Raw genomic sequence first — 115,343 nt, forward strand, 5'->3', positions numbered from 1 at the left:
GGGTGTAACCGATAGCCAGCTTGGCGGCGATACGCGCAATCGGGAAGCCGGTCGCTTTCGATGCCAGCGCCGAAGAACGCGATACACGCGGGTTCATCTCGATCACGACCATGCGGCCGGTGTCCGGGCAGATACCGAACTGAACGTTGGAGCCACCGGTTTCAACGCCGATCTCACGCAATACCGCCAACGAGGCGTTACGCATGATCTGGTATTCCTTGTCCGTCAGGGTCTGCGCCGGAGCAACGGTGATCGAGTCACCGGTGTGCACACCCATCGGGTCGAAGTTTTCGATGGAGCAGACGATGATGCAATTGTCCTTTTTGTCACGGACAACCTCCATCTCATACTCTTTCCAGCCAATCAGGGATTCGTCGATCAGCAGCTCTTTGGTCGGAGACAGGTCCAGGCCACGGGCGCAGATTTCTTCGAACTCTTCACGGTTGTAGGCAATGCCACCACCGGTGCCGCCCATGGTGAAGGACGGACGGATAATGCACGGGAAGCCGAGCTTTTCGAGAACTGCGTTAGCCTCCTCCATGCTGTGGGCGATACCGGAGCGCGGGCAGTCAAGGCCGATGGACTTCATGGCCTTGTCGAAGCGCGAACGGTCTTCAGCCTTGTCGATGGTGTCGGCATTGGCGCCGATCATCTCTACGCCGAATTTTTCCAGGACGCCTTCGCGCTCCAGATCCAGGGCGCAGTTCAATGCAGTCTGGCCGCCCATGGTCGGCAGCAGTGCGTCCGGACGCTCTTTCTCGATGATCTTGGCAACCGTCTGCCACTTGATCGGCTCGATGTAGGTAGCGTCGGCCATGTCCGGATCGGTCATGATGGTGGCCGGGTTGGAGTTCACCAGGATGACGCGGTAACCCTCTTCGCGCAGGGCTTTGCAGGCCTGGGCGCCGGAGTAGTCGAATTCGCAGGCCTGGCCGATAACGATCGGGCCAGCGCCGAGAATCAGGATGCTTTTTATGTCTGTACGTTTTGGCATGGGTTTGTCACTCAAATCCGCAGGTCAGTCGGCAAGCCGTCTTGAACAATCTTCGAAGAGCCTGCAGGGGCCGCCAAGGTAGGGGCCGCCCGCAGGCCGCTCAGTCAGCGTCGCTTGGCCATCTCATTGATGAAACGGTCGAACAGCGGTGCTACGTCGTTCGGGCCCGGGCTTGCTTCAGGGTGGCCCTGGAAGCTGAACGCGCTCTTGTCAGTACGCTCGATACCCTGCAGGGAACCGTCGAACAACGACTTGTGAATCGCGCGGACATTGCTCGGCAAGGTCGCTTCATCCACCGCAAAACCGTGGTTCTGGCTGGTGATCATCACAACGCCGGTGTCCAGGTCCTGCACAGGGTGGTTGGCGCCGTGATGGCCATGACCCATTTTCAGGGTCTTGGCGCCGGAGGCCAGCGCCAGCAGTTGGTGACCGAGGCAGATACCAAATACCGGAATCTCGGTTTCCAGCACTTCCTTGATGGCCTGGATGGCGTAGTCACAAGGCTCAGGATCACCCGGGCCGTTGGACAGGAACACGCCGTCAGGTTGCAGGGCCAGCACGTCGCTGGCAGGCGTTTGCGCCGGCACCACGGTCACGCGGCACCCACGCTCGACCAGCATACGCAGGATGTTGTACTTGACGCCGTAGTCGTATGCGACCACGTGATACGGCAGGTCAGCCGCTTCGATAGTCTCGTGGCTGTCGGTCTTCAAGTCCCAGACAGTGGAGCGCCACTCGTACTGCTCCTTGGTGCTGACGACTTTCGCCAGGTCCATGCCTTTCAGGCCTGGGAAGCCTTGCGCTGCAGCAATCGCCGCTGCTTCGGAAATATTGTCACCGACCATGATGCAGCCATTCTGCGAGCCCTTTTCACGCAGGATGCGCGTCAGGCGGCGCGTATCGATACCGGCGATCGCCACAACGTTGTTGGCTTTCAGGTAATCGGACAGCGACATCGTGTTACGCCAGTTGCTCGCAACCAGTGGCAGATCACGAATGACCAGACCTGCCGACCAGACACGATCAGACTCAACGTCTTCCGGCGTAGTACCGGTGTTGCCGATGTGCGGATAGGTCAGGGTAACGATCTGTTGGGCGTAGGAAGGATCGGTAAGGATTTCCTGATAGCCGGTCATGGCGGTGTTAAACACCACCTCTCCAACGGTTTGACCGTCGGCTCCAATGGCTTCGCCGCGAAAAATGCTGCCATCAGCAAGGGCGAGTATGGCTGGCTTAGTCAAGAAGACCTCCCGTAAATAAAGCCTGAAAGGGCGATCGCAGGTTGTAAAAAAGCGGAGTGACGTATGGACACGTCACCCCGCTTCTTCACTGAATTATTCTGCGCGCTTTTAGTGGACACACTAAAGCTGTAGCTTACAGAAAAAGGCTTTTTTGGTCCACCGCTAATGAGCCTTAAAGGCAGGAGAATGCGACAGGACGTCGCTTAGCGGGTAAAAACGGGGCCTTAGGATAATCCCGAGGCCCGGTTTTAGCTACTGCTTAGTGCAGATCCAACACATCGCGCATGTCGTACAGACCAGCCTCGCGACCTTCCAACCAGAGCGCGGCACGCACCGCGCCCTTGGCGAATGTCATGCGGCTCGAAGCCTTGTGGGTAATTTCCAGGCGCTCACCCTCGGTAGCAAACAAGACCGTGTGGTCGCCTACGACATCACCGCCACGGACGGTCGCAAAACCAATGGTGTCACGCGCACGCGCACCGGTATGCCCTTCGCGACCGTAAACCGCCACTTTGGACAGATCACGCCCCAGCGCATCGGCAATAGCCTCCCCCATGCGCAGCGCGGTACCCGACGGCGCATCGATCTTGTGACGGTGATGCGTCTCGATAATCTCGATATCCGCCTCATCCCCCAGCACCCGCGCCGCCATGTCCAGCAACTTGAGCGACAGATTCACGCCGACACTGAAGTTGGCTGCGAAGACGACGGGAATATCCTTACCCGCCTCCTCCAACAACTGCTTCTGCTGCGCAGTCAAACCCGTGGTACCAATCACCATCGCCTTGCCCGCCTTGCGGCAGAACGCGAGGTTTTTCAGCATCACTTCCGGCAGGGTGAAGTCGATCAGCACATCGAATTCGTCAGCCACCTGCTCCAGGCTGCCTGACAATGAGACACCGATACGCCCCAGCGAAGCCAACTCACCCGCATCCGCACCGATCAACGTGCTACCGGGACGAACAATCGCCGCGGTCAGCCCAGAGGCCGGGGAGCGCTGCTGCACCGCCTCGACCAGCGTCTTGCCCATGCGCCCGGCAGCGCCCATTACGGCTATACGTCGCATACTCACTTCCTTACAGGTCGCCGAAGAAGCGCTTCACGCCTTCGAAAAAGCCAGTGGTTTTCGGCGAATGCGTGTCATCGCCCTCCAGCGAACTGCGGAATTCCTCAAGCAATTCACGCTGACGGCGCCCCAGATTGACCGGAGTCTCCACGGCCACACGACACATCAAGTCGCCAGCACCGCCACCGCGCACCGGCGCTACGCCCTTGCCACGAATACGGAACTGCTTGCCGGTCTGCGTACCTTCAGGGATCTTGAGCTTGACCCGACCGTCCAGGGTCGGGATCTCCAATTCGCCACCCAGGGCTGCATCGACAAAGCTGATCGGCACTTCACAGAACAAGTGCTTGCCGTCGCGCTGGAAGATCGAGTGCTCGCGCACATTGATCACCACGTACAGGTCGCCCGTAGGACCGCCCTGGGTACCGGCCTCACCCTCACCCGACAGACGAATACGGTCTCCGGTATCGACTCCCGCCGGCACTTTCACCGCCAGGGTCTTGTACTCTTCGACGCGGCCTTCGCCGTGGCAGGAATCGCACGGATCGGAAATGATCTTGCCCTGCCCATGGCAACGCGGACAGGTCTGCTGCACCGAGAAGAAACCCTGCTGCATACGCACCTGGCCGATACCGCCGCATGTCGGGCAAGTAATCGGCGCGGAACCTTTCTTGGCACCCGAACCATCACACGGCTTGCAGTTAACCAGCGTCGGTACGCGAATATTGACGCTGGTGCCGCGTACAGCTTCTTCCAGGTTCAGCTCCAGGGTGTAACGCAAGTCGCTGCCACGCTGGGCACCGCCACGCTGACCACCCCGGCCACCACCAAAGAAGTCACTGAATACATCACCGAAAATATCGGAGAAGTTCTGACCGCCAAAACCGGCACCGCCGCCGCCCATGCTCGGGTCGACACCGGCATGTCCATACTGATCGTAGGCCGCACGCTTGTTGGGATCAGACAAACATTCGTAAGCCTCGTTGGCCTCTTTGAACATGTCTTCGGATTCTTTGCTATCCGGATTACGGTCCGGGTGGTGCTTCATTGCCAGGCGACGGTAAGCCTTTTTCAGGTCCGCCTCGCTGGAGCCGCGCTCCACACCCAACACTTCGTAATAGTCACGCTTTGCCATAAGTCTTTGCACTCTTAAGGACGTCCAGCCAGACCCTCCTGAGCCTGGCTAAACTCGTTGAGCCCCAATACAGGCCCGGACCCAACTCACGTCAATTCAACGATCCTGGTCGTTACTACTTTTTAGCCAGGGACCCGGCCAAAAACGCGGTATTCATTGCTCGGAAAGCAGGAGCATCCCCGATCACACCGCCAACATCCGAACACAGTCGCATGCTGTAAAAATTCGCATACCCCAGACACGCCAACGCGGGAGCAAGCTCCCGCGCGGCGACATCCTACCAGTCACCGCTTGATAGCGGTCAACCGGACGACCAACTTACTTCTTGTCGGTAACTTCTTCGAACTCGGCATCGACAACATCGTCTTTAGCTTCTGGCTCTGCCTGTTGAGCAGCACCGTCAGCCGGCTGAGCCTGTTCGGCGTACATTTTCTGAGCCACTGGCGCGGAAACTTTCGACAACTCTTCAACCTTGGCTTCAATGGCAGCCTTGTCGTCGCCTTTGACAGCGGCTTCCAGGGCAACTACAGCAGCTTCGATCGCGGCCTTCTCTTCAGCGGTCACTTTCTCGCCAGCATCAGCGATCATTTTGCGTGTCGAGTGAACCAGTGCGTCGCCCTGGTTACGGGCACCTGCCAACTCTTCGAACTTCTTGTCAGCTTCAGCATTGGTTTCAGCATCACGGATCATCTGTTGAATTTCTTCATCAGAAAGACCGGAGTTGGCCTTGATGGTGATCTTCTGCTCTTTGCCGGTAGCCTTGTCTTTCGCACCTACGTGCAGAATGCCGTTGGCGTCGATGTCGAAGGTCACTTCGATCTGTGGCACGCCACGTGGTGCTGGTGGAATCTCAGCCAGGTCGAACTTGCCCAGGGACTTGTTCTGAGCAGCCTGCTTACGCTCACCTTGCAGCACGTGAATGGTCACAGCACCCTGGTTGTCATCAGCCGTCGAGAACACCTGGGATTTCTTGGTAGGAATCGTGGTGTTTTTCTCGATCAGCGCAGTCATCACGCCACCCATGGTTTCGATACCCAGGGTCAGCGGGCTTACGTCCAGCAGCAACACGTCTTTCACGTCACCGGCCAATACCGCGCCCTGGATGGCAGCACCCATGGCAACCGCTTCGTCCGGGTTCACATCTTTACGTGCTTCTTTGCCGAAGAACTCGGTAACCAACTTCTGAACCAGTGGCATACGGGTCTGACCGCCTACCAGGATCACGTCGTTGATCGCACCAACATCAATACCGGAGTCTTTCAGCGCAATGCGGCATGGCTCGATAGTGCGTTGAACCAGGTCTTCGACCAGCGCTTCCAACTTGGCGCGAGAAATCTTCACGTTCAAGTGCTTAGGACCGGTGGCGTCTGCGGTGATGTACGGCAGGTTAACGTCGGTCGACTGAGCAGAAGACAGCTCGATCTTGGCTTTTTCAGCAGCCTCTTTCAGGCGCTGCATCGCCAGCGGGTCACCCTTGAGGTTCATGCCGCTTTCTTTCTTGAATTCGTCAACGAGGTAGTCGATCAGACGAATGTCAAAGTCCTCACCACCCAGGAAGGTGTCGCCGTTGGTGGCCAACACTTCGAACTGGTGCTCGCCGTCTACTTCAGCGATCTCGATCACGGAAACGTCGAACGTACCGCCACCCAGGTCATAAACGATCACGGTGTGATCGCCCTTGGCCTTGTCCATACCGTAAGCCAGAGCAGCTGCGGTCGGTTCGTTGATGATACGTTTTACATCCAGGCCCGCGATGCGGCCGGCGTCTTTGGTCGCCTGGCGCTGGCTGTCGTTGAAATAGGCTGGAACGGTGATCACCGCCTCAGTCACTGTCTCACCCAGGTAATCTTCGGCAGTCTTCTTCATCTTCTTCAAGATTTCAGCCGAGATTTGCGGTGGCGACATTTTCTGGCCATTTACTTCAACCCAGGCGTCACCGTTGTCAGCCTTGGCGATCTTGTAAGGGACCATTTTGATGTCTTTTTGTACGACTTCTTCGTCGAACTTACGACCGATCAGGCGCTTCACCGCGTACAGGGTGTTATGCGGGTTGGTCACAGCCTGGCGCTTGGCCGACTGGCCAACGAGGATTTCACCATCGTTGGCGTAAGCGATGATCGACGGCGTGGTACGCGCGCCTTCGGCGTTTTCGATTACTTTTGCAACGCCGTTTTCCAACACGGAGACGCAGGAGTTGGTGGTCCCCAGGTCAATACCGATAATTTTGCCCATGATTTACTCTCCCGAAACTTGAATTTGGTTGCCGCAGCAGTGGTGGCTAACTGCGGTAGCACTTAAACGCTTGACTTATAAATGGGGGCCTTGCGGCGGATTTCAAGCCTGCTCATCAATAGAAGGTGCAACGGGTGCAGGAGCCTTGCTCACCACCACCATTGCAGGGCGCAACAGGCGACCGTTGAGCTGATAGCCCTTCTGGAACACTTTCAACACACTATTGGGCTCGAGGTCGTGGCTTTCTTGCATGGCCATGGCCTGGTGAAGCTCAGCGCTGAACGGTTCGCCGCCTTGCGGATCAATGGCTTCCAGCTGATAACGCTTCAGGGTGTCCTGAAACATTTTCAGGGTCAGTTCGATCCCTTCGCGCATCGGGCGGATGTTTTCGTCATCCGGGTTGGACAACTCGAGGCCACGCTCCAGGCTGTCAATAATTGGCAGCAGGTCGCCCGCGAACTTCTCCAGCCCGAACTTGTGAGCTTTTTCTACGTCCTGCTCGGCACGGCGGCGGACGTTCTGCAGATCGGCGGCAACACGCAAAGACTGATCCTGCGCAGCGGCCAACTGCTCTTCGAGCACTTGCACACGAGTTGCCAGTTCATCACCGACAGCCGAATTGGCGTCCGGAGTTTGCGTATCCTGCGTCTGTTCGTCAGCCATAGATTTCTCCTTTCAAAATCATGCGCGAACTCAACTCGCGCTTCTGTTCCGGTATATGGGGCCACAATTTCCAGGTTCAAGGGTGCAGGCTCTACCAAAAGTCTTTCGCCTGCCCCAGATCAACTTCGGCCCGATCATTCTCCTTTGCACTAAAAAAGCTGAACGACCGAGCAAATTGAGCTAAGCATCAGGATTGTCAGCCCAGAACAAAACACTGTATAAATAACCAGACCTAAAGCCTGGGAGCGGCCGTCATGCTCGTGCACCTGTCTGTACACAACTACGCCATCGTTGAACATCTGGATCTCGAACTGGATCGCGGGATGAGCGTAATCACAGGCGAAACCGGCGCCGGCAAGTCGATCATGCTCGACGCCCTGGGCCTGACCCTGGGCGACCGCGCCGACAGTGGCGTGGTGCGCCCGGGCGCGGACAAGGCCGACATTCTGGCCACCTTCGACCTCGCGGACATCCCCGAAGCCGAAGCCTGGCTGGTCGAGCGCGACCTTAATAACGACGGCCCGTGCATCCTGCGCCGAGTCATCACCGCCGAGGGGCGCTCGCGCGGCTACATCAATGGAACCCCCTGCCCCCTTGGCGACCTGAAGGCCCTGGGTGAACTGCTGATTGACATCCATAGCCAGCATGAACACCAATCCCTGCTCAAAACCGACACCCATCGCCGCCTGCTTGACGAGTACGCTGGCGCCACCGACCTTGCCCGGCAGGTACAACTGGCTGCCCAGCGCTGGCGCCAGACCCGACAGGAGCTGGAGCGACTGTCCAATTCCGGTGACGAGCAACGCGCTCGCCATCAATTGCTCAGCTATCAGCTTGAAGAGCTGGAAAGCGTGGGTCTGGGCGAAACCGAGCTGGAACAACTGGAACAGGAACACAAGAACCTCACCAACGCCGAAACCCTGCTGTCTATCTGCCGCCAGGTGGTGGAGCAATGCAGCGAGAGCGATTCCGGCAATGTGCTCAACGCACTCACCGCCAGCCTCAACCGACTGTCCAGCGTTAACAGCGCTTCGGGCTCACTGAGTGAAGCCACCACCCTGCTGACCAGTGCGCAAATCCAGGTAGAAGAAGCCGTCGGCGAACTCAATCGCTTTCTCGATCATTTCGACGCCGACCCGGCGCGACTGCAGGAAATAGAAGAGCGCCTGGACACCATCTATACGCTGGCGCGCAAACATCGAATCCAGCCCACCGAAGTGGCAACCATGCAGCAGAAACTGCTGGATGAAATCGAGACCCTGAACGCGAATGACGAATCCATTGAGCGACTGGGCGAAGAGCTCGGCTCTTTTGCCCGCCACTATCAGGAGAAAGCCCGCGAACTGAGCGATCTGCGCAAACAGGCTGCGACCAGCCTCGCTGGCGCCGTCGAGCAGGAAATTCAGCGCCTGGGCATGCCGGGCGGGCGCTTTACCATCGAGTTGCGCACCAACGCCAGCAATGAGCTGCAGCCCTACGGCCTGGAGCAGGTAGAACTACTGGTCAGCGCCAACCCGGGGCAACCGCTCAAGGCACTGGCAAAAGTGGCGTCTGGTGGCGAGCTCTCGCGAATCAGCCTGGCGATCCAAGTGATTACCGCGCAAACCTCACGGGTACCGACACTGGTGTTCGATGAAGTAGACGTAGGTATCGGTGGCCCCACGGCGGAAATTGTGGGTCAGTTACTGCGCCGCCTGGGGGATCGCGGCCAGGTGCTGACCGTCACTCACTTGCCGCAAGTCGCGGCCCAAGGGCATCAACACTTGTTTGTGCACAAGGTCAGAGGCAGCGAAGCGACACACACGGCAGTATCCAAACTGAACAAGTCGGAGCGCGTGGAAGAAGTGGCACGGATGCTCGGCGGGATCGACCTGACCAAAGAGTCTTTGGCACACGCGAAGAAAATGGTCGTAGCCACCAAGGCCTGAGCCGAGCTTTTCCTTATTATAGAAAGCACGAAGGCGACCCTAGGGTCGCCTTCGATCGTTTCGCAGAGCAATTCTGCGTCGCTTTTTACTTTTTCTTACGGATGTACAACACAAGATTGTGGTCGACCAAATCGAAACCATGCTCCTCAGCAATTTCGTGCTGGAGCTTTTCGATTGCCGGGCTGGTGAACTCGATAACCTCATTGGTATCCAGGTCAACCATGTGGTCGTGATGACCACCGTCAGCCAATTCGAACACAGCATGACCGCCGTCGAAATTATGACGAACCACCAGCCCTGCGGCTTCAAACTGGGTCAGTACACGGTAAACCGTGGCCAGGCCGACGTCCTCGTTAGACTCCATCAGCGCCTTGTAAACATCCTCGGCACTCATGTGGCGCTGCTCAGCAGAATCGAGCATTTGTAGAATCTTGACTCGTGGCAGAGTCACTTTAAGACCGGCTTTGCGTAGTTCGCTATTTTCAACCATGGTTAGCTTTCTCGCGGATGCTGCTTCGCAGCTTCTCTTAATACGGGTATGATCGGCGTTTACGTTGTCCCAGCCAAGATAGTGGAAGTCGCCCACCGATGCAAAACACCAAGCTCTTGCTAACCAGTTTCACCTTTGTGGGACTGCTCGCACTCGCCGGTTGTTCATTCCCCGGGGTTTACAAAATCGACATCCAGCAGGGCAATGTCGTCACGCAGGACATGATAGACCAGTTACGCCCGGGAATGACCCGACGGCAAGTACGGTTTATCATGGGCAACCCCCTGCTGACCGACACTTTCCACGCCGATCGCTGGGATTATCTCTACAGCCTGCAGCCTGGTGGCGGTGAACGCCAACAGGAGCGTGTCAGCGTCATTTTCAATGGCAATGACCAGCTTGTCAGCCTGTCGGGTGACTTCATGCCAGGCGTAAGCCGTGATCAAGCGCTGCTCGGCAACGATAACGGCACAAACGTGACTGCACCTGTGCAGGAAAGCGAGAAGCCGAAGTCCGAAGTACCGGCCAAGCCAGGCTCCTTGCTCGACAAGATCCAGAAAGACGTCGACGGGGTCGAAACGGTCCCGGTCCCGACGCCTCAGCCTCTGGACACCAGCCCGCAGTAACATTGCGGCGCATATAAAAAGCCCGGCATGCCGGGCTTTTTGCTGCCTGTCATTCAGCCAGCCTATGGATGCTGCCGCTTCGCCAACGCCGCCTTGGCAGCACGCAGCCTGCGCACTTCTTTAGGGTCCACAAGCAAGGGCCGATAGATTTCAATGCGATCGCCCGATTGTGCGGGGCGCACCTCCGCATCCGTGACGACCTTACCGAATACCCCCAAGGGGCAAGCAGCCAGATCCAGCTCAGGAAACTGCATAGCCATCCCTGACAATTGCACGGCTGCACGCAGACTGGTTCCCGAAGCCACCGTCAGCGCCAGCAGAACCTGGCGATCCTCGGCGGCATAAACCACCTCGACCTCAACCATGCAATTGCTTGGCTCGCTGACAGAATGCATCCACCAGGGTATTGGCCGCCTGATTGAACAACGGCCCCAATGTGGCCCGCACAATCGGCCCAGCGTAATCAAACGACAAATCCAGGCTGATCTTGCAGGCCTTGTCGGTAAGCGCCTTGAAAACCCATACACCATGCAGCTGGGTAAACGGCCCTTCCTGCAAATTCATTTCAATGGACTTGCCCGGCACCAGCGCATTCCGCGTAACAAAGTGCTGACTGAGCCCGCCTTTCGCCACCCCAACACTGGCAACCATATGTTCATCACTGCTTTCCAGCACCTCGGCAGTTGAGCACCAAGGCAGGAATTCCGGGTAACGCGCCACGTCGTTGACCAGGTCATAGAGCGCCTGCGCCGGATAGGGCAACAGGGCCGAACGTTGAATATGCGTCGTCATGTGTGCGTGATTTCCACAGCTGAGCGGCAAACATCGCGAAACAACAGTCCGATCCGCGAAAGAAAAAAACCAAAGAACTGCCGGTATTGTCCGGGATTCGACCAACACGCTCAAGCACGCAGGTTGACCGTAGCCGACACGCTCGCAACTCCCTATAATGCCGCCCCTATGGCTAAACAAAAGAAACACCCCACAGGGACCATCGCGCAAAATAAAAAAGCGCGACACGATTACTTCATCGAACATCGGTTCGAGGCTGGTCTGGTCCTGGCCGGCTGGGAAGTAAAGAGTCTGCGTGCCAGCAAGTTGCAACTGGTCGACAGCTACGTATTGCTCAAGGATGGCGAGGCATGGCTGCTTGGCAGTCATATCACCCCGCTGACAACCGCGAGCACCCACGTGATTGCCGACCCGGTGCGCACGCGCAAACTATTGCTCAATGCCCGCGAACTGGAAAAGCTCGCCGCAGCCGTACAGCAGAAAGGCTATGCCTGTGTCTGCCTGTCCTGGTATTGGAGCAAGCACCTGGTCAAGTGCGAGATCGCACTGGGCAAGGGCAAGAAGGAATACGATAAGCGTGATACTGAGCGCGAACGCGATTCCAACCGCGAACTGCATCGCGCGGTGCGCAACAAAGGCAAGGAAGAATAATCCTTGTAACGATGTAGCCTCGGGACTTCCCCCGGCTACATCCCCTTGCGCCGCTCCGCCCGCGCCACGCGCTGAACCTCCTGACGTACTTCCTCCAACACTTCCTGCACGTACTCCAGGTGACGTGTCGAGACTTCTCGCGCGTGTTCTGCCCGGCCCTCGATAATCGCCATGTACAGCTCTCGGTGCTGACTGATCAGCATGTCGCGCGTCTCCGTACGTTGCTGATACATGCCGCCAATATTGGTCACCACGTTACGCTTGAGCAGGTCGAACAAGCCGCGAATGGTGTGCAGCAACACCGCGTTATGGCTGGCCTCCGCAATGGCCAGGTGAAACTGTGCATCCGCAGCCCCCTCCTCGACCCGGCTCACGTCATCAACGCGGGCATAGCAATCCTGCAACGTCTCGAATGCAGCGGTCAGCCGCTCACGGTCGACCTCAGTCGCTCGCAATGCTGCGTAATAAGCACAGGACGCTTCAAGGGTCTGGCGAAACTCCAGCAGGTCACGCTGGGCCTCAGGATTGTTTTCCAGCAGATGCAGCAGCGGATCGCTGAACGTCGAGCCCAGTGACTCGGCAACATAATTGCCCCCTCCCTGACGGCTCACCAACAAGCCCTTGGCCGCCAGCTTCTGAATCGCCTCCCGCAACGACGGACGCGACACACCAAACTGTTCAGCCAAAGCGCGCTCGGCCGGCAAGCGTTCACCCGACTTCAACGTGCCCTCAAGGATCATCCCCTCAAGCTGCTCGACAATATCGTCAGACAAACGGCGCTGACGCACCTGATCAAACCCCATAACTCACTCTCCACCATCCCGACCACTCGCCGGGCCCTCTATTCTGGCCTATCGCCGCCCTTCCAGCACCTATCAGAACCGCTTCGATTCACCCGATCAAACCACCTCGCCTGCCGGGCTACGACCAAAGTTTCGCAAGCGGCAAATTGACACATACCCCGAAGACTTTTAACCTAGCCTCCGGCGATTGTAAATTGGTATTACCAATTATCCAAATCGACTATGAAGTGCCTGACCAACAACAATTAGGGGCCACCCCATATGCAAACCTGGCAACAGCTCTACAGCCCGCTCGGCAGCCTCGGCCTGTCCGCACTGGCCGCCGTTATTCCGATCGTGTTCTTCTTCCTGGCTCTGGCCGTGTTTCGCCTCAAAGGCCACGTGGCCGGCAGCATCACGCTGGCGTTGTCGATACTGGTAGCGATCTTTGCCTTCCACATGCCAGTGGACATGGCGCTGGCCGCCGCCGGTTACGGTTTTGCCTATGGCCTGTGGCCTATTGCCTGGATCATTGTCGCGGCGGTGTTTCTCTACAAACTCACCGTCAAGAGCGGCCAATTCGAGATCATCCGCAGCTCTGTCCTGTCGATCACCGATGACCAGCGTCTGCAGGTGCTGTTGATCGGCTTCTGCTTCGGCGCATTCCTGGAAGGTGCTGCCGGTTTCGGCGCCCCCGTGGCGATTACCGCCGCACTGCTGGTAGGCCTGGGCTTCAACCCTCTGTACGCGGCCGGCCTGTGCCTGATTGCCAACACCGCACCCGTCGCCTTTGGCGCCCTGGGAATTCCGATCATCGTTGCCGGGCAAGTGACCGGAATCGATGCATTCAAGATCGGCGCCATGACTGGCCGCCAACTGCCGCTGCTGTCGCTGTTCGTGCCGTTCTGGCTGGTCTTCATGATGGATGGCCTGCGCGGCGTTCGCGAAACCTGGCCAGCTGCGCTGGTCGCGGGCCTGAGCTTTGCCATTACGCAGTACTTCACGTCCAACTTCATCGGCCCGGAACTGCCGGACATCACCTCGGCCCTGGCCAGCCTGATCTCTCTGACCCTGTTCCTGAAAGTCTGGCAACCCAAACGCACTGCGGGCGCGCAGATTGCCGGCGCCACTTCCGACGCAGCGATTACCGCCAGCGCCGGCGGCTTCGGCCTGCCGCGCAGCACCGTCGCCTCACCTTACAGCCTGGGGCAGATCTTCAAGGCCTGGTCACCTTTCCTGATCCTCACCGTGCTGGTCACCATCTGGACCCTCAAACCGTTCAAGGCGATGTTCGCCGCAGGCGGTTCGATGTACAGCTGGGTATTCAACTTCGCGATCCCGCACCTGGATCAAATGGTGGTCAAGGTCGCACCCATCGTGACCAACCCGACTGCGATCCCAGCGATATTCAAGCTGGACCCGATTTCAGCGACCGGTACCGCGATTTTCTTCTCCGCACTGATCTCGATGCTGGTTCTGAAGATCAACATCAAGATTGGTCTTACCACTTTAAAAGAGACGTTCTACGAGTTGCGTTGGCCGATCCTGTCTATCGGCATGGTGCTGGCCTTCGCCTTTGTCACCAATTACTCCGGCATGTCTTCGACCATGGCGCTGGTATTGGCCGGCACCGGCGCAGCCTTCCCGTTCTTCTCGCCTTTCCTAGGCTGGCTGGGGGTTTTCCTGACAGGCTCCGACACATCGTCCAACGCCCTGTTCAGCTCGTTGCAAGCCACCACGGCGCACCAGATCGGCGTCAACGACACGCTTCTGGTCGCTGCCAACACCAGCGGCGGCGTGACCGGCAAAATGATTTCGCCGCAATCGATCGCCGTGGCCTGCGCCGCTACCGGACTGGTGGGTAAAGAATCCGACCTGTTCCGCTTCACCCTCAAGCACAGCCTGTTCTTCGCCACGATCGTCGGGCTGATCACCCTGGCCCAGGCTTACTGGTTTACCGGCATGCTGGTGCACTAAAGCCGTAGCAATAGGGTCATAACCGACGCCGGGCTATAACTTCGGCGTCGGCTTTGCGCAATCGTGTCAATACGGCGCCCAGGGGGTGCTGATCCTGGAGGACCAATGAGTCTGCCTGCCGCTTTCCTTGCTGACGTCGCACAGCTGATCCCACAAGATCGACGTTTCGACGATCCACTTTCCACCCTCGCATTCGGCACCGACGCCAGTTTTTACCGATTGATCCCACAACTGGTGATCCGCGTCGAATCGGAAGACGAAGTGGTGGCGCTGCTGCAACTGGCCCAGTGTGAACGTGTGCCGGTAACCTTCCGCGCAGCCGGCACCAGCCTGTCCGGACAAGCGATAAGCGACTCGGTACTGATCGTACTGGGGGACAATTGGAACGGCCGTGAGATTCGTGGGCAAGGCACTCAGATCCGCCTGCAACCCGGCGTCATCGGCGCACAGGCCAACGCCTGGCTGGCGCCATTCGGGCGCAAGATCGGCCCAGACCCGGCGTCGATCAATGCCTGCAAGATCGGCGGAATCGTCGCCAACAACGCCAGTGGCATGTGCTGCGGTACGGCGCAGAACACCTATCACACCCTGGCCGGAATTCGTCTGGTCCTGGCCGATGGCAGCCGCCTCGATACAGAAGACGCAAGCAGCGTTACGGCGTTTCGTGAACAGCACGGCGCACTGCTCGAGCGCCTGGCCACACTCGGCCGTGAAACGCGGGCAAACGCTGAATTGGCAGCAAAAATCCGCCACAAATACCGTCTGAAAAATACCACCGGCCTGTCACTCAACGCCCTGGTGGATTTTGATGAACCACTGGATATCCTCAGCCATTTATTGGTGGGCTCCGAGGGAACCCTAGGGTTTATCAGCGCAGTCACCTACGACACCGTGATCGACCACCCGAACAAGGCGTCGGCGTTGATCGTGTTTCCGGATGTGGAGACCTGCTGCAACGCAGTCACCGTCCTGAAGACCCAACCGGTGTCGGCCGTCGAGCTGCTGGACCGACGCAGCATGCGCTCGGTGCAGAACAAACCGGGCATGCCCGCATTCGTACAGCACTTGTCAGAAAGTGCCTGCGCCCTGCTGATTGAATCCCGCGCCGCATCGCCGTCATTGCTGCATGAACAATTGGCGCTGATCATGGCGTCGCTGGCCGGTTTCCCGGTGGAGAAACAGGTCGACTTCACCGAAGACCCTGTGGAAAACGCCCGCCTGTGGGCCATCCGCAAGGACACCTTCCCCGCCGTAGGAGCCGTACGCAAAACCGGCACCACGGTGATCATCGAAGACGTCACCTTCCCGGTCGAGCAACTGGCCATTGGCGTGAACCGTTTGATCGAACTGTTCGACAAGCATCACTACGACGAAGCCATCCTTTTCGGACATGCCCTGGAAGGCAATCTGCACTTTGTGTTCACCCAAGGCTTCAACAGCGCGGATGAAGTCACACGCTATCAAGCGTTCATGGATGACGTCGCGCAATTGGTGGCCGTGGAGTTCGGCGGTTCGCTGAAAGCCGAACACGGTACCGGCCGCAATATGGCACCCTTCGTGGAGCTGGAATGGGGCAGCGACGCCTATCAATTGATGTGGCAACTCAAACGCCTGCTCGACCCCAACGGCATCCTCAACCCGGACGTGGTGCTCAGCCAAGACCCGCAGATTCACCTCAAGCACCTCAAGCCGCTGCCTGCGGCCGACGAGCTTGTGGATAAGTGCATTGAGTGCGGTTTCTGTGAACCGGTGTGCCCATCGAAAGGCCTGACGTTGAGCCCGCGCCAGCGCATCGTGATCTGGCGAGATATACAGGCGAAAAAACGCGCCGGCGTCGACACCACCGAATTGGAGGCGGCCTACCACTACCAGGGCATCGACACGTGCGCCGCCACCGGCCTATGCGCCCAACGCTGTCCGGTAGGAATCAATACCGGCGACCTGGTGAAAAAACTGCGAAGCCGTGACGCCGACCGTACGAAAACCGCCGAATGGCTGGCCACCCATTTCGCCACGGCACTGCAAGGTGCACGCTTTACCCTGCATGTAGCCAATGGTGCACGCATGCTGCTGGGAGCGCCTCGCCTGGCGAAGCTGTCGGCCACCATGACCAAGTTGTCCAAGGGGCAGATTCCGCAGTGGACCAACGCCATGCCACAACCGGAAAAAGCCATTCGCTTCAGCCCGGCGGTGACGGATGAGCGGCCACGGGTGGTCTACCTGGCGGCCTGCGTCTCACGCGCCATGGGCCCGGCGGCCGGTGATAAAGAGCAGATGTCGTTGTACGAAAAAACCCAGGGCCTGCTGGAAAAAGCCGGTTACCAGGTCGTGTTTCCCGACAACCAGGACAACCTGTGCTGCGGCCAGCCTTTCGCTTCCAAAGGCTACGCCGAACAGGCAGAACACAAACGCCAGGAACTGATCGGCGCCCTGCTCCATGCCAGCCGCGGCGGCCTGGACCCGATCTATTGCGACACCAGCCCCTGCACCCTGCGCCTGGTGCAAGACCTTGGCGAAACGCGCCTGGACCTTTACGACCCCGTACGTTTCATCCGCACGCACCTGATGGACCGTCTCGACTTCACACCGCAGGAGGCGCCGATCGCCGTACACGTCACCTGCAGCACCCAACACCTGGGAGAAAGCCAGGCGCTGATCGACCTGGCCCGCCGTTGTGCCAAGACCGTGGTGATCCCGGAAGGCATTCACTGCTGCGGGTTTGCCGGCGACAAAGGTTTCACCACGCCGGAACTCAACGCCCACTCGCTGCGCTCCCTCAAGGATGCAGTGCAGTACTGCAGTGAAGGCATCTCCACCAGCCGCACCTGCGAGATCGGCCTGAGCCAGCATGGCGGCATCGACTATCACGGATTGGTGTACCTCGTGGATCGCGTGACCCAGGCCCGCGCCCATTGATCCCGCAAAAAAAACAGAACCCCTGCGCGCTGGCGTAGTCATCTGCATAGGCCTCGACGCACGAGGCCCATCAGTGATGTCGCTGGCAGCCCATGAACGCCAGCAGCGTCGAGCCTTTTTTGCGCAAGGAGATACCCTATGAAGCGTTCCGCTCTTGCTGGCTTGTTCATTACCGCTGCGATGTTGGCCTCCCCTGCTTTCGCTGCTGGCGAGCCCGACCTGTGCAAGATCAACCTGGACAAAATCAACAACGGTAAAGCGCTGCTCGCCACTGACACCAGTGGCAAAAGCGGCGAAATCGACACAGCCGTCTCCCAAGCCAAGGCCGCCCACGCCGCTGGTGATGACAAGAAGTGCATCGAAATCACCTCCAAGGCCCTGCAAGACCTGCAGAACCTCGACAAAGGCGGCCAGTAAACGAGAGGGTCAACCTTCGGGTTGGCCTTCCGTGACCGTTTGGCGTACACTGCACAGGCTTGTCACTCACTATGAAACAACGAGTTACAAGCACGGGGCCGTTTAGGATTCGACGCCGGTCGCGAAACTTTAGGTGCATGCCGAGTTGGTAACAGAACTCGTAAATCCACTGTTGCAACTACTTATAGTTGCCAATGACGAAAACTACGGCCAGGAATTCGCTATCGCTGCGTAAGCAGCCTTAGACCTGAGCTTCTGGTACCTTCGGGTCCAGCAATCACCAGGGGATGTCTGTAAACCCAAAGTGATTGTCATATAGAACAGAATCGCCGTGCAGTACGTTGTGGACGAAGCGGCTAAAACTTACACAACTCGCCCAAAGCACCCTGCCCTTCGGGTCGCTGAGGGTTAACTTAATAGAAACGGCTACGCATGTAGTACCGACAGCGGAGTACTGGCGGACGGGGGTTCAAATCCCCCCGGCTCCACCACTTCATCATCTAAAGACGTCCACGGACGTCTTTTTTTGTGCCTGGAATCCAGCAAATACGGGGGTTTCAGCGCTTATGGGAGCTTTTGAGAGTTTCGGAGTTCCAGCCGCTTTGGTATCCCAGGTGGTATCCCGAACTGCCAAATGCTATTTTCAGGATACCAAAACGGTGCTGGAGGTAGCCCCATGCCTACTAACGCAACCCGCCTCTCAGATCGCCAGCTCAAGGCGGTCAAGGCAACTGGTAAAGATTTCGTCCTCAGCGACGGCGATGGATTACAGCTTAGAGTCCGCGCGAGCGGCTCAATGATCTGGAATTTCAATTACCGCGAGCCCCTGACCAGACGCCGTATCAATATGGCGCTTGGTCCCTACCCCGACCTTTCGCTAGCCAACGCCCGGAAGAAAGCCGCAGAGGCGCGTGAGCTGCTCGCTTTGGGCACTGATCCCAAAACCCAGCGTGATGAGGTAAGGCAAGCCAAACTTGCTGAGACTGAACACACTTTCGAGAAGGTGGCCACCGCTTGGTTCGAGCTGAAGAAAGACTCCGTAACCAAAGCCTACGCCGAAGACATTTGGAGATCGCTGACGCTTCATGTATTCCCAAGCATGAAAACAACGCCGCTCTCTCAAATCACTGCTCCGATGGTTATCAAGATCCTTCGTCCAATCGAGGCTAAAGGGAGCCTCGAAACGGTGAAACGATTGAGCCAAAGACTCAACGAGATCATGACCTACGGGGTCAATTCCGGGCTGATATTCGCGAACCCCCTCAATGGAATTCGGGCGGTGTTCAAGAAACCCAAGAAAGAGAACATGGCTGCGCTACCACCTGAGGAGCTTCCCGAGCTCATGATGGAAATCGCGAACGCCAGCATCAAGCGCATCACCCGCTGCCTAATCGAATGGCAACTGCATACAATGACCCGCCCTTCCGAAGCAGCCACCACACGATGGGCAGATATCGACTTCGACAAGCGCATTTGGACCATTCCGCCAGAGCGCATGAAAAAGCGCCGGCCGCACACAATCCCTCTTACCGATCAGGCACTTTCGTTACTGGAGACGCTCAAGCAACTCAGCGGTAACAGAGAGTATGTGTTCCCCTCAGATAGAAATCCCCGCACCCATGCCAATAGCCAGACCGCCAACATGGCGTTGAAGCGCATGGGCTTTCAGGACCGTCTAGTCAGCCACGGCTTGCGCTCGATGGCGAGCACCATCTTGAATGAGCATGGCTGGGATCCGGAGCTGATCGAGGTCGCACTGGCGCATGTCGACAAGGACGAAGTTCGTAGCGCCTACAACCGGGCGGACTACATCGAACGCCGGCGTCCGATGATGGCTTGGTGGAGTGAGCATATCCAGAAGGCGGCCACCGGCAGCCTGTCAGCATCGGCTATCAATCAAACCAGAGATCGCAACGTCGTACCGATTCGCTGAACATCCAAAGATACGCGCCACCGGCTACGATCCGTGTCGTGTAGTAGGGCGAAAGGAGTGACGACAGTTGCCAGATCTCTGGTATGCCTACGCTTTTTCAGCCAAGCCCCTGAGTATGGGAAGGCTCCGCATTCCCATACTCAGGGGCTCACGCTTAAAGGTCTATCAGGCAACCACGATTTTTGCCTTTCTACGGCGGATCAACCCTGCTGTTAACTCGTAGTAATAGATGGTAGCCGGAGCTGAGCATCGCAAATAGTGCTCCAGAAACCATCTCACGTGCTTTTCTCTCCAGGACCAGGGAGTCGCGCACCCCCAGCGTTCACGAATCACCTCGTGCATCCTTTCTGCTTGCCTGATGTGCCGCTGCTGCGTGGCATGTGCACCTTTGAGCACGGGGCGCAGGAACAACGCTATGTCGAACTCGGCCGTCATCACCGGCCTCCGATGTAGGCACTCACCACATCGATGCGGTTATGTCCCAACTCGTGGCTGATCTGCTTACGGGCTCGCTGATCGAGTACTCGATCCTCTTGATGAACACGACCACCATTAACGGGTGCAGGAAAGCCGACTAGTTGCTCATAGCGCTCACAGGCGTAAGCCGCCCGCAGCTCATGAAAACCTTTCAATCCATGCTCATGCAGGATGTCCCGTGCCGGTCGCACAACTGCCCGCATAAAGTCTTTGTAGCTTTCCTCGGGCGTCAACAAATTCCGACTTCCATTGGGTGAGGTCGAGCTGGCCCAATCTAGGGCATCGCGAACTTGATCCGTTACCGTAATCCAGCGCGGTGCCGAGGCCCCTGATCGACCACCTTTAGTGCCATCCTGGATGTTGATCTTGCCCAGTTGCCTGGCCTCACGTTGCAGTCGGGGCAGATCGGCCAGGATCGCTTCGCGCAGGCGCATACCAGTCTCACGGGCGAGGAGCACAATGGCACTCACCCTCGATTGCTGACGATCTGACAGAGCCCGCGCGATCAACTCGACCTGCGCACGGTCTTGGCCTTGCGGAGCCTCACTACGCACGCTTGAGCGCTGCAAGCCCAGCGCCTTACTCGGACTCGGGATTTTGACGTACTGATCACCGCGCAGCGCGGCCATCGTTCGGTTCACGCTGGACAGTCGGTTCTGCGCGGTGGCGATGCCGACGTTGCCCTGATCAACCTGCTCCCGCACGTGGACGGCGTACCGCATGAGGATCTCGCGGTCTATCTGGCGCGCGTCGTTGACCCTCGGTCCTTCATCGGATCGACACCAATGCACGAACGCCTGCCAGCGATCACTATGGGCTTTGACGGTAGCAAAATGGCCGTCGCCAAACAGGTCTTTCAGTGCTTGCGGTCCAGCATAGCTAAGCTGGCGACCGAAGCCGAAATTGCGCCCCGCTCGCTTACCGACCCGAGCCATTTTTCTGTTCCTGATCGACTGTCGCGAGATCATGCAAAAGGGCTCGCCAGTGCGCACTTACAACCGCGAACTGATCCCAATCAGTCGGGCGAAAACACAGCGTGTTGTCGGTGACGTAAAGATGCGCACCCTCCTCTTTCAGCCATTGAATAATGGCTGTCGTAGAGGCGATAGCTTTATGGGTGGTGGCGACACTGGCGACAGCGGCGACAACCCTTGTCCTGCCTGGTTTTGAGCGTGGCGACAAAGTGGCGACAGTAGCGGCGACAAATCGCGCTTTGGGCTCCTTTTTACGCTGAGCCAGATGGTTGCGCAGCGCTTCATCAAGATTAAACATGGCGCACCTCGAAGGTGTGGCCATCGGTGATCAACCACTGATGATCAATCAACTCGACCAGCAGCTTGGCGGCATGACGACTGCTCTTGCGGGCAAAGCGGGGACCGTTGCGATTCAATTCACGAATACTGAAACGCTTCCAATCTTTGATCTGTAGCCATCGCAGCAACCGGTCCGCCTCTTCCTTTACCCGACACACTGGCTCCTGCTCAGTCAGGCGCTGGATCTCGGTGAGGTAGTAGCCGACTAAAGCGGAGGCCCGTTGGACATGGTCGACCTCCACGACGCTGCTCTCCTCCACAACTGCAAGAATGCCGGCGACGCGCAGCAGGTTATCGGCGGCCTTTGATCCGCTGGGCCGTACGCTGGCCAGCTCGCCAAACTCCCCCAACTGAGCTTCGATGGCATCATGCAAATCAATCCAGCGACGGCGGGCTAACGGACTCAGTGTCAGCGGTGATAGCCGCAAGGCACCGTCAGCGGAAAGTGACCAAGGCTGATGAAACAGGGCCGAAAGACGGTGGTGATATCGCTTTAGGGCGGGGTCTTTGGACAAGTCGACAGACTGGTAACTGCGTTGTCCGGCCAGGCTGGTGGGCCAGGTGATGAGGCAGCGACCGAGAATGCCTTGCCCCTGCAGCAATGGGTCACTGAGTAACTGCATGGCTAGATACGGTTGCAGCATCAGGTGCAGGCTTAAGCGTCGATCGTAAGCTCGCAAGCTTTCACCAACCATGGAGCGCGCGCGATCTATCGGGCTGCCATCCCAGAGTGACGACAAGGTCGTGACCGCTTTCAAACGGTTATCCCGACTCATGGTGCTGCTGCCGAGGAATTGTCCACCCTCATCACAGAACAGACCCATGCTAGGCAGGTCATGACAGAGCCCCTTGATCAGAGCCTCGATAGTCGGGTCCGTAGTGATGAGTCTAGGGGCTGAGGGCTCCGCTTCGAGCGACATTCCGTTTGCGGGCTCAGGATCGCCAGGCTTGATACGCTGCGCCTGTCGCTGTGCGGCACGGTACCGGGCAAGTTGTTCGCGATAGCGCTGCCACTGTTCACGCTCCCATTGCCGTGCCGGCAGCAATGCACATCGGTCTGCGGCGGTCTTGCGATCACCTGACGCGGCCACCGTGATCAGGTACAGCGACAGGGGATAATTTCTCCCGTCGAGCTGTAAGCCCGCATGACCTTGAGTGGCCAGCGCCGAGGCACCCAACACTGATTGCGCGGCCAGTGCCTGGGGCACGCCGATGACCTCGGCCATTCGCTCTACCGCAGGCCCAAGAATCCCACCCAGTGCCTGCACCGGATAAGGCTGGGCCACGGGATTCGACTCAATCAACGGTCGAGGTGGTCGTGGTAGTTCAAGCTTCGGATCTAACTGCTGCATGGGCCCTCTCCTCGATCATTGCTGGTTGTCCTCACGTAGTCCCGCCACGGCTGTTGAGTGTTATCAGGGATCAAGGCCCCTGCGGCCTGTGAGGTGTTCACTGACGCGGAACGAACGGCTCCTTACGACCGGGAGCGAGGGTATGCCCCATGAATCTAGCCTCCTTAGGCGCATCCGAAGATGCGGGCGGGTGGAGGCTGCGCCGACTGACGAGTTCAGCACCTGGAGATCCTGGGTGAGAGAAGGCAACAACATCGACACCTGGGGCATGCCTGACTGTCAGTCAGGTGCAGCCTTTCCATAGGCTGCGGCACCGGTGCCTGTGTCGTTGTGGATGGCGACGAATCGGACTTGTCACGCCGATTGTCACGAGGAGAATTGCGGCAATGCCATGTAAGACGTGGATTGCAGCAGTGATACGAGCGCCCGTCTCTTTCCAGGGAAAAGAGACGGGCGAAGTCTGGCGCAGCGAAGTGTGCCAAGAGGTGAGGTTGCTGCAATGCAGCGAGGTAGCTCCATCGTCTGCCGCAGTAGGCAGATTGGTCGAGTAGGCATCCATCACTCTTGGGGAGTGACCGTGCGAGCCGCCGGACGCTAATCGCACTTGGGGAAGAACCACCACGCGAGTGGCGTAGCCTTAAAGGTTCTGGCTACCTGGGCAGGTGCTGTCAACGACAGCGATCCGTGCGCCAATTTTTATACCCACTCGAAAAGGCGGTCAAGCGTCACGGCCAATGTGCTTAGAAAGTGGCGACAGTCGCCACTTTTGTCGCCATGCTCCAGGCCACATTCTACGTGGGCTGTCGCCAGCGTCGCCGCTGTCGCCCCCCTACATCCATGCCCAACGAAAAGATCCGCACATACACTGAATGGCTCGCTCAATAGAAATCGCGGGAAATTACTGACAGGTGAAAGCAAGCGTGGCGTTAATCAAATTTGAAAATGAGAGGGTGGATCGCGGCGGCTTCGAGAAAAAACGAGTGAACCCTCCGATCGGCGCGATCAAAGATCGCTTGATCGGAGGGTTTGGCCGGAAAAGCAAATCTCAAAGGTCAATTACAGACTCAGGCATCAAAGCGGGTTGATTGGGAAGTGACGGCCTCACGTCGCATGATCAGCGTCTGCTGCAACCGCAGCAGAAAACCTGCTTCAAATGCCTCTTGTGGATCACCTTGACGATGACGTTTTCGGTTCTGAGACAGCGCCCACCATAACGGTAATGATGAGCCTTCAAGCCAAGCCTCTGCGCAACGAACACCCTCCTTTATTACCGGAGCGAACTCATCGCCCCACGGAGTTTGGATCGCGGGAGCCCCTTCAGCGGATGGGACAGAGACATACTCATGGATCTGTTGATGAACGCTTTGAGCTGGAATACCAGTCAAATTTCGGAATGCCTTGTCGTACAAAACGGCGGCGTCATCCAACAGCTCTACTGCAAGCTCAACGTCTTGCGGAAAATGAAGCAGAATACTCTGGGCTCCATTCAGCCGAAGCGTGGCAGCTTGCCGCAGTTTAATCGCTGCATCTTCAGGGGTAAGCGATGACGTATCGATGCTGTTGGGTTTGGGGAGGCCGATTAGAAGCGAAAGATCAAACATCACGGAATCCTCCGAGATAGTTTGCTGCTTGAACCATTTGGCCGGGGTGGCGCACGAGCTTAAAAGGGGGACAGGTCATTTTCCTTATCTCCTCGGACAGTTAAGGAGCCGTTCACCCAGCCGTTCTGACACGAAATGGGTGGCGGACCGTACGGGGGTCAGAAACCGGCGTCCGAGGGAACCGGCCAGGCCGAAGCCTGCCCCGCACGGACCGCCATAGAAAAGCAGCGGCTAAGCCTCTGTAAGCACTTGATCGCTGGCTATGGCGCTATGCGCCTCGAACAATTCAGGTTCTGACACCCGGCCACGGGATGGACCGCGACGGAGCAGAGCGTAAATGTGAAACCGGAACAACACAAGCGTGCAACACCAATAAGCTCGGCATCCGAATGAAGACTGACGGCTAGACATAACCGTCCAAAGCCTCGATGCCTAACTGAAGCCAGTCCACTCCCCGCAGCCGAGGATAGCGTCGGGCAGAAACGGCCAAAAGCAGACCGTCGAATGGATATAGAAAATTAGCGACAACCCAGCGACTCGTTGATTGCAGTAGTTCTGGTTAAAAAATAGCGAGTCGCGCTATCGTCGGTTCCTACCGCTCTACGCCCCCTACGGGGCCTCCACCAAGTCCTTATTATCCGCGTCATATTCAAAGTTGGTCAGCTCAGACCTCAGGTAGTCGTCATTAAGAAGTTTCATGAAGAAATTCTGAGAAATTTTGGTCTCAATTATAATTCGAGTTTCAAGGTCGTTAATCTTGATTTTCTTGCTGAGGCTGTGATGCTGCTTAATGAACTGAATAATCTGATCATTACCAACAGTGTCAAGCACTCTGGAATGAGCGATTGCTCTTATCACCTTTTTGGCAAAAGTCACGTCACCTTGGATACTAATCCTTTCTCTTAGCAGGGAGATATCTTCAATGATATTGCGACCGGTAAGTGTTTCAAGCTTAACAATCGCATCAGCTTTCATAGCTTCCTTGTAACCAAAGAACTTTTCAAGAATTTTGAAGTTGGTAACGAATACCTCAGCACCGTCGTAAATAAAGTCGATCGTGTGACCCATTCGTACAATATCTTGATCCAGCTTTTCGAATCGATCCTGACCTATACCCACGCGTAACAAGCTGAAGCCATTCCGTCGGAAGGTATTTGTTGGGTAGTGATGCTTATAGATTGCCAAGGTATCGATGCCATTGCCGAGTACCACTACGATGGCCTTAAGGTCGGCAACCTGATCGTTAGCGTGATTAAAGTCAGGGATCGCGACGGCTGCGCCAAGCGTCTCAATGAGCCGTTCCAACTGTGGAGGATAGCTTTGAAGGTTGTAACGGTAAATGGCATCCTGACGCTGGTCAGCGGCGGTGAGGTCTCTCAATACGTAGCTGCCTTCAAAAAACTCTCCCAGTTCAAACTTCACTTCAGCGGTAAGTGCGGTTTGGGCGACGGCAGATAGTTCCACCTTCCGAGCAACAAACTGGTTTTGCTGCTTCAAAATGAAAAACATGACCCCCACAGTTTGAGGGTCGTTTGCTAAGGTTTGTGCGGTCAGACTCAGTGCGTCAATGCTCATGCTTTCCTTCCCGATACGAACTTCTCGTCAATTGTAGAAAAAACAATCTTGTCTGACTCGACGATTCGGTGAGTCGTAATCAATACCTTGCTGACACCGTCGACCTCAACCTTGTACAGCCTGAAGCCCAATATTGCCAATGTAGGATTGGCGTAAAATTTATCGGTTTTAACGTAAATCTGCCCGATCACAATAAGCAATATAAACAAAGCAATGATGTAACGAATATTATCTAGATTAAAACAAATCAGGGGGACAATATAGGTCGTCAGAAAAGTCAGATGTTCGTAACTCAAGTCCTCCACTTTCTTCGCAATAACTGGCAAGCCGACATTGGACTGCAGCCTGTATTTAAATCGAAAGTAGCAGACCACAACGACCGCAATCAATATAAAGGATATAATTGGAAGAACATTGGTACTGACCAACACCTTGGTACCAATATAATGACAATCCGCATCAAAGCAAATCGGAAAATTAATTTTCACGACGATCATTAATACAAATAGGAGCCAGAGCGATATTATATAAAGTTCAAACTTCATCACGGATTGGCGAAACCGTAGCTGTCGCTCGCGATTGTGCATCAGTGGCCGCTCCCTGGCTTGGCAGCGGATAATTCGCCGCAATCAGGCGCAGAGTAGCACAATGATGGCACGGTACACTCTAGCCAAACACAAGGCTGGGTCAATTTGACAGACCTACAGCTTTGGGCAGCTTGGCTCCCAGACTCCAAGGCAGCGTGTCAGTGCGGCAAGGTAGATGGTGGATGCAGTCAAACGCTGGGTTGCGCAGCTATACCTGAAGGAGAGCGTACTACTGATCGTCAGACGTCTGGGGAAAGTTGAGATGGCCTGTGCATGCAAAGGCAAATCTTCGCTTACTCGTTAAAGGTCCAGACCAGCACCACGCCCCCGCAACCACTCCTTCCGGTCGCGATAGTCGGGCAGCACCTTGTCGACCTCGTTCCAGAACGCATCAGAATGATCGCGATGATGTAAGTGACACAACTCATGAACGACTATGTAGTCAATGATTGTCAGCGGAGCCATCAGACACTTCCAGTGAAAATGCAAATCTCCGTTTTTCAGACAGGATGCCCAGCGGTAACCTATATCTTTGACCTGAACATTACCCGGCCTCACCCCCACCTTGCTGGCGAAGAGAGCGACCCGCTTGCTCAACCGGGCAAGGCCTTTTTCCTTATAGAAGGATTCAAAGGTCTGCTGCGCAAGTTCGTGCCCCCCCGTTTCTACAACGGACCGCAACAGGCAGAAGCGTCCATCCTTGAGTTTCAGGGACTCATCCTGCTCTTGCACCAGCTGCAAGCGATAGCTACTGCCCAGGTACAGAAAAGACTCGCCCCCAACCCACTCACGTGTCACGCGAGTGGCGTTGAGGTCACGCCAATCGGCAAGGTTTCGATAGATCCACATACGTTTGCTGAGTACGGTTTCATCCACCTGCTCAGGGGTCATACGCCTGGGTGGGCGCACTGTGATCAAACCATCTCGCTCAATCACGATATCTGTAGTCTGGCGGTCTGAGCCTGGCAGTAACTGATACTCAATGTCTCGAACCTGACGAAGTTGCATTTATGCGTCTCCACGGCGCAGGGCTCGGATTAGCTCATCATGACGGTTCTTGGCCAATTTCATGACTTCAATTGCCACGCGTTCACGATTTTGCTTGAGTTCCTCGATGCCCGTTTTAGTGATTTCAGCCTTGAGCAGTCCTCGAACACGCTTTTGTTTGTCCGGATTTTGCCAGAAATCAATGCTGGCAATGGTTTCCTGCAAAATTTCCACCGTAACGCCAATCAATGCTTTGAACTTGGGTTTATCCCCACCTTCAACCGTGCCGTTTAGAAAGCCAACCTGGACGATATGCTCGTAGAAGGTCGTCACCTCCTTACTCATCCCCTCTTCGCCCTGCTGACGGCCAGCGATAGCTTGGTTTCTAAGTTCGGCCAATTTTTCCGCTAACAAATCCCACTCCTCGTGGTGCTTCTCAATGAGGGCATCAACCTTTTCCGACAGGCTCTTGAAGAAAGATGGATCCTCATCATGATGGACAGTGCAATGCTTACGGATGGCATGCTCCATCTCACTGGCCTTGGCCTCACTGTTTTTACCAGCATGGGCATTGAGTTTCTCCAGGAAGTCTTCGGCTAATAACTCCACCGGTTCAATCTTGGGGTTAATGCCCAGGCTAATTAAGTGCTCGTTGATTAACGCCTTCACTTTTTCACCTGCGCTGCCCAAATCGAGGCTGGAATCTTTGTAGCGCTCCTTGGTGACTTGCAGGATATAACCAAACCGCTTGGCGGGGACGCGGTAGAGCTGTGCAGACGAGTGAGGCAAAATGATGTCCAGGCTCATCAAAAATTTCTTGAGGTAAACCTCGAAATCCGCCCGTTGCTTTTCATCCTTCAGGGCCTTGACGGCCTCATGCACCACAGCTGCATCCGCATCCAATGTGTGTAAAGCCCCCGTGACAAAGGCCTTGATGTTATTCACACCCAAGGTTGTGAAATGTTGCAGTAAACGCTGATAGCGCTCCTCTAACACCGGCAACTCGGAGGTGATGTTTTGCATACCGTCCTGCAGCTCTTGTAGCTCATCACTGGCTGCGTACAGCGTCAGCGCATCGGTCAGATGGTTGGCCAAGCCGATGTAATCTACGATATAGCCGCGCTGCTTGCCCCTCTTGACCCGGTTAGTACGGGCAATAGCTTGAAGCAAGGTGTGCTCGCGCAGTTTCTTGTCGATGTACATCACCTGCTCGATGGGCGCATCGAAGCCCGTCAGCAGCATGTCGCAGACGATCAGAAACGCGATGCCGGTGTGTTCTTTGTCCGGATCGTCAAAATCGAAACTACGGCAAAAATTATCAACCGCGTTCATCCGCACGGACTGTTTGCGCGCATCAGTGATGAACGCCGCTTCGTTAGTGCCGTCTGACGACACCACGACGGCTGTTTTCAAAAAACTCAGCCGTCGGATCAATTCTGCGTCAGGCAGTTCCCGGGCCTGTTCTTGTTTGATGCGGTCGGACAACGCCGCTTTGATACCTGCTTGATAGCGCACACAGGCCAGCTTGGAATGGCACACCACCTGCGCCTTAAAACCGTTGGGCAAGATGTTGTCGACGTAATGCTTAACTAGGTCGCGGGCAATCGCGTTGATGCGGTTCTCGGCCTCCAGGATGTCGCCGGTAGCGCCATACTTCTTTTTAATCGCCAGCAACTCTTCTTCGCTGCGGTCGCGGAACAGGTCTTCGAAGGCCTGATCAAATGCGTGCTTTTCATTAAGCGCACTATCGGCCGTTTTACCTTCGTACAAAATCTGCAAGGTGGCGCCATCCTTGACCGCATCCATCAGCCGGTAAGTGTCGATGTATTCACCAAAGCGTTTGCGGGTTTTGCGCTCACCGTGGCGCTCGGTCAGCAACGGAGTGCCGGTGAAGGCCAAGCGAGTGGCATTGGGAAAAGCCTCAAACAGGTTTTCCCCCAGGTCCGAGCTCTGAGTACGGTGCGCCTCGTCAATCATCAGGATGATCCGCTCCGAAGGGTTCACCACTCCAAAGGTCTTACCTGACGGTATGGCCAAGTAAGTGCCCAACGCCTCGGCCACGGTATTACTCAGGGTCTGTTTGTGTTCCTGAAACTTGTGCACCATGACCATATTGATGTCAGAACTTTCGGTAGCCAAGTGTTGGCGTAACGCTTGACGACTCTCGATCACATTGACCCGACCACCAATCAACGTGGCGGTTTTGCCTAGCTGCTCTTCCAGATCTTGCCGATCATTGACCAACACAATCTTGTAGTCAGCAAGATCACGGCTGGCCCGCAGCATCCGCGCCAAAAATACCATCGTCAGCGATTTCCCCGAGCCTTGGGTGTGCCATACCACACCACTGCGCTCCATGGCCGTGGAGCCATTACGCAAGCGCTCCATGACTTTGTTCGCTGCGCGGAATTGCTGGTAGCGGCATACCACCTTCACCCGAGGGCCGCCATCTGTATCCATCACAACTGAACTAGTCCGCAGAATCTGCAGCAGGTTGGCTCGACTCAACATCCCGGCGACTAGTTGCTGCTGCGGGTTTAATCCTTCGAGGGCGGCATCGTTCTGCGGATAGAGCGTTTTCCAGGTATAGAAATGCTCCGCCTCTGATGTAATGGTGCCGTAGTCCGCTTGCAGACCACTGCTACGGATCAGTAGCAGGTTGCTATGGAACAGGCTCGGTTCACCCTCCTTTAGTCCAGCATTTTGGGATTCCGGACGTTTGCGCATATAACGCTGTAGCTGCACAAAGGCTTCCTGCATCGGATTGGCGCAGGTTTGAGAGGCTTTCTTGCACTCAACCACTCCGAGGGGGATGCCATTCACGAACAGAACAATGTCCGGAACAATGAAGTCCTTTACGCACCCAGGTGTATCAATACGGAACTGATTGATAGCATGGAACTGGTTATTCTCAGGCGTTTTGAAATCGATCAGTCGCACCACGGGATCGGCTTCGCCGGTCAGTTCATTGACATCTACCTGCGCTTTAAACAGCAAAGCCTGGATCGTTTCATTCGCCTCCAGTAGGGTGCGGTTGGGCTGGCGCAGCAATTGACTGCGTAAATCTTCTAACTGGCGGTCCGTCAACCACTGCTGGCCTTCATCCGTGCGGTTGTTCTCCCGTACGGCGCTATTGAATACTTCGGGCAGCAACCATTGGCGAAAGTTAGTGCGCAAGCTTCCATGTGCGCTCTGCGGAATACCTGTTCCTTGATCTATCACCGTCCAACCCTGTTCGGCCAACTGCTGCAAAAAGGGTTGTTCGACTTCGCTGTACTCACTCATCGTGTGCTTCTTTGGCTATTGGCCTGCAACCAGTGCTGGCCTGTGGCGGTCAGGCGGTAGCGTTGCAACCGACTGCTGGGTAGCTCGGATAATGTCATTTCCATAGTAGTACCAGCTTTTCTGCTTCGCGATCACCGACGCCGGAACCTTATATCGGCGCCCATAGCACGATCAGCTTGCGGCCCTCGACCAGTTCCACACTTAGCACCGGAAAGTAGGCCGGCTGAATCGACTGACAGGCCGCCAGTGATTCTTGCTGAACTTTATCCAGCTGATTGTGAGCCAGGCCCATCGGAGGAAATAGCGGCTGACCGTTGGTCATCACAATTCTACCCAATCACCACATAACCGCCGCCCAGGTTTTCAAAGTCATTGGCGAAGGCGCAAAGCGTGTGAAGAATGGCGTCCGGATTCATGCCCGTCTTGTATTCAATACGTCGGCCTTCCACCGTGCGCTGACGCAGCAGATAATTGAGATTAATGAACAGTTTTTCAGGCATAGGCGGCCTCCGGTGCATCGACCTTAATTTGGACTTTTCCTGTTAGGAGATCTTGCATTAGACCGAGCTTTTGTCTTCTAAGTTTTTCCAGAAAAACTCGATCAATCGCTAGTTTACTCGCGACGGCATTGATCTTACTCCTGATTTTAATTTGCTCGTCTAGATCCGGAAGAGCAACGAGTAACTCTCGCATTTCCCCAACATTAAAGTGCTGCTGGGCCATGCCACCTTGTTGACGAAGAACCTGACCTTTTCCAAAGGATGAATTTATCCAGTCGCAAAGATATTCCGAGTTGATCCGTTCACCCGGTGTTGATATAAGGATATCGATACAGTTAGCGCCTTGGAATTCTGGAGGAATGACCGCGCTAGTCCCAGGATAGCCAGTGCGAACAGAAACGATATCGCCAGCTTTCACTTGGCTTTTTGCAAGAAGCTGGTTAGATGCTGCAGATATATAAACGAAGTTAATCGGATCAATGCCATCTTCACGTACGTTAGCCGATCTGAGAGCAGGAACACCTTCATCTACATAGTACTGCGTTGGTTGAATGACTATTCCGACGCAAATTCGCTTACACAAATCAGCGCAGCGCTTTAGATCCCACTCTCTAGGAATCCACCCAATCTTCGTTTCCTGATACAGCTCTGGTGCTTGCTCGCGCGATGGGCGCAGTTGCCCGTTGGACAAGACGCCACGAGTGAACACATCATGCATCAACCCCGCCTTAATCTGCTGGTATTTGGTGATGAGGGCTTCGGTTTTTTCGATGACTTTGTCAATGCCAGACAGAATTTCCGCAATTTTTCTTTGTGTACTTTTGGATACTGGGAACCGGACAATGTGTTCTTCAAGATCAGAACGAATAATCCCATTGATACTCGTACCTTGGTTCAGCTTCTTCAACTCATCAAGTTCGCGAAGCAACAGATAATAGACAAAACTCGTCTCAGCACGGTCTGTATTGATGTAAACACCAGAAATATCTTGGCTGATTGCAATATCACAAGGCGCAATCGCTAATTTGCCAACCCCTGTACGAGTTACGACCAAGAGATTCCCTTGCTTGACCACTGATGTAGCACTACCTCGAATGCCCGCGTCAGACACAAAACGCCGAAACTCACCTATACCATTGGCAATGAAGTCAGCTCCGGTTATCCAAGGTGTCTCGCCGTTCCAATAGGCCGGATTGCCAGTCTCAGGTGTTCCACCGTTCACTATGCGGAGGCAGAGAGAGCCAAAGCTCGAAGAGCGCCACCCGCTTACGGCATGCTCATTCATATCCCAACTCCATCATAAACTTCTTCAACACCTGCGTAGCATCATCGCGCTCGGCCTCAATCTGCTTGGCTGTCACAGCATACTTGCTCCAAAGATTCTCAATCACAGCAATACAGGCACGTTGATCGGCTCGCAGATATTGGCGGTAACTGTCGAACAGCACCTTACCCAGCCGTTCGACGATCACCACTCGGGCCTCGTCGCTACTGATCTTCTCTCGGGCTTTTTCCACCAACTCATCGCGGCTTTGCTCGGTCGTCTTGATCAAAGCCCTGAGACCTTTCGCTTCGTCTTCCAGCGCTTTATGACAAGCCAACAGTCCCTCAATACGTTCCGCATCGCTCTGGTAACTTTGCCAGTTGCCAAAGCTGGTATCGCGCTTAGCCAGTTTCATCAACCCACGGACTTCTTTCAGGGTGGTCTTGAGAGTTTTCACCTTATCGGCTGGCAGCACACCACTGTCATCAGTGTCTTCAAAATCCTCTTCGCCCGCTGCAGCGAACAGCGCTTGCAGCTCGGCCAGTCGGCTGTGCTGTTGTTCCAATTCGGCCAATACTTCGGGAAACTGGCTTTGCAAAATATCCTCGTTGGGAATCAACTCCGGGCCCCAGCCGCTGGCAGCGATGGATTTAAAGTCGGCAGCCAGCAACTTGTAATAATTGGCGAAAGCACCGCGTACTTGAAAGCGGTTCAGCAAGCACTGACCGGCAAAAGTACGCTCGATGCTATCCAGCAGGGTAGCGCGCATCTGATAGACGTTATTGGCCCGCGCTTGCTGATTGGTGGTATCCGGTGCCAGCGCTTCGACAATGGGCAAGTGCTGCTGCCACCAGCTATGCAACTCAGCCATAAACTGGCCCTGGCGTTGGATAACGCTAGAGTGTGAGCTGACGTACTCGGCAATCGCATGTTTTTGGTGGAGCTCAGCCGAGAAATCGGCGTATGGCAAACCGCCGGCGGATGCGTTACGAGGCACAAAGCAGCTTTCACGCAGCCCGACATAATTTTCCCAAAAGCGCCCAAACGCATCGATCTCGCTGACGGGCACACCGCCGTGCAGATGGGCTCGCACGTCATGGGGTTCGGGCGGCGGAGCATTATCCACGTAGCGTCGAATATTGCAGTTGAAGTCTTCCGCACGAATGTCAGCAACAGGAATCCGCTGTGCATAGCCAGGAATATCTTCTCCGGCCCGATAAGCATGGACGATCTTGTCGATATCTTCGGGCCGTAGATGGTTCTGGGCCTTGCCTTCTCGGTACTCACGGTCGGCGTTGATAAACAACACATGGTCACGCTCAGCCGCCCCTGCCTTATTCAGCACCAGAATGCAGGCAGGAATACCAGTGCCATAGAACAGATTACTAGGCAAGCCAACTACTGCTTCGAGATAGCCCTTTTCAATGAAATATTTACGCGCCTCACGCTCTTCTCCTCCGCGGAACAGCACGCCATGGGGCATTACCGTCGCCATCCGACCGTCGCTTTTAAGCACGGCTAGCATATGTTGCACGAACATCAGGTCGGCTTTTTTGCCTTTTTCGGGCATCCACACCGGGAAGCGACCCGGGAACTTGATGTCTTTCTTGATGTAGTTCTGGCTGAACGGCGGGTTGGCCAGCACGCGATCGAAACGCTTGAGATGGTCATGTTCACGCTCATCTCGGTGTTGCGGCTCGCGCAAGGTGTCTTGCTGGCGAATCACCGCGTGAGAGATGCCGTGCAACAGCATGTTCATTTTGCAGATAGACCAGGTGGTGCCCATCTTTTCCTGACCGAACAACGCCAGTTCGGAGGCATCGGCACCACACTCGCGCAGGTAATCGCGCGCCTGGATTAGCATGCCGCCCGACCCTACAGTGGGATCGTACACGCTCATGTCTTCCTGAGGGTCACAGATCTCAACGCAGATACGCACCACTTCGGCCGGAGTGTAGAACTCGCCAGCCTTCTTGCCTGCAGAGTCGGCAAAGTGTTTGATCAGCCATTCATAGGCGGTGCCCAGTAGATCTGGGAATTCGAAGTCTTCGTCGCGCAGCGGAATTTTTTCAAAGTTCTGAATAAAGTTGACCAGTGTGTCGTCATCCAGCGTGTTCTGGCCTATTTTTTTGTTGAAGTTGATGTGTTTAAGCACATCCTGCAAAGCCTCGGGGTTGGCCTCTTCCAATGCTTCAAGCGCTTTATTGAGGGCCGTGCCAACGTTTTCTTTGACGTGTTTGAGAGCAGGATGCAGATTCCAGGTGCTATCGACCCAGCCCTGATTCCATCGAGCCCGCTCCGGCACGAAGAAGTACTTGCCGGAATACTGATCAGGGTCCTCAAGGTGAGCCTTGATGTCATTCTCGCTCAGACCATTGGCCTCGCCTTCTGCGGCAATCTCTTCGCGCCGCTGATCGAACAAATCGCTGGCACGCTTGAGGAACAGCATGCCGAAAATGTATTCCTTGTACTCGCTGGCATCCATGTTGCCACGTAGGTCATCACAGGCAGTCAGCAACAGATTTTCTAGCCGTGCGAGTGTTAATTTGGCGCTTGCCATAGGTATTCTGGTTCCTGTCACAACGTCGAACGGAGGACTAATTGGGTGCAACGAAGCACCTGAAAGATGTTCGTGCAAAAAATGCCATAGGATACCCCACTACGTTCATCGAGACTGCTCAACTGGCCTGACGAGATTTCACTTACTCCTGCAGATTGCTCAGGTGACTCGCCACAACGTCAAAGGTAGGCAAAATGCCCGTTCCCACTTACGACCAATTCATCGAACCGGTGCTGCGTTTTTTAGCTACCAAGCCAGACGGCGCGCCTACGCGGGATGCCCAGGAAGCAGCGGCGAAAACGCTGCACCTGACCGAAGAGCAACGGCAGGAACTGATCGCCAGCGGTCAGGCGACCTACAAAAGCCGCGCAGGTTGGGCGCATGACCGACTAAAACGTGCAGGTCTATCTAGCAGCGCGAAGCGCGGTTATTGGAAACTGACTGACTCTGGAATCAGCTACGCAAAAGAGAACGCAGCGCCACTCCCTCACAATGAAGTGGAGCATTTGGCTATCAGCTATATGAATGTGAAGCTGAAAGTCGCAACCGATGCCACCCCATTAGATGATCAGGCTCAAATTGAGCCTGACGTCTCTTCAGCCACCGCTAGCCCCGATGACCGTCTTGAGCAGGCGTTGCAAGAATTGCGCGAAGCTACCGCCGCCGATTTGCTGGATAACCTGTTGCAAGTGACTCCCAACCACTTTGAAGTGATTGTGCTGGATGTACTGCACCGCCTGGGTTACGGCGCCAGTCGCAATGATCTGCAGCGCGTTGGTGGCTCAGGCGACGCTAGTATCGACGGTATTATCTCTCTCGATAAACTGGGGATTGAGAAGGTCTACGTCCAAGCCAAGCGCTGGCAAAACACGGTCGGCCGTCCTGAGCTGCAAGCGTTCTATGGAGCCCTCGCAGGGCAGAAAGCGAAGCGCGGCGTATTCATCACCACTTCTGGCTTCACCGCCCACGCTATTGATTTTGCCAAGTCTGTTGAAGGAATCGTACTGGTGGACGGTAACCGCCTAGTGAATCTGATGATGGATCATGACGTCGGGGTTACCTCACGACTGCTGAGGCTTCCGGCATTGGACCGTGATTATTTCGACGATGAGTGAGCGAAGAATCTGTATCGAGTGCAATTTGGTCAGCAGGCTGCTGACCAAACTGGCCACCACATCGCTGAACCAGCCAAGCTGACTGCCTAGGATCTGAGCTTCCCAACTGACATAAGAGAACCTACGACATACTTTCAAGTGGCAGGTCCCGGTCAGATCGAATGCAAACGGGTGGTCAAGTGGCGTGCAGTATTCCAATTGGTATTCCAGCGAAAAATTAAAATCATTATTAATATGATAAATCAATAACTTACTTAGCCAATTCAAATTACCCCGGCCCACCACCTCAACATCTAAAGACGTCCACGGACGTCTTTTTTTGTGCCTGAAATCTAGTAAATACGGGGGTTTCAGGGCCACGAGAGGCTTTCTAGGCTTTTTGAGTTCCAGGCAGTTTGGTATTCCAATGGTATTCACGGCTGCCCAGCACCAGTCTTGGGAAAGCCCCCCTGCCCTTGTGAAGACGACGTTCTCCGAATTTATCTCCAGCAGAGGCCCAACCGGGATACAGCGCTAAAAAGGTACAGACGCAATTCACTCTGATGCAGGAACTCTACGCAACATCAACATTGCAATGAAAACCGCACCGACTGTCCCCACCGAGATCATCAGCCCATGCTCGCTGACATAGGACACTGTGGCGCCCGTGGCAATGGGACCCAATACGCTACCCAAGGTGTAGAACATCGCAATCGCCGTCATGGCGGTGGACACTTGATGTTCGCCCACCCGGTCTCCCGCCTCGATCACTGCCAGGGTGTTCATGCCGCCAATGGCGCCCCCCCAGAGGAACACGGTAATCGTCGCCAACCAAGGGAGCGGCTGGCTGAACGGAATAGCGAGGGTGCCCAGCAACAGTATCAAGCCGCAGATTAATTGACCGACCTTGTAGGAACTGCGGTCGGCCATCCAGCCGATCGGCAGTTGCAGGACGGTGCCTCCAATGCCGAACACCGATATCAGCAGGGTGGCGGCGGTCAATAGATAACCGGCCGAGAGGCTGTAGCCGGCAAGGAACGATACGGATGAGGTTTCCGAAAAGCCTGCGATAAACGCACCACACAGCGCCGTGGGGATGACGCTGAATAACTTGCCATGGCGTTTTTCCGCCGGGGTTTGCGGTCGCGTATCGTAGCCCTTGAGGGTTAAGGCCAGCGCGCCGGATAACAACACGATCACGGCACAGGCGTAGTAAGGCGCGGTACTCCCGACGCCGAATACCACCAACAGCAGCGGGCCAACGGCAATACCCAGGCCCATCAAGGTCTCATGTACGCCGATCGTCCGGCCGCGCTCGTCTTTCGAGGCGACCGCGAGGATCCACGTATCGCAGGCAATCCAGCGCAGGATCAAGCCAATACCGAGTACGAAGTTCAGCGAAAAAATCAGTACCAAATGGGTAGTCAAGGTCATACCGATCAGCGCGGCAATCGTCAGCGCTGCGCTGAGGATATTCGTCCTGACGAGCCCCAAATGGGCCAGCAAGCGCGGAACCCATTTGTAGAGCAGCAGGATCGCCAACCACGACGCACTGACAATCACCCCGATCTTTGCCGGCTCGACCCCATGCTGATCCAGCGAAAGCGACAGCAGCGGAGTGACGGTACCTATCTGCACGATCTGTGACAGGGCCGAGAGCGTGTTTATCTTGGTGAGCGCAAACCAGCGTTGTTTGTCGGTGTACTCAATACCGGTATTTTCCATTCGTGACCGACCTTGGCTAGACAGCGCTAAAGTGTTCGAACAACCACGGGCAGAGCTCACCTTCGGGCTTGTGGAACAGCGCACTGATGGTGCCCAGAGGCGTCCAGTCGGCCTGGATGCCTTAGAGACTTTCGAGGAAGGGTAGAGCAATTTCCAGCACCCGACGATGATCCATCTGTTCCGGCTCGACTATCCCGCGGTGAAGCATGTATTACGCACCGGTCCCCCGAGCCCCTGCTGATTCAAGCAAGCGAAACCCTCGCCTCACTCAACGCCATGACCACCGACCAGACCTTCGGGTTCGAAGGTGCCAACCGTCACAAGCTACTGGCCACCTAACAATTGATCGTGCCAGGTGAACTGATGCTCGAACGAGTGCTGGTACTCACCCAAGACGCGCGCGCATTCCAGTAACAAGAAAGGCCGAGTCGCATTCAGCGTCTCGGCCTTTTGTTGTCATACATCCACCCTGCCATTTTCCAATCTTAATCATTATCAACTCCCAAACCAGCAAGTTAGCCAACTAACTATTTTCAAACATCCGCCTGAATAGCTAATCATCCGCGTCGCTGTTGCTTTAACGATAAACCCCTCGATTATTTTTATTTCACATATATTTTACATTCCCCCACATATGCTAATGTCATTACGACATCAACGCTGTTCCAACCAGAATCAAGGGGTGTGTATGGCAGGTGTAATGGCATCCGTTAACAGCCGTACACAACTGGTCGGTCAGAACAGGCTGGAATTATTGCTATTCCGCTTCAACGACCAACAGCTGTACGGAATCAACGTCTTTAAAGTTCGGGAAGTTATCCGCTGCCCCAAGTTATCTCTACTACCAAAGTCTAATAACAACATTTGTGGCGTTGCCAATATACGCGGCGCTTGCATTCCTATTCTAGACCTCGCGATGGCAACGGGGCTGCCTGGCATCACGGATAAAGAAAGCGCCTTTATTATACTTACGGAGTACAACAACCGCGTTCAGGGCTTCCTGGTGTATGCGGTTGAACACATCGTCAATTTGAACTGGGAAGACATTCATCCGCCCCCCAAGGGCAGCGGCGACAACAATTACCTGACGGCCGTTACCCGTGCCGATGATCGTCTGGTCGAAATCATCGACGTGGAAAAGGTGCTGACGGAAATCTCGCCCTCGTCCGAGGAAATATCCGTCGGCGTGGTGGATGACGCGGTCACCCAACAGGCCAGGCATCTGCGTGTGCTGACCGTGGACGACTCGATGGTGGCGCGTAAACAGGTGACCCGCTGCCTGGAGACGGTAGGCGTCGAGGTGGTCGCCTTGAACGATGGGCGCCAGGCGCTGGATTACCTTCGGGCCATGCTTGACGAGGGGCGCAACCCGCATGAGGAATTCCTGATGATGATTTCGGACATCGAAATGCCGGAAATGGACGGTTACACCCTGACCGCCGAAATCCGCGGTGACCCGCGCATGGCCAAGTTGCATATCGTGCTGCACACCTCCCTGTCGGGCGGTTTCAACCAGGCCATGGTCAAGAAAGTCGGAGCCGATGACTTCCTGGCGAAGTTTCGCCCGGATGACCTGGCAGGCCGCGTAGTCGCGCGTATCAAAGCCGCGAGCCCGATCTGAAAGGTAAGACAACACTGCTCAAGCCAGGGAGGCTGATGAGATACATATAAGAAGAACATCAACAGAGGGCATACCATGTTGAAGTGCAATGAACTTAATCTGCAGTCGCCTGACGGCGAGGCAAAGCCCTTCTGGCGGGGCGGTGCACCTTCAGAGGGGCCGTGCGCCCTGGGCTGCGGCGCTCCGCCAGCCACCCAGCCCCCAACAGCTGCTCCGGTCATCGCCGTCGTCCCCACCTCCATGCAGGACGAGTTGGTCGCCGCACAGGAAATCTGTAGCCGCGCCAAGACCGCCGTTGTCGAAATGTTCGGCCATGCCCGCATGGGCCGGGCCCTGGAGCTTGAAGACGTCAGTGCACTGGTGGACGACATTTCGAGCTCGATCGCCCGCCATCCCAATGCCTTTATCAGCCTGGCACGCCTTAAAAGCATCGACGACTACACCTACATGCATTCGGTCGCCGTGTGTGCGTTGATGATTGCCCTGGGCAATCAATTGGGCCTGTCCTCCGCACTGATTCGTCGGGTCGGGATGGCCGGGTTGCTGCACGACATCGGCAAAATGGCCATACCAGGTGCCATCCTCAACAAGCCTGGCCGGTTGAGCAGTGACGAATTGCAGTTGGTGCGCACCCATCCACTGGAGGGGGAGAAAACCCTGCTGGCGGCCTCGCAGATGTGCGAAATGGTCGTGGATGTGTGCCTGCATCACCACGAAAAAGTCGACGGTACCGGCTACCCCCATCAGTTGGCGGGTGACCAGATCAGCCTGGTGGCCCGGATGGCGGCGGTATGCGATGTCTACGATGCAATCACCTCGGACCGTTCCTACAACCAGGGCTGGGACCCTGCCGTCGCCATCCAGCAGATGTCCACATGGGACGGACACTTTGATGACGAGGTATTTCGTGCGTTTTTAAAGTCCGTGGGTATTTACCCGATCGGTTCTATCGTTCAATTGAAAAGTGGCAGTATCGGCGTAGTCATAGAACAACATCCTGATTCTTTATTGACGCCAAAAATAAAAGTGTTTTTCCTGCCCGTTCTGAATATCTATGTAACGCCGAAAATAATAGACCTGAGTGATCCCGCACAACCCGACCGGATTGTCGCGAGGGTGCCGCACCAGCGTTACGGTTTTAAAAACACCGACCGTTTATGGCTCGATGAAGATACGCCCAAAGAGCACTAAGCAACACCCAGCGCTGTACCGCATGTATATGCCTAAGCAGCCAATGATAAAACACTATGCCTTGTGCAAAGAAAGTACCGGAATGTCGACATTCGATGATGTTGGCGACTATTAGCATGGGCAGGAAATATCATGAAATTCAACTCACTGCAGACTCGAATTTGCTTCACCGCCGGACTCTGCCTGTTTATCTCCTGTGCGAGCCTGGTGCTGTATGGCCTCTATTCCTCGAACGCCAACCAGGCCTATGTAGGTGCTGAAGTTTCAACCCTGATTGAAAGCGCCACTATCCGCGAAGTGCAAAACCTGGCTGAGGCGCGTGCCAATGCCATCCAGGCAAAACTGCAAAACGCCTTGGATTCGGCCCGCACAATGGCCAATACCCTGGGAGCGAGTAAAAGTGCCCAGAGCCCGCTGAGCCTGGGCCGCGAGCAGATCAATGCGATGCTGCTCAGCGTGCTCAAGGACAACCCTGACTTCAACGGCACGTATTCATGTTGGGAGCCCGATGCGCTGGACGGCCAGGATCAAGCCTTTCGTATCAATGAGGGCGGTAACAACCCGCTGACGGGCCGCTTCACGCCTTACTGGACACGCAGTTCAGACGGCCATATCGCCGTGCAACCGCTGGTTGAGTACGATTCCGATGCCCGCCACCCCAACGGTGTATTGAAGGGCGGCTGGTATTCCGGCCCGCGGGACACCCAGAAAGAAAGCGTGCTCGACCCGCTTCCGTACGTGGTGCAGGGCAAAAATGTATGGCTGACCACGCTGTCGGTACCGATCATCGCCAATGGCAAGTTCTACGGCGTGGTCGGTGCAGACTTCGACATTTCGTTTATCCAGAAACTCAGCGAACAAATGTCCGCCGACCTGTATGGCGGCAAAGGCTCGGTGTCGATCCTGAGCAATCAAGGGTTGGTGGTGGCCGATAGTAAACGCCCGGAGCTCATCGGCCAGTCGCTGAAAGCCTTGCTGCCCGGCACATGGGAAAAAGTGTTGGCCAATGTACAGAAGGGCCAGGGAGACAGTCGGCTCAACCCGGACTCACAGGAAATCGAAGTGCAGATGCCGATCAACCTGGGCCGCACCGGCAAGCCCTGGGCGATCGTGATCCATCTGCCCAAGGCGGTGGTCATGAGCCAGGCCATTGCCCTGGAGCAGGAACTGCAGTCACGCGGCGTCAAGAGCAGCATCTGGCAGGTCTCGGTCGGCGTGGGTATCTCCTTGCTGGCATTGCTGGCGCTGTGGTTCGCCACGGCGAAAATCGTCGGTCCGATTCGTGAAGCCGCAGCCCTGGCCGCCAACATCAGCCTGGGGGATTTCTCGCGCCGGCTGGTGCAAAAATCTGAAGATGAAGTGGGCCAGTTGTCCTTTGCCTTGAACGATATGTCGGAAAGCCTGCAACGCCAGGTGCGCGTAGCCGAGCGAATTTCCGAAGGGGACCTGGATCTGGAAGTGCGCCTGTCCTCGCCCAATGACACCCTGGGCAAGTCGTTGGAAAAAATGGTCGGCAACCTGAACACCTTGATTTCCCAGGTGCAGGCCAGCGCCACGCAAATCACCGGCAGTTCCGCGCAGGTCACCGAGTTGAGCCAGTCGCTGTCCGACGGCGCGTCCAATTCTGCCTCGTCCATCACGGAAATCAGTGCGGTGATGACCCAGATGGCAGCGCAAACCACCGACAACGCCGCCAATGCGAAAAAGGCCGACGAGCAATCCCAGGCCTCCCGCGCCGACGCCGGGGAAAGTGACAAGTTGATGAGTGAATTGATCGCCGCCATGGCGGAAATCGACAACTCGGGCAAAGACATCACGGCCATTATCACCACCATCGACAACATCGCCGCTCAAACCAATCTGCTGGCGCTGAACGCGGCCATCGAGGCCGCCCGTGCCGGCGAACTGGGCCGTGGCTTTGCGGTGGTCGCCGATGAGGTCAGGAGCCTCGCCGCCCGCAGCGCCGAAGCCGCCCAGCAAACCGCCGCGCTGATTGCCGACTCCTCGACCAAGACCCAGCGCGGCATGATCATCGCCGGCCGCACAGCCGACTCGTTGAGAAATATCGTCAGCGGCACCAGCACGGTGTCCAGCCTGGTGTCGTTGATCTACCAAGCCTCCAGTGAACAGGCTTCCGGCCTGCAGCAGGCGAGCATCGGCCTGGAGCAGATCGATGAAGTCACCCAGCAGAATCAGGTCAACTCCCAACAATGCGCGGTGGCGGCCAAGAACCTGTCGGAACGGGCCAGTTCCATGCAACAGGGCCTGAGCCGCTTCAAAGTCAAAGCCTCGTAATGCCTCACGCGAAGCCAGGAGGGAACATCAACCTCCTGGCCCAGCGATATAAACCCACTCCCATTCATGAAATATTAAGAATCGCCTACCTATACTCACCGATTGCGAGCCGTTCTCCCGAACGGCCTTCTGCCTCGGTAGCCAGACTCCATGACGCGCCCCGCTCCCCTGCTGCTCCTGCTTGCTGCTCTGTTGTTCTTCTTTGCCCTGGGAAACCACGAACTGCAAGGCTCCACCGAGGCCCGCGTCGCGGGGATCGCCATGGCCATGCACCTGGACAATGACTGGGTCGTGCCGCAACTGTTTCGTGAACCCTTCCTGGAAAAACCACCCCTGAGCCTGTGGCTGGACGCCGGAGCGATTCGCCTGTTCGGCGGAACGCCTGGGGCGGTCCGCCTGGCGTCGGCATTTGCCGGTCTGTTCAGCGTGATGCTGTTCTATGGAATGCTGCGCCGGTTCGGGCGCCCGAAAACATTGGCCTTCAGTGCGGCGCTGATCCTGGCGACCATGGCCAGCTACTGGAGCAATGTGCGCGGCGTGGGGGAAGACTCACTGCTCAGCCTCGGCGTGACCACCGCGCTGCTGGCGTTCTACCAGGCGATGCGGCCTGAGTCCGAGCGCCAAAGCTCGACGACCTGGGCCTGGGCGCTGTTTACCGCCGGCATGGTGATCGCCACCTTGAGCAAAGGCGTACTGGGCCTGGCGATGCCGGGCATCGTGATTTTCGTGTACCTGGCCAGCACCAGCCTGATGGACAGGCGCCTGCGCCTCGCCGACTGGCTCAAGCCGGCGCTGTTCACCCTGCTGGCATTGGTGCCGCTGATGATCTGGTTGTGCTTCCTGTTCCAGCGCGGCGGGATGCAGGCCGTGGGCGAAGTGCTGTGGACCAACAGCGTCGGGCGCTTCAGCGGCTCGTTCGTGGAGGCCGGGCATTACGAACCGTTCTATTACTACATCGCCAAGCTGCCCGAGGCCTTCCTGCCGTGGAACATCCTGGTGTACCTGGGCCTGTGGCATTTTCGTAAAAGCCTGGTGCACAACCGCTACCGCCTGTTTTTCAGCGTATGGCTGGTGGCGCAATTCACCCTGCTGACGCTGGCCTCAAGCAAGCGCACGGTTTACCTGATGGCCCTGACACCGGCCGCCGCTGTACTGGCTGCGGAATATGTGCGGGTGCTGCTGAAATGGCTGAAGGATCACAAGCCGGCGTTGTACGCCTATCACCGCCGCGTGATTGGCGGCGTGTTCACCCTGGCCGTCGCATGCTACCTGATAGCCGCCTTCTGGTTCGCGCCCAAAGCCGACGTGCGCCAGTCGTTCGTGCCGTTGATCAGTCAGATCCAGGCACTGCAAGCCGAAGGCAAGGAGGTGGTGTTGTTTCAGCCCAATGAGCGGATTGCCGGCGCCAGCGTGTTCTACACCCAGGCCTACCTCCCGATCCTGCAGACCGAAGCCGAGCTTCAGCGCTTTTTGACCGCCAAACCCGGCAACGTCGCGCTGCTGGACCATACCAACGACTTGACCACCAAGGTCACGGTGATCAAGGAGATGGCCATCAACCGCCAGCCCTACTACTTCATCGAGCAGTAAGGCCAGCGCGGGGCATCAGTGCTTGGTGACCTTGTCCAGGTAACCCATGGCGAACGCCGAGATCACGAAGGTCATGTGAATGATCACGTACCACATCAGGTGTTGCGGATCGACGTTCTTGGCGTCCATGAAGATGCGCAGCAAATGGATGGAGGAAATCGCCACGATGGAGGCCGCCACTTTCATCTTCAGCGACGAAGAGTCCATGGTGCCCAGCCAATTGAGCTTTTCCTTGTTTTCATCGATGTCCAGCTGCGAGACGAAGTTCTCGTAGCCGGAAATCATCACCATCACCAGCAAGCCGCCGACCAGGGCCATGTCGATCAACGACAGCAGCACCAGGATCAGCTCGGACTCGGCCATCGAGAACACGCTCGGCAGCAGGTGAATCACTTCCTGGAAGAATTTCAGCGCCAGCGCCAGCAACCCGAGGGACAGGCCGAAATAGATAGGCGCCAGCAGCCAGCGCGAGGCGTACATAGCATTTTCGATAAAGCGTTCCATTGGATCTCACACAGCATGGCTAGAAATGGCGGCGAGTATACCAGCCGCTATAAGACACCTGTAACCACGAGAAAACTGACCTGGGCGGCATCTGTAAGAGAATTTTTCTGCTAGTGTCGAGCCCAATAACTCGGCTCGATGACGTCGGACAGGAAAAAACTCAGATGATGGATGTGCGATCCCCTTTGGCCAGCGTTGGCCTGTGCGCCGCCTTGTTGCTGGCCGGCGGCTGTTCCCCAAGCGATGAGCAGAAACAGGCCACCCTCGAAGAGAAAACCGCGAAGTTCGAGCAGTCCCTCGACAGCATCCAGGATCCGAAACTGCGCGACGCCATTGCCGACCTCGGCGGCTCGCTGCTGCTGCTGGAACGGGCGCGGGTCAAGCTCGCCACCAAGCCCATCGAGGCCGAATACGGCGAGGACAGCCTCGCGCTGCTCAAGCACTACCCCACGCCGCAAGGGCTGGTGGACACCTACATCAATGGCTTGTTCGTACTGCGCAAAGCCTCACATTCCGACTACCTGACCGATCTGCAGCCGGTCTTCCCGTTCAACTTCAATGTGCCGGACCAGTTCCCCTTCCCCCACGGCCTGGAATGGCAGTCCGTCACCTTGAGCAACAACAAGGTCGTGCCGTTCCAGCCGGAATGGTCGGAAACCGATCCCGGTATCCAGTTGAGCCCCAGCAGCTCCAACCTGACCAACCCGGATGACCTGACGGTCACCTACCCGTTCATCGATGGCATCGAGACGGAAAACAAAAGCCAGCCGCAACCCGTTCGCCTCAAAGGCGCAGTGGAAGTGATCGCACCGGGCAAAGTGCTGACCTTCGACTTGTCGAAAAAGGACGTCGGCCACAAACGCACCGAAGGCAATATCACCGTCAACCTGCTGCTCCTGGAAAAGAACTACGCCGAAATCGAACTGACCAACAGCCAACCTCTGGCCCCCGAAGTGGGTGACGAATCGCCCAACCCCTTGCTGGTACAGGCACGGGACGGCACCGGACAATTCCTCACACGCTCGGGTTCGATCAACGAAAGCAGCGCGCAAGTCGAGTTCTACCAGAAACAGTTGGCCGAGATGCAAAAACAGAAGGCCTGGTCCGATGGGTTTGAAAAGCAACTGGTCGATGAGCAGAAAGCCTTCGAACACAAGCAGAGCAGCCATTACGCCAAGGTCTATTTCAATGGCCTGATCGACACCCTGCAGATCAATGTGCTGGATTTCTCCACGGCCACGGTCACGCGCAAGGACCTCGACCTGCCGGTCCTGCGCTTCGACAAGAACAGCCTGGAAAAAACCGTACAAGCCTTGCCCATGCCGGTCACCGTGTACGACGACGGCGCCGCCAGCTGGCTCAAGGACGCCTCGTTGACCGAGGAACAACTGAAGAACAGCGTCACCATCAGCCAGTCCGTCGAAGACGCCAGCGCCGCCCATATCGTGTTCGACCACCCATTCACCTTCAATGACGACCTGGTGGGCAGCGAGCGCAACAGCAGCGAATCACCGGTGACGTTTTTCACTGCCGATGAGAAAGGTGAACGCGGCGAGCCCATCGAGTTACCGACCGAGGCGTATGAATTGAACCCGGCCCGCGGCACCCTCACCTACGACCTCAACCTGTTCCCGGAAAACCCGGCGTTTGTGGTGGGTTCGATCCCGCTGTTCCTGGCGACTATCGAGAAAGGTGACATCGATGCGGCCAAGCTGCCCAAGGGTTTATCACTCAAGGACAACGCACTGATCGTCGACCAAAAGGAGTTCCCGGCCGACAGCTGGCGCTTCTATGCCAAGGACGCCAGCGGCAACTACCTCAAGGAAATCCTCGGCGTCAGCCACCGCGCCGAGGAATACGGCACGGCCTTGTTTGACGTGCATTACTTCTACGGCCAGCCGACCGCACTGGAAAGCTACCAGCGCACCGACCTCAGTACCGTGCAATACGGCTTTGAGGTCAAGCTGGACAAACCCGAGAGCAAATAACCGCGCCTACAGCGCCAGTTGCGCATGGCTGCCATTGAGCTGCCGCAGATGGGCCTGCATGTGCAGGCACCAGATCTGCGGGTCACCCGCCAGCTCATAGCCGTGCAGGGTCAGGCTGTCGACGATCGATTGCAGCATGCTTTCTGCCACGAAGGGCCCATGAAACGGGCCCTGGGACTTGATTGTGGAAGGCTGTTCACCCGTCATTCCGGCGGCAAACAACAAGGTCCACATCCCGTTATCCCCCGCGAGCGGGCGAACGGAACATTCGATTCGGGTAACCAGGCCGAAGCACTGGCGGGTAAGGCAAAGGTTGCGCGGCATGGCGGCGACCCTCGGTAGATCGGTGTTCAGCCTCAACCTATGGCGAGGCTGTTTCTATCCAGCGACTCCTGTGGATATCCCTAAGGCTCAGAATAGAATAAAAACATGACAAACCAAGGCTGTAGGGACCAACGGGCGTTGGCTCCTCAGAAGGACGTCAATTTAGTGACGTAACCAGATCCAAATGTGGGAGGGGGCTTGCTCCCGATTGCGATGGGTCAGTCATGTAGATGTCGACTGACACACTGCAGTGTGTCAGTCGACATCTACATGACTGACCCATCGCAATCGGGAGCAAGCCCCCTCCCACATGTTTGATCCGGCCTGGCCTCAGAACTCAGGTGGGCTTGGCTTCGGCCAGCGCCTGCTGCGCCAGTTCCTTCTCCGCGTCCTTCAGGTCTTCCTCGCTGATCATCTCGGCAATCGCGCGCAAGCGCTCGACCACGCGGGCATTGACCGTGCCTTCCGGGAACTGCCCCTCGGCGTCCGGCTCACCGGCATCCTCGCCCACCAGCAGGCTCAATGCCTCGTCGGCCTGACGCACCGCATAGATGTGGAATTGCCCGGCGCGCACGGCCTGCAACACCTTTTCATCCAGCATCAACGTGGCCACGTTCGCCTGGGGAATGATCGCCCCTTGCTCGCCGGTCAAACCGCGGGCTTCGCACAGGCGGAAGAAGCCTTCGATCTTCTCGTTGACCCCGCCCACGGCCTGCACTTCACCAAACTGGTTGATCGAACCGGTGATCGCAAAGCACTGCTTGAGCGGCGTCTTCGACAAGGCCGAGATCAACGTGCAGGCCTCGCCCAGGGACGCGCTGTCACCGTCCACGTAACCGTAGGACTGCTCCAGCGCGATACTCGCCGAGATCGCCAGCGGAAATTCCTGGGCATAGCGGCTGCCCAGGTAACCGGTGAGGATCATCACGCCCTTGGAGTGGATCGGCTGCCCGAGGTTAACTTCACGCTCGATGTCGACGATGCCGCTGCCGCCCGGGTACACCGTGGCGGAAATCCGCGCCGGCACCCCGAACGCCGAGTCACCGACCTCCAGCACCGTCAGCCCATTGCACTTGCCGACCGCCGCGCCGGCGGTGTCGATCAGGATCACCCCGGCGAGCATATCGTCGAGAATCCGCGCCGACACCCGCCCGGTACGCGTGGCCTTGGCCTTCAGCGCACGCTCGATATGGCCCGCATCGGTCATCTCATCGCCCGCCAGGTGCCGGATAAAGTCCGCTTCGCTGACCAGCTGGAACAAATCCCCAATACGTGCCGACAAACGGCCCTGGTGCTCCGCCAGCCGTGCGCTGTAGGTGGCCAGGCGCGCCACCGCGTCCGAAGTCAGCGGCGCCATGCCTTCTTCCGAAGTGCGGGTCTTGAGCAACTGGGCGAACTGCTCCAGGCTCTCGTCCACCATCGGGATGTCTTCGTCGAAATCCACCAGCACCCGGAACATCTCCTGGAAGTCCGGATCGGCGTCCTGCAGCGCGTAATACAACTGGCGCGAACCGATGATGATGACCTTGACCTGCAACGGGATCATCTGCGGGTTAAGGGTCACGGTGGCCAGGCGGCCCAGTTCGCCCAGGGGCGATTCCATCTTCAGCTTGCGCGACTGCAGGGAACGCTTGAGGGCGTCCCACACAAACGGCTCGCTGAGCATCTTCTCGGCTTCAAGAATCAGAAAACCGCCGTTGGCACGGTGCAACGCACCCGGGCGTAACTGCCGATAAGTGGTGTACAGCGCGCCCTGGTCGGTGCTGTATTCGATACGGCCGAACAGGTTGTCGTAGGTCGGGTGCGGTTCAAACACCACCGGCGCGCCACCGTTGACCGCATGGCCCACCACCAGGCTCGGGCAGTATTGCTCTTCGAGCAGCTTGCGGGCCTGGGCGTCGGTCTTGGCGTCGTCCACCAGTTGCTCGACCACGGTTTTCAGCAGGTACACCTGCATGGCCTGCAGATAACCGCAGACACCGGCGTTCTCCGCGTACTTTTCCGACAGCGGTGCGAGCAAAGGCTGCAAGGCCAGGGTGATGGTTTCTTCGTTGAACTGACGCAGTTGGTTGTTGGACTCGCGCTTCCACTGGGGCAGGCTGGCCAACTCCTCGTTGAGGCGTTCTTCCAGCTCGGAAATATCCGTGTGGAAACGCTCGCGATCCACTTCCGGCAGCTGCGAGAACTCGGCCTCATCCAGGGCCTTGCCGTCGAGCATCGGGGTGAAGGCGATATTTGAGCTGTCGCGGTACAGCGCCACGTCCTTTTCCAGGGCCAGGCGCTCGATCACGTCCAGGGCCTTGTCATAGCGCTGGTTGAAGGCACGGTCGATGGCACTCTTGCGCTGTTGATAAGTCGGGTGTTCGAACACCGCCGGGAAGGTCGCGACGAGGTTGTCGACCAGGCCATTGATATCGGCAATGAACGCGGCCGCACCGCCGCCTGGCAATTCCAGGGCGCGGGGTTCGCGAGGCTCGTCAAAATTGTTCACATAGACCCAGTCCGCCGGGGTCTGCAGGCGCTTGCCCTCGGCTTTCAGGTAGCGTTTGACGAACGAAAAGCGGCCGGTGCCCGGCTCGCCCATGACAAATACGTTGTAACCGGGGCGCGGCATGGCCACACCGAACTGCAACGCTTCAACCGCACGTTCCTGGCCAAGCACACCGCGAAAGGGCTCCAAATCATTGGTGGTCGAGAAGCTGAACTGTTCAGCGGAGAAAGGGCGAGTCAGCGCTTCGGGCGCTAGACGCAAGCTGGCAGCAACAGGATCAGGCATCGGGCTTCCTTACATCAGGCGGGGCAGATGACGGCATTCTGGCTCCCTGTTACGCGCTCTGGCAAGGCGCGCCGTTGGGAAACCCTGGACACGGGAGGCGCCCTGCAAAAAAAATCGCGACATTGCTGATTGTTTTATAAAAACACACGGAACCCTTGGAACGTGCCTAAACTCCAAACTGCGCGGGTTGGACTAATAACCGATCCCTAGGGCGCTATGAAGTGCCTGAACCCTTGTCCATTGGTTTGCACACAAAGAGAACAAAGCTATGAAACGGATCCTTCTCGGTACTCTCTTCACCGTCGTCTCCCTCAATGCAATGGCTGAAGCACCAGGTGGCCCGAACTGCGGTTGGGGCAACATGTTGTTCGAAGGCCAGCGCGGTACTCCAGCTCACTTCCTGGCTTCCACCACCAACGGTACTTCGGGTAACGCCACCTTCGGCATGACCTCGGGCACCAACGGTTGCAGCACCAACAGCGCGCTGACCTACGGCGGCAAGTCCTGGATTGCCATGAATGGCATGATGAACGAGCTGTCCGAAGACATGGCCAAGGGTAATGGCGAAGCACTGACCACCTACGCCGTGGTACTGGGTGTTGCTCCGGAAGATCGCGAGCACTTCGCTGCCGTGGCTCACGAACACTTCCAGCAAATCTTCAGCAAGGCCGATGTGACCGCTGAAGACGTGCACAACAACACCCTGGCTGTACTGAAAGGCGATGCCCGTCTGGCGAAATACGCTACCCAGGCTTAAGCTCGTCCTGCCCGCGCCTACCCAGGCGCGGGTTTTATTTTTGGACCCGCCTCTCCTTGGGTCTCTCTAATTTCCGACTTAAGTTGCCCCTATGCTCAAACGCTTTGCCTGGATGGCACTCTTTGCCTGCGCCCCGCTGTACGCGGCACCGCATCTTGATGATCAACGTTTGCAGCAACTGGCCAATGATCCGTTCTGGCTTTCTCTGGGCCATTACGAAGCCGGCAAAGTCAGTGGCTGGCGCAGCTATGTCAGTGAAAAGAAATTCTTCCTCGCCGCCGATGGCGCCCACCACCCGGATGCAGAACTCAAGGCCACCGTTGAAGCGCTTTACGCTCCGGCCAGCCTGGGTGAAAAACACGCCCAATGCGTTTACCCCGCACGTACCCGCTGGCTCAAGGATCAGTTGCACCTCACTGACCTGCCCGCCGTGGACTGCAAGGAATTCAAGCAATGGTTCAAGGACGTCGCCCCCCATAGCGCGGTGATGATCTTCCCGGCGGCCTACCTCAACAGTCCGTCGTCGATGTTCGGTCACACCCTGCTGCGTATCGACCAGGCCGACGTGCAGAGCAACAAGACCGCACTGCTCAGCTACGCGATCAACTTCGGCGCCTATATCGAAGGCTCGGACAACAGCATCCTGTACGCCTGGAAAGGCCTGATGGGCGGCTACCCCGGCCTGTTCGCCCTGGTGCCCTACCAGGAAAAACTCTCCGAATACCGCAGCCTCGAAAACCGCGACCTGTGGGAATACCGCCTCAACCTCACCCAGGTCGAGACCGAGCGCATGGTCGAGCACGTGTGGGAGCTCAAGCAGATCCAGTTCGACTACTTCTTCTTCGATGAAAACTGCTCCTATCGCCTGCTGGAACTGCTGCAAGTGGCGCGCCCCGGCCTGCGCCTGACCGAGCAATTCCCGCTCACCGCGATCCCCACCGACACGGTCAAGGCCGTGAAGGACGCGGGCCTGGTGGAAAAGATCGACTACCGTCCCTCCCGCGAGCGCGAGTTGCTGGAGCGTGCCAAGCCGCTCGACAGCGACGAGCAACAATGGGTACTGAAAGTCAGCGACGACCAGCAGCAATTGCAGGCGCCAGCCTTCAAAGCATTGCCTCGCGACCGCCAGGCGCTGATCATCGACGCCGCCTACCGCCTGGGCCGCTACCGTGCCAATGGCCTCGAGCGCGACACCGCGCGCTCCCAACGCAGCTTCGAACTGCTGCGCGCGATCAACCAGAACCCCGCGCCCGACCTGGCGATCACGCCCCCCGGCCTGCCCGAAAACGGCCATGAATCGCGCACCTGGCAAGCCGGCCTCGGCACCCGTGGCGACAAGGCCTTCGGCGAATACGGCCTGCGCATGGCCTATCACGACCTCAACGACAACGCCGAAGGCTTCCCCCTCGGCGCCCAGATCGAAATCCTGCAGATGAAACTGCGCCAGTACGAAGGCAACCACTGGCAACTGCAGCAACTGGACCTGGCCACCATCCGCTCCCTGACCCCGCGCAACGCCTTGCTGCAGCCGTGGTCCTGGCAAGTTACCGGCGGCCTGGAGCGGGTGCCCGGTAAACACGACGACGAAACCCTGGTCGCCCACGTCAACGGCGGCGCCGGCGGCACCTGGCAACTGCGCGACGATATGCTCGGCTTCGCCCTCGGCACCGTGCGCGTGGAACACAACAACGACTTCAACGAAGCCATCTCTCCCGCGGCCGGGTTCAATACCGGCGTGCTGTGGAAAAACCCGCTGGGCAATTTGAGCCTGGAAGCGAAAGGGGATTTCTTCACCAATGGTGAAGTGCGGCGCAGCATCAGCCTGAACCAGCAGTGGGAACTGTCCCGCAACCTCGGCCTGCGCCTGAGTGCACAGCGCGAGTACAGCCACTTGTCGACGCCGGTGAATGAAGTGATGCTTGAGGTGAAGTGGTATCACTACTGACTAACACCTTTTGCCAGCATTGCCCGCACCATCAGGAGTTCACTCGACATGGCCGTTACCTGCACCACCCTTGAAGAAGTTCGAAACAACATCGACCGCCTCGACCAGCAAATCGTCACCCTGCTGGCCGAACGCGGCCACTACGTCTCCCAGGCGGCACGCTTCAAAAAAGACACCGATGGCGTCAAGGCCCCGCAGCGGGTCGAGCAGGTGATCGCCAAGGTGCGGGATCTGGCGCAGACCGTGGGCGCCAACCCCGAGGTGACCGAGCAGGTCTATCGCGCAATGATCGCGGCGTTTATCCAGCAGGAATTGGCGGATCATGCGGCTCTGGCGACCAACCAGGCAACCTAGGCCCTTGTGGGGAGGGCGCCAACGGCTTCGGTGCCCACCGCCCGACCTCATCGTGCTCCACACCTTTCTCACACCCCTTTCACACCTCCCCGACAAATCCCTATCTAGACTTCTCCTATCAGCCGTGAAACGGCCAGGGAGCAAGCAATGTGGCGGTATGCAGTAATGCTGTGTGCGGTGGTGTGGCTATCGGGTTGCCAGTCAACCCATCAGGAATTGCTGGCTCGGGGCTATCCGCCCGCCTTTGCCGATGGTTTTGACGATGGGTGCAGCAGCGGCCGCCAGGCGGCGGGGGTGATCACTGGGGTGTTTCGCAAAAACGTGCCGCGTTACCTGAAAGACCGGGTCTACGCCGAAGGCTGGGAGGATGGCTTTCGCCAGTGCAAGGCCATGCGCGAGAACGAGGAGCTGCGCGACTACAAGGACAATCACTGGGATGACCGTGAACGCGCCTGGCAACAGGAGAAGAACCGGGATGCTGCGCGGGCCTATCGCTCGCAATAGGTCGCTTTCAGACATTCATCGAAACTAAAGTGCGGCGAACATGGCCCAAGCTCCATAGAGGGAGAACGTCATGAGCCGAGCTTTTGTAAATGAGGACAACGCCGCCGCCCAGGCCGATCAGCCGGTGGAGCGCCAGGTCAGTGAGCAGCCCAATCGCCTGACCGCCCAGGGGTTGGCGCAATTGCAGGCCAAGGTTGCGCAGCTACAGGCCGCCCACAGCGCCGAGTCCGCCAAGGGCGAACAGGCCGATAAGCAGCGCCAGGCCGACCTTGAGCGGGATTTGCGCTACTTCAACCAGCGCGTGCAGAGCGCCCAGGTGGTGGCACCCGCTACGTCTACCGACAAGGTGCAGATCGGCAGCTGGGTGACGTTCGCCAATGAGCATGACGAACAGCAGCGCATTCAATTGGTCGGGGAAGACCAGGCCGATGCCGGCGCCGGCCTGATCAACTGGGGCTCGCCCCTGGGCCGTGCCTTGCTGGGCGCCCAGGTGGGTGACGAGGTGCTGTGGAAGCGCCCCGTCGGTGACCAGTTGATCGAGGTGCTGCGCATCGAGGCCGAGGCTTAGACGATGCCCTGGGCCAGCATCGCGTCGGCAACCTTGACAAAGCCCGCAATGTTCGCGCCCTTCACGTAGTTGATCCGACCGTTCTCTTCGCCGTAGTGCACACAGGCATGGTGGATCGACTGCATGATGTTGTGCAGCTTGCTGTCCACTTCACCGGCGGTCCACAGCAGGCGCATGGCGTTCTGCGACATCTCCAGGCCACTCACGGCGACGCCGCCGGCATTCGATGCCTTGCCCGGCGCAAACAGGATGCCCGCCTCGATAAAGATATCCACAGCCTCAAGGGTGGTCGGCATGTTGGCGCCTTCGGCCACGCAGATGCAGCCGTTGCGCAGCAGCGTGCGGGCCGCTTCGGCGTCGAGTTCGTTCTGGGTAGCGCATGGCAGGGCAATGTCGCAGGCCAGTTCCCAAGGGGTCTTACCGGCGCGGAATTCCAGGCCGTAACGGCCGGCCAGTTCGCTGATGCGCCCGCGCTGCACGTTTTTCAGCTCCAGCAGCGCCGCCCATTGTTCCTCGGTCAAGCCGCTTTCGGCGTAGAGCGTGCCTTCGGAGTCGGACAGGGAAATCACCTTGCCGCCCAGGTCCATGACCTTGCGCGCCGCGTATTGGGCGACGTTGCCGGAGCCGGAGACCGCGACACGCTTGCCTTCCACTCGCAGGCCGTCGCGCTTGAGCATTTCTTCGGCGAAGTACACACACCCGAACCCGGTGGCTTCCGGGCGGATCAGGCTGCCGCCGTAGGTCATGCCCTTGCCGGTGAGCACGGAGGTGAATTGGTTGCTCAGGCGCTTGTACTGGCCGAACAGGAAGCCAATCTCACGGGCGCCCACGCCGATGTCGCCGGCCGGCACGTCCACGTCTGCGCCAATATGGCGGTACAGCTCGCTCATGAACGCCTGGCAGAAGCGCATGACTTCGGCATCGCTCTTGCCTTTGGGATCAAAATCCGAGCCGCCCTTGCCGCCGCCCATGGGCAGCGAGGTCAGGGAGTTCTTGAAGGTCTGCTCGAAGGCGAGGAACTTCAGCACCCCCAGGTTTACCGACGGATGGAAACGCAAGCCGCCCTTGTAGGGGCCGATGGCGCTGTTCATCTGGATACGAAAGCCGCGGTTGACCTGGACCTTGCCGTGATCATCCACCCACGACACCCGAAAGGTAATCGCACGCTCCGGCTCGCAGATGCGCTCCAGGATGCCCGAGGCCAGGTAATGGGGATTGGCTTCAAGAAACGGCCACAGGCTGCGTAGGACTTCTTCTACGGCCTGGTGGAATTCCGGCTGGTCGGGGTCGCGTTTTTTCAGGCGGGCGAGGAAGGATTCGACGGATTCGATCATGAAAAGTCTCGGCAAATTGATTGTTTTTAAATGAGATTGAGCCGGACTTTATCAATTCATGTCGCACCGCGACAGGGCAAAATGTCGCTTTTGTGAATTTAAATGGTGCATTAGATATAAATAAACCCAGGAAACAGGGATTTATCGCACTTAAAAGGGGATTGCCAAGGCAGGTTATGCACCAGCAGGGAAAAAGCTATCGGGGGCAAGCCCCCTCCCACATTTGATCGGTGTGGGTCAGGAAAAATGTACAAAAAAAACGGAGTCCGAGGACTCCGCTTTTTTCACACCAGCCGGATCAGGCCAGTTTTTTGTGGCGCACACGGTGCGGCTGGGCAGCCGCTTCGCCCAGGCGTTTTTTACGGTCCGCTTCGTACTCGGTGTAGTTGCCTTCGAAGAACACCGCTTGCGAGTCGTCTTCGTACGCCAGAATGTGGGTCGCGACCCGGTCAAGGAACCACCGATCGTGAGAGATCACAATGGCGGCGCCCGGGAAGTCCAGCAGGGCTTCTTCCAGGGAACGCAGGGTTTCAACGTCGAGGTCGTTGGACGGTTCGTCGAGCAGCAGGACGTTGCCACCCTCTTTCAGGGTCAGGGCCAGGTGCAAGCGACCGCGCTCACCACCGGACAGGTCCTTGACGAACTTCTGCTGGTCGCCGCCCTTGAAGTTGAAACGGCCGACGTAGGTGCGCGACGGGATTTCATAGTTGCCGATGCGGATCTGGTCGGAACCGTCGGAAATTTGCTGGAACACAGTCTTGCTGCCATCCAGGTCTTCGCGGCTCTGGTCCACGCAGGCCAGTTGCACGGTTTCGCCGATTTCGATGCTGCCCGAATCCGGCGTTTCCTTGCCCATCAGCATGCGGAACAGGGTGGATTTACCCGCACCGTTACCACCAATGACGCCGACGATCGCGCCTTTTGGCATGGAGAACGACAGGTTGTCGATCAGCACGCGGTCGCCATAGCCTTTGCACACGTTCTTGAACTCGATGACCTTGTCACCCAGGCGCGGGCCGGCCGGGATGTAGATCTCGTTGGTTTCGCTGCGCTTCTGGAATTCCTGCGACTGCATTTCTTCGAAGCGTTGCAGACGTGCCTTGGATTTGGACTGGCGGGCCTTGGCGCCTTTGCGCACCCACTCCAGTTCTTCCTTCATGGCTTTTTCGTGGGCCGATTGCTGCTTGGATTCGGCGGCCAGACGGTCGGACTTGGCTTCCAGCCAACCGGAGTAGTTGCCCTCGTAAGGGATACCGGCGCCACGGTCGAGTTCGAGGATCCAGCCGGCAACGTTGTCGAGGAAGTAGCGGTCGTGCGTGATCGCAACCACAGTGCCCGGGAAATCGTGCAGGAAGTGCTCCAGCCAGGCGACGGAGTCGGCGTCCAGGTGGTTGGTCGGTTCGTCGAGCAGCAGCATGTCGGGCGCCGACAGCAGCAGGCGGCACAAGGCCACGCGACGTTTTTCACCACCGGACAGATGTTCGACCTTGGCGTCCCACGCCGGCAGGCGCAGTGCATCGGCGGCGACTTCCAGCTGGCGCTCCAGGTTGTGACCGTCGCCGGCCTGCAGGATGGCTTCGAGCTTGGCTTGTTCAGCGGCCAGCTTGTCGAAGTCGGCGTCCGGTTCGGCGTAGGCGGCGTAGACCTCGTCCAGGCGGGCCTGGGCGTCCTTGATCACGCTGACGGCTTCTTCGACCACTTCACGCACGGTCTTGGTCGGGTCCAGGATCGGCTCCTGGGGCAGGTAACCGATGTTCAGTTCCGGCATCGGGCGGGCTTCGCCTTCGAACTCGGTGTCGACGCCGGCCATGATTTTCAGCAGCGTGGACTTACCCGAACCGTTGAGGCCGAGCACGCCGATCTTGGCGCCGGGGAAGAAGGACAGCGAAATATTTTTCAGGATTTCCCGCTTCGGAGGGACAACTTTTCCCAGCCGATGCATGGTGAAGACGTATTGAGCCATGGTGAACCTAGCGTCAGTGACTGATGAATTAAGCGGGCGAAGCCCGTGCCAGGCCATGCGCCGCGCGGGCCGTTGACTATCATCAATGCCAGCGAGCGGAAAAAGCCTGAATGTCTGGGGCTGGAACGCCCCCGCGTAACCGGCAAAGCTACCTGAATGCGCTTGGTCAGTCCAGCCAAGCGGGGCTGGCACTTTGCCACAAGTCAAGGCATGCTAGCCGCCCTTCGGGCGTCCGGCTTATAGTGCACGTCGCGCGCCAGTCCAGCCAAACCGCAGGATCACAGCTTGTCCAAAGTCACGCCGCCAACGCCCTTGCGCGCCGCTCATGTAGCGCCGGGAACGCCCCTGCACGGCACCCTCAAAGGCGCATTGGCGACGCTTGTCCTCCTGCTGCTCGCATTATTGTTCTGGCAACTGCTGGACCAGTTGCAGCAAAACCAGAAAAACCAACAGCAATACACCATCGACTACAGTGCCGACCTGGCTGAACAGATCAGCCTGAACATGGCCCTGAGCGCAAAAATTGCCCTGAACCTGCTACCGATGGTCGAGCCGCCGCGCGACATCGAACAGCAGCAGGCCTTGACGCGCACGTTGCAGCGCTCGCTGCCGGAACTGCGCAGTATCGCCCTGCTGGCGCCCAGCGGCGCGATGATCAGCGACAGCGCCAATGACAGCCAGGACAGCGCCTGGCTGGAAGAATTGGTGCAGCGCAGCCACGGCCAACCCTACTACCTGAGCAATAACAACGACGGCACCCTCATCTATCTGCTGCTGCACCAGCCCAGCGGCGGCTCAAGGATGTACTGGGCGCTGCGCCTGGCACCCGAGTACCTGGTCAACCTGACCCGCCAGGACAGCCAGGGCCAACGGCCGATGTGGGCCATCGAGAACCGCCTGAACCACCGCGTGGTCAGCCGTGACAGCGGCATGCCGGCGCAATGGGGCGACGCCCTGACCCCGGATGACCTGAATAAAAGCGTGCTGGTCACGCCCCTGAGCAAAAGCGACTGGCAATTGCGTGGGATGTTCGACCGCGCAGCCGTGCTGGAACAACTGCTGCCGGCGTTTATCGGTAAATGCCTGCTGGGCCTGGCCTTCTCGCTGATCCCCGTGATCGTGCTGCTGAATATGCGTCGCCGCCAGCGCCAGGTGCATGAAGGCCGGCGTCGGTATCAGGATATTTTCGAAGGCACCGGCGTCGCCCTGTGCGTACTTGACCTGTCGGGCCTGAATGCATTTTTTGGCAAGGTGCACTTGCAGACCCGCGAGCAACTGCACGCCTGGCTGCAAACCTCCCCCGAGGAATGCCGGCAGTTGCTCACCGAACTGCGCATCACCGAGATCAACCAGGTGGCGGTGAGCCTGCTCAGAGTGGGCTCCTGCGAGGAAGCGTGGGAGCGGCTGATCGATGATTGCCCGCGCAATACCACGTCCATCGGGCATCAGATACTCGAAGCGGTCCTGACCCAACAGAATCAGCTTGAGTTGGAAATCCAGCTCAAGGATGTGGCCGGCAACGAACAGTACCTTTGGATGGTGATGCGCCTGCCGGAGCAGCAGGACGACTTCAAGGCGGTGATCCTCAGCATCAGCGACATCACCAGCCGCAAGCTGATCGAACTGTCGCTGGTGGAACGCGAAAGCTTCTGGTCGGACGTGGTGCGTACCGTGCCCGACCACTTGTATGTGCAGGACGTGATCAGCCAGCGCATGATCTTCAGCAACCACCATCTGGGCCACACCCTCGGCTATACCAAGGCCGAACTGCAGCAAATGGGCGAGTATTTCTGGGAAATCCTGCTGCACCCCGAAGACGCCGAGCATTACCACGATTTGCGCCAACAGCAACGCCAGGCCGGCTACGCGACGCAGTTGCACTGCCAGTTGCGCTTTCGCCATCGCAACAATCAATGGCGGCGCTTTGATATCCGCGAGCAGGCCCTGGCGCGGGACAAATCGGCGCAAGTCACGCGTATCATCGGTGTGGCCAAGGACATCACCGACCAGATCGAAGCCAGCGAGTCCCTGCGCGACAGCGAAAAGCGCTACCGCATGCTGGCCGAAAGCATCAGCGACGTGATCTGCTCCACCGACAGCCAACTGGCCCTCAACTACATCAGCCCGTCGGTCAACGCCGTGCTGGGTTACGACGTGGACTGGGTATTCAAGAACGGCTGGCAGTCGATCATCGCCAACCCCCAGCAACTGACCGGCATCTATAGCTTGCTGGAACAGGTCAGCCGGGCGCTGGGCGATCCCGACGCGCTGAACAGACTCCGTGATCAAGTGCAGACCCAATTGTTCCTGTTCGACTGCCTGCGCGCCGACGGCCGCAAGGTGCCGATCGAGCTGCGCCTGGTGCTGGTGTGGGATGAGCACGGCGCCTTCGAAGGCGTCCTCGGCGTGGGCCGCGATATCAGCCAGCAACGCCGCGCGGAAAAAGACCTGCGCATGGCCGCCACCGTATTCGAACACTCCACGTCGGCGATCCTGATCACCGACCCGGCCGGTTATATCGTGCAGGCCAACGAGGCGTTCAGCCGGGTCAGCGGTTATGCAGTGAGTGACGTACTCGACCAGTTGCCGAACATGCTCACCGTCGACGAACAACAGGAAGCCCACCTGCGCTATGTGCTCAAGCAATTGCACCAGCACAGCACCTGGGAAGGCGAAGTGTGGCTCAAGCGCCGTAACGGCGAGCACTACCCGGCCTGGGTCGGCATTACGGCGGTGTTCGACGACGAAGGCGACCTGGCCAGTTATGTGTGTTTCTTCAGTGATATCAGCGAACGCAAGGCCAGCGAACAGCGCATCCACCGCCTGGCCTACTACGACGCCCTGACCCACCTGCCCAACCGCACGCTGTTCCAGGACCGCCTGCACACCGCGCTGCAATCAGCCGAACGGCAGAAGTCGTGGGTGGTGCTGATGTTCCTCGACCTCGACCGCTTCAAGCCGATCAACGACTCCCTGGGCCACGCGGCCGGCGACCGCATGCTCAAGGAAATGGCGACCCGCCTGCTCGGCTGCGTGGCCGAAGACGACACCGTGGCACGCATGGGCGGCGACGAGTTCACGTTGCTGCTGCAACCGCGGGTCAACCGCGAGATGGCGCTGAACCGCGCGATCCATGTGGCCGAGCAGATCCTCGCCAGCCTGGTGAAGCCCTTCGTGCTGGAAGGTCGCGAGTTCTTTGTGACCGCCAGTATCGGCATCGCACTCAGCCCCCAGGACGGCAACGAGCTGAGCCAGTTGATGAAAAACGCCGACACCGCGATGTATCACGCCAAGGAACGCGGCAAGAACAACTTCCAGTTCTACCAGGCCGATATGAACGCCAGCGCCCTGGAACGCCTGGAACTGGAGAGCGACCTGCGCCACGCCCTGGAGCAGGACGAATTCGTGCTCTATTACCAGCCGCAGTTCAGCGGCGACGGCAAACGCCTGACCGGTGCCGAGGCGCTGCTGCGCTGGCGCCACCCACGCCGTGGACTGGTGCCGCCGGGGGACTTCATTCCGGTGCTCGAAGAGCTGGGCCTGGTGGTGGACGTGGGCGACTGGGTGATCAGCGAAGCCTGTCGCCAGCTCAAGACCTGGCACCAGAACAAGGTGCGGGTGCCGAAAGTCTCGGTGAACATCTCTGCGCGGCAGTTCTCCGACGGCCAACTGGGCACGCGCATCGCCACCATCCTCAAGGACACCGGCCTGCCGCCGGCGTGCCTGGAGCTGGAGCTGACCGAAAGTATCCTGATGCGCGAAGTCAACGAAGCCATGCACATCCTCGACAGCCTGAAAAACCTGGGCCTGAGCATCGCGGTGGATGACTTCGGTACCGGTTATTCGTCCCTCAACTATCTCAAGCAATTCCCCATCGACGTGCTGAAAATCGACCGCACCTTCGTCGATGGCCTGCCCTCCGGCGAACAGGATGCGCAAATCGCCCGCGCCATTATCGCCATGGCCCACAGCCTCAACCTGGCGGTGATTGCCGAAGGTGTGGAAACCCATGAGCAGCTGGACTTCCTGCGCGAGCATGGTTGCGACGAGGTACAGGGGTATCTGTTCGGGCGGCCGATGCCGGCGAATCGGTTCGAGGCGCAGTTCAGCAATGATGCGCTGTTCATGTTCGATTGAGCGGTGTGATGAGGCCGGCACAGTCACCGCCCATCCCGAGATGAGCCCCGCTTGTCCGCGACATGATGTCCTTTCATATGCCATCTAAAACCCATTGGGTTAGAATGCCCTCCTTTTCTGCCCCCGATCCTTGAGGACCGCCATGTTCAGCCGTGATTTGACTATTGCCAAGTACGACGCCGATCTCTTCGCCGCCATGGAGCAAGAAGCCGTGCGCCAGGAAGAGCACATTGAGCTGATCGCTTCGGAAAACTACACCAGCCCTGCGGTGATGGAGGCTCAAGGTTCGGTTCTGACCAACAAGTACGCCGAAGGCTACCCAGGCAAGCGCTACTACGGTGGCTGCGAGTACGTCGACGTGGTTGAGCAACTGGCCATCGACCGTGCAAAAGAACTGTTCGGCGCCGATTACGCCAACGTCCAGCCACACGCCGGCTCCCAAGCCAACAGCGCCGTGTACCTGGCCCTGCTGCAGGGCGGCGACACCATCCTGGGCATGAGCCTGGCCCACGGTGGTCACCTGACCCACGGCGCCAGCGTTTCCTCCTCCGGCAAGCTGTACAACGCCGTTCAGTACGGTATCGATGCCAACGGCCTGATCGACTACGACGAAGTCGAGCGCCTGGCGGTCGAGCACAAGCCAAAAATGATCGTGGCCGGTTTCTCTGCCTACTCGCAGATCCTCGACTTCCCACGCTTCCGCGCCATCGCCGACAAGGTGGGCGCCTACCTGTTCGTCGACATGGCTCACGTAGCCGGTCTGGTCGCCGCTGGCGTCTACCCGAACCCTGTGCCTTTCGCTGACGTGGTGACCACCACCACCCACAAGACCCTGCGCGGTCCACGTGGCGGCCTGATCCTGGCGCGCGCCAACGCCGAGATCGAGAAAAAGCTGAACTCCGCCGTATTCCCGGGCGCCCAGGGCGGCCCACTGGAGCACGTGATCGCCGCCAAGGCGATCTGCTTCAAGGAAGCCCTGCAACCTGAGTTCAAGACCTACCAGCAACAAGTGGTGAAAAACGCCCAGGCCATGGCCGGCGTGTTCATCGAGCGCGGTTTTGACGTGGTGTCCGGCGGTACTGAAAACCACCTGTTCCTGCTGTCCCTGATCAAGCAGGACATTTCCGGTAAAGATGCTGACGCTGCCCTGGGCAAAGCCTTCATCACCGTGAACAAAAACTCCGTGCCGAACGACCCACGTTCGCCGTTCGTGACTTCCGGCCTGCGCTTCGGCACCCCGGCTGTGACCACTCGTGGCTTCAAGGAAGCAGAGTGCAAGGAACTGGCCGGCTGGATCTGCGACATCCTGGCGGACCTGAACAACGAAGCCGTGATCGACGCGGTACGTGAGAAGGTCAAGGCCATCTGCAAGAAGCTGCCGGTATACGGCGCTTGATTGCAGTTGCTTGACTAAGAAGCCCGGCTCTTGAGCCGGGCTTTTTTATGCCGGTCTCCAACTTGAAATGAGATCAACTGTGGGAGGGGGCTTGCCCCCGATAGCAGTGTGTCAGTCACATATAGGTTTACTGACCCACCGCCATCGGGGGCAAGCCCCCTCCCACATTTGACTGCATTACACGTCAAGGTTGGTAGACCTTGGCAAAGCCTTCGCGGATTTTGTCTTCGGGCAATTCATCGGCAATAAACACGATCACACTCTCCCGCGCCTCACCCTCGGCCCATTCGGTATCCCAGTCGAAACCATAGAGCTTGAGCACGCCCTGGAACACCATGCGACGGTCTTCGCCGGCAATATTGAGTACGCCCTTGTAGCGCAGCAGCTGCTTGCCATGGTCTTCCAGCAGTTCGTTCATGAACTCACTGAGACGGTCGATATCCAGCGGCTGGTCGGTGCGCAGCACCAGGCTGGAAATACGGTCGATGGACGGCGCCTTGCTCACCGGGCGCAGACTCATGCCCGCATTAAGGTTGAAGCCGCGCACATCGAGCAGTTCGGCCAGATCAATCTTGCCGTGCTCGACCACGCGAATCGGCGCGCGGCGGTTGATGCGTGTGAGGCGCTCACTGAGTGCCTCGAAGGCAGCGTCGTCCACCAGGTCACGCTTGCTCACCAGCAGCCGGTCGGCGAAACCGATCTGCGCCTGGGCGATGGTCTGGGTCAGGTGATGCTCGGCGTGGGCGGCGTCCACCAGGGTGATGATGCCGTCGAGGATGTAGCGCTCGCGCAGTTCTTCATCGATGAAAAAGGTCTGGGCCACCGGCGCCGGGTCGGCCAGGCCGGTGCACTCGATCACCAGGCGGTCAAAGGCGATCTCACCGCTGTCCAAGCGCTCGAGCAACAGATACAAGGCTTTGGTCAGGTCGGTGTGGATGGTGCAGCACACGCAGCCGTTGGACAGGGTCATGACTTGCACCGGTTCTTCGCCCAGCAATTGGGTGTCGATACCGGCATCGCTGAATTCGTTTTCGATCACGGCAATTTTCAGCCCGTGCTCGGCCTTGAGCAGATGGCGCAGCAAGGTGGTCTTGCCCGCGCCGAGAAAGCCGCTGAGGACGGTGACTGGAATGGGAGAGGACAAAAGAAATTCTCCTTAAAGGAACACAGAAACAAATGTGGGAGGGGGCTTGCCCCCGATAGCAGTGTGTCAGGCACTGATCTGTCACTGACACACCGCTATCGGGGGCAAGCCCCCTCCCACAGGGCGTTGCGTTAAATCAACAGCACTTGGGCCCACCCTTGCCGCCGTAACGGGCCTCCTGGCGTTCCCGGAAGAACGCCTTGTAGTCCATCATCGGCTTGTCCGGGTGCTTGGTTTGCATATGCTCGACGTACGTGTCGTAGTCGGGCATGCCGACCATCAGGCGCGCGGCCTGACCGAGGTATTTACCGAGGCGACTGATGTCATTGAACATGCTTGCAATCCTCGGTTAGGCGTCCGGTACTGCCTGGAACGGGGCTTCTTTATCCGTACGCTCTTTGTTCCCCCAGGCGGCGACACCGACCTTGAGCGCATAGAACAGGATGCTGAACACCACGAACAGGAACAGCACAGTCAGCGTTGCGTTGGTGTAGGCATTCCAGATCACGTGCTGCATCTGGTCCACGCTCTTGGCCGGGGCCAGGATCTGGCCGTTTGCCAGGGCATCACTGTACTTCTTCGCCAGCGACAGGAAGCCGATCGCCGGGTTGGCGTCGAACAGCTTGATGAAGCCCGCGGTGGTGGTGCAGATCAGCAGCCAGACCGCCGGCAGCATGGTCACCCAGATGTAGCGCTGGCGCTTCATTTTGATCAGCACAACGGTGGCGAGCATCAGCGCGATACCGGCCAGCATCTGGTTGGAGATACCGAACAGCGGCCACAAGGTGTTGATGCCGCCCAGCGGGTCGATCACGCCCTGGTACAGCAGGTAACCCCACATGGCGACGCAACCGGCGGTCGCGATCAGGTTGGCGGTCCAGGACTCGGTGCGCTTGAGCGCCGGTACGAAGGAGCCAAGCAAGTCCTGAAGCATGAAGCGACCGGCACGGGTGCCCGCATCGACGGCAGTCAGGATAAACAGCGCTTCGAACAGGATCGCAAAGTGGTACCAGAACGCCATGGTGTTTTCACCCGGCAGCACACTGTGCAGGATCTGCGCGATACCCACCGCCAACGTCGGCGCACCACCGGCACGCGCGAGGATGGTGGTTTCACCGATGTCATGGGCCACCGCCGACAGCGCCTCGGGGGTAATTGCAAAACCCCAGCTGCTGACGGTTTGTGCCACGGTCACCACGTCGGTGCCGACGATTGCCGCCGGGCTGTTCATGGCGAAGTACACGCCTGGCTCGATCACCGAAGCGGCAACCATCGCCATGATCGCCACGAAGGACTCCATCAGCATGCCGCCGTAACCGATGTAACGGGCGTGGCTTTCATTGGCCAGCAGCTTGGGCGTGGTGCCCGAGGAAATCAGCGCGTGGAAGCCCGAGACCGCGCCACAGGCAATGGTGATGAAAAGGAACGGGAACAGGCCGCCCTTCCATACCGGGCCGGTACCGTCGATGAACTGGGTCAGCGCCGGCATTTTCAGGTCGGGCATGGTCACCAGGATGCCGATCGCCAGGGCGATGATGGTGCCGATCTTCAAGAAGGTAGAAAGGTAGTCACGTGGCGCGAGGATCAGCCACACCGGCAGTACCGCCGCCACGAAACCGTAGCCGATCAGCATCCAGGTGATCTGGATCCCGGTGAAGGTGAAGGCCTTGGCCCAGACCGGATCAGCGGCGATCTGCCCGCCCAGCCAGATCGAACCGAGCAGCAACAGCACGCCGATGATGGAGATTTCACCGATACGGCCCGGGCGGATGTAGCGCATGTAGATGCCCATGAACATCGCAATCGGGATGGTCGCCATCACCGTGAAGATGCCCCATGGGCTCTCGGCCAGGGCCTTGACCACGATCAGCGCCAGCACCGCGAGGATGATGATCATGATCAGGAAGCAGCCGAACAGCGCGATGGTCCCCGGGATACGCCCCATCTCTTCGCGAACCATGTCGCCCAGGGAACGGCCATTACGACGGGTGGACAGGAACAGGACCATGAAGTCCTGCACCGCACCGGCCAGCACCACGCCGGCAATCAGCCAGAGCGTGCCGGGCAGGTAGCCCATTTGCGCCGCCAGTACCGGGCCGACCAGGGGACCTGCACCGGCAATCGCCGCAAAGTGGTGACCGAAAAGGATGTGTTTGTTGGTCGGCACATAGTCCAGACCGTCATTGTTGAGCACTGCGGGGGTGGCCCGCCGTGGATCGAGTTGCATCACATTATTAGCGATGAACAGGCTGTAGTAGCGATAAGCAACCAGATAGATGGCCACGGCAGCGACCACGATCCACAAGGCGTTGATCGCCTCGCCTCGGCGCAGGGCTACTACGCCCAGGGCGCACGCTCCTACGATTGCCAGCACCAGCCAGGGTAGGTGGCGTAGCAGGCTATTATTATTTTTCATTTTTATATTCCAGCCAGGGTGGACAGAAAGGACAGCCATCCGGAGTTTAGCGCTACTGGCCTTAAAGGCCACCCCCCTACGTTGGTCTAGAGCCTTGCAGAGGCAAAAAAAGCAGAAAAAACCACCCGATGATGGCGCAGGGCTACAATCCTTTTATCCACAGAGGGTTTCACCATGACCGAGCAAGCGTCTGATCGCCGTCGTTTTCGCCGGATCGCCTTTGATGCCAAGACCGAACTTCGGCAAAACGGCAACGAATGGCCGGTGCAATTGGTGGATTTGTCGCTCAAGGGCCTGTTGGCGCAACGGCCTGAAGAGTGGAAGGGAAATAAGGCGCTGCCGTTTGCGGTCGACATACGCCTGGATCCCAAGGCGCATATAAAGATGCAAGTACGGCTGACCCACGAAGCTGATGGCCAACTGGGATTTGTGTGCACAGACATCGATCTGGACTCGATCAGTCACTTGCGGCGGCTGATCGAGTTGAACCTGGGCGACCAGGAAGAGCTGGAGCGGGAGCTGGGCGCGTTGCTGGAGGTGTAACGGCTCAGGGAAACGCCGTACGTGCGGGAAATTCGCTTTCCATGTCCCAGTAGCCCTTCTGCTGACTTGAGGCGCCGCGCCACTGCCCGTCGACAAACCGATAAGTCTGATAACGGGTGGCAAAGTCATCCTCACCGTCGCCGTCCATAAATGACGACACCTGCAGCAGTTCATCCGCGCCGCCACTGACTGGCGTTGCGATCGTCCACGCAGCCTTGCCGGTATGAGCCAGGGTCAGCACCTGGACTTTGCCGTCGGCGCCCTGGTAACCCAGCGGTTTGAGTTGCTGCTTGCCAGGCAGCAACAGCTGCGTGGCAGGCCCGCTGTAGCTGCCCATGGGGGCGGTCTGGTCGATGGTCAAAAAATACACAGGTTCGGGCAGCCCTTTGAGCGGGGCTTTCTCGACCTCGGCCAACGGGTAGCCGAGGTCTTCGTGGGCGATCACCTCGCCCGAGGCCGATACCCACCGCACCTGGGCTTCGAGCAGCGGGTTGTCGACCAAATCGCCGGGCTCGTCGAACGAGTCTTCATCCAGCCCACTGCCCCAACTGTCCTTGTGCAGTTGGGGGCTGATGCGCTGGTCTTCGAGCACCTGCAGCACACTGCCGTCTGGCGTCACCAGCGTTTGCGCCAGGCGATAGCCCGTTGGCAGCTCAGCCCAGGCCATGGCGGGCAAGCCGGCCAAGGCGACAAACAGGGCGACTACACCCCAGCGATTCGATCGTTGCATGGCGTCCATCCCTGAGTTATTCGAAAAGTGCATCCAACGCCTGTTCCAGGCGCGTGACCCCAATTACCTGCAATCCTGGCGGCATTTCCTTCGGCGCATTGCCCTTGGGCACGATCGCGCGTTTGAAGCCGTGCTTGGCCGCCTCCTTCAAGCGTTCCTGACCGCTCGGCACCGGGCGCACTTCGCCGGACAGCCCCACTTCACCGAATACCAGCAGGTCGTGGGGCAATGGCCGGTTACGCAGGCTGGACATCACCGCCGCCATCAACGCCAGGTCGGACGCGGTTTCCAGCACCTTGACCCCGCCGACCACGTTGAGGAACACGTCCTGGTCGTGGGTCGGGATCCCCCCATGACGGTGCAGCACCGCCAACAGCATCGCCAGGCGGTTTTGATCCAGGCCCAGCGTGACGCGGCGTGGGTTGGCCAGATGGCTGTCATCCACCAGCGCCTGGACTTCCACCAGCATCGGCCGGGTGCCTTCCCACGTCGCCATGACCACGCTGCCTGGGACTTCTTCCTGGGCACGGGTCAGGAAAATCGCCGAGGGATTGGAGACTTCCTTCAGCCCCCGGTCGGTCATGGCGAACACACCCAGTTCGTTCACCGCGCCGAAGCGGTTCTTCACCGCCCGCAGCAAACGCAAGCGGCCATCGGACTCGCCTTCGAAATACAGCACGGTATCGACCATATGCTCCAGCACCCGTGGCCCGGCCAGCGCGCCTTCTTTGGTCACATGGCCGACCAGGAAGATCGCCGTGCCGCTCTGCTTGGCGTAGCGCACCAGCAACGCGGCACTTTCGCGCACCTGGGACACGCCGCCCGGCGCCGATTGCAGCTGCTCGGTGAAAATCGTCTGGATCGAGTCGATCACCATGACCTTGGGCTTTTCGATCCGGGCCGTGGCGATGATGCTTTCGATGCAGGTTTCGGTCATGACCCGCAGTTGGTCCTGGGGCAGGCCCAGGCGGCGGGCGCGCATGGCCACCTGTTGCTGGGATTCTTCGCCGGTGACGTACAGCGCCGGCATGCGGCTGGCGATGCTGCACAGGGTTTGCAGCAGGATCGTCGACTTGCCGATGCCGGGGTCGCCGCCGATCAACACCACCGAACCATCCACCAGGCCGCCTCCCAGGACCCGATCCAGCTCACCGGAGGCCGTCGAGAAACGCGGGATCTCTTCAACGCTGACTTCCGCCAGGGTCTTGATCTGCGCCTGCTGCCCGGTCCAGCCGGCGCGGCCGGTGGGGGCCGAGGCGCCGCCACTTTCGATCATGGTTTCAGTCAGGGTATTCCACGCACCACACTCGGTGCATTGGCCGGCCCACTTGGGAAAGGTCGCGCCGCACTCCGTGCAGCCGTACATGCGCTTGGCCTTTGCCATTTGAGAACCTCCAACCGAAAAACCGCGATGATAGCTCAGCGCGACGCCGGGGTCCGGATTTCACCGCTGGCCAATCGTGAAGCACTGTTGCCGACCGGGTCTTGGGCGTTGAGATCGGCGCCCTTGGCCTTGAGTTCGTCGAGCAACTCGAGGCGCTTGAACAGGCCGGCGTACATGGCGGCCGTCTGACCGGCGCCATTACGTTGGTCGGGGTTGCAGTCGGTGGCCAGCAGGCGCTGGGCAATGTTCAACTCACCCTTGAAGATCGCGCCCATCAACGCGGTGTTGCCGCGTTTGTCCTGCACACAGGCGTCGGCACCGGCGGCGAGCAAACGCTCCACATAAGCGCTTTCGCCGTGGTAGGCGGCGAGGATCAGCGCGGTGTAGCCCTTGTCGTCCTGGGTGTTGAGGGGGAAGCCGGCGTCGATGAAGGTGTTGAGCATGTCGAGGTCGCCACGGCGGGCGGCGTCGAAGTAATAGTCCTGGAGCTGCGCCTTGAGCGCGACCGGGTCGGGCGACTCGGCATGGGCGACAAAGGCCAGCATGGTCATCAGTAAACCGATAGAAATACGCATGGGTGCTCTCCTGCCAGAGGTCGACGCCCGGGAGGGGCGTCGACCGAAACCAACGTCAGTCAGTGAGTTTTTCGGCCAGCGCCTTCACGCGTGCCAGATCACCCTTGGCGACCTTGGCCACGCCGGTGCCGTATTCCGGATCGGCCTTGTAGAGGAACGACAGGATGATGTGCTTGCTCTCGTCATCGGTAGTGGCCAGGGAGCCGCCGAAATTGTCGATCAAGTCCTGGCGTTCTTTCGGGCTGTAGGAGCGATACAGATCACCGGCCTGCTTGAAGTTCTGCTCACGCTGGATCTTCGCCTGCTGGGTACTGCCCGACAGCGCCGTCTGGCTATAGCGCGCGGTTTGCGGCTCTTCACGGTTTTCCAGGCGGCTTGGCTGGTAGTTCACGCCGCTGGTGGTCTTGCCGAAGTTCAGCGCGCCGTCCTGGTTACCGTTGTTGACGGTGACCCGAGGGGCGTTGATCGGCAGTTGCAGGGCATTGGCGCCCAGGCGATACATCTGCGTGTCGGCATACGAGAACACCCGGCCTTGCAGCAGGCGGTCTTCCGACGGCTCGATGCCCGGTACCAGGTTGGCCGGGGCCATGGCCACTTGTTCGGTTTCCTGGAAGACATTCGCCGGGTTGCGGTTCAGTACCATCTGCCCGACTTTGCGTTCGGGCACATTCGGCCAGATCTTGGTGGCGTCCAGCGGGTCGAAATCAAACTTGGCCAAGTCTTCCGGCTTGAGTACCTGCACATACAGGTCCCACTTGGGGAAGTCGCCCTTGTTGATATGGGTGACCAAGTCATTGGTCATATGGCTGTAGTCACGCCCCTGCACTTCGGTAACTTGCTTGGGATCGAGATTCTTGATGCCTTGCAGACTCTTCCAGTGGAACTTGACGTAATGCACTTCACCCTTGGCGTTGATCAACTTGTAGGCATGTACGCCATTGCCGTCCATTTCCCGATAACTGGCCGGAGTACCGGAGTCGGAATACAACTCGGTAAGTGTGCGAGTGGCCTCGGGAACATGGGAGAAGAAGTCGAAGCGACGGGAGTCATCATCCAGGTTGGTGCGCGGGTCCGGCTTGAAGGCGTGGACCATGTCGGGGAACTTGATGGCATCGCGGATAAAGAACGTCGGGAAGTTGTTACCCACCAGGTCCCAGTTGCCATCGGCGGTATAGAACTTGGTGGCGAAGCCGCGCGGGTCACGCAGGGTTTCAGGGGAATGATTGCCGTGCACCACGGCCGAGAAGCGCACGAACACCGGGGTCGTTTCGCCAGCAGCGAAGACCTTGGCCTTGGTCAGGTCACTGAGGTTATCGGTGACGGTGAAGGTGCCATGGGCGCCGGTACCGCGGGCATGCACCACGCGCTCAGGGATGCGTTCACGGTCGAAGCGCTGCAGTTTCTGGATCAGTTGCACGTCCTGCAGCAGCACCGGGCCGTTGGCGCCGGCGGTTTGCGAGTTCTGGTTGTCGCCGACGGCGGCACCGTTGTCACGGGTCAGGTTGGCGGCTTGTACGGAGAGGGAAAGCAGGCTGGCGGTCGCCAGTACCAGCACATGACGCGCCAATACCGGGCCGCGATTCATTGGATTCTTCATCAAGGTTTCCTCTGGTTTTTTTAATGCACATTCAGTTGTGCTTGCCAGAGGCTAGTGACCCACGAGTCAGAAGATAAATAGAAAAACACCACCAGGTCGATTAAGAAAATAATGTGGTAAGCCGCTGAAATAGCGGGTATTTCGCGCGCGATTGGTGGCACTTTGCAAACTATTTGCGATTTAATGTGTCGATAAAAACTGACAGTGTTAACGGTTGTGTCGGGCATGCCCGCTGCGACTGATTTACACTGAGCGGCACCCTTCTCATCTGTAACAAGGAATAACCTATGGGCGTGATCAGTGAGTTCAAGGCCTTCGCGGTCAAAGGTAATGTGGTCGACATGGCCGTCGGTATCATCATCGGCGCCGCCTTCGGCAAAATTGTTTCCTCGTTTGTAGGCGACGTAGTGATGCCGCCCATTGGTCTATTGATCGGTGGCGTGGACTTTGGTGACCTGGCGATTACGCTCAAGGCGGCACAGGGCGATGTGCCTGCCGTGGTGCTGGCGTACGGCAAGTTCATCCAGAGCGTGATCGACTTTGTGATCGTCGCGTTTGCGATCTTCATGGGCGTCAAGGCCATCAACCGCCTCAAGCGCGAAGAAGCCGTGGCGCCTAGCCTGCCACCGACACCGAGCAAGGAAGAAGTGCTGCTGGGCGAGATTCGCGACCTGCTCAAGGCACAGAACGACAAGCCGCTTTAACCCGTACCGGCTTGGAAAAAAGGCGCCTCCTTAAGGCGCCTTTTCATTACCAGTAGTTTTCCACTGCCACCTGCCCTGGCCGGCGGCTAAGGCTCAGTTGCATGTCGCGCTGCTTGAGCAACTGGCGAGTGTCATCCACCATCTGCGGGTTGCCGCAAATCAGCACACGGGAATGTTCCGGGGTCAGATCGACGCCGGCAGCACGCTCCAATTCTCCGTTTTCGATCGAGGTGGTAATACGCCCACTCAACGCCCCCGGATAATCCTCTCGGGTCACGATGGGGATGTAGGTCAGTTTGTGCGCATATTCTGCCAGGTACTCCCGCTCGCCCAACCCCTTGATCAGCGACTGGTACGCCAGCTCCCGGGCTTCCCGCGCGCTGTACACCAGGATGATGCGCTCGAATTTCTCCCAGACTTCGAAGTCCTGCAGGATCGACAAAAACGGTGCCACCCCGGTGCCGGTGCCTAACATCCACAAGTCCCGGCCATCGACGAAACGGTTCAGGGTCAGGAACCCGGTAGCCTGGCGCTCCACCATCAAGGTATCGCCCACCCTCAGGCGGCTGAGTTCACTGGTGAATTCGCCGCCTGGGACAACAATCGAGAAGAAGTCCAAGTATTCATCAAACGGCGAGGACACCACGGAATACGCGCGCCATACCGTGCTGCCATCCGCCTTGCTGACCCCCAGGCGCACGAACTGGCCGGCGGTAAACCGGAACCCTGGGTCACGGGTGGTTCGCAGGGTAAACAGGCTGGGGGTCAGGGATTGCACATCGAGCAAGGTTTGGCGGGTAAATTTCTCAGCACTGGCCGTCATGGGGGACTCCGTTCTACAGGTGCCCTAGTGTCCCTCAAACTCGAGCCCGGAAACACCTCTGGTTGGTAGTGGCATTATATAGGCACAACATAATGGCAACCTAATATCAACTCTGATCAATTTGCTATTAGCCCCTTTATCCGCGCTACAAGCGCGCTCTAAGTTGAGCTGCTACAGGTGCTTCAACTGACTAAAAAATCGAAAAAACAACTAAGCCCCTTAGCTAAGCCCGCCGCGACCTTAGAGAAAGTTTCTTAAACGCTGCCCTGCAAGAGCGAAAATTTTTTCTCGCGATGTAGCTCATGTCCTACACTAATTTCCGTGCAGTGGGAGTTCAGGACGTATCCCATGTCATGCGGAAACCCATGGAGAGTTACCAATGGTCAACTGGCGCAATACCCGACTTCCCAAACTGGAAGGCGAGAGCGAGGTTACGACTCTTTTCGAGATGGCTGTCAACCACACCTACGCACTCGGCTTCCAATACTGTTCTTTCACGATGAGCTCTCAACTACCTAACAACCAAACGAAACCTGTTCGCCTCAACAACTATCCAGATGAATGGAACAAACTGTATAACCAGGCCCACTTCTTTGACGCTGACCCCGTGGTGGAACATTGCAAACGTTGTGTACTGCCCCTTGTCTGGGAAGAAAAAATCTTTAAAGACTCACCCAACCTGTGGTCTTTAGCCCGATCCTTTGGTGTGCATTTGGGATGGACCCAAGCCGTGCATGATTTCCAGGGTGTGTTCAGCATGCTGACCCTGGGTCGCAGTGCGGGTGAAGTGACCCCGCAGGAGCTTTATGAAAAAGCCGGCCAGGTCCTGTGGCTGTGCCATGCGATGCATGCGGTAGTCGCGAAGACTTACGCACACAAGCCCAGCATTAACCCTGCAAACAAATTGACCCCGCGCGAAACCGAAATCCTCAAGTGGTCAGCCATGGGCAAGACCGCTGCGGACATTGCCGCCATCCTGTGCCTGTCCGAGCGTACGGTGGGCTTTCATATCTGCAGTTGCTTCAAAAAGCTGGGAGTCAACAACAAGATCGCTGCCGTGCTCTGCGCCTCGAAAGCGGGGTTGTTTTAATCAGCGTTGAAACACCGCATGTAATCCCTTAGGAAAAAAAGTAACATTTACGACCCATTCTGAGTGCTGGGCTGTTCCCACGGGGTGCCGCCCGCTGTTCACTCAGACGGTTCCGCAGCCGACTGCCGAACACCCATCGATGACCCAGAGCCTCCCTCGCCATGCCCCTGCTCGACAGCCCCTTCGCCCAGCTCGATCTGATCCGCCAGCCAGAGCAACATAACGATCCGCTGCAAGCCTTCGACGCCGCCGACGAGTACCTGCTCAGCTACCTGGCTGAACAGCAACCGAGCGCTGCGACCCGCGTGCTGGTGCTCAATGACAGCTTCGGCGCCCTGGCTGCGAGCCTGGAAGGCCGGGTGCAGGTGACCTCCAGCGGCGACTCGTTCCTGGCCGCCCTGGGCCTGGATAAAAACCTGGTGCGCAATGGCAAGGCCTTTGACGCCGTGCCGTTCATCCCCGCCAGCGAGGTGCCCAGCGGGCCGTTCGACCGGGTGCTGATCCGCGTCCCCAAGACCCTGGCATTGCTGGAAGAACAACTGATCCGCCTGCAAGGCCAACTGGCGCCGGGCGCCGAAGTGATTGCCGCAGCGATGGTCAAGCACCTGCCCCGGGCGGCCGGTGAGTTGCTGGAGCGCTATATCGGGCCGATGCACGCCTCCCTGGCGGTGAAGAAGGCGCGGTTGCTGATCGCGACACTGGCCGACCGCCCCACGGCGGTCTCGCCCTACCCGACGCGCTACACCCTGGACGCGCCGGCTATCGAACTGCTCAACCATGCCAACGTGTTCTGCCGTGAAGGCCTGGACATCGGCACCCGCGCCTTCCTGCCGCACCTGCCCAATAACCTGGGCAGTGCCCGCGTGGCGGACCTGGGTTGCGGCAACGGCGTATTGGCGATTGCCAGCGCACTGCAAAACCCCGACGCCCGGTACACCTTGGTGGACGAGTCCTATATGGCCGTGCAATCGGCCCTTGAGAACTGGCAAGCCGCCCTCGGTGATCGGGAGGTGACAGTACGCGCCGGGGACGGCCTCGCAGGCCAGGAGCCGGACTCCCTCGACGTGGTGCTGTGCAACCCGCCGTTCCACCAGCAGCAGGTGGTCGGCGACTTCCTGGCCTGGCGTATGTTCCAGCAGGCGCGGGAGGCGTTGGTGGTCGGCGGCGCGCTGTATATCGTCGGCAACCGTCACCTGGGTTATCACAGCAAGTTGGCGCGCTTGTTCCGTGGCGTAGAGCAGGTCGCTGCCACGCCCAAGTTCGTGATTCTCAAAGCACGCAAATAAAAAAAAACCCTGCCCTTCCAAAAGAAGAGCAGGGCTGAAAACCGGGCGCGAAGCCCGGATCGGGATGTCAGTGGGTGGTCAGGCCGGCCGCATTCATGAACATGCGCATCAGGCTGGCCACCACGAACAGGGCCAGCACACTGCCGGTCCAGATCATCGCCAGCCAGCCGAGGCGCCGCCACAGCGGCTGTTTCTCGGCCTGTTCGATCTCGTGCAACGTAGGTTTGCCGGACATGCAACGACCCTCCTAGTGATAGCCGTCTTCGTGGGTGACCTTGCCGCGGAACACGTAGTAGCTCCAGAAGGTGTAGCCCAGGATGAACGGGATGATGAACAAGGTGCCCACCAGCATGAATCCCTGGCTCTGGGGCGGCGCAGCGGCATCCCAGATCGACACGGATGGCGGGATGATGTTCGGCCACAGGCTGATCCCCAGGCCGCTGTAGCCGAGGAAGATCAGCACCAGCGTCAGCAGGAACGGTGTGTAGTGGGCATTCCGCGCCACGGCGCGGATCAACCCGTACATGGTCACCAGCACCAGGATCGGTACCGGCAGGAACCAGAACAGGTTCGGCAGGGTGAACCAGCGCGAGGCGATTTCCGGGTGCGACAGTGGCGTCCAGAGACTCACGATGCCGATCACGGCCAGCACCACGAAGGCCAATGGCCGCGCCAGGTTGTGCATTTTCTCCTGCAACGGGCCTTCGGTTTTCATGATCAGCCAGGTGCAGCCGAGCAATGCATAGGCCACGATCAGCGCCACGCCGCAGAACATCGTGAACGGCGTGAGCCAGTCCAGCGAGCCGCCGGCAAACTGGCGATTGACCACCGGGATCCCGTCGATAAACGCCCCCAGCGCGACGCCCTGGAAGAACGTGGCCGCCAGCGAACCGCCGATAAACGCCTTGTCCCACAGGTGACGCTTGTGGTCCTTGGCCTTGAAGCGGAACTCGAAGGCCACGCCACGAAAGATCAGCCCCACCAGCATCAGGATCAACGGCAGGTACAGTGCCGACAACACCACCGAATAGGCCAGCGGGAACGCGCCGAACAACGCCGCGCCGCCCAGCACCAGCCAGGTTTCGTTACCGTCCCAGACCGGGGCCACGGTGTTCATCATCACGTCACGGTCGGTCTTGCCCGGGATAAACGGGAAGAGGATGCCGATGCCCAGGTCGAAGCCGTCCATGACCACGTACATCATGATGCCGAAGATGATGATCACGGCCCAGATCAGCGGAAGATCAATACCCATCTCAATTCCCCTTGTGCTGGATGTGGGCGTGGTCGTCATCGCTGCCATCATCGGCGGCGGACAACGGACGGGCCGGTGTGCGTTTCTGGCCAGGGCCACCGTGGGTCGGTTCCGTGCCTTCGTGGGTCACCGGGCCTTTGCGCACCAGGCGCATCATGTAGCCCAGGCCGGCGCCGAACAGCGCGAAGTACACCACCACGAACAACACCAGGGTGATCGTCATCTGCGCCAGACTATGCCCGGAAGAAGCATCCGCAGTGCGCATCAACCCGTAGACCACCCACGGCTGGCGGCCGATCTCGGTGGTGAACCAACCGGCGAGAATCGCGATCAGGCCGGACGGCCCCATCCACAGCGCCAGGTACAGGAACGGCCTGGACGTGTACATCTTGTCGCCCCGGCGCAGCCAGAGGCTGAACAGGCCGGTGAAGATCATCAAGAACCCCAGGCCGACCATGACCCGGAACGACCAGAATACGATGGTCGAATTCGGCCGGTCTTCCGGCGGGAATTCCTTGAGCGCCGGCACCTGTTTGTCCAGGGAGTGGGTCAGGATCAGGCTGCCCAGGTACGGAATCTCCACGGCGTATTTGGTTTTTTCCGCTTTCATGTCCGGCCAGCCAAACAGGATCAGCGGCGTTGGCTCATTGCCTTTGTTTTCCCAGTGGCCTTCAATCGCGGCGATTTTCGCCGGCTGGTGCTCGAGGGTGTTGAGGCCATGGAAGTCGCCGATCACCGCCTGGATAGGCGCCACGATCAGGGCCATCCACATCGCCATCGACAACATCTTGCGGATCGCCGGGTTGTCCTTGCCGCGTAGCAAGTGCCAGGCCGCCGAGGAACCGACGAAGAACGCGGTGGCCACGAACGCCGCCGTCGCCATGTGCATCAGGCGGTAAGGGAACGACGGGTTGAAGATCACCGCCAGCCAATCGGTAGGAATCACGCGGCCGTCGATGATTTCAAAGCCTTGCGGCGTCTGCATCCAGCTGTTGGACGCCAGGATCCAGAAGGTCGAGATCAACGTACCGACGGCCACCATCAGGGTGGAGAAAAAGTGCAGCTTGCGCCCCACCTTGTTCCAGCCGAACAGCATCACGCCGAGGAAACCGGCTTCGAGGAAGAAGGCCGTAAGCACTTCGTACGTCAGGAGCGGCCCGGTCACGGCGCCGGCGAAGTCCGAGAAGCGGCTCCAGTTGGTGCCGAACTGGTAGGCCATGACCAGACCGGAGACCACGCCCATGCCGAAGTTGACGGCAAAGATCTTCGACCAGAAATGGTAGAGGTCACGGTAGGTATCGTTATGGGTCTTGAGCCACAAGCCTTCCAGCACCGCGAGGTAACTGGCCAGGCCGATGGTGATCGCCGGGAACAGGATGTGGAATGAGATGGTGAACGCGAACTGAATTCGGGCGAGATCTAGCGCCTCCAAACCGAACATAAGTCTTCCTCTGTCAGGTAATACCGGCTGCTGGCGGGAGCCTGCACCCACTGCCCCCACGGATATGGAGTCTGGCGAATTTCAATTCGTTTCTTTTTTTAACCAGCCACGCAGGGAATCGGGCCTTGCGGCCACCAGAACAAATTCTGAAATGACTTTGATCTGGGTCAATAACAGTGAAAAGAGTAGTCCCATTTTCGCAGCTGGCCTGTGTGGTCTTTTGCCGCGTGACAGCTTGCCTCAGCCTTCTTCTCGCAACTAATTGTTACAGCTTGATGCTAATCTGCCTCTTCCCTCCGGCCTTGACCTGAACTCCCGATGCCCAGTGAACCCACGTTGCTGTTACGTCACCACCGCCCTTTCATCGCGTTCTGGCTGGCACGGATCTTCACCGCCAGCGGCTTCCAGATGCTTACCGTGGCCATTGGCTGGAACCTCTACCAACTCACCGGCAACGTGCTCGACCTGGGGCTGGTCGGCCTGGTGGAGTTCGTGCCGCGCGTGCTGTTCATGCTGCACACCGGGCATGTGGCCGACCGCTATGACCGACGCAAAGTCGCGGCCATCTGCCAGACCGTGCAGGCGCTGATTGCCCTTTCCCTGGCCATTGGCGGCCTCACCGGCAACGTGACCCGCGAGATGATCTTTATCCTCGCCTTCCTGCTCGGCGCCGCGCGCTCGTTTGAAATGCCCACCACCCAGGCCCTGCTGCCAAGCATCGTGCCCAGTGCGCTGTTCCCGCGTGCGGTGGCCTCGTCGCAGTCGGCCCAGCAACTGGCAACCATCGTCGCCCCGGCGCTCGGTGGTTTGCTATACGCCTTCGGCAGCGTCTGGGTGTATGGGCCCACGGTGGCGCTGTACCTGATTGCCTGTGTACTGACCCTCAACCTGCCCGCCCGCCAGACCCCGCTCAACAAAGGCAAGGCCACCCTCGATTCACTGCTGGCCGGCATCCGCTTTATCCGCAGCCGCCCGGACATCCTCGGGGCGATTTCCCTCGACCTGTTCGCCGTGCTGCTGGGCGGCGCCACCGCGTTGCTGCCGGTATTCGCCAAGGACATCCTGCTGACCGGCGCATGGGGCCTGGGCCTGTTGCGCTCGGCGCCGGCGGTGGGCGCGCTGTTGATGTCGTTGTGGCTGGCGCGCTTTTCGGTAGATCGGCAGGTGGGCCGGGTGATGTTCACCGCCGTCGGCGTATTCGGCGTAGCGACCATCGCCTTCGGCCTGTCCACCTCGTTCTGGTTTTCCCTGGCGGTGCTGGTGGTGCTGGGCGCGGCGGACATGATCAGCATGGTGATCCGTGCGTCCTTCGTGCAGTTGGAGACGCCGGATGAAATGCGCGGGCGGGTCAGTGCGGTCAATGGTCTGTTTATCGGCGCCTCCAACCAATTGGGCGAGTTCGAATCGGGGATTACCGCCCATTGGTTCGGCACCGTGCCGGCCGTGGTGATGGGCGGCATCGGTACGCTGGTGGTGACCGGGGTGTGGATCAAACTGTTCCCGACCCTGGCGAATCGGGATCGTATGCATGTGCCGATAGATGAAAGCATCAAGCCCGCGGCATGATCCAATGTGGGAGGAGGCTTGTTCCCTCCCACATTTGGACCTTCAGTGTTTGCTGGACCGCGTCAGAGCACCTTATCCAGGGTGATCGGAAACTCTCGCACCCGCTTGCCGGTGGCATGGTAGACCGCATTCGCCACCGCCGCCGCCACCCCGACAATGCCGATCTCTCCCACGCCCTTGGACCCAAGGGCGTTGACGATCTCGTCATGTTCCTCGACAAACACCACGTCAATCTCGCCGATATCGGCATTTACCGGGATGTGGTACTCGGCCAGGCTGTGGTTCATGTAGCGGCCCAACTGATGGTCGATCTGGGTCTCTTCATGCAGGGCCATGCCGATGCCCCACACCACCCCGCCGAGGATCTGGCTGCGGGCCATCTTCGGGTTGACCACCCGCCCGGCCGCAATGGCGCTGACCACGCGGCTGACCTTGATCGTGCCCAAGTCTTCATCCACCCGCACTTCGACGAACACCGCCGAATGGGTGGCGGTGGCGTAACCCTCGCGTTTCTTGTCCGGCTCGCTGTCGACCTGGACTTCCACGCTCTCTTCACCGCTGTCCTTGACCAGTTGTGCCAACGACACACTCACATCGCCGGTGTGCAGTTGGCCGTCTTCAAAACGCACGGACTCGGCATCCTTGAACACCGGGTAAGTCTGCCGGGCGATGGTCAGCAGCCTCGCGCTCAACGCTTCGCAGGCTTGCTGCACGGCGGTGCCGACGGACGACACGGTGAACGAGCCGCCTTGCAGCGGCGCGGTGGGCAATGAAGAGTCGCCGAGCAGGAACACCACGTCCTCAACCGCCACGCCACTGGCCTGCGCCGCGATCTGGGTCATCACCGTGTAGGTGCCGGTGCCGATGTCCGTGGTCGCACTGCTGACGGTCAGCTTGCCCTCGGCGTCGATGCGCGCCTTGGCGCTGGCCTTCATCTGCATGGCCTCCCACACGCCACCGGCCATGCCCCAGCCGATCAACTGGCAGCCGTCGCGCATGCTGCGCGGTTCCGGGTTGCGCTGGCTCCAGCCGAAGCGCTCGGCACCTTCGCTGTAACACTCGCGCAGGGCCTTGCTCGACCAGGGTTTGTCTTCGTTCTGGTTGCGCTCGGCGTAGTTGACCAGGCGCAGTTGCACCGGGTCCATGCCCAAGGCGCTGGCCAACTCGTCCATGGCGCACTCCAGGCCGATCACGCCCAAGGCAGCGCCGGGCGCGCGCATGTCCAGGGGCGTGAATACATCCAGCGGCACCAGTTTGTAGGTCAGTTGCACGTTGTCGCAGTGATAGAGCATGCCGCTCCACTCCACCACGTGCTCGCTGAAGTCTTCGAAGCGCGAGGTCTGGCCAATCGCCGTATGCCCCAATGCCAGCAGGCGACCATTGGCGGCGGCGCCCATCTGCAAACGCTGCAAGGTGCGCGGGCGGTAGCCGAAGGTGAACATCTGCTGGCGGGTCAGGGTGACGCGCACCGAGCGCTTGAGCGCCAGGGACGCCATCACCGCCAGCGGCAATTGATACTGCGGGCGCAAGCCCGAGCCGAACGCACCACCGACGAACGCGGCGAAGATCCGCACCTGGCTTTTATCCAGGCCGAACACGTCTTGCACATAGGCCTGGCAGTTCTGCGGGCCCTGGGTCTTGTCATGGATATGCAGGGTGCCATCCGGCTGATACAGCACGGTGCTGGCGTGGGGTTCCATGGGGTTGTGGTGTTCGATGGGGGTGCTGTAGTGCAGGTCGAGGCTGACGGCGGCAGCGGCCCACTCGGCCTGGAAGTTGCCACGCGGCTTGGGCGGCGCCTGCGGTGAAGCATGGGCCTGTTCCTGCTGGGCGAGCAGGTCGGTCTCGAAGTCTTCCCGTGCGTAGTCGATCGCTACCAGCGAGCCGGCATGCCGCGCCAGTTCCAGGTTGTCGGCGATCACCAGGGCCAGGGGTTGGCCGCTGTACAGCACCCGGTCGTTATACAGCGGGCGAAACGGTGAGCCGTCCGCCGCATCGTCATCCTGGAAGGCATCGTCGTAACGGGCGATTTTCGGCCGGTTGAGGTGATGAATAACCGCCACCACGCCCGGCAGGGCCAGTGCCCTGGACGCATCGATCGCCAGCACACGGCCCTTGGCGATGGTGCTGGACACCACACTGCCGTGGAGCAGGCCGTCCTCGGGAAACTCACCGGCATAACGCGCCTGGCCGGTGACCTTGAGCAGACCGTCGACACGGTCCAGGGGTTTGCCAATAGCGGTCATGGGCGATCTCCTGCGACGGCGGCGTCGCTCAGGGCACGGATGATTGCGCGGCGCGCCAGCTTGATCTTGAAGCCGTTGTGTTCCAGCGGCTCGGCGTCTTGCAGCACCGCGTCGGCGGCATTGCTGAAGGTTTCGCGGCTGACCGCCTGGCCGATCAGCGAGGCTTCCACCGCACGGTCGCGCCAGGGTTTATGGGCCACGCCGCCGAGGACCAGGCGCGCGTCGACGATTCGATCGCCGTCCAACTCGAGAGCGGCGGCCACCGACACCAAGGCAAACGCATAAGACGCGCGGTCGCGGATTTTCAGGTAATGGCTGTGACGGGCCAGGTGGTCAGCGGGCAATTCGATGGCGGTGATCAGCTCATCGTCGGCCAGCTGGTTGTCGCGTTGCGGCGCATAACCGGGCAGGCGGTGGAAGTCGGCAAATTCGATAACCCGCGCGCCGCCACGCCCCTGCACATGCACCCGCGCCTCCAGCGCCGCCAGGGCCACGCACATGTCCGAAGGGTGAGTGGCCACGCACTGTTCGCTGGCGCCGAGGATCGCATGGATACGGTTCAACCCAGTGCGCGCCGGGCAGCCGCTGCCGGGTTCACGCTTATTGCAGGGCACGCTGGCGTCATAGAAGTAGTAGCACCGGGTGCGTTGCAACAGGTTGCCGCCGGTGCTGGCCATATTGCGCAGTTGCGGCGAAGCACCGGCAAGGATCGCCTGGGACAGCAACGGGTAACGCTGTTCGATCAGCGGGTGCCAGGCCAGGTCGGCATTGCTCACCAGCGCGCCGATGCGCAGGCCGCCCTCGGCGGTTTGTTCAATCTCATTGAGCGGCAGGCCGGTGATATCGATCAGGTGCTCGGGGCGGCTGATGTTTTCTTTCATCAAGTCCAGCAGGTTGGTGCCCCCGGCAATAAAGCGCGACGCGGCGCTGCTCAGGTGCACGGCTGCGTGGACATCCGCCGGTTTGCTGTACTGGAAGGGATTCATCGCTCACCTCCCTGGGCCCGGCACGCCGGCAAAGCCTCTTCGATGGCATCGCGGATATTGCTGTAGGCGCCGCAGCGGCACAGGTTGCCGCTCATCAGCTCCTGGATCTGTGCACTGTCGTGGGCACGGCCTTCATTGACCAGGCCAACGGCGGAGCAAATCTGACCCGGCGTGCAGTAACCGCACTGGAAGGCATCGTGCTTGATAAAGGCTTGCTGCATCGGGTGCAGTTGGTCACCGTCGGCCAGGCCTTCGATGGTGGTCAGTTCGGCGCCGTCGCACATCACCGCCAGGGTCAGGCAGGCGTTGATGCGTTTACCGTCGCGCAATACTGTGCACGCACCGCATTGGCCGTGGTCGCAGCCTTTTTTGCTGCCGACCAGGTCCAGTTGCTCGCGCAGCAAATCCAGCAACGTGGTCCAGGGCAATACGTCGAGTTGACGGTCCTGACCATTGAGGGTCAAGCGTATGGAGTGGGCGACGAACGGTTGGGCCGCCGCGCCATTGGGGATCGCGCTCATAAACACCTCACGGGTTGGTGTACATCCGCGGCGTTCAGGAAAGTCGCCGTCTCAGGGGTACGACTTCCCGGGGTATTGAGCGTTCAAGGTGATTGATCAGCGGATATTGAGGAGGGTCTTCAAGGTGTTCCGCGGGCCGTTGATCGACGAGTTGCTGTATTCGAACCAGCCTTGGGCCTGGACATTCAGGTCAAATACATAGATGTAGCCCATCAGCGTGCCTGCCCCGCTGCAGGCCTCGCTGACGCTGCCGACCTGGCACACGGGCGTGCGTTGCCCGCTCAGTTCGGCACCATTGAAGCGCCCCATCGGGTTGTTACCCAGGCCGACTTCCATCACCGACACTTGGGTGGGCCCACGGTGCGTGCACATCTGGGTGCTTTGCGCGCGTTCCGGGATGGTTTCCGTGCAGTGCGCCGATTCGACCTTGAATACGCGCACCTCGCTCAAGGGCGGTGCAGTCGCGCCCCACACCGGTGCCGCGCCCAACCACAGGCCGAGACAGGGGATCAGGGCTAGACTCCACGCGTTGGCTTTTTTCATGCTGTCGATGACCCGCTGTTGAACGTCGCCGCAGTATGCCTCAAGGCCATGCGCCACACAGCCTCGGCTGCTGGTATGATGCGCCGCTTTTTCCGATCCTCTCTGGAACCACAGGCGCTTGGCGCAGTTTGTGCTTTGACTTAGAGGTCAACAAATAACGACGCAACATAGCGTCACAGGGAGCAGGCATGCTGGAAAAGCTGTTTCAACTCAAGGCACACAACACCAACGTGCGCACCGAGATCCTCGCGGGCATCACGACATTCCTGGCCATGGCCTACATCCTGTTCGTGAACCCGAGCATCCTCGGCGAGACCGGCATGGACAAGGGCGCGGTATTTGTCGCGACGTGCCTGGCGGCGGCCATCGGTTCGACCGTGATGGGCCTGATCGCCAACTACCCGATCGCGCTGGCACCGGGCATGGGCCTCAACGCCTTCTTTACCTACACCGTGGTGTTGCACATGGGCCACACCTGGCAGGTTGCGCTGGGTGCGGTATTCATTTCGGCGGTGCTGTTCTTCCTGCTGTCGATCTTCCGTATCCGTGAGTGGATCATCAATAGCATTCCCCTGCCCCTGCGTTCGGCGATTGCCGCCGGTATCGGCCTGTTCCTGGCACTGATCGCCCTGCACAACGCCGGGATCGTGGTCGGCAACCCCAACACCCTGGTGGGCATGGGCGACCTGACCAAGCCGGCGCCTATCCTGGCCATCCTCGGCTTCATGCTGATCGTTGCGCTGGAAGCCCTGGCCGTACGCGGCGCGGTGCTGATCGGCATCCTGGCGGTGACCATCGTCTCCATTCTGCTGGGCGTCACCGCGTTTGGCGGCGTGATGTCGATGCCGCCGTCCCTGGCCCCGACCTTCCTGCAGCTGGATATCAAGGGAGCGCTGGACATCGGCCTGGTCAGCGTGATCTTCGCCTTCCTGTTCGTCGACCTGTTCGACAACTCCGGCACCCTGATCGGCGTGGCCAAGCGCGCCGGGCTGATGGGCAAGGACGGCCACATGCCGAAAATGGGCCGTGCGCTGATCGCCGACAGTACCGCCGCCATGGCCGGTTCGCTGCTGGGTACGTCGACCACCACCAGCTACATCGAATCCGCTGCGGGCGTGAGCGCCGGTGGCCGTACCGGCTTGACCGCCATCGTGGTGGCGATCCTGTTCCTGCTGGCGCTGTTCTTCTCGCCGCTGGCCGCCAGCGTACCGGCCTTTGCTACCGCGCCGGCGCTGCTGTTCGTCGCCGTATTGATGACCTCAGGCCTGGCCGAAATCGACTGGGATGACATTACCGTTGCAGCGCCGGTGGTGATCACCGCCCTGGCGATGCCCTTCACTTACTCCATCGCCAACGGCATTGCCTTCGGTTTCATCGCCTGGACCGCCATCAAGCTGCTTTCGGGCCGCTACCGTGAGCTCAACCCGGCACTGGTGATTCTGTCGATTCTGTTTGTGATCAAGCTGGGCTGGTTCAACGCATGACTTTTGACGCCACACGCTACACCGCTCAACTGCAAGACAAGGTCACGCGCTTGCGTGACCTGTTGGCACCGTTCGACGCACCCGAGCCGCAGGTCTTCGAGTCGCCGCTGCAGAACTTCCGCCTGCGGGCGGAGTTCCGCCTGTGGCGCGAAGGCGGTGAACGCCACTACGCGATGTTTTCCCAGGACGACAAGCGCACGCCGATCCTGATCGAAGCGTTCCCCATCGCCAGCCAGCGCATCAACCAGTTGATGCCCCAGCTCAAGGCCGCCTGGCAAGCCAGCGCTGCCCTGAGCCACAAGCTGTTCCAGGTGGAGTTCCTCACCACCCTGGCCGGCGACGCGATGATCACCCTGTGTTATCACCGCCCGCTGGACGAGCACTGGCACACGGCGGCGAATAAGCTGGCGACTGAATTGAATGTGAGCATCATCGGCCGCTCCAAGGGCAAGCGCGATGTGATCGGCCACGACTACGTGGTGGAAAAACTCGACGTCGGCGGCCGCACTTTCAGTTACCGCCAACCCGAAGGCGCCTTCACCCAGCCCAACGGCACGGTGAACCAGAAGATGCTCAACTGGGCATACGAAGCCTTGGGCGATCGCCCGGATGACTTGCTGGAGCTGTATTGCGGCAACGGCAACTTCACCCTGCCCCTGGCCACCCGTGTGCGTAAAGTGCTCGCTACCGAGATCAGCAAGACCTCGGTGAATGCGGCCCTGAGCAACCTCGATGAAAACGCGGTGGGTAACGTCACCCTGGTGCGCCTCTCCGCCGAAGAGCTCACCGAAGCGCTGAATGAAGTACGCCCTTTCCGCCGCCTGCACGGCATCGACCTGAAGAGCTATGAATTCGGTAGCGTATTCGTCGACCCGCCCCGCGCCGGCATGGACCCGGACACCTGCGAACTGACCCGGCGCTTCGACAACATCCTGTACATCTCCTGCAACCCGGAGACGCTGGCGGCGAACATTGCGCAACTGCATGACAGCCACCGCATTACCCGGTGTGCGATGTTTGACCAGTTCCCCTGGACGCACCATATGGAATCCGGGGTGTTATTGACCCGGCGGTAATTCAGCGTCCTCAGGTTCCTTCTTGCGTGGCCGGCCGCCCTTCTTGCCATTGGCGCGGGCGGCGGCGGATTTGGCTGCGCTGCTCTTGCGACCGTTGCGTGACGCTACCAGGCTGGTGGCCAGGTCCATCAGCGGCTGGCTTGTGGCGATCAGGCCCGTGATCGAAACATCCAGATCCCGGGCCTCACAGCTAATAGCCTTGCCACCGAAACTGACTTCCAACTGCTGGAAATCTTCCTCTGAAAACCCTTCGAACTCCGGCAGGCCGGCCACCGGCAACATGACGCGGCTGCCGTCGCTGAAGCCGATGGAGATGCAGTCGTTTTCATAACGCACATTGCTGGCGTTGGCGTACAGGCGCTTTAGCCTACGGCCACGGGCGATTGCCTTGTCGATGTCGGCGTCAGTGAGAGGTACATAAGGTATGACTTTGGCTTTTACGATTTTCATAAATTAATCCCCACGCAATCTGGCGCTCTTACCAGATTCAAAATAGTCCGTTGCGCTACAGCGTCGTGCCAGGCGCTTGCGATGACGTAGACACCACGTCGAATGACTAACCCTGGAACCAATTCACTGGTGTCCCAGTTCCAGGAATGATTCTCCAGGCAAACCGTTTGCAGTTTTTCCCACCAAATCCTGCGTGCCCGTGCCAGATAATGTCGCTGCATGATTACCTCGCGTATGTCCTTCAGAACCGCCGTGGGTGGCCGCCTCCGTTCAGGCTCTACGTCCCACAATTCAACGTCCCCATCCAAAAAACTGAAACGAAACCGCGCATCCCATTCCCTGCCCCTGACATGTACATGAGGCGGACAATGCTCGTCCCTGATAAACACCGAGATGACATATCCCTTATAAACACCTAATTTCATCGCAACCCATCCGTTAGGTTATTTTCCGCCAGGTAACAATTTCCCTCTGCCACCCGACAACCGGCTCCCTATTCCCGAAGCTGTTTCACAGATTAGTAACCACAAAAAACCCGACGAATGCCGGGTTGTAACCACTCATGCCGAAGGCTGGAAGTACCCCGCCAACGCCCGCAAGTCCTGCTCGCTCAGCAACCCCGCGTAATACTTCAACTGAATCCTGGCCAGCAGATACGCATGCCGCGCATTGGCCAGGTCGCGGCGGGCGGTGAAGAGTTGTTGTTCGGCGTCGAGTACGTCGAGGTTGACCCGCTCACCGCCGCTGACGCTCTTTCTGGTCGCAGTAACCAGTGCGGTGGCTGAGCTGACGGCCATCTCGTAGGCACGCACTTTCGCCGCACCACTGGTGTTGAGGTTGAACTGCTTGCGCAGCTCCACCAGCGTCGCCGAGGTGTGTGCGTCCAGCTCGTATTGGGCCTGGGACAGTTGATTGGCCGCCTGGCGCGTAGAGGCCGACACCGAGCCGCCGGCAAACAACGGCAGGCTGACCTGGATGCCGACGCTGTTGGTGTCGTACTTCTGGTTGTAGCTGCTTTCCGAATCGGAGCTGGTCTGGCGGCTGCTGGCGTACAGGCTGACCTTGGGCATGTGCCCGGCGCGTTTGCGCTCCACTTCGTAGGACGCCACGTCCAGCGCGTGGTGCTGGGACTTGAGTTCGGGGTTGTTGGCCATGGCCAGTTCGCGCCAGGTTTCGAAGCGGTTGGGCTCCAGGGGCGGGATGTCGAATGGGCGGGCCAGGGGTGCCAGCGCTTCGATCTGCAACGGTTGGCCGACAATCGCTTCCAGCTCGCGCAAGGCGCTGTCCTGGGCGTCCAGCGACTCGATTTCCTCCGCCTGGGCCAAGCTCAAGCGTGCCTGGGTTTCGAGTACATCGGTGCGCGTGCCTTCGCCACCTTTGAGCAGGCGATCATTGAGTTGCAGGCGTTCGGCATACGCACGTTTCTGCGCACGGCTCAACTCGATGCGTTCCTGCGCCAGCAGCGCCTGGCTGTAGGCACTGAGCACGCGCACGGCCAACTCCTGACTCTTACTGCGAAAACGCTCATCGGCCATAAGCGCCTGGGCGGTGCCTTGGCGAAAGCGCGCGTAGGCTTCGTAGTCCAGCAACGGTTGCTGCAAAGTCAGGGTCGAGGCATAGCTGCGGTAATCACGGTCGCTGGTGACATCGCCGACGGCGGTGCTTTGGGTAACTTCGGATTCGTTGCGCGAGTTGTTATAGCTCCAGGACAGGTTCGGCAATAACGCCGCTCGGCCGATCACGCGGTTCTCTTCACCGGCCTCGCGCTCCTGGATGGCGGCCTGGAAGGTCGGGTCATTGCGCAGGGCGAGGTCGTAGGCGTCGAGCAAACCCAAGGCATGTGCCGCCGGTGTAACGCTCAGGCACAGGGTCAAAAACAGCGCCTTCATTCTTCCACCAGGGCCATGTGGGTACGGTCCAGCAAGGGTTTGAACAGGTAGTTGAGCATCGAACGCTCACCGGTCTTGATGAAGGTTTCCACCGGCATGCCCGGACGAATCCGCACGCCGTCCAGTTGTTGCATGCCCCCCGCACTGACCTGGGCGCGCACGGTGTAATAAGGCTCATCGGTGCGCTCATCGACCTGGCGGTCGGCGGAGACCAGCGTCACCTCACCGGCCACCCGTGGGGTGGTGGCCTGGTTGAACGCCGAGAACAGCAACTCCACCGGTAGGCCCGGATGCACCTTGTCGATCATTTGCACCGGCACCCGCGCTTCCACCCACAGCGGTTCGCCCTGGGGCACGATGTCCATCAGGGCCTGGCCGGGCTTGATCACGCCGCCTTCGGTGTACACCTCCAATCCGACCACCACCCCCGAGGCCGGCGCCCGCACCAGGCTGTTGGCCAGTTCGAACTCGGCCGACGCCAGGCGGTTACGCAGGTCATCGCTGCGGGTACGGGTCTCGGCCAACTGGCCGCGCAGGTCTTTCTGGAACTCTTCGCCGAGCTGGCGGATGCGCAGGCGCAGTTCCACAACCTGGCGCTGCAACTGGCCGATGCGTCCGTAGTCTTCGGCAATCGCGCCGTCGACCTGGGCGTACAGGCGCTCGCTGTCGAGCAGGCGATTGCGCGGGATATAGCCATCGCGCGCCAACTCGCGCAGCCCTTGCAGTTGCTCGTTCAATGCCGCGCGTTGCTGCAGCTTGCTCGCCTGGGAATCCCGCGTGCCGCGCAACTGCGCCTCGGCGCCGGCGATGGTTTCGCGCAGGCCTTGCTGCTCGGTGGCCAGCGCCTGGGCGCGGCTGGTGAACAGTTGCCGTTGCAGGTTCAGGGTGTTGGCCGCCTCCGGCTCGTTGAGCAATTCAGGACCGAAGGTGATGGCGGGCAGCCCTTCGCTTTCCGCACTCAAGCGCGCCTCACTGGCCAGGGACGCCAGGTACTGGCTGCGCAGCGACTGCATCTGCCCGCGCAAGGGCGTCTCCTTCAAGCGCAACAGCACCTGGCCGGCGTTGACCACATCACCGTCACGCACCTCGATACGCTCGACGATGCCCCCGGCAGGATGCTGCACGGTCTTGCGATGGCCAGAGACCATGACCTTGCCCGACACCGCCACGCCCTTGTCCAGCGGCGCCAACGCGGCCCAGCCGATAAATCCGGCAAAGCCGCCAAGCACCAACAACCAGCCCAGGCGCGAATATTTTTTGTCATCCAGCGCCAACACCGTGTGAGGGCGGTCGCTGACCAGCACCGGCTTACTCATGCTCATGCCTGTTTTCCTTCGCCGAGGCGGTAGCTCATGCTCAGGGTCGACACCGGTTTGGAGGCTGCCGGTTTCTGCCGTGCCTCCAGCACCCGCGCCGTCGGACCAAAGGCCTGCAACTGGCCGTCCTTGAGGATCAGCAACTGGTCGGTCAGGCTCAGCACATTGGCTTTGTGGGTAATCAGGATCACCGTGCGGCGCTGCTGCTTAAGCTGGGTGATGGCCTGGAGCAGCGCCTGCTCGCCCACTTCGTCGAGGTTGGCGTTGGGCTCATCCAGCACGATCAACGCCGGCAGGCCGTACAGCGCACGGGCCAGGGCCACGCGTTGCTTTTGCCCACCGGACAACCCCGCGCCGCCCTCCCCCAATTGCGTGTCATAGCCTTGGGGCAGTTGCAGGATCAGTTCATGTACGCCGGCCATTTTCGCGGCGGCCAGGACGTTGTCGCTATCCAGTTCGGCAAACCGTGCGATGTTGTCGGCGATGCTGCCGGCGAACAATTGAATGTCCTGGGGCAGGTAGCCGATGTGCGGGCCGAGTTGCTGTTTGTCCCACTGGGCCAGGTCGGCGCCGTCCAGCCGCACCTTGCCGGCCAGCGGTGCCCAGGCGCCCACCAGCACCCGCGCCAGGGTGGATTTGCCGCAGCCGGAAGGTCCGATCACGCCGAGCACGTCCCCCGCTGGCAGGTTGAACCCCAGATTGGCCAGCGCCGGTCGACGGCTACCGGGGGCGCAGGCGCTGATGTGCTCGACGCTCAACTGGCCCTTGGGCACCGGCAGGCTCATGCGCGGCGGTCGCGCCGGGTTGGCCGCCAGCAGTTGCGACAAGCGCTCGTAGGCCAGGCGCGCCGAGCCCCATTGTTTCCAGACGCCGATCAGTTGGTCGATGGGGCTCAGCAACCGCCCCATCAGGATCGAGCCGGCAATCATCATCCCCGGCGTGATATCGCCCTGCACCGCCAGCAACGCGCCCAGGCCGAGTACCAGCGATTGCAAGGCCAGGCGTACGCCCTTGGACCAGGCGGTGACGGCGGCGGTCTTTTCACTGGCCAGGTTTTGCTGGGCGAGGAACGCCTGGTGCTGATTGAACCAACGCCCGCGCAAGGTGGCGAGCATGCCCATGGCTTCGATGCTGTCGGCATTGCGCAGGTTGGCCGTGGCCTGCTGGCAGGCGTGGATGGACAGTTGGCTGGCCTGGGCCATCGGCGTCTGGCTGACATGGTGGTTGATCCACGCCAACGCGATCAGTATCGCTGCGCCGCCCAGCGCCAGCAGGCCAAGCCAGGGGTGGAACAGGAAGATCACCAGCAGGTACACCGGAAACCACGGCGCATCGAAAAACGCGAACAGCGCCTGGCCGGTGGCGAACTGGCGCAAGGTGGTCAGGTCATGCAACGCCTGGCCCGCCGCCTGGGTGCCGCCCTTGAGTTGCGCTTCGAACGCGGCGTCGTAGACCCGTTGGTTCAGGCCCATGTCCATCTGCGTGCCGAGGCGGATCACCACCTGGCTGCGCACCCACTCCAACGCCCCCATCAGGCCGAACAGGCCGAGGATCATCAGCGTCAGCATCAACAGGGTCATCTGATTGCTCGAGGCCAGCACCCGGTCATATACCTGCAGCATGTACAGCGCCGGAGCCAGCATCAGCAGGTTGATCACCGCCGAGAACAGGCCGATGTTGAAGAAGCCACTTTTATAGGCCGTGAGGGCGGCCAGGGTTTCGTTGCCGACGTGGCGCATCTGGGGATTCTCGTGGGGTTGAACGTGCAGCGTCGCCGCGTTGACAGCCGATACGGCGCTGCGCAGAATTCGGCACCGCCGTCGCCGGAAGAGTTAGAAGGCTTGGGCGACGGCGGTGTAGTACGGCGAATGGGAGAGCGATCTTCCATTCGCTTTTTTCAGGCGGCAGCAGGTTCAGGCAGCGAGTGCCCAGTCCTGTGCCACGTCCTGCACGCCCACCAGGGCAACGTCGGTGGACACTGCGCTGGCGTGTGCCGCCAGGCCCGCAGACACTTCGTCGAAGGTGCTGGCAGTGGACAGGCCAAAGTCGTCGAGCAGGTTGTTGAGCACGGTTTCCAGCGCGGCGGTGTTGCCCTGCATCAAACCGTAGATAACGCTTTGTACGTCGTTGCCAGCCCGGCCGGCGCCCTCGGCGGCGCTCAGGTCGAGGCCGTTGAACGCGACCTTGAAGTCGCTCAGGGAGAAGTCGCTGCCACTGCCGCCGCCCAGGCCTGTACCCAGTTGCACGTTATCCAGGTCGCCCCACAGGTAGTGGTTCAGGTTGCTGCTGGCGGGCAACGACGGGTTGAACACATAGTGCAGGCCATTGCTGGTATCGCTGTCGGCGATGAACGCGTACTCGGAGTTGTTGGCGCCGTGGGTCGAATACTGGTCGCCGCTGAGGGTGCCGTTGCTGAAGCCGCCGGTGTTGCTGGTGCCGTGCCCTGCGGTGTTGAACCCCACTGCCCACGAGCTCAGGTAGTCCGATACCGACAGAGAACCCAGGCCCGAATCGTAGCTAACAGAAATAGTCATCGCTAAACCTCGTTAAACAACGTTGTTGATGAGCACGCCGGTGCGGCGCGCCTTTTTGCCCACCCATGGGCAAAACCGTTGATCAAGTGCCTGCGCACGCTGATCAGAATTTGTATTCCAACATGCCGCTCAGGGTTCGCCCGCGCGCCAGGCTGAGGTTGTTGGCGTCGCCCATGGCGACGAAATAGGCTTCATCAGTGGCGTTTTCCAACGCCAGTGCAATGTTCAGTTGATCCGTCATCCAGTAACTGGCGTACAGGTCGTAGAGCGTGTACTTGGGCCACATCGCCTGATCCATAAGCTCGTAGCCCTGCTGATTGAGGTTTTCGCCGTTGCCCGAGCTGTAGCGCACACGCACACCCGTATCCAGGCGTTTTTCCAGGAAGCGCGTACCCAGGGTCAGCGAGCCGCGATCGGCCGGCATGTACGTGGCGTTCCCCATGATTCGTCCGCAGCTTTCCTTGTTGTTGGCGACGTCGTCATCCAACACCTCATAGGTGGTGACCGGCCGTATGCCGATGCGCCCATCCGGCAGGGTGAAACGCTCCAGGCGAGTAGTCCTTGGCCCGGTGGTCTTGGCACCGCCCATGTAATAGTTCTTCGAGCAGAACTCATTGCTGCCGATCATGTGGGTGTAGCTGAGGTTGGCGTACGCGCGCCCCATGTCGTAATTGAGCTGGTATTCGACCCCGCGAAAACGCGTCGGGTTGGTGTTATTGACGTAAGCCATGGTCCCGAGGAATCCACCCACCTGGGTTTCCGGCAAGCTGACGCTGGTGTTGAGGAAAGAGAAGTTTTCGATCCGGGTATCGAAGTAAGCCACCTTCATGCCGAGGCGATCGTCACTGAAAAACAAGCCTTCCTTGAAGACATTCATGCCCACTTCCCAATCCCGTGACTCTTCAGGCTTGAGGTAGGGGTTGGGAAATACGCGCTCTCCCGAACCGCCACCGTGGGGCCGACCGGTCATGAAGGTTTCGGTCACCGCCGGTGGCCGCCAGCCCTTGCCCCACCGGGTATAGAGTTGCAGCCAGTCCACGCCCGGTTTCACCGCGAGACCGAAGGTGGGGGAAAACTGGCCTTCTTCACGGTCGACCTCGATCACTTCCGAGACACGCCTGGCACCGACAAGGCTGTTGTAGAAGCGATCACGCCGGTACAGGGTCATGCCGGTTTCGCCTTCGAGCCGATAGCGGTCATAACGCAAGCCCGCATCCAGGGTCAGCCAGCCGCCATATTCGTACTGCGCGTTGTTGAACAGGCTGGCGATGGTGCGCTTGCCCCCTGGGGTGCTGCCCTCTGCGTAAGGCAACAAGCCCAGGTTGTTGGTGGCTTCAACTTTGTTGGTGCGGGGCTTGAACTCGTCCTGGTACAGCTCCACCCCGTAGTTCCAGGTGACATGCCCCTGGTCGCCAAAATCGAACCGCGAGCTGTTGTCCCCCTGCAGGCCCCAGGTGTCGGTCTGGAAGTGATCGGTGTAGGCGCCGACGTAGTTACCGGTACCTGGCGACGACAGGTTGGGGGCGTTGCCGCGATCCATCTGGGTGGTGACGTAATAGAGCTTGGCCTTGAGATCGATCAGCGGGTTGTCCGGGCTGTAGCTGTAGTCCAGCGCGACGTTTTTGGCGTTGAGATTGTTTTTGCTGGTGCGTACGTAGTAGGTGCTCTGAAGGTCGTTGGCGATATAGCCCCAGGCATCGTTACTGTCGGTGTCGGTTTCCAGGTAGCTCAACTGCACGCGCTGGTCGTTGGGCAGGTTCAGGCCGAACTTGACGATCTGCGAGCGGGTCACGCTGCCGGTGTCGCCGACTTCGCTGTTCAACCAGTCGTCGAAGGCCGCAGGGGCAGATGACCTGGCGCGCAGGTTGGTGCCCAGGTTGTCGTCGTTGTGCCGGCCGGCGCGGTAGTTACCGAAATGCCGCTCGCTGTAGCCCAGCACGACATCGCCGCGCTCATCACCAAAGGCAAACACGCCACTGCCGTTGAAGTCGGTGCCGTTACCCAGCTCACCGATGCCGCTGCCGGCGCGAAGGCGGCCGCCGTAGTCCTTGCCGTCCTTGAGGAACTCACTGGCATCCAGGGTCTTGAACGAAGCAATGCCGCCCAGCACGGCCGCACCGCCCTGCCCCGACTGGCTGCCTTTGTCGATCTCGATGCTGGAGATGAACTCCGGGTCGATCAGCATGGTGCCGTTGCGCTGCTGGTGGCCGTTGACATTGAAGTTCTGGCGCATGCCGTCGATGTTCATGTTCACCCGGCCATAGTCCTGCACACCGCGAATATTCACCGACAGGCCGGGGTCGCGCTGGTTGACGGCGGTGTAGACGCCAGCGGTTTCTTCGAGCATGTCGGCGGCGTGACGGGGCGGACGTTTATCGATCATGTCGCGGCTGATCACCGCCACGGACTTTGGGGTCTGGTACACCCAGTCGCTGGCCTGGCCGTTGGTGTTGCCGGTGATGGTGGTGGTGCCCACGGTCATGGCGCCGTCGGGGTCGTCACTGACACGGTTGAGGGTGACCTGGCGCTCACCGGTAAAGCGATATTCCACCGGCGTGGCACCGAGCAAACGGCCAAGCCCTTCCTGCACGCTGAAGCTGCCTTTGAGCGCGGTGCTGCGCAAGCCTTGCAGGCGCGGGCTGTCAAATAGCACCTGCAGACCGGCCTGGTCGGCAAAGGCCAATACGGCACTGCCCAAGGATTGCGCCGGGACATCGAACACCCGCACCGCCGACTGGGCAGCGTCCACCTGAGGTTGCACCGCATACACGGGAGCGGCCGCGGCGAACAGACCCAAGTGGATGGCCAGGGCTAACCGGCTACCGGTGATACGCCCCTTGGTGAGTGCTGACATTTCTGGTTTCCCTGCGCTGATCGTATGTTTGTTTATGCGAATGCTTCTCACCTAGCAAGACGTACGAGGCACAGGAAGTCAGTAAGGTTTTTTAAAAAGTTTTTGCGAAGGGGGGTTTTAAGCGGGTGAGAGCAGGCCTCCCACCGGGTCATCAATAGATCAGGCTGAGGCCTGCCAGGTCCAAGCGTTGCACTTGAAGTTCCTGGGTGAGCGTTCCGAGGGCGCTGTCGAGCATGTCGAGACGGAAGACGCCGCTGACTTCGCGCTCGCCCAAATCGGAATGGGTCAACACCACCCGCCCCGGACGGTAGCGATTGAGCTGCTCAATGACCTTGGCCAGGGGCTGGCGGTCAAAGATCAGTACGCCGCGTCGCCAACTGGTGGCACGGTCTACATCGAACTGATCCAGGGGCACCACCCCCTCCTGGGCGTTGTAGCGCGCAGCCTGGCCCTCCTGGAGCACCCGATCGCTCGGGCCTTTTTTCGGCGAGGCGTGCAAAGACACTTCGACGCTGTGCTGCAACACGCCCACCCAAGCACGGCGGTCGGCCTCGCGCTCCACCACAAACCGCGTGCCCAACGCCCGCGTCTGCCCGCCGGCGCTCTGCACCACGAACGGACGGGTCTCCTGACCCACCATCGGCGCCACATCAAAAATCGCCGAGCCCTGGATCAGGCTGATACGCCGCTGCACGCCGTCGTAATCCAGGCGGATGGCACTGGCGGAATCCAACTCCACCGTGCTGCCATCGGCCAAGTGTACGGTGCGTACCTCGCCCTTTTGGGTGACATAGTCGGCCTGCATGCGCAGCCAGGCGTCCGGCCCGCGCAGCCAGCCGACGCCGACCACCACCACGACCAGCGCGACCGCCGCCGCACGTTGCCAAGGCCTGCGCCGCAGGGAGCGACGCACGGGCAGCGCTGCAGTCGCGGGGCGCTGGCGGTGAACGCTCTCGTCCTTATGCACCTCGCCCAACGCCGCCCAGGTCTGTTCGGCAAAGCGCAGCGCCGCTTCGTGGCGGCTGTCGCAGGCGATCCACTGGCGCAGCTCGGCCTGCTCCTGGTCGGTCAGGGCACCGGCGTGCAGGCGCACCGCCCACTCGGCGGCCTCCTCGGTAATGCTGTGCTGTTGCGGACCCTGGCTATTCACGTGTGAATCTCGAATTTTTCGTTATATGACGCTGTGACGTCTGAGCTGAGGTTTTTCCGTAATTCATTCGTCGGCTGGCTCCACCTCGCCGTCCTGCAAGCGCTGCATCACATACGCCAGCGCCTTGGCCAGGTGCTTTTGCACGGAGCTGTCGGAGATATCCAAATGCCGGGCGACCTGGGCGTGGGTCATGCCCTCTATACGGTTCAGACGGAAGATCTGCTGGGTGCGTTCCGGCAATTCCGCCAACGCCTGCTTCAATGCCTGTCGCTGTTGCTGCGCCATTGCCTGAGCCTCCAACCCGGCCACTTCATCTTCAATCTCGGCCAGCGCCTCATGGGGCACGGAGTCTGTCTTGCGCCGCGCTTCCTGGCGAATATGGTCGATCAGCAGATTGCTCGCCGTTCGATAGAGATAGCCCTGGGAGTTGTCGATACGCTCGCCGGCAGGTTTTTCCGCCAGGCGCAGGAAGCTCTCCTGCACCAGGTCGGCCGCCAACTGCGGGTCCCGTACCTTGCGCGCCAGATACCCGCGCAGGGTATCGGCGTGCTTGAGAAACAGGCCTTTGAGATCCACGTCCGACAAACCGACTCCCTGGAATGTAAAGGAAACAGGCGGCATCTTAAGCGTTGTCGAGAATGGTTTTCAATTGATATCTAATCTGATTCGAGCGCCGGACACGTCTGATTAACGGTTCGGTAATCGAACACATCTGCCGTCATCAATTGACCAAATTAACTAACCAGTACATTTTATCCCCACAACCAACAAGAACTGTGGAGATCCCCCGTATGCCGCCCATCGTGCTGGTGCTCAACGGCCCCAACCTCAACCTGCTCGGCACCCGCGAACCCGCGACCTACGGCCATGAAACCCTGGCCGACGTCGCTGCCCTGTGCGGCCGCAGCGCCGAACAACTGGGGCTTAAAATCGAATTCCGCCAGACCAACCACGAAGGCGAACTGCTCGACTGGATCCACGGCGCCCGCGCCCGCTGCGCCGGTATCGTGATCAACCCGGCAGCCTGGACCCACACCTCGGTGGCGATTCGCGATGCCCTGGTGGCCAGTGAAGTGCCGGTGATCGAGGTGCACTTATCCAATGTGCATGCGCGCGAGGCGTTTCGGCATCACTCGTTTGTGTCGCCCATCGCCAAGGCGGTGCTCGCGGGCTTTGGCAGCCATGGCTACCACTTGGCCCTGGAACATTTCAGCCAGTTGTTGAAGGGGTCGGCCCGATGAAACCGCGCATCCTCGCCGGCCTGATCGGCGCCGGCATCCAGGCCTCCCGCACCCCCGCCTTGCATGAACAGGAAGGCGACGCCCAAGGTTTGCGCTACCTGTATCGCCTGATTGACCTTGAGCCCCTGCACCTGGACATCAACGCCCTGCCCGACCTGCTGGACGCCGCCGAGTTGATGCACTTCACCGGGTTGAACATTACCTACCCGTGCAAACAGGCAATCCTGCCGTTGCTCGATGATTTGTCCGACGAGGCCCGAGGCATCGGCGCGGTCAACACCGTGGTCTTCAAGGACGGCAAGCGTATCGGCCATAACACCGACTGCCTGGGATTTGCCGAAGGCTTTCGCCGCAACCTCAACGATGTGCCGCGCCAACGCGTGGTGCAGATGGGCGCGGGTGGCGCCGGTGCCGCAGTGGCGCATGCGCTATTGGCGGAAGGTGTCGAACACTTGAGTATTTTCGATGTGGAACCCAGCCGCGCCCGCGACCTTGTGGATAACCTCGCCCAGCGTTTCGGCGCCGGTCGCGCCCAGGTCGGCACCCACCTGGAGAACGCCATGGCCGAGGCGGATGGCCTGGTCAACACCACGCCCATGGGCATGGCCAAGCTGCCCGGCACACCAGTGCCCGCGGCCCTGCTGAGAGCCGAACTGTGGGTGGCTGAAATTGTGTATTTCCCGCTGGAAACCGAACTGCTGCGCGATGCCCGCGCCTTGGGCTGCCGCACCCTGGATGGCGGCAACATGGCAGTGTTCCAGGCGGTGAAGGCGTTTGAGTTGTTCAGTGGCGAGGTGCCGGATGCGCAGCGGATGCTCGCGCACTTCAAGAGCATGAACATCTGAAAGTTGGGAGGGAGCCAAGCGCCCTCCCACATGGGGTCAGGCGGTGTACTCAGGCCTGCAGGTAGCGCAGCACCGATTCGCAAATCATCTCGCGATGCCGCTGTTTAACCGCCTCATCCGACAGGTCGATCTGAAAGATCTCACTGAACGTATGGCGGTTGGACACCCGGTAAAAGCTGAATGAGTTGATCAGCAGGTGCACGTCCAACGGTTCCAGCCCTTCGCGAAACAGCCCCATCTCGGCGCCCCGACGCAAGGTCACGCCCAGCCCCTCGAGGATTTTGCTGTTCATCGCCTTGATGGTTTCGGTGCGCTTCACGTACTCGGCATTGTGGATGTTTTCAATGCTGACAATACGCACGAAATCGACGTTCTGATCGTGGTGATCGAAGGTGAACTCCACCAGCCGCCGGATCGCCTCACGCGGTTCCAGGGCGGTGAGGTTCATCCGCGTTTCGGTGTTGCGAATATCGCCGTAGAGCTTCTCCAGCACCTCGACGTACAACTGCTCCTTGCTGCCGAAGTAGTAATAGATCATGCGTTTGGAGGTATGGATGCGCTCGGCGATGGCATCCACGCGAGCGCCGGACAGGCCCTGCTGAACAAACTCGACGATGGCTTCCTGGAGAATGTTCTCGCGGGTCTTTTCCGGGTTGTTCTTACGACTCTTGCGCGGTGCGTCTGACACCGCGGGGAGTTCGGGACTTGAGGTCATGGTGCGCTCACGGCCATTTTTGTTGTGCAGGCCGCGATTATGGGCCGAGGCGTCCTACGAAGGAAGCACCTGGCCCACCGTTATAAACGCGCCTGGCGCACCGCGCCGCTGCGGGATTTGGCCATCGCCGCCAGGCGCACCGCTACGTTGGCCGCGCCGTAGCCGGCGTAACCGTTCTTGCGTTGGATGATCTCGAAGAAAAACCGTCCTTCGAAGGGCTCGGTGTACACATGAAACAACTCACCGCCCTGGGCGTCACGGTCGTACAACACGTTGTAGTACGCCAGTTCGCTGAGGAACTCATCATCGAAATCAAAGCGCGCGGCCAGGTCATCGTAGTAGTTGAGCGGAATATCCAGCAGCGGCACCCCGGCCTCCTTGGCACGGCGCACTTCGGCAAAAATATCCGCGCAGTCAAAGGCGATGTGATGCACACCCGAGCCGCGATAGCTCGACAGCGCGTGGGAAATCGCGGTGTTGCGGTTCTCGGAAATATTCAGCGGCAAGCGAATCGAGCTGCAACGGCTGCGCAGCGCACGGCTTTTCACCAGGCCGTAGGGGTCGGGCAGTACCACTTCGTCATCGGCTTCGAAATCCAGCAGGCTCTTGTAGAACAGCACCCAGCTGTCGAGGCTGTCGGCCGGCAAGGCCATGGCCATGTGGTCGATGCGCAGCAAACCACCGCCGGCCGCGCTGGACGCTTGCAGATTGAAATCGGTGTCGTAGATCCCGCCCTCACTCTGATCAACCAGGTAAATCAGGCTGCCGTCCGGCGCACGCACTGCCGCCAGCTCCAGCTCGTTGGGCCCGACCAGGCCGCGGTAGGGCTGGCCTTTGTAGGCCACCGCCCGTTCCAGGGCCTTGGCGCTGTCCTTGACCCGAATCGCCGTGGCGCACAACGATGGCCCATGGGCCTCGAAAAAGTTATGCGCAAAGGAATAGGGCTCGCAGTTGAGGATCAGGTTGATATCCCCCTGGCGCAATAGGCTCACGCTCTTGGAGCGGTGCTGGCCGGCCTTGACGAAACCCAGGCGTTCCAGCCAATGGGTGAGCTTGGCGCCGAGGTTTTCATCCACGGCGAATTCGAGGAACTCGATACCGTCGTATTCGCTGGCCGCCGGGGTATCAAACAGAATCTCGACAGGTTGCGCGGGCGCCTCCTGTTGCAGGCGCTCGCGGGTTTTCTCTTCCAGGTACAGCAGGGAGCGCAGGCCATCCGCCGCATTCGCGCGGGTTGGCGCGGCGCGGAAGCCATCGTTGAAAATTTCCAGGGACAACGGCCCGGTGTAGCCGCTCTTGATGATCGGCGCGAGGAACCCCGCCAGGTCGAATTCACCCTGGCCGGGGAAGCAGCGAAAATGCCGGCTCCACTCCAGCACATCCATGGCCAGGATCGGCGCGTCGGCCATCTGCACGAAGAAGATCTTGTCGCCGGGGATCTGCGCGATGGCGCTCGGGTCGCCCTTGAGCGACAGCGTGTGGAAGCTGTCGAGCAACACCCCAAGGCTCGGGTGATCGACCTGGCGCACCAGGTTCCACACCTGCTGCCAGGTGTTTACATGCTTGCCCCAGGCCAACGCTTCATAACCAATGCGCAGGCCGCGACGGCCGGCGTGTTCGGCCAACAGGCCGAGGTCGTCGAGCAGGATGCGTTCATCCCCGACGCAATCGGCCGAGGCATTGCTGCACACCAGCACCAGGTCGGTGCCCAGTTCCTGCATCAGGTCGAACTTGCGCTCGGCGCGCTCCAGGTTGCGCGCCAGGCGATCGCGGCGGCAGCCTTCAAAGTCGCGAAATGGCTGGAACAAGGTGATAGCGATGCCGAGGTCGGCGCACATCTGCCTGACTTCACGGGGGCTGCCGTCGTAATACAACAGGTCGTTTTCGAAGATCTCGACCCCATCGAACCCGGCGGCAGCAATGGCTTCGAGCTTTTCCGGCAGGGTACCGCTCAAGGACACGGTGGCGATGGAACGTTGCATGGGCGACTCCCGGCAATTGTTGTTTGTGGCAAATTATTCGCCCCCAGACTACCCGCAGCAATTAAAATGTACGAACCGGTTAGTTTTTGGTGCGATTATCGAACACTAAGCCTCTTTGGCGAATTGACGATTTTTTAGCCACTGCGCACCATCAATCACGCAGCGACACCCAAAAGAAGACCCACAACACCTCATAAAAATTTCAAAAAACGGGTACAACCACATGCCTTCGCAAAACTCCGCCCTGGCCGCGCGCCCGGGCACCCCGCACGCCGGCATCGGCGACAAGATCCGCGGCGCCCTCGCCGTGGGTAAAACCCGCTGGGGCATGCTGGCCCTGGTGTTCTTTGCCACCACCCTCAACTACATCGACCGCGCAGCCCTGGGCGTGATGCAACCGATCCTGGCCAAGGAAATGAGCTGGACGGCGATGGACTACGCCAACATCAATTTCTGGTTCCAGGTCGGCTACGCCGTCGGCTTTGTGCTGCAAGGCCGGCTGATCGACCGCGTGGGCGTCAAGCGCGTGTTCTTCTGCGCCGTACTGTTGTGGAGCCTGGCCACCGGTGCCCATGGCCTGGCCACTTCGGCGGTCGGCTTTATGGTCTGCCGCTTTATCCTCGGGCTGACCGAAGCCGCCAACTACCCGGCCTGCGTGAAGACCACGCGCCTGTGGTTCCCCGCCGGTGAGCGCGCGGTGGCCACCGGTATCTTCAATGCCGGTACCAACGTTGGCGCGATGATGACGCCGATGCTGCTGCCGCTGATCCTGCATGTGTGGGGCTGGCAGGCGGCGTTCCTGTGCATGGCGTCGCTGGGCGCGATCTGGCTGGTGTTCTGGGGTTTGAAGTACTACAACCCGGAAGACCACCCAACCGTCAAACAATCCGAACTGGACTACGTGCAACAGCAAGTCGAACCGGAACAACCCGGCGTACCCTTCAGCCGCATCCTGCGCATGCGCGGCACCTGGGCCTTCGCCATCGCCTATGCACTCACTGCACCGGTGTTCTGGTTCTACCTGTATTGGCTGCCGCCGTTCCTGAACCAGCAATACAACCTGGGCATCAACGTGACCCAGATGGGTATCCCGCTGATCATCATCTATCTGACCGCCGACTTCGGCAGCGTGGGCGGGGGGATTCTGTCGTCGTTCCTGATCGGCCGTGGGATGAACTCAATCAAGGCGCGGTTGCTGTCGATGTTGCTGTTTGCCTGCTGCATCGTCGGCGTGATCATGGCGGCCGGCTCCAGCCAGTTGTGGGTCGCGGTGTTTGCCATTTCCCTGGCCATCGGTGCGCACCAGGCGTGGACCGCCAACATCTGGAGCCTGGTGATGGACTACACGCCCAAGCACATGATGAGCACGGTGTTCGGTTTCGGCGGCATGTGCGCGGCCATCGGCGGCATGTTCATGACCCAGATCGTCGGCCACATCCTCACCGTCACCAACAACAACTACACCGTGTTGTTCACCCTGATCCCGGCGATGTACTTCATTGCGCTGACCTGGATGTACTTCATGGCACCGCGCAAGATTCCGACCGTAGACGCCTGATCACCTGCGCCGCTGCTGCCAGGCAGCGGCCAGACCGCTCATGCAGATCACCCCGATGCCGACCACCGTGGTTACATCGGGGGTATGGTTGAACACCAGCCAGCCCAACAACCCCGCGAAGACGATCTGGCAATAGCCGAACGGCGCCAGCAAGGCCGGTGCGGCAAAGCGGAATGCCTGGGTCAGCATCAAGTGCGCAGTCATCCCACAGGTGCCCAGCGCCAGCATCAGCACCCCGTGCCACAGCGTGGGCACCTGCCAGAAGAACGGCACCATCGCACTCATCACCAAGGTATTGCACAGCCCGGCGAAGAAGTTGCTGGTGGTGGGCGTGTCGTATTGGCTGAGGATGCGCGTGAGCAGTTGGTAGAAGCAGAAGAACAGCGCCGAACACAGCGGCAGCAACACCGCCGGCGTAAACAACTCACCGCCTGGGTGAATGATCACCAGCACGCCGACAAACCCGCAGATCACCGCCAGCCATTGGCCGCGTGTCACGTGTTCGCCGAGCAGCGGCACCGACAGTGCCGTCACCAGGATTGGCGCAAGGAAGTTCACCGCCGTGGCTTCCGCCAACGGGATGTAATGCAACGCCGTGGTGAAAAACAGGCTGGTGCCCAACAGGCACAAGGCCCGCACCACCTGCATCCCCGGTCGTTTACTGCGCAGCACCCGCAAACCCGATTGCGGCAGGAAAATCCCGGCCATCAGCAAGGTGTGCACCACGTAGCGCGCCCACACCACCATCACGATCGGGTAAAACCCGGCCAGGTACTTGGACAAGGCATCGTGGCTGGAGAACAGGAATGTCGCCAACACGATCAGCAAAATGCCTTTGAAGGGATGGTTGACGCCGGAAAGGGGGGTGCTGACAGTCATGGAATTCTCTTGCGTGGCGAGCGGAACGCTGAGCACTGAACGAAACAGCGCTCAACCCGGTAATCTAGCAGCCGGGCTGGCGCCTGCCCCAAGAGCATAACCAAACACCGGGCGAACAGCGCACTAAATCACCGGATTCGAGTCCAACGCAGCACCTTAGCCTGCGCATTGCATACTTTTTAACCAAGGCCTCGTTGCTATGAAAAAATTCCTCTTTGTTCTTTCTGCCCTTGCCCTGCTGACCGCCTGCGACCAGGCGTCCACGCCGGCGCCCAAACCTGCGCCGCCTTCCGTGCAGGCCGCCCTGGTACCCGAAACCCCGCCCACGGATAAATGGGTCGGCAAATGGATCGGCGTCGAAGGCCTGCACCTGACCATCGCCAAGGACGACAGCATCGGCCGTGGCCATTACCTCCTGACCATGCAATACGGCCTCGACGCCGACGACTCGGGCACCTTCAAGGGTGAAGCGGCCGAAGACGGCATCGCCTTCACCCGTCCGGACGGCCCGCAACTCCTACGCGCCGGCGACGGAGAAGCGACCGGGCTGAAATGGCTGGCGGACAAAAAAGACTGCCTGATCGTCGCCACCGGCGAAGGCTATTGCCGTTAATACCGACCATACTCAATCACGGTTAGCACACAGAGGATTGCCCCATGCTATGGAAAAAAGGCCGACGCAGCGACAACGTGGTGGATGCCCGCGATGACAGTGGCGGCGGCGGTGGCGGGATGCGCTTTGGCGGCGGCAAGGGCCTGAGCCTGACCGCGATTGTGCTGATCGTCGGCATCGGCTGGCTGACCGGCCAGGACCCGATGCAGATCCTCGGCCAGTTGACCGGCCAGATGGAACAGGCACCCTCGGTGAGCACGCAGTCGCGCCAGGCACCGCCGGCCAACGATGAGCAAGCCGACTTTGTGCGCGCGGTGCTGGGCGATACCGAAGACACCTGGGGCCAGGTGTTCCAGGAAAACGGCCTGGCCTACAAGAACCCGAAGCTGATTCTGTTCCGTGGCCGGGTCAATTCCGCCTGCGGTGGCGCCACCTCGGCCAGCGGCCCGTTCTATTGCCCGGCTGATCAGCAGGTCTATCTGGACCTGGATTTCTTCCGGGAAATGTCCCAACGCTTCCAGGCGGCCGGCGATTTCGCCCAGGCCTATGTGATCGCCCACGAAGTCGGGCACCACGTACAAACATTGCTGGGCATTTCGTCGAAGATCCAGGCCGCACGCCAGCAAGGCCGACAAATGCAAGGCGACGGTGGCCTGCTGGTGCGCCAGGAGCTGCAAGCCGACTGCTTCGCCGGTGTGTGGGCCAACCGTGCGCAAAAGCGCCTGAACTGGCTGGAGCCTGGCGATATTGAAGAAGCACTGAACGCCGCCAACGCCATCGGCGATGACCGTTTGCAGCAGCAGGGCCAGGGGCGCGTGGTGCCGGATTCGTTTACCCACGGCACCTCGGCACAGCGGGTGCGCTGGTTCAAGACAGGCTTCGCCCAGGGCCAGATCACTCAATGCGACACGTTCGCTGCCAAGAGCCTATAAATGAATCAACGATTGGGACTGCTGTTGGGCCTGTTGCTCATCTCGTCATCCGCCTGGGCCGCCGAGCAGGGCGTCAAGGTGGTCAGCCCCGAGCGTTTTCATCTGGAGGCCGGCGATCTCAGCCTCGGGCTGAGCCAGGACTGGCGCCAGCCACTGCCCGACGTCACCCGCGCGTTGATCATCGTGCACGGACGCCTGCGTAATGCGCAGACCTACCTGCAAAGCGGAATGGATGCCGCCGAACACGCAGGCGTTGGCCCCACCACATTGGTAATCGCACCGCAGTTTCTCAATGGGGCCGACGTGAAGCGCAACCATCTGGACAATCAGTTGCTGCGCTGGAACGGCAATGACTGGATGGCCGGCGATGCCTCCACCGGCCCAGGCCAGATCAGCTCTTTCGGCGCCCTAGACCAGATCATCAAGCACCTGGGCAACCGCACGCTGTTCCCGGCGCTGAAGGAAATCGTGGTCGCCGGTCACTCCGGCGGTGGCCAGGTGGTGCAGCGCTTCGCCCTCACCGGCCACGCGCACCCGGCCCTGCAAACCGAGGGTATCCGCCTGCGCTATGTGGTGGCCAACCCCTCGTCCTATGCCTACTTCAGCCCACAGCGGCCGGTGAAGTTCGAGACCGCCAGTTGCCCGGGCTTCAACACCTGGAAGTACGGCATGCAGCACCTGCCGGCCTACGCCAACGGCCAAAGCGCCGAGCAGCTGGAACAAGCCTACGTATCACGCACCATCACTTACCTGCTGGGCCAGCAGGACACCGACCCGAACCACCCGGCGCTGGATAAAAGCTGCGAAGCCGAGACCCAGGGCGCGTATCGGCTGATTCGTGGGCACAACTACTTTGACTACCTCAAACAGCGCCATCCGCAATTGCGCCAGACGCTGGTGGAAGTGCCGGGGGTCGGGCATGACGGGGATGGGATGTTTACGTCGCCCGAGGGCCAGAAGGTATTGTTCACTCAGTAATACCTGACGAAACAGTCTCAAAATATGGGAGCTGGATCATTCGGCGCAATGCAGCGCAGTCTGCAGCATGCCAATCCGCCAGCTCCGGCCACGGGTTCTCCGGCAGGTTGACCAACACCGTCCGCGCCCCTGCCGCCCGGCCGCAGTCCAGGTCAAAACGGTAATCGCCGACCATCACCATCTCGCTCGGCGATACATCCCACGCCGCCGCCAACTTCAACAACCCACCCGGATCGGGCTTGGGCGGCGCATCGTCGCGCCCCAGCACATCGTCCACGGCAAAGCAGTCCGCCAGGCCGATCGCCTCCAAGGTGATATGCGCCAACTCCCGCGCATTGCGGGTCAAAATGCCCAGGCGATAACCGCGCCCGACCAGCTCGCGCACCAGTTCCACCGCACCGTCCGCCGCGACGGAGCCCAGCGCCAGCTCGCGCTCATGTTCCAGCAGCCAGGCGTGCTTGGCCGCTGCGATGTCCGCTGGTAATGCGGCAAGGTGAGTGAGGATGTCGTCCTCGGGGGGAATATCCAGGGCCACGCGAATCGCCGCAAAGTCATGCACCGCCACCGTCAGGGTGCCGTCCATGTCGAACACCCAGTGCTTAACGTCCGTCAGGCTCATGCCCAATCCTTGCGATGGCGAATCAAGCCTTCCTGGGTCACCGACGCCACCAGTTGCCCGGCGCGGTTGTACACGCTGCCGCGGGAGAACCCACGGGAGTTTCCGGCCCATGGGCTGTCCATGGCGTACAGCAACCAATCATCGGCACGCAGGTCGGCGTGGAACCACAACGCGTGGTCGAGGCTGGCGACCTGCATGTCTTTCTGCCACACGGTCTTGCCGTGGGGCAGCAACGAGGTGGTCAGCAGGCCGAAGTCCGAGGCGTAGGCCAGCAGGTATTTGTGCAGCGCCGGCGTATCAGCCAGGGCACCATCGGCGCGAAACCACACATATTTGACCGGGTCGGACGGCTGCGGGTTGAACGGGTCTTTTTCGGTGACCGGGCGCACTTCGATGGGCTTGGGGCACAGCAGCTTGTCGCGCATATGCTCGGGGATCAGGTGCGCGCGCTGCTGGGTCAGTTCCAGCTCCGACGGCAGGTTTTCCGGGCCGACCACCACGGGCATGGTGGTCTGGTGCTCGAAGCCGGCCTCGTCGTACTGGAACGAAGCGCTGCAGGTGAAGATCGGGTGGCCCTTCTGGATCGCCGTCACGCGGCGCGTGCTGAAACTGCCGCCATCGCGTACACGGTCCACCGAATACACCACCGGCAACTTCGCATCGCCGGGGCGCAGGAAATAGCCATGCAGGGAATGCACATGTCGCGCTTCTTCGACGGTCTGGCTGGCGGCCGACAGCGACTGGCCGAGCACCTGACCACCGAACAGTTGGCGAAAACCCAGGTCCTGGCTGCGGCCGCGAAAGAGGTTTTCCTCGATCGGCTCCAGGGTCAGCAAGTCCACCAGATCTTCCAATACTTGGCTCATAGAGCAACTCCTACAACAATCGAGAGGGCATTCCGGGCTGCTTATCCGTGCAGCGTGTCCAACCATTGGGCGCGGGTGATGCGGTACAAAACGTGGGGGCGCAGCGGGTCATCGGCTGCGACCTTGGGGTGTGCAAAATCTGCCTGGGGATCGTAATGCATACCGATGGCCTGCATGACTTTTTGTGATGGCAGATTGGCTTGAGTGGTGAAAGCGACGATTTCGTCCAACTGCAAACGGTCGAAACCACAGCGCAGCGCGGTCCAGGCCGCCTCGCTGGCATAACCCAGGCCCCAATGCTCACGGGCCAGGCGCCAGCAGATTTCCACCGCCGGGGTAAAGTCCGCTTCGAAGCTGACGTTCTGCAACCCGGTCAGGCCGATGAACTCACCGGTGTCCTTGCGTTGCAGGGCCCACTGGCCAAAACCGTATTCGGCGAAGTGGCCGCGAATCCGGCCGATCAGGGCGGCACTTTCCAGGTGACTCAATCTGGCCGGGAAATAGCGCATCACCTGCGGGTCGGCGCACATGCGCGCAAATTCCGTCAGGTCGGCATCGCGCCATTGGCGCATGACCAGGCGCGCGCTTTCCAATTGCAATATCTCCTCCATGGGTCCCCTCCCCTTGCCATGTGCGTGAGTGTACAGCGCTGTTAAGATCCTTCGCAGATCCCCGTCAGAAAATCCCATGCCTTTGCCATTGATCTACCACGATGACTACAGCCCTGAGTTCCCGGCAGACCACCGGTTCCCCATGGACAAGTTCCGCCTGCTGCGTGACCACCTGGTGGCCAGCGGCCTGACCGAAGACAGCCAATTGCTGCGCCCGTCGCTGTGCCCGGCGGAGATTCTGGCCCTCGCCCATGAACCTGGGTATATCGAACGCTACATGAGCGGCGAGTTGTCCCGCGAAGACCAACGGCGTCTTGGCCTGCCCTGGAGCGAAGCCCTGGCCCGGCGCACCGTGCGCGCGGTCGGCGGCTCGATCCTGGCGGCGGAGCAGGCGCTGGAACATGGCCTGGCCTGCCACCTGGCGGGCGGTACCCACCACGCCCACTACGACTACCCGGCGGGCTTTTGCATCTTCAATGACCTGGCGGTGATCAGCCATTACCTGCTGGCCAGCGGCCGGGTCAACCGCGTGCTGATCTTCGACTGCGACGTGCACCAGGGCGACGGCACCGCGCGCATCCTCCACGACACGCCGGAGGCGATCACTGTGTCCCTGCACTGCGAAAAGAACTTCCCTGCGCGCAAAGCCCAGAGCGATTGGGACATCCCGCTGCCCATGGGCATGGGCGATGCCGACTACCTCACGGTGGTGGACGACGCCCTCAACTACCTGCTGCCGCTCTACCAACCGGACCTGGTGCTGTACGACGCCGGCGTCGATGTGCACAAGGATGACGCCCTCGGTTACCTCAAGCTGACAGACGCAGGCGTGGCCGCCCGCGATGAAAGCGTGATGCGCCATTGCCTGGGCCGCGACATCCCGGTGATGGGCGTGATCGGTGGCGGCTACAGCAAGGATCGCCCCGCCCTGGCCCGCCGCCACGGCATCCTGCACCACAGCGCGCAGCGGGTGTGGACGTCATCAGGGTGTCATTGAAGTGTGGGCGTTACCCACAATGCCTGTGGAACGGCCTGTGGATAACTTGAGCGTAAGCGTCTAAGAGCCCGTAGCTGTCTAGCCTGTAGGAAGCTGTACATTTTTTGATCAGGCAACGCCGCGCGCCTCGGGTAGAATGCTCGGCTTATTTCCGCGATCGTAGCCCTGCCCATGTCCGATATTTCCTCTCGACACGTCTCCATCATCGGCGGCGGCCCTGCCGGGCTGATGGCCGCCGAAGTCTTGAGCCTGGCCGGGGTGCGGGTAGACCTGTACGACGGCATGCCGTCGGTGGGGCGCAAGTTCCTGCTGGCGGGCGTGGGCGGCATGAACATCACCCATTCCGAGGCGTACCCGGCCTTTGTGGCGCGCTATGCCGAGCGTGCCCCGCAAATGGCAGCGTTGCTGCGTGGGTTTGATGCCGAAGCGTTGTGCGAATGGATTCATGGCCTGGGTATCCAGACCTTTATCGGCACTTCCGGCCGCGTGTTTCCCACGGATATGAAAGCCGCCCCACTGCTACGTGCCTGGCTCAAGCGCCTGCGCGACCAGGGCGTGGTTATCCACACCCGGCACCGTTGGGTGGGCTGGAATGCCGAGGGTGATTTACTTATCCACAGCCCGGACGGCGAAAAAGTTGTCCACAGCGATGCCGTGCTCTTGGCCTTGGGCGGCGGCAGTTGGTCGCGCCTGGGCTCCGACGGCGCCTGGCTCAAGCTGCTGGAGGATAAAGGCGTGCCTTGCGTGGCCCTGCAACCCAGCAATTGCGGCTTCGAGGTGTCGGCCTGGAGCGACTTTATGGTCAGCAAATTCGCCGGCGCACCGCTGAAAAACGTCGCCATTGGGCTGGGGGATGACAAGCCGCGACTCGGCGAATGCGTGATCACCGCCACCGGTATCGAGGGCAGTTTGATCTACGCGCTGTCGGCGCCGATTCGTGAGGCGATCAACCGTAATGGCTCGGCGACGGTGCATATCGATTTGCTGCCGAGCAAGCCATTGGACAAGGTCCAGGCCGCCTTGACCAAGCCGCGAGGTTCGCGCTCGATGAGCAAGCATTTGCACAGCCAATTGAGTTTGGATGGGGTCAAGGCGGCGCTGTTGCGAGAGTTGGCACCCGCCGAACACTTCAATGACCCGGCGCAATTGGCGGTGGCTATCAAGGCGTTGCCGCTGACAGTGGTGAAGACACGGCCGATGGATGAAGCCATCAGCACCGCAGGCGGCGTGCCCTTTGAAGCGTTGGATGAGCGGCTGATGCTCAAGCAATTGCCGGGGGTGTTTTGTGCGGGGGAGATGCTGGACTGGGAAGCGCCGACCGGCGGGTATTTGCTGACGGGGTGTTTTGCCAGTGGCAGAGCGGCTGGGCGGGGGATGTTGGAGTGGCTCAACCGCTGAGGTCTGCGGTGGATTCAAAGCCGCCATCGGGGGCAAGCCCCCTCCCACATCTTGATTTGTGAATACATTCAAACTGTGGGAGGGGGCTTGCCCCCGATGAGGCCATCAGCCACACCGCAAAATCACTTCTTCTTACGCGGCCCGGTATTAAACACCGGCACCTTGCGCACCGGCTTGATCGAAGGCTCCGACGGCGCCACTTCACCACTGTCCACCCACTTGCCGAGGTTGCGCTTGCCACCGCCACCACCGGACGCCTTGGGCTTCTTCGGTTTTTTCGGCTTCTTCACCACCTGACCGCTGGCATCGGTATCCGGCACGCGGTGTTCCGGCTCGAAGTCCTGTTCCATCTTGCGGGTCAAGGTCTGGCGGGTCAGCATCTCGATGGCCGAGAGCATGTTGACTTCATCGGCACACACCAGGGAAATCGCCTCACCGGTGTTGCCTGCGCGACCGGTCCGGCCGATGCGGTGGATGTAGTCCTCGGCCACGATCGGCAGGTCGAAGTTGACCACCAGCGGCAGGTCTTCGATATCCAGGCCTCGGGCCGCTACGTCGGTGGCGACCAGGATCTGCACTTCGCTCGATTTGAAACGGTCCAGCGCGCGTTGGCGTGTGGCTTGCGGCTTGTCGCCGTGGATGCCATCGGCGTTGATGCCCAGGCCCTGCAATTTATCCACCAGCGCATCCACGCCGTTACGGGTCTTGGCGAACACCAGCACCTGCTTCCAGCGGCCTTTGCGCATCAGGTGCACAAACAGCTCCGCCTTGCGCTTCTTGTCCACCGGTACTACCCATTGCTTGACGGTGTTGGCGGCGACGTTACGCGGGCTGACTTCGATGCTCAGCGGGTCGTTGAGCATCTGCCCGGCCAGCAGGCGAATGTCATCGGAGAAGGTCGCGGAGAACAATAACGTCTGGCGCTTTTTCGGCAGCATGCGATAGATGTTCGCCAGTTCTTCGGAGAAGCCCAGGTCGAGCATGCGGTCGGCTTCGTCCAGCACCAGGGTTTGCAGCTGGTTGAGTTTCAGCGCGTTTTGGCGGAACAGGTCGATCAGGCGGCCCGGCGTGGCGACCAGGATATCGACGCCCTTGCGCAGCTTCATCATCTGCGGGTTGATGCTCACGCCGCCGTACACCGCGTAGGTGGTGAGCGGCAGGTGCTGGGCGTATTCCGCAACGCTGGCGTGAACCTGCTCGGCCAGCTCGCGGGTCGGGCACAGGATCAGCGCGCGCGCCGAGTTGGCGGCGACTTTCGGCCCTTCCAGGGTCAGCAGTTGCAGCAGCGGCACGGCGAAACCGGCGGTCTTGCCGGTGCCGGTCTGGGCCGCGGCCATCAGGTCGCGACCGGCGAGCACCGCCGGAATGGCTTGCGCCTGCACCGGCGTCGGGGTCTGGTAGCCGAGCGTCTCAAGGGCGCGCAGCAAGGGTTCGATCAGGCCAAGTGTGGCGAAAGTCATGTAGTTACCGTAGGAAAAATTCAGCGCAAGGGCGTAATGCGCGGCAGTTTACCTTATTTCCGGCTTGGGCTTTCGCCACTGGGGCAGGCTGATCAACAGCACGGCGCTGATAATCACCAGCATGGCCAGGGCCTCTTCCAGACCGATGGTCTCGCCGATGAATACAATCCCCAGCAAGACTGCGACGGCGGGGTTGACGTAGGCATAGCTGGTCGCGGCCGCCGGGCGTACGTGCTTGAGCAGGTACATATAGGCGTTGAAGGCGATGATCGAGCCGAACACGGCCAGGTAAGCCAGGGCCAGCCAGCCTTCCAGCGGCGGCATGGCTTGCAGGCGCTCACCGGTCAGCGCGCTGGCGATCAACAGTGTCACCCCGGCCACCAGCATTTCTGCGGCACTGGCCATAGCGCCCGGCGGCAACGGCAGGCGCCGACTCCACACCGAACCAAACGCCCACGACGCCGCTGCAAACAACAATAAAGCGGCGCCCATGGGGCTAGACTGCAACGTGCTGCCCATGTTGAGCATGGCGATACCGATCATGCCCAGGATCACCCCGGCCCATTCCAGCCGGGTATTGCGTGCGCCCCAGAAATACCCACACAGCAAGGTGAACAACGGCACGGTCGCCACCGCCAGCGCCGCCACGCCGGACGACACCCCAGTGTGCTCGGCCACACTCACCGCGCCATTGCCGAAGGTCAGCAGCAAAATACCGATCTTGGCAGCAGCCTTCCACTGCTCCCAGGTCGGCGCCGGCGCCCCACGCCAACGCAAAAAGCCATACATCGCCGCACCCGCCAGCAAAAAGCGAATACCGCCCAGCATCAGCGGTGGCCAGTATTCAACGCCGATGCGAATCACCAGGTAGGTGGAACCCCAGATCACATACAGCGCAAAAAAGGCGGCGATCAACGGTAAAGGAAAGCGACGTGGGCCAGGCATTGGGCGGCTCGAAGGCAGAGATAAGAGAGGCTTATTCTAAAAAGACAGGCCGTTAAACATAAGTTACAAAACCTGTTTAAACCGCCAGTACACTTTCCAAAGCATGGTTATGAGGGCTATAAATCGTGTTTTCGAAAGCCATCCCCGAGTAGAGCCTTATCATGGACAAATACGACCGCATGCTCCTCAGCGCCCTGCTCGAAGACGGCCGCGCCTCCTACGCGCAACTGGCCCGCACGGTAAACCTCTCCGCCCCCGCCGTGGCCGAACGCGTGGCCAAACTGGAAGCCAGCGGGGTGATCACCGGGTACCAGGCCAAGGTGGATTTTTCGAAAGTGGGCTTGCCGATTCAGTGCGTGATCGAACTGCGGCTGACCAACCACGGCAACCAGAAGGTCTATGACGCACTGGCCGAAATCCCGGAGTTGACCGAATGCCACCGGGTAACGGGCGATCCGTGCGTGATCATGCAAGCGGCGGTGGGCTCGATGCCGGAGTTGGAGAGTTTGATCAATCGGCTGGCGAAGTTCGGGTTCAGCAAGACCTCGATTATTTTGTCGAGCGCGATAGAGCGACGGGTGCCGTTGGGGCAGTTGGAAACCAATGGCAAAAGTGGTGGCTGATCTACCGCCATCGGGAGCAAGCCCCCTCCCACAGTTTGATTTGTGAATACATTCAAAATGTGGGAGGGGGCTTGCTCCCGATGGCGTCAGTGGCCGCACTGCAAATTCGAGCGTTCAACGATCAAGTCAACTATCTGCTGGATGGTAGTGATGTGATCCCAATCTTCCTGGGTCGCTTGCAAGTTGAATTGCCACTTGATCTGCATGACAAAGCAGGTCAAATCATCATCAATAATCTTGAAGTCATGGATGAAGTCCGTTTGCTCCGTGACCTGGCTTCGGTCGATGAAACCGATGATATCGACGAATAGCTGAATCACCTTTTCGCTGATCTCGGCTCTAGTCGGGCTACCTTCCATTTCTTGCCTCATAGGCGCACTTACCAATACTGATTAGATCAAAGACAGCCAACCCCGCAGCAACGAAAGGAATGCCCCGTCCAATAATGCCAAATACCCGGACGGTGCCAAACGTTGCTTTCGCCATTCTGGCCACCGTGGGTTGCCTGATCAATGTACGAGGGAAAAAGCGCATTCCAATGAGACTCGCCAAGTTCGTCGTTTTGCTGGAGCCAACATGAACCCAAGTGCCCACGGCAATTTTGCTTATAGGTATGCCCGCGGCGCCAGTGAGAACCGTTGCGGCCGTCAAGCCATAGTGTTGCTGTGTACATTTCCAGAGTTCGTCAAACGTGGTGCTCGGCACCGAGGAGTCAGCATGAACGGGCTTGAGTAACTGGTAACTGGCGCCGTGGGTCCAGCCTGGCGAATTAGGTAAAACCATGACTGCCGGGCAACTTGTCATCGTGTTTCCCAAATGAAACGCCATGCTTGAAGTTGAGCCGAAATCAATGCCGTTGCCTTGGAGCTCAAACTGGCTTCGCACGATTGCTGTGTGAAGATCGCTTTCCTGCATGACGTAGTCCCTGTACGTAAATGACAGCCGGGATCTTAGGTCGCAGCGAAGGGCTATAGACGGGAGAAGGGAAAATCCAGAAAGGTCCGACAGGACAGCAAGGCTAAGCCTACCGACTATTCAGAAAGCAGATAAACGCCCTCAAGATGCCCC

Annotated in this window: 100 protein-coding genes, 1 other RNA gene and 1 pseudogene (2 of these 102 cut by a window edge); 39 read left to right on the forward strand and 63 right to left on the reverse strand. The window is 59.4% G+C overall.

The genetic code is table 11. From position 1 onward, the window contains the following. The 6 genes from carB to grpE all read right to left on the reverse strand — a co-directional run. Positions 1-994 carry the 5' end (the start) of a carbamoyl-phosphate synthase large subunit gene (carB, locus tag J1N02_RS08985; protein ID WP_027605362.1) on the reverse strand. Its footprint begins 2,228 nt before the window's first position, so the window shows 994 of its 3,222 coding nt (coding positions 1-994); it begins with the start codon at positions 992-994; its stop codon lies off the left edge, out of view. Between the two features lie 104 nt (positions 995-1,098). Next, entirely contained in the window at positions 1,099-2,235 is a 1,137-nt protein-coding gene (carA, locus tag J1N02_RS08990) for a glutamine-hydrolyzing carbamoyl-phosphate synthase small subunit (protein ID WP_027605361.1), read from the reverse strand. 259 nt (positions 2,236-2,494) lie between these two features. Continuing rightward, on the reverse strand, positions 2,495-3,301 hold the full coding sequence (dapB, locus tag J1N02_RS08995; protein WP_027605360.1) for a 4-hydroxy-tetrahydrodipicolinate reductase: 807 nt from the start codon (positions 3,299-3,301) through the stop codon (positions 2,495-2,497). A 10-nt stretch (positions 3,302-3,311) separates the two neighbouring features. Further along, on the reverse strand, positions 3,312-4,436 hold the full coding sequence (gene dnaJ, locus J1N02_RS09000) for a molecular chaperone DnaJ (RefSeq protein ID WP_065925314.1): 1,125 nt from the start codon (positions 4,434-4,436) through the stop codon (positions 3,312-3,314). A gap of 318 nt (positions 4,437-4,754) precedes the next feature. After that, positions 4,755-6,668 carry a molecular chaperone DnaK gene (gene dnaK, locus J1N02_RS09005; protein WP_027605358.1) on the reverse strand — a complete coding sequence of 638 codons (1,914 nt, stop codon included), beginning with the start codon at positions 6,666-6,668 and terminating at the stop codon, positions 4,755-4,757. A 102-nt stretch (positions 6,669-6,770) separates the two neighbouring features. Next, positions 6,771-7,331: a nucleotide exchange factor GrpE gene (gene grpE / locus J1N02_RS09010; protein ID WP_027605357.1), complete on the reverse strand. Its 561-nt coding sequence runs from the start codon at positions 7,329-7,331 to the stop codon at positions 6,771-6,773. A gap of 254 nt (positions 7,332-7,585) precedes the next feature. Between grpE and recN the strand changes: the two genes are divergently transcribed. After that, positions 7,586-9,259 (forward strand): DNA repair protein RecN, encoded by a 1,674-nt coding sequence (recN, locus tag J1N02_RS09015; RefSeq protein WP_421147290.1) that lies wholly within the window; start codon positions 7,586-7,588, stop codon positions 9,257-9,259. Positions 9,260-9,344: 85 nt separating this feature from the next. Here the strand turns inward: recN and fur are convergent, their stop codons facing one another. Then, positions 9,345-9,749 carry a ferric iron uptake transcriptional regulator gene (gene fur, locus J1N02_RS09020; RefSeq protein ID WP_010562662.1) on the reverse strand — a complete coding sequence of 135 codons (405 nt, stop codon included), beginning with the start codon at positions 9,747-9,749 and terminating at the stop codon, positions 9,345-9,347. 98 nt (positions 9,750-9,847) lie between these two features. Between fur and J1N02_RS09025 the strand changes: the two genes are divergently transcribed. Continuing rightward, complete coding sequence (locus tag J1N02_RS09025; protein ID WP_027605355.1) at positions 9,848-10,375, forward strand: outer membrane protein assembly factor BamE; 528 nt, start codon at positions 9,848-9,850, stop codon at positions 10,373-10,375. A 62-nt stretch (positions 10,376-10,437) separates the two neighbouring features. On the opposite strand, the gene J1N02_RS09030 is transcribed toward J1N02_RS09025, so the two are convergent. Beyond that, positions 10,438-10,740, reverse strand: coding sequence for an RnfH family protein (locus tag J1N02_RS09030; RefSeq protein WP_027605354.1), 303 nt, complete (start codon positions 10,738-10,740; stop codon positions 10,438-10,440). Next, positions 10,733-11,167 carry a type II toxin-antitoxin system RatA family toxin gene (locus J1N02_RS09035; RefSeq protein ID WP_027605353.1) on the reverse strand — a complete coding sequence of 145 codons (435 nt, stop codon included), beginning with the start codon at positions 11,165-11,167 and terminating at the stop codon, positions 10,733-10,735. The genes J1N02_RS09030 and J1N02_RS09035 overlap by 8 nt, the downstream gene beginning before the upstream one ends. Positions 11,168-11,335: 168 nt before the next feature. Here J1N02_RS09035 and smpB point away from each other — a divergent pair, with 168 nt between their 5' ends. Then, the gene (gene smpB, locus J1N02_RS09040) at positions 11,336-11,818 is read left to right on the forward strand and encodes an SsrA-binding protein SmpB (protein ID WP_014719962.1); all 483 of its coding nucleotides are present in this window, start codon (positions 11,336-11,338) and stop codon (positions 11,816-11,818) included. A gap of 35 nt (positions 11,819-11,853) precedes the next feature. On the opposite strand, the gene J1N02_RS09045 is transcribed toward smpB, so the two are convergent. Beyond that, entirely contained in the window at positions 11,854-12,621 is a 768-nt protein-coding gene (locus tag J1N02_RS09045; protein ID WP_027605352.1) for an FCD domain-containing protein, read from the reverse strand. 261 nt (positions 12,622-12,882) lie between these two features. Between J1N02_RS09045 and J1N02_RS09050 the strand changes: the two genes are divergently transcribed. From J1N02_RS09050 to J1N02_RS09070, 5 genes are all read left to right on the forward strand, one after another. Next, complete coding sequence (locus tag J1N02_RS09050; protein WP_027605351.1) at positions 12,883-14,577, forward strand: lactate permease LctP family transporter; 1,695 nt, start codon at positions 12,883-12,885, stop codon at positions 14,575-14,577. A 105-nt stretch (positions 14,578-14,682) separates the two neighbouring features. Then, positions 14,683-17,493 (forward strand): FAD-binding and (Fe-S)-binding domain-containing protein, encoded by a 2,811-nt coding sequence (locus tag J1N02_RS09055; protein WP_092358286.1) that lies wholly within the window; start codon positions 14,683-14,685, stop codon positions 17,491-17,493. 138 nt (positions 17,494-17,631) lie between these two features. Next, positions 17,632-17,910, forward strand: a complete 279-nt coding sequence (locus J1N02_RS09060) for a hypothetical protein (protein ID WP_027605349.1) — start codon at positions 17,632-17,634, stop codon at positions 17,908-17,910. Between the two features lie 94 nt (positions 17,911-18,004). Further along, positions 18,005-18,401, forward strand: a transfer-messenger RNA (tmRNA) gene (gene ssrA, locus J1N02_RS09065). Positions 18,402-18,586: 185 nt separating this feature from the next. Beyond that, positions 18,587-19,843 carry an integrase domain-containing protein gene (locus tag J1N02_RS09070; RefSeq protein ID WP_421147291.1) on the forward strand — a complete coding sequence of 419 codons (1,257 nt, stop codon included), beginning with the start codon at positions 18,587-18,589 and terminating at the stop codon, positions 19,841-19,843. Between the two features lie 165 nt (positions 19,844-20,008). Here the strand turns inward: J1N02_RS09070 and J1N02_RS09075 are convergent, their stop codons facing one another. The 13 genes from J1N02_RS09075 to J1N02_RS09135 form a co-directional block, all read right to left on the reverse strand. After that, a complete protein-coding gene (locus J1N02_RS09075) occupies positions 20,009-20,278 on the reverse strand; it encodes a hypothetical protein (protein ID WP_186765647.1) in 270 nt (89 codons plus the stop codon). Further along, positions 20,278-21,255, reverse strand: coding sequence for an integrase domain-containing protein (locus tag J1N02_RS09080; protein ID WP_421147292.1), 978 nt, complete (start codon positions 21,253-21,255; stop codon positions 20,278-20,280). Before J1N02_RS09080 ends, J1N02_RS09075 begins: the two co-directional genes overlap by 1 nt. After that, positions 21,239-21,592, reverse strand: coding sequence for a hypothetical protein (locus tag J1N02_RS09085; RefSeq protein ID WP_421147293.1), 354 nt, complete (start codon positions 21,590-21,592; stop codon positions 21,239-21,241). Before J1N02_RS09085 ends, J1N02_RS09080 begins: the two co-directional genes overlap by 17 nt. Continuing rightward, positions 21,585-22,985, reverse strand: a complete 1,401-nt coding sequence (locus J1N02_RS09090; RefSeq protein WP_421147294.1) for a YfjI family protein — start codon at positions 22,983-22,985, stop codon at positions 21,585-21,587. Before J1N02_RS09090 ends, J1N02_RS09085 begins: the two co-directional genes overlap by 8 nt. Positions 22,986-24,049: 1,064 nt before the next feature. Then, a complete protein-coding gene (locus tag J1N02_RS09095; protein ID WP_421147295.1) occupies positions 24,050-24,586 on the reverse strand; it encodes a LasR-specific antiactivator QslA in 537 nt (178 codons plus the stop codon). A gap of 609 nt (positions 24,587-25,195) precedes the next feature. Next, positions 25,196-26,161: an anti-phage protein KwaB gene (kwaB, locus tag J1N02_RS09100; protein WP_421147296.1), complete on the reverse strand. Its 966-nt coding sequence runs from the start codon at positions 26,159-26,161 to the stop codon at positions 25,196-25,198. Next, positions 26,158-26,748, reverse strand: a complete 591-nt coding sequence (kwaA, locus tag J1N02_RS09105) for an anti-phage protein KwaA (RefSeq protein ID WP_065891127.1) — start codon at positions 26,746-26,748, stop codon at positions 26,158-26,160. The genes kwaB and kwaA overlap by 4 nt, the downstream gene beginning before the upstream one ends. 300 nt (positions 26,749-27,048) lie before the next feature. Next, positions 27,049-27,756, reverse strand: a complete 708-nt coding sequence (locus J1N02_RS09110) for a M48 family metallopeptidase (RefSeq protein ID WP_421147297.1) — start codon at positions 27,754-27,756, stop codon at positions 27,049-27,051. Beyond that, positions 27,757-31,020 carry a type I restriction endonuclease subunit R gene (locus J1N02_RS09115; RefSeq protein WP_421147298.1) on the reverse strand — a complete coding sequence of 1,088 codons (3,264 nt, stop codon included), beginning with the start codon at positions 31,018-31,020 and terminating at the stop codon, positions 27,757-27,759. Positions 31,021-31,168: 148 nt separating this feature from the next. After that, positions 31,169-31,342, reverse strand: a complete 174-nt coding sequence (locus tag J1N02_RS09120) for a hypothetical protein (protein WP_421147299.1) — start codon at positions 31,340-31,342, stop codon at positions 31,169-31,171. Positions 31,343-31,349: 7 nt separating this feature from the next. Next, positions 31,350-31,520, reverse strand: coding sequence for a helix-turn-helix domain-containing protein (locus J1N02_RS09125; RefSeq protein WP_421147300.1), 171 nt, complete (start codon positions 31,518-31,520; stop codon positions 31,350-31,352). After that, the gene (locus J1N02_RS09130) at positions 31,513-32,805 is read right to left on the reverse strand and encodes a restriction endonuclease subunit S (RefSeq protein ID WP_421147301.1); all 1,293 of its coding nucleotides are present in this window, start codon (positions 32,803-32,805) and stop codon (positions 31,513-31,515) included. Before J1N02_RS09130 ends, J1N02_RS09125 begins: the two co-directional genes overlap by 8 nt. Further along, positions 32,798-35,344, reverse strand: coding sequence for a type I restriction-modification system subunit M (locus J1N02_RS09135; protein WP_421147302.1), 2,547 nt, complete (start codon positions 35,342-35,344; stop codon positions 32,798-32,800). The genes J1N02_RS09130 and J1N02_RS09135 overlap by 8 nt, the downstream gene beginning before the upstream one ends. Before the next feature lie 194 nt (positions 35,345-35,538). Between J1N02_RS09135 and J1N02_RS09140 the strand changes: the two genes are divergently transcribed. Further along, a complete protein-coding gene (locus J1N02_RS09140) occupies positions 35,539-36,459 on the forward strand; it encodes a restriction endonuclease (RefSeq protein ID WP_421147303.1) in 921 nt (306 codons plus the stop codon). A 534-nt stretch (positions 36,460-36,993) separates the two neighbouring features. Here J1N02_RS09140 and J1N02_RS09145 read toward each other — a convergent pair. Next, positions 36,994-38,163: an MFS transporter gene (locus J1N02_RS09145; protein ID WP_027605335.1), complete on the reverse strand. Its 1,170-nt coding sequence runs from the start codon at positions 38,161-38,163 to the stop codon at positions 36,994-36,996. Positions 38,164-38,373: 210 nt separating this feature from the next. Here J1N02_RS09145 and J1N02_RS09150 point away from each other — a divergent pair. From J1N02_RS09150 to J1N02_RS09170, 5 genes and pseudogenes are all read left to right on the forward strand, one after another. Continuing rightward, positions 38,374-38,499: pseudogene (locus J1N02_RS09150) on the forward strand (DUF6124 family protein); the annotation flags it as partial. A gap of 352 nt (positions 38,500-38,851) precedes the next feature. Then, positions 38,852-39,784, forward strand: coding sequence for a chemotaxis protein CheV (locus J1N02_RS09155; protein ID WP_098480910.1), 933 nt, complete (start codon positions 38,852-38,854; stop codon positions 39,782-39,784). Between the two features lie 240 nt (positions 39,785-40,024). After that, complete coding sequence (locus J1N02_RS09160; RefSeq protein ID WP_421147304.1) at positions 40,025-40,975, forward strand: HD-GYP domain-containing protein; 951 nt, start codon at positions 40,025-40,027, stop codon at positions 40,973-40,975. Positions 40,976-41,107: 132 nt separating this feature from the next. Continuing rightward, a complete protein-coding gene (locus J1N02_RS09165) occupies positions 41,108-43,270 on the forward strand; it encodes a methyl-accepting chemotaxis protein (RefSeq protein WP_027605332.1) in 2,163 nt (720 codons plus the stop codon). 150 nt (positions 43,271-43,420) lie between these two features. Then, on the forward strand, positions 43,421-44,860 hold the full coding sequence (locus J1N02_RS09170; RefSeq protein WP_146478309.1) for an ArnT family glycosyltransferase: 1,440 nt from the start codon (positions 43,421-43,423) through the stop codon (positions 44,858-44,860). Between the two features lie 15 nt (positions 44,861-44,875). Here the strand turns inward: J1N02_RS09170 and J1N02_RS09175 are convergent, their stop codons facing one another. Further along, positions 44,876-45,364, reverse strand: a complete 489-nt coding sequence (locus J1N02_RS09175; RefSeq protein WP_017253710.1) for a TIGR00645 family protein — start codon at positions 45,362-45,364, stop codon at positions 44,876-44,878. 164 nt (positions 45,365-45,528) lie between these two features. On the opposite strand from J1N02_RS09175, the gene J1N02_RS09180 reads away from it, so the two are divergent. Next, the gene (locus tag J1N02_RS09180) at positions 45,529-47,352 is read left to right on the forward strand and encodes a hypothetical protein (protein WP_421147305.1); all 1,824 of its coding nucleotides are present in this window, start codon (positions 45,529-45,531) and stop codon (positions 47,350-47,352) included. Between the two features lie 6 nt (positions 47,353-47,358). Here the strand turns inward: J1N02_RS09180 and J1N02_RS09185 are convergent, their stop codons facing one another. Together J1N02_RS09185 and J1N02_RS09190 are read right to left on the reverse strand one after the other, a co-directional pair. Continuing rightward, positions 47,359-47,676 (reverse strand): hypothetical protein, encoded by a 318-nt coding sequence (locus tag J1N02_RS09185; protein ID WP_421147306.1) that lies wholly within the window; start codon positions 47,674-47,676, stop codon positions 47,359-47,361. 337 nt (positions 47,677-48,013) lie between these two features. Beyond that, positions 48,014-50,452, reverse strand: coding sequence for a Lon protease family protein (locus tag J1N02_RS09190; protein WP_027605328.1), 2,439 nt, complete (start codon positions 50,450-50,452; stop codon positions 48,014-48,016). Positions 50,453-50,720: 268 nt separating this feature from the next. Here J1N02_RS09190 and J1N02_RS09195 point away from each other — a divergent pair, with 268 nt between their 5' ends. From J1N02_RS09195 to J1N02_RS09215, 5 genes are all read left to right on the forward strand, one after another. Further along, positions 50,721-51,209, forward strand: a complete 489-nt coding sequence (locus tag J1N02_RS09195; protein WP_027605327.1) for a DUF3015 domain-containing protein — start codon at positions 50,721-50,723, stop codon at positions 51,207-51,209. A gap of 91 nt (positions 51,210-51,300) precedes the next feature. Next, the gene (locus J1N02_RS09200) at positions 51,301-53,154 is read left to right on the forward strand and encodes a DUF4105 domain-containing protein (protein ID WP_421147307.1); all 1,854 of its coding nucleotides are present in this window, start codon (positions 51,301-51,303) and stop codon (positions 53,152-53,154) included. Positions 53,155-53,202: 48 nt separating this feature from the next. After that, a complete protein-coding gene (locus tag J1N02_RS09205; RefSeq protein WP_092358274.1) occupies positions 53,203-53,508 on the forward strand; it encodes a chorismate mutase in 306 nt (101 codons plus the stop codon). 147 nt (positions 53,509-53,655) lie between these two features. After that, positions 53,656-54,012 carry a hypothetical protein gene (locus J1N02_RS09210; protein WP_065938304.1) on the forward strand — a complete coding sequence of 119 codons (357 nt, stop codon included), beginning with the start codon at positions 53,656-53,658 and terminating at the stop codon, positions 54,010-54,012. 70 nt (positions 54,013-54,082) lie between these two features. Then, complete coding sequence (locus J1N02_RS09215) at positions 54,083-54,580, forward strand: GreA/GreB family elongation factor (RefSeq protein ID WP_027605322.1); 498 nt, start codon at positions 54,083-54,085, stop codon at positions 54,578-54,580. Here the strand turns inward: J1N02_RS09215 and gdhA are convergent. After that, the gene (gene gdhA / locus J1N02_RS09220) at positions 54,577-55,914 is read right to left on the reverse strand and encodes an NADP-specific glutamate dehydrogenase (protein ID WP_421147308.1); all 1,338 of its coding nucleotides are present in this window, start codon (positions 55,912-55,914) and stop codon (positions 54,577-54,579) included. The two genes, J1N02_RS09215 and gdhA, sit on opposite strands and share 4 nt — an antisense overlap. A 298-nt stretch (positions 55,915-56,212) precedes the next feature. Then, a complete protein-coding gene (gene ettA, locus J1N02_RS09225; protein ID WP_027605320.1) occupies positions 56,213-57,877 on the reverse strand; it encodes an energy-dependent translational throttle protein EttA in 1,665 nt (554 codons plus the stop codon). Positions 57,878-58,162: 285 nt separating this feature from the next. On the opposite strand from ettA, the gene J1N02_RS09230 reads away from it, so the two are divergent. Then, the gene (locus tag J1N02_RS09230) at positions 58,163-62,014 is read left to right on the forward strand and encodes a bifunctional diguanylate cyclase/phosphodiesterase (RefSeq protein ID WP_098480905.1); all 3,852 of its coding nucleotides are present in this window, start codon (positions 58,163-58,165) and stop codon (positions 62,012-62,014) included. Between the two features lie 142 nt (positions 62,015-62,156). After that, the gene (gene glyA, locus J1N02_RS09235; protein ID WP_027605318.1) at positions 62,157-63,410 is read left to right on the forward strand and encodes a serine hydroxymethyltransferase; all 1,254 of its coding nucleotides are present in this window, start codon (positions 62,157-62,159) and stop codon (positions 63,408-63,410) included. A 184-nt stretch (positions 63,411-63,594) separates the two neighbouring features. On the opposite strand, the gene yjiA is transcribed toward glyA, so the two are convergent. From yjiA to J1N02_RS09250, 3 genes are all read right to left on the reverse strand, one after another. Continuing rightward, on the reverse strand, positions 63,595-64,554 hold the full coding sequence (gene yjiA / locus J1N02_RS09240; RefSeq protein WP_027605317.1) for a GTPase: 960 nt from the start codon (positions 64,552-64,554) through the stop codon (positions 63,595-63,597). A gap of 136 nt (positions 64,555-64,690) precedes the next feature. Then, on the reverse strand, positions 64,691-64,888 hold the full coding sequence (locus tag J1N02_RS09245) for a YbdD/YjiX family protein (RefSeq protein WP_003176208.1): 198 nt from the start codon (positions 64,886-64,888) through the stop codon (positions 64,691-64,693). 15 nt (positions 64,889-64,903) lie between these two features. Beyond that, on the reverse strand, positions 64,904-66,970 hold the full coding sequence (locus tag J1N02_RS09250; RefSeq protein WP_027605316.1) for a carbon starvation CstA family protein: 2,067 nt from the start codon (positions 66,968-66,970) through the stop codon (positions 64,904-64,906). Positions 66,971-67,144: 174 nt separating this feature from the next. Here J1N02_RS09250 and J1N02_RS09255 point away from each other — a divergent pair, with 174 nt between their 5' ends. Next, positions 67,145-67,513, forward strand: coding sequence for a PilZ domain-containing protein (locus J1N02_RS09255; protein ID WP_074847704.1), 369 nt, complete (start codon positions 67,145-67,147; stop codon positions 67,511-67,513). Positions 67,514-67,517: 4 nt separating this feature from the next. Here the strand turns inward: J1N02_RS09255 and J1N02_RS09260 are convergent, their stop codons facing one another. The 4 genes from J1N02_RS09260 to katB are packed head-to-tail and all read right to left on the reverse strand — an operon-like array spanning position 67,518 to position 71,799. Further along, positions 67,518-68,243 carry a hypothetical protein gene (locus J1N02_RS09260; protein WP_421147309.1) on the reverse strand — a complete coding sequence of 242 codons (726 nt, stop codon included), beginning with the start codon at positions 68,241-68,243 and terminating at the stop codon, positions 67,518-67,520. A 16-nt stretch (positions 68,244-68,259) separates the two neighbouring features. After that, positions 68,260-69,627: a DNA repair protein RadA gene (radA, locus tag J1N02_RS09265; protein WP_024077502.1), complete on the reverse strand. Its 1,368-nt coding sequence runs from the start codon at positions 69,625-69,627 to the stop codon at positions 68,260-68,262. A 35-nt stretch (positions 69,628-69,662) separates the two neighbouring features. Further along, positions 69,663-70,202 carry an ankyrin repeat domain-containing protein gene (locus J1N02_RS09270; RefSeq protein WP_027605313.1) on the reverse strand — a complete coding sequence of 180 codons (540 nt, stop codon included), beginning with the start codon at positions 70,200-70,202 and terminating at the stop codon, positions 69,663-69,665. Positions 70,203-70,257: 55 nt separating this feature from the next. Beyond that, positions 70,258-71,799, reverse strand: a complete 1,542-nt coding sequence (gene katB, locus J1N02_RS09275; protein ID WP_027605312.1) for a catalase KatB — start codon at positions 71,797-71,799, stop codon at positions 70,258-70,260. 287 nt (positions 71,800-72,086) lie between these two features. Here katB and mscL point away from each other — a divergent pair, with 287 nt between their 5' ends. Continuing rightward, positions 72,087-72,503: a large-conductance mechanosensitive channel protein MscL gene (gene mscL, locus J1N02_RS09280; RefSeq protein WP_053137928.1), complete on the forward strand. Its 417-nt coding sequence runs from the start codon at positions 72,087-72,089 to the stop codon at positions 72,501-72,503. A gap of 46 nt (positions 72,504-72,549) precedes the next feature. Here mscL and J1N02_RS09285 read toward each other — a convergent pair whose 3' ends face one another. Continuing rightward, positions 72,550-73,326, reverse strand: coding sequence for a ferredoxin--NADP reductase (locus J1N02_RS09285; protein WP_027605310.1), 777 nt, complete (start codon positions 73,324-73,326; stop codon positions 72,550-72,552). 379 nt (positions 73,327-73,705) lie between these two features. Between J1N02_RS09285 and J1N02_RS09290 the strand changes: the two genes are divergently transcribed. Then, complete coding sequence (locus J1N02_RS09290; RefSeq protein ID WP_027605309.1) at positions 73,706-74,416, forward strand: helix-turn-helix transcriptional regulator; 711 nt, start codon at positions 73,706-73,708, stop codon at positions 74,414-74,416. Between the two features lie 161 nt (positions 74,417-74,577). Beyond that, positions 74,578-75,702, forward strand: a complete 1,125-nt coding sequence (locus J1N02_RS09295) for a methyltransferase (protein ID WP_421147310.1) — start codon at positions 74,578-74,580, stop codon at positions 75,700-75,702. A 67-nt stretch (positions 75,703-75,769) separates the two neighbouring features. On the opposite strand, the gene J1N02_RS09300 is transcribed toward J1N02_RS09295, so the two are convergent. Genes J1N02_RS09300 through J1N02_RS09310 form a run of 3 tightly spaced genes read right to left on the reverse strand, consistent with a single transcriptional unit; the run spans position 75,770 to position 78,398 of the window. Further along, positions 75,770-75,937 carry a DUF2474 domain-containing protein gene (locus J1N02_RS09300; RefSeq protein ID WP_010562540.1) on the reverse strand — a complete coding sequence of 56 codons (168 nt, stop codon included), beginning with the start codon at positions 75,935-75,937 and terminating at the stop codon, positions 75,770-75,772. Positions 75,938-75,949: 12 nt separating this feature from the next. Then, a complete protein-coding gene (gene cydB / locus J1N02_RS09305; RefSeq protein ID WP_027605307.1) occupies positions 75,950-76,957 on the reverse strand; it encodes a cytochrome d ubiquinol oxidase subunit II in 1,008 nt (335 codons plus the stop codon). Position 76,958: 1 nt separating this feature from the next. Beyond that, entirely contained in the window at positions 76,959-78,398 is a 1,440-nt protein-coding gene (locus J1N02_RS09310) for a cytochrome ubiquinol oxidase subunit I (RefSeq protein WP_421147311.1), read from the reverse strand. Positions 78,399-78,716: 318 nt separating this feature from the next. Between J1N02_RS09310 and J1N02_RS09315 the strand changes: the two genes are divergently transcribed. Beyond that, positions 78,717-79,964 (forward strand): MFS transporter, encoded by a 1,248-nt coding sequence (locus J1N02_RS09315; RefSeq protein WP_027605305.1) that lies wholly within the window; start codon positions 78,717-78,719, stop codon positions 79,962-79,964. A gap of 62 nt (positions 79,965-80,026) precedes the next feature. Here the strand turns inward: J1N02_RS09315 and J1N02_RS09320 are convergent, their stop codons facing one another. The 4 genes from J1N02_RS09320 to J1N02_RS09335 all read right to left on the reverse strand — a co-directional run bounded on the left by J1N02_RS09320 (position 80,027) and on the right by J1N02_RS09335 (position 84,260). After that, positions 80,027-82,210: a xanthine dehydrogenase family protein molybdopterin-binding subunit gene (locus J1N02_RS09320; RefSeq protein ID WP_027605304.1), complete on the reverse strand. Its 2,184-nt coding sequence runs from the start codon at positions 82,208-82,210 to the stop codon at positions 80,027-80,029. Continuing rightward, positions 82,207-83,196: an FAD binding domain-containing protein gene (locus tag J1N02_RS09325; RefSeq protein ID WP_092358266.1), complete on the reverse strand. Its 990-nt coding sequence runs from the start codon at positions 83,194-83,196 to the stop codon at positions 82,207-82,209. Before J1N02_RS09325 ends, J1N02_RS09320 begins: the two co-directional genes overlap by 4 nt. Next, a complete protein-coding gene (locus tag J1N02_RS09330; RefSeq protein WP_027605302.1) occupies positions 83,193-83,717 on the reverse strand; it encodes a (2Fe-2S)-binding protein in 525 nt (174 codons plus the stop codon). The genes J1N02_RS09325 and J1N02_RS09330 overlap by 4 nt, the downstream gene beginning before the upstream one ends. A 96-nt stretch (positions 83,718-83,813) precedes the next feature. Further along, positions 83,814-84,260 carry a DUF4879 domain-containing protein gene (locus J1N02_RS09335; protein ID WP_027605301.1) on the reverse strand — a complete coding sequence of 149 codons (447 nt, stop codon included), beginning with the start codon at positions 84,258-84,260 and terminating at the stop codon, positions 83,814-83,816. Between the two features lie 188 nt (positions 84,261-84,448). Here J1N02_RS09335 and J1N02_RS09340 point away from each other — a divergent pair, with 188 nt between their 5' ends. Together J1N02_RS09340 and trmA are read left to right on the forward strand one after the other, a co-directional pair. Further along, complete coding sequence (locus J1N02_RS09340) at positions 84,449-85,744, forward strand: NCS2 family permease (protein ID WP_053137959.1); 1,296 nt, start codon at positions 84,449-84,451, stop codon at positions 85,742-85,744. Further along, positions 85,741-86,820 carry a tRNA (uridine(54)-C5)-methyltransferase TrmA gene (trmA, locus tag J1N02_RS09345; RefSeq protein ID WP_027605299.1) on the forward strand — a complete coding sequence of 360 codons (1,080 nt, stop codon included), beginning with the start codon at positions 85,741-85,743 and terminating at the stop codon, positions 86,818-86,820. Before J1N02_RS09340 ends, trmA begins: the two co-directional genes overlap by 4 nt. Here trmA and J1N02_RS09350 read toward each other — a convergent pair. The 9 genes from J1N02_RS09350 to J1N02_RS09390 form a co-directional block, all read right to left on the reverse strand. Continuing rightward, positions 86,803-87,270 carry a DUF2442 domain-containing protein gene (locus J1N02_RS09350; protein WP_421147312.1) on the reverse strand — a complete coding sequence of 156 codons (468 nt, stop codon included), beginning with the start codon at positions 87,268-87,270 and terminating at the stop codon, positions 86,803-86,805. The two genes, trmA and J1N02_RS09350, sit on opposite strands and share 18 nt — an antisense overlap. Then, positions 87,267-87,695 carry a DUF4160 domain-containing protein gene (locus J1N02_RS09355; protein ID WP_421147313.1) on the reverse strand — a complete coding sequence of 143 codons (429 nt, stop codon included), beginning with the start codon at positions 87,693-87,695 and terminating at the stop codon, positions 87,267-87,269. Before J1N02_RS09355 ends, J1N02_RS09350 begins: the two co-directional genes overlap by 4 nt. A gap of 135 nt (positions 87,696-87,830) precedes the next feature. Continuing rightward, on the reverse strand, positions 87,831-89,159 hold the full coding sequence (locus tag J1N02_RS09360; protein WP_027605297.1) for a TolC family outer membrane protein: 1,329 nt from the start codon (positions 89,157-89,159) through the stop codon (positions 87,831-87,833). After that, a complete protein-coding gene (locus J1N02_RS09365; RefSeq protein WP_027605296.1) occupies positions 89,156-90,481 on the reverse strand; it encodes an HlyD family type I secretion periplasmic adaptor subunit in 1,326 nt (441 codons plus the stop codon). Before J1N02_RS09365 ends, J1N02_RS09360 begins: the two co-directional genes overlap by 4 nt. After that, complete coding sequence (locus J1N02_RS09370; protein ID WP_421147314.1) at positions 90,478-92,214, reverse strand: type I secretion system permease/ATPase; 1,737 nt, start codon at positions 92,212-92,214, stop codon at positions 90,478-90,480. The genes J1N02_RS09365 and J1N02_RS09370 overlap by 4 nt, the downstream gene beginning before the upstream one ends. A 174-nt stretch (positions 92,215-92,388) precedes the next feature. After that, entirely contained in the window at positions 92,389-93,009 is a 621-nt protein-coding gene (locus tag J1N02_RS09375) for a heme acquisition protein HasA (RefSeq protein ID WP_065924157.1), read from the reverse strand. 103 nt (positions 93,010-93,112) lie between these two features. Next, positions 93,113-95,863 carry a TonB-dependent hemoglobin/transferrin/lactoferrin family receptor gene (locus J1N02_RS09380; protein ID WP_421147315.1) on the reverse strand — a complete coding sequence of 917 codons (2,751 nt, stop codon included), beginning with the start codon at positions 95,861-95,863 and terminating at the stop codon, positions 93,113-93,115. Between the two features lie 151 nt (positions 95,864-96,014). Further along, a complete protein-coding gene (locus J1N02_RS09385; protein ID WP_421147316.1) occupies positions 96,015-97,013 on the reverse strand; it encodes a FecR family protein in 999 nt (332 codons plus the stop codon). A 63-nt stretch (positions 97,014-97,076) separates the two neighbouring features. Continuing rightward, positions 97,077-97,598 (reverse strand): RNA polymerase sigma factor, encoded by a 522-nt coding sequence (locus tag J1N02_RS09390; protein WP_065925006.1) that lies wholly within the window; start codon positions 97,596-97,598, stop codon positions 97,077-97,079. Positions 97,599-97,804: 206 nt separating this feature from the next. On the opposite strand from J1N02_RS09390, the gene aroQ reads away from it, so the two are divergent. Together aroQ and J1N02_RS09400 are read left to right on the forward strand one after the other, a co-directional pair. Further along, positions 97,805-98,254, forward strand: coding sequence for a type II 3-dehydroquinate dehydratase (gene aroQ / locus J1N02_RS09395; protein ID WP_010206717.1), 450 nt, complete (start codon positions 97,805-97,807; stop codon positions 98,252-98,254). Further along, positions 98,251-99,099 (forward strand): shikimate dehydrogenase, encoded by an 849-nt coding sequence (locus J1N02_RS09400; RefSeq protein ID WP_414886728.1) that lies wholly within the window; start codon positions 98,251-98,253, stop codon positions 99,097-99,099. The genes aroQ and J1N02_RS09400 overlap by 4 nt, the downstream gene beginning before the upstream one ends. A 49-nt stretch (positions 99,100-99,148) precedes the next feature. Here J1N02_RS09400 and J1N02_RS09405 read toward each other — a convergent pair whose 3' ends face one another. Next, the gene (locus J1N02_RS09405; protein ID WP_027605289.1) at positions 99,149-99,814 is read right to left on the reverse strand and encodes a TetR/AcrR family transcriptional regulator; all 666 of its coding nucleotides are present in this window, start codon (positions 99,812-99,814) and stop codon (positions 99,149-99,151) included. An 80-nt stretch (positions 99,815-99,894) separates the two neighbouring features. Then, positions 99,895-101,796, reverse strand: coding sequence for a 3-dehydroshikimate dehydratase QuiC (gene quiC, locus J1N02_RS09410; protein ID WP_027605288.1), 1,902 nt, complete (start codon positions 101,794-101,796; stop codon positions 99,895-99,897). Positions 101,797-102,019: 223 nt separating this feature from the next. Between quiC and J1N02_RS09415 the strand changes: the two genes are divergently transcribed. Next, complete coding sequence (locus tag J1N02_RS09415) at positions 102,020-103,354, forward strand: MFS transporter (protein WP_027605287.1); 1,335 nt, start codon at positions 102,020-102,022, stop codon at positions 103,352-103,354. Here the strand turns inward: J1N02_RS09415 and J1N02_RS09420 are convergent, their stop codons facing one another. Continuing rightward, positions 103,355-104,233: a DMT family transporter gene (locus tag J1N02_RS09420; RefSeq protein WP_027605286.1), complete on the reverse strand. Its 879-nt coding sequence runs from the start codon at positions 104,231-104,233 to the stop codon at positions 103,355-103,357. It abuts the gene before it with no gap. 199 nt (positions 104,234-104,432) lie between these two features. Here J1N02_RS09420 and J1N02_RS09425 point away from each other — a divergent pair, with 199 nt between their 5' ends. Genes J1N02_RS09425 through J1N02_RS09435 form a run of 3 tightly spaced genes read left to right on the forward strand, consistent with a single transcriptional unit; the run spans position 104,433 to position 106,756 of the window. Further along, positions 104,433-104,846, forward strand: a complete 414-nt coding sequence (locus J1N02_RS09425) for a membrane lipoprotein lipid attachment site-containing protein (RefSeq protein WP_092358254.1) — start codon at positions 104,433-104,435, stop codon at positions 104,844-104,846. Between the two features lie 44 nt (positions 104,847-104,890). After that, complete coding sequence (locus tag J1N02_RS09430; RefSeq protein WP_027605284.1) at positions 104,891-105,778, forward strand: neutral zinc metallopeptidase; 888 nt, start codon at positions 104,891-104,893, stop codon at positions 105,776-105,778. Further along, positions 105,779-106,756, forward strand: coding sequence for an alpha/beta hydrolase (locus tag J1N02_RS09435; protein WP_421147317.1), 978 nt, complete (start codon positions 105,779-105,781; stop codon positions 106,754-106,756). Here J1N02_RS09435 and J1N02_RS09440 read toward each other — a convergent pair. The 3 genes from J1N02_RS09440 to J1N02_RS09450 are packed head-to-tail and all read right to left on the reverse strand — an operon-like array spanning position 106,746 to position 108,852. Continuing rightward, positions 106,746-107,375: an HAD family hydrolase gene (locus tag J1N02_RS09440; RefSeq protein ID WP_051429340.1), complete on the reverse strand. Its 630-nt coding sequence runs from the start codon at positions 107,373-107,375 to the stop codon at positions 106,746-106,748. The two genes, J1N02_RS09435 and J1N02_RS09440, sit on opposite strands and share 11 nt — an antisense overlap. Then, on the reverse strand, positions 107,372-108,241 hold the full coding sequence (tesB, locus tag J1N02_RS09445) for an acyl-CoA thioesterase II (RefSeq protein ID WP_027605282.1): 870 nt from the start codon (positions 108,239-108,241) through the stop codon (positions 107,372-107,374). Before tesB ends, J1N02_RS09440 begins: the two co-directional genes overlap by 4 nt. Before the next feature lie 41 nt (positions 108,242-108,282). Then, entirely contained in the window at positions 108,283-108,852 is a 570-nt protein-coding gene (locus J1N02_RS09450; RefSeq protein WP_027605281.1) for a GNAT family N-acetyltransferase, read from the reverse strand. Positions 108,853-108,928: 76 nt separating this feature from the next. Here J1N02_RS09450 and J1N02_RS09455 point away from each other — a divergent pair, with 76 nt between their 5' ends. Together J1N02_RS09455 and J1N02_RS09460 are read left to right on the forward strand one after the other, a co-directional pair. Continuing rightward, complete coding sequence (locus J1N02_RS09455; RefSeq protein ID WP_092358248.1) at positions 108,929-109,849, forward strand: histone deacetylase; 921 nt, start codon at positions 108,929-108,931, stop codon at positions 109,847-109,849. Between the two features lie 171 nt (positions 109,850-110,020). Continuing rightward, complete coding sequence (locus J1N02_RS09460) at positions 110,021-111,247, forward strand: TIGR03862 family flavoprotein (RefSeq protein WP_146477835.1); 1,227 nt, start codon at positions 110,021-110,023, stop codon at positions 111,245-111,247. Between the two features lie 122 nt (positions 111,248-111,369). On the opposite strand, the gene J1N02_RS09465 is transcribed toward J1N02_RS09460, so the two are convergent. Together J1N02_RS09465 and yedA are read right to left on the reverse strand one after the other, a co-directional pair. Beyond that, on the reverse strand, positions 111,370-112,707 hold the full coding sequence (locus tag J1N02_RS09465; RefSeq protein ID WP_421147318.1) for a DEAD/DEAH box helicase: 1,338 nt from the start codon (positions 112,705-112,707) through the stop codon (positions 111,370-111,372). 48 nt (positions 112,708-112,755) lie between these two features. Continuing rightward, positions 112,756-113,652 (reverse strand): drug/metabolite exporter YedA, encoded by an 897-nt coding sequence (gene yedA / locus J1N02_RS09470; RefSeq protein WP_098480887.1) that lies wholly within the window; start codon positions 113,650-113,652, stop codon positions 112,756-112,758. A 161-nt stretch (positions 113,653-113,813) separates the two neighbouring features. Between yedA and J1N02_RS09475 the strand changes: the two genes are divergently transcribed. Further along, entirely contained in the window at positions 113,814-114,275 is a 462-nt protein-coding gene (locus tag J1N02_RS09475) for an Lrp/AsnC family transcriptional regulator (protein WP_027605276.1), read from the forward strand. 86 nt (positions 114,276-114,361) lie between these two features. Here J1N02_RS09475 and J1N02_RS09480 read toward each other — a convergent pair whose 3' ends face one another. After that, complete coding sequence (locus tag J1N02_RS09480; RefSeq protein WP_027605275.1) at positions 114,362-114,634, reverse strand: acyl carrier protein; 273 nt, start codon at positions 114,632-114,634, stop codon at positions 114,362-114,364. Further along, positions 114,624-115,190: a hypothetical protein gene (locus J1N02_RS09485; RefSeq protein ID WP_027605274.1), complete on the reverse strand. Its 567-nt coding sequence runs from the start codon at positions 115,188-115,190 to the stop codon at positions 114,624-114,626. Before J1N02_RS09485 ends, J1N02_RS09480 begins: the two co-directional genes overlap by 11 nt. Positions 115,191-115,245: 55 nt before the next feature. On the opposite strand from J1N02_RS09485, the gene J1N02_RS09490 reads away from it, so the two are divergent. Continuing rightward, positions 115,246-115,343, forward strand: the start of a protein-coding gene (locus J1N02_RS09490) for a DUF6124 family protein (protein WP_092358240.1). Its footprint extends 193 nt past the window's final position; the window shows 98 of its 291 coding nt (coding positions 1-98); its start codon is at positions 115,246-115,248; the stop codon falls past the right edge of the window.

The sequence above is a fragment of the Pseudomonas sp. NFX5 genome (assembly GCF_049132125.1).
GTDB lineage: Bacteria > Pseudomonadota > Gammaproteobacteria > Pseudomonadales > Pseudomonadaceae > Aquipseudomonas > Aquipseudomonas marginalis.

Excerpts from the sequence above, each read along its gene's own strand:
- trmA (WP_027605299.1), top strand. The coding sequence starts at position 85,741 with ATGACTTTTGACGCCACACGCTACACCGCTCAACTGCAAGACAAGGTC.
- J1N02_RS09260 (WP_421147309.1), bottom strand. The coding sequence starts at position 68,243 with ATGCAACGATCGAATCGCTGGGGTGTAGTCGCCCTGTTTGTCGCCTTG.
- glyA (WP_027605318.1), top strand. The coding sequence starts at position 62,157 with ATGTTCAGCCGTGATTTGACTATTGCCAAGTACGACGCCGATCTCTTC.
- J1N02_RS09050 (WP_027605351.1), top strand. The coding sequence starts at position 12,883 with ATGCAAACCTGGCAACAGCTCTACAGCCCGCTCGGCAGCCTCGGCCTG.
- J1N02_RS09070 (WP_421147291.1), top strand. The coding sequence starts at position 18,587 with ATGCCTACTAACGCAACCCGCCTCTCAGATCGCCAGCTCAAGGCGGTC.
- J1N02_RS09355 (WP_421147313.1), bottom strand. The coding sequence starts at position 87,695 with ATGAAATTAGGTGTTTATAAGGGATATGTCATCTCGGTGTTTATCAGG.
- J1N02_RS09475 (WP_027605276.1), top strand. The coding sequence starts at position 113,814 with ATGGACAAATACGACCGCATGCTCCTCAGCGCCCTGCTCGAAGACGGC.
- gdhA (WP_421147308.1), bottom strand. The coding sequence starts at position 55,914 with ATGATCGAATCCGTCGAATCCTTCCTCGCCCGCCTGAAAAAACGCGAC.
- J1N02_RS09310 (WP_421147311.1), bottom strand. The coding sequence starts at position 78,398 with ATGTTCGGTTTGGAGGCGCTAGATCTCGCCCGAATTCAGTTCGCGTTC.
- J1N02_RS09080 (WP_421147292.1), bottom strand. The coding sequence starts at position 21,255 with ATGGCTCGGGTCGGTAAGCGAGCGGGGCGCAATTTCGGCTTCGGTCGC.
- J1N02_RS09335 (WP_027605301.1), bottom strand. The coding sequence starts at position 84,260 with ATGAAAAAAGCCAACGCGTGGAGTCTAGCCCTGATCCCCTGTCTCGGC.
- J1N02_RS09165 (WP_027605332.1), top strand. The coding sequence starts at position 41,108 with ATGAAATTCAACTCACTGCAGACTCGAATTTGCTTCACCGCCGGACTC.
- J1N02_RS09485 (WP_027605274.1), bottom strand. The coding sequence starts at position 115,190 with ATGCAGGAAAGCGATCTTCACACAGCAATCGTGCGAAGCCAGTTTGAG.
- J1N02_RS09245 (WP_003176208.1), bottom strand. The coding sequence starts at position 64,888 with ATGTTCAATGACATCAGTCGCCTCGGTAAATACCTCGGTCAGGCCGCG.
- J1N02_RS09200 (WP_421147307.1), top strand. The coding sequence starts at position 51,301 with ATGCTCAAACGCTTTGCCTGGATGGCACTCTTTGCCTGCGCCCCGCTG.
- radA (WP_024077502.1), bottom strand. The coding sequence starts at position 69,627 with ATGGCAAAGGCCAAGCGCATGTACGGCTGCACGGAGTGCGGCGCGACC.
- J1N02_RS09110 (WP_421147297.1), bottom strand. The coding sequence starts at position 27,756 with ATGCAACTTCGTCAGGTTCGAGACATTGAGTATCAGTTACTGCCAGGC.
- J1N02_RS09130 (WP_421147301.1), bottom strand. The coding sequence starts at position 32,805 with ATGAATGAGCATGCCGTAAGCGGGTGGCGCTCTTCGAGCTTTGGCTCT.
- J1N02_RS09025 (WP_027605355.1), top strand. The coding sequence starts at position 9,848 with ATGCAAAACACCAAGCTCTTGCTAACCAGTTTCACCTTTGTGGGACTG.
- J1N02_RS09340 (WP_053137959.1), top strand. The coding sequence starts at position 84,449 with ATGCTGGAAAAGCTGTTTCAACTCAAGGCACACAACACCAACGTGCGC.
- J1N02_RS09465 (WP_421147318.1), bottom strand. The coding sequence starts at position 112,707 with ATGACTTTCGCCACACTTGGCCTGATCGAACCCTTGCTGCGCGCCCTT.
- J1N02_RS09325 (WP_092358266.1), bottom strand. The coding sequence starts at position 83,196 with ATGAATCCCTTCCAGTACAGCAAACCGGCGGATGTCCACGCAGCCGTG.
- recN (WP_421147290.1), top strand. The coding sequence starts at position 7,586 with ATGCTCGTGCACCTGTCTGTACACAACTACGCCATCGTTGAACATCTG.
- aroQ (WP_010206717.1), top strand. The coding sequence starts at position 97,805 with ATGCCGCCCATCGTGCTGGTGCTCAACGGCCCCAACCTCAACCTGCTC.
- J1N02_RS09250 (WP_027605316.1), bottom strand. The coding sequence starts at position 66,970 with ATGAAAAATAATAATAGCCTGCTACGCCACCTACCCTGGCTGGTGCTG.
- J1N02_RS09125 (WP_421147300.1), bottom strand. The coding sequence starts at position 31,520 with ATGCCTGAAAAACTGTTCATTAATCTCAATTATCTGCTGCGTCAGCGC.
- J1N02_RS09145 (WP_027605335.1), bottom strand. The coding sequence starts at position 38,163 with ATGGAAAATACCGGTATTGAGTACACCGACAAACAACGCTGGTTTGCG.
- J1N02_RS09455 (WP_092358248.1), top strand. The coding sequence starts at position 108,929 with ATGCCTTTGCCATTGATCTACCACGATGACTACAGCCCTGAGTTCCCG.
- J1N02_RS09350 (WP_421147312.1), bottom strand. The coding sequence starts at position 87,270 with ATGAAAATCGTAAAAGCCAAAGTCATACCTTATGTACCTCTCACTGAC.
- katB (WP_027605312.1), bottom strand. The coding sequence starts at position 71,799 with ATGAAGAATCCAATGAATCGCGGCCCGGTATTGGCGCGTCATGTGCTG.
- J1N02_RS09160 (WP_421147304.1), top strand. The coding sequence starts at position 40,025 with ATGCAGGACGAGTTGGTCGCCGCACAGGAAATCTGTAGCCGCGCCAAG.
- mscL (WP_053137928.1), top strand. The coding sequence starts at position 72,087 with ATGGGCGTGATCAGTGAGTTCAAGGCCTTCGCGGTCAAAGGTAATGTG.
- J1N02_RS09090 (WP_421147294.1), bottom strand. The coding sequence starts at position 22,985 with ATGCAGCAGTTAGATCCGAAGCTTGAACTACCACGACCACCTCGACCG.
- quiC (WP_027605288.1), bottom strand. The coding sequence starts at position 101,796 with ATGCAACGTTCCATCGCCACCGTGTCCTTGAGCGGTACCCTGCCGGAA.
- J1N02_RS09085 (WP_421147293.1), bottom strand. The coding sequence starts at position 21,592 with ATGTTTAATCTTGATGAAGCGCTGCGCAACCATCTGGCTCAGCGTAAA.
- J1N02_RS09095 (WP_421147295.1), bottom strand. The coding sequence starts at position 24,586 with ATGTTTGATCTTTCGCTTCTAATCGGCCTCCCCAAACCCAACAGCATC.
- J1N02_RS09360 (WP_027605297.1), bottom strand. The coding sequence starts at position 89,159 with ATGAAGGCGCTGTTTTTGACCCTGTGCCTGAGCGTTACACCGGCGGCA.
- J1N02_RS09415 (WP_027605287.1), top strand. The coding sequence starts at position 102,020 with ATGCCTTCGCAAAACTCCGCCCTGGCCGCGCGCCCGGGCACCCCGCAC.
- kwaA (WP_065891127.1), bottom strand. The coding sequence starts at position 26,748 with ATGCACAATCGCGAGCGACAGCTACGGTTTCGCCAATCCGTGATGAAG.
- J1N02_RS09430 (WP_027605284.1), top strand. The coding sequence starts at position 104,891 with ATGCTATGGAAAAAAGGCCGACGCAGCGACAACGTGGTGGATGCCCGC.
- dnaJ (WP_065925314.1), bottom strand. The coding sequence starts at position 4,436 with ATGGCAAAGCGTGACTATTACGAAGTGTTGGGTGTGGAGCGCGGCTCC.
- J1N02_RS09460 (WP_146477835.1), top strand. The coding sequence starts at position 110,021 with ATGTCCGATATTTCCTCTCGACACGTCTCCATCATCGGCGGCGGCCCT.
- J1N02_RS09285 (WP_027605310.1), bottom strand. The coding sequence starts at position 73,326 with ATGACGGCCAGTGCTGAGAAATTTACCCGCCAAACCTTGCTCGATGTG.
- J1N02_RS09180 (WP_421147305.1), top strand. The coding sequence starts at position 45,529 with ATGATGGATGTGCGATCCCCTTTGGCCAGCGTTGGCCTGTGCGCCGCC.
- J1N02_RS09330 (WP_027605302.1), bottom strand. The coding sequence starts at position 83,717 with ATGAGCGCGATCCCCAATGGCGCGGCGGCCCAACCGTTCGTCGCCCAC.
- kwaB (WP_421147296.1), bottom strand. The coding sequence starts at position 26,161 with ATGAGCATTGACGCACTGAGTCTGACCGCACAAACCTTAGCAAACGAC.
- J1N02_RS09425 (WP_092358254.1), top strand. The coding sequence starts at position 104,433 with ATGAAAAAATTCCTCTTTGTTCTTTCTGCCCTTGCCCTGCTGACCGCC.
- J1N02_RS09365 (WP_027605296.1), bottom strand. The coding sequence starts at position 90,481 with ATGAGCATGAGTAAGCCGGTGCTGGTCAGCGACCGCCCTCACACGGTG.
- J1N02_RS09185 (WP_421147306.1), bottom strand. The coding sequence starts at position 47,676 with ATGCCGCGCAACCTTTGCCTTACCCGCCAGTGCTTCGGCCTGGTTACC.
- J1N02_RS09175 (WP_017253710.1), bottom strand. The coding sequence starts at position 45,364 with ATGGAACGCTTTATCGAAAATGCTATGTACGCCTCGCGCTGGCTGCTG.
- cydB (WP_027605307.1), bottom strand. The coding sequence starts at position 76,957 with ATGGGTATTGATCTTCCGCTGATCTGGGCCGTGATCATCATCTTCGGC.
- J1N02_RS09450 (WP_027605281.1), bottom strand. The coding sequence starts at position 108,852 with ATGGAGGAGATATTGCAATTGGAAAGCGCGCGCCTGGTCATGCGCCAA.
- J1N02_RS09300 (WP_010562540.1), bottom strand. The coding sequence starts at position 75,937 with ATGTCCGGCAAACCTACGTTGCACGAGATCGAACAGGCCGAGAAACAG.
- J1N02_RS09075 (WP_186765647.1), bottom strand. The coding sequence starts at position 20,278 with ATGACGGCCGAGTTCGACATAGCGTTGTTCCTGCGCCCCGTGCTCAAA.
- J1N02_RS09375 (WP_065924157.1), bottom strand. The coding sequence starts at position 93,009 with ATGACTATTTCTGTTAGCTACGATTCGGGCCTGGGTTCTCTGTCGGTA.
- J1N02_RS09370 (WP_421147314.1), bottom strand. The coding sequence starts at position 92,214 with ATGCGCCACGTCGGCAACGAAACCCTGGCCGCCCTCACGGCCTATAAA.
- J1N02_RS09155 (WP_098480910.1), top strand. The coding sequence starts at position 38,852 with ATGGCAGGTGTAATGGCATCCGTTAACAGCCGTACACAACTGGTCGGT.
- J1N02_RS09045 (WP_027605352.1), bottom strand. The coding sequence starts at position 12,621 with ATGGGGTTTGATCAGGTGCGTCAGCGCCGTTTGTCTGACGATATTGTC.
- J1N02_RS09420 (WP_027605286.1), bottom strand. The coding sequence starts at position 104,233 with ATGACTGTCAGCACCCCCCTTTCCGGCGTCAACCATCCCTTCAAAGGC.
- J1N02_RS09290 (WP_027605309.1), top strand. The coding sequence starts at position 73,706 with ATGGTCAACTGGCGCAATACCCGACTTCCCAAACTGGAAGGCGAGAGC.
- J1N02_RS09190 (WP_027605328.1), bottom strand. The coding sequence starts at position 50,452 with ATGCCTGATCCTGTTGCTGCCAGCTTGCGTCTAGCGCCCGAAGCGCTG.
- J1N02_RS09215 (WP_027605322.1), top strand. The coding sequence starts at position 54,083 with ATGAGCCGAGCTTTTGTAAATGAGGACAACGCCGCCGCCCAGGCCGAT.
- J1N02_RS09480 (WP_027605275.1), bottom strand. The coding sequence starts at position 114,634 with ATGGAAGGTAGCCCGACTAGAGCCGAGATCAGCGAAAAGGTGATTCAG.
- J1N02_RS09255 (WP_074847704.1), top strand. The coding sequence starts at position 67,145 with ATGACCGAGCAAGCGTCTGATCGCCGTCGTTTTCGCCGGATCGCCTTT.
- J1N02_RS09295 (WP_421147310.1), top strand. The coding sequence starts at position 74,578 with ATGCCCCTGCTCGACAGCCCCTTCGCCCAGCTCGATCTGATCCGCCAG.
- dnaK (WP_027605358.1), bottom strand. The coding sequence starts at position 6,668 with ATGGGCAAAATTATCGGTATTGACCTGGGGACCACCAACTCCTGCGTC.
- yedA (WP_098480887.1), bottom strand. The coding sequence starts at position 113,652 with ATGCCTGGCCCACGTCGCTTTCCTTTACCGTTGATCGCCGCCTTTTTT.
- J1N02_RS09315 (WP_027605305.1), top strand. The coding sequence starts at position 78,717 with ATGCCCAGTGAACCCACGTTGCTGTTACGTCACCACCGCCCTTTCATC.
- J1N02_RS09405 (WP_027605289.1), bottom strand. The coding sequence starts at position 99,814 with ATGACCTCAAGTCCCGAACTCCCCGCGGTGTCAGACGCACCGCGCAAG.
- J1N02_RS09135 (WP_421147302.1), bottom strand. The coding sequence starts at position 35,344 with ATGGCAAGCGCCAAATTAACACTCGCACGGCTAGAAAATCTGTTGCTG.
- J1N02_RS09035 (WP_027605353.1), bottom strand. The coding sequence starts at position 11,167 with ATGACGACGCATATTCAACGTTCGGCCCTGTTGCCCTATCCGGCGCAG.
- J1N02_RS09060 (WP_027605349.1), top strand. The coding sequence starts at position 17,632 with ATGAAGCGTTCCGCTCTTGCTGGCTTGTTCATTACCGCTGCGATGTTG.
- J1N02_RS09400 (WP_414886728.1), top strand. The coding sequence starts at position 98,251 with ATGAAACCGCGCATCCTCGCCGGCCTGATCGGCGCCGGCATCCAGGCC.
- J1N02_RS09055 (WP_092358286.1), top strand. The coding sequence starts at position 14,683 with ATGAGTCTGCCTGCCGCTTTCCTTGCTGACGTCGCACAGCTGATCCCA.
- smpB (WP_014719962.1), top strand. The coding sequence starts at position 11,336 with ATGGCTAAACAAAAGAAACACCCCACAGGGACCATCGCGCAAAATAAA.
- J1N02_RS09435 (WP_421147317.1), top strand. The coding sequence starts at position 105,779 with ATGAATCAACGATTGGGACTGCTGTTGGGCCTGTTGCTCATCTCGTCA.
- J1N02_RS09440 (WP_051429340.1), bottom strand. The coding sequence starts at position 107,375 with ATGAGCCTGACGGACGTTAAGCACTGGGTGTTCGACATGGACGGCACC.
- J1N02_RS09140 (WP_421147303.1), top strand. The coding sequence starts at position 35,539 with ATGCCCGTTCCCACTTACGACCAATTCATCGAACCGGTGCTGCGTTTT.
- J1N02_RS09320 (WP_027605304.1), bottom strand. The coding sequence starts at position 82,210 with ATGACCGCTATTGGCAAACCCCTGGACCGTGTCGACGGTCTGCTCAAG.
- J1N02_RS09205 (WP_092358274.1), top strand. The coding sequence starts at position 53,203 with ATGGCCGTTACCTGCACCACCCTTGAAGAAGTTCGAAACAACATCGAC.
- J1N02_RS09380 (WP_421147315.1), bottom strand. The coding sequence starts at position 95,863 with ATGTCAGCACTCACCAAGGGGCGTATCACCGGTAGCCGGTTAGCCCTG.
- ettA (WP_027605320.1), bottom strand. The coding sequence starts at position 57,877 with ATGGCTCAATACGTCTTCACCATGCATCGGCTGGGAAAAGTTGTCCCT.
- J1N02_RS09270 (WP_027605313.1), bottom strand. The coding sequence starts at position 70,202 with ATGCGTATTTCTATCGGTTTACTGATGACCATGCTGGCCTTTGTCGCC.
- fur (WP_010562662.1), bottom strand. The coding sequence starts at position 9,749 with ATGGTTGAAAATAGCGAACTACGCAAAGCCGGTCTTAAAGTGACTCTG.
- J1N02_RS09195 (WP_027605327.1), top strand. The coding sequence starts at position 50,721 with ATGAAACGGATCCTTCTCGGTACTCTCTTCACCGTCGTCTCCCTCAAT.
- J1N02_RS09120 (WP_421147299.1), bottom strand. The coding sequence starts at position 31,342 with ATGACCAACGGTCAGCCGCTATTTCCTCCGATGGGCCTGGCTCACAAT.
- J1N02_RS09115 (WP_421147298.1), bottom strand. The coding sequence starts at position 31,020 with ATGAGTGAGTACAGCGAAGTCGAACAACCCTTTTTGCAGCAGTTGGCC.
- J1N02_RS09030 (WP_027605354.1), bottom strand. The coding sequence starts at position 10,740 with ATGGTTGAGGTCGAGGTGGTTTATGCCGCCGAGGATCGCCAGGTTCTG.
- J1N02_RS09210 (WP_065938304.1), top strand. The coding sequence starts at position 53,656 with ATGTGGCGGTATGCAGTAATGCTGTGTGCGGTGGTGTGGCTATCGGGT.
- tesB (WP_027605282.1), bottom strand. The coding sequence starts at position 108,241 with ATGAGCCAAGTATTGGAAGATCTGGTGGACTTGCTGACCCTGGAGCCG.
- dapB (WP_027605360.1), bottom strand. The coding sequence starts at position 3,301 with ATGCGACGTATAGCCGTAATGGGCGCTGCCGGGCGCATGGGCAAGACG.
- J1N02_RS09170 (WP_146478309.1), top strand. The coding sequence starts at position 43,421 with ATGACGCGCCCCGCTCCCCTGCTGCTCCTGCTTGCTGCTCTGTTGTTC.
- grpE (WP_027605357.1), bottom strand. The coding sequence starts at position 7,331 with ATGGCTGACGAACAGACGCAGGATACGCAAACTCCGGACGCCAATTCG.